This window comes from Arthrobacter sp. MW3 TE3886 (genome assembly GCF_041262145.1).
Lineage (GTDB): Bacteria > Actinomycetota > Actinomycetes > Actinomycetales > Micrococcaceae > Arthrobacter.
This window is the reverse complement of record NZ_JBGCAN010000001.1, coordinates 3,720,326-3,835,668: the sequence shown is the minus strand read 5'-3', so window position 1 is coordinate 3,835,668 and position 115,343 is coordinate 3,720,326. Positions and strand designations below refer to the sequence as shown.

107 protein-coding genes and 1 tRNA gene (2 of these 108 running past the window's edge) are annotated in these 115,343 nt (G+C 67.4%); 69 read left to right on the top strand and 39 right to left on the bottom strand.

Annotation, left to right across the window (positions count from 1 at the left end; genetic code table 11):
* The 14 genes from rpsE to ABH915_RS17320 form a co-directional block, all read left to right on the top strand.
* Positions 1-481, top strand: partial view of a 30S ribosomal protein S5 gene (gene rpsE, locus ABH915_RS17385; RefSeq protein ID WP_173403037.1) — the 3' portion only. Its footprint begins 200 nt before the window's first position; only the last 481 of its 681 coding nucleotides appear in the window; the start codon falls outside the window, past its left edge; its stop codon occupies positions 479-481.
* Between the two features lie 3 nt (positions 482-484).
* Positions 485-691: a 50S ribosomal protein L30 gene (gene rpmD / locus ABH915_RS17380; protein WP_018773676.1), complete on the top strand. Its 207-nt coding sequence runs from the start codon at positions 485-487 to the stop codon at positions 689-691.
* On the top strand, positions 692-1,183 hold the full coding sequence (gene rplO, locus ABH915_RS17375) for a 50S ribosomal protein L15 (RefSeq protein WP_370123655.1): 492 nt from the start codon (positions 692-694) through the stop codon (positions 1,181-1,183).
* A 187-nt stretch (positions 1,184-1,370) separates the two neighbouring features.
* Positions 1,371-2,681: a preprotein translocase subunit SecY gene (secY, locus tag ABH915_RS17370; protein WP_026266474.1), complete on the top strand. Its 1,311-nt coding sequence runs from the start codon at positions 1,371-1,373 to the stop codon at positions 2,679-2,681.
* Positions 2,682-2,686: 5 nt separating this feature from the next.
* Positions 2,687-3,256: an adenylate kinase gene (locus tag ABH915_RS17365; protein ID WP_018773679.1), complete on the top strand. Its 570-nt coding sequence runs from the start codon at positions 2,687-2,689 to the stop codon at positions 3,254-3,256.
* Between the two features lie 229 nt (positions 3,257-3,485).
* Positions 3,486-4,313, top strand: a complete 828-nt coding sequence (map, locus tag ABH915_RS17360; protein WP_370123651.1) for a type I methionyl aminopeptidase — start codon at positions 3,486-3,488, stop codon at positions 4,311-4,313.
* 121 nt (positions 4,314-4,434) lie between these two features.
* Positions 4,435-5,472 (top strand): P1 family peptidase, encoded by a 1,038-nt coding sequence (locus ABH915_RS17355; protein WP_370123648.1) that lies wholly within the window; start codon positions 4,435-4,437, stop codon positions 5,470-5,472.
* A gap of 188 nt (positions 5,473-5,660) precedes the next feature.
* Complete coding sequence (gene infA, locus ABH915_RS17350; protein ID WP_009358723.1) at positions 5,661-5,882, top strand: translation initiation factor IF-1; 222 nt, start codon at positions 5,661-5,663, stop codon at positions 5,880-5,882.
* 69 nt (positions 5,883-5,951) lie between these two features.
* A complete protein-coding gene (gene rpmJ, locus ABH915_RS17345) occupies positions 5,952-6,065 on the top strand; it encodes a 50S ribosomal protein L36 (RefSeq protein WP_009358722.1) in 114 nt (37 codons plus the stop codon).
* Positions 6,066-6,239: 174 nt separating this feature from the next.
* Positions 6,240-6,614 (top strand): 30S ribosomal protein S13, encoded by a 375-nt coding sequence (gene rpsM, locus ABH915_RS17340; protein WP_003803743.1) that lies wholly within the window; start codon positions 6,240-6,242, stop codon positions 6,612-6,614.
* Between the two features lie 51 nt (positions 6,615-6,665).
* On the top strand, positions 6,666-7,067 hold the full coding sequence (gene rpsK, locus ABH915_RS17335; RefSeq protein ID WP_018773682.1) for a 30S ribosomal protein S11: 402 nt from the start codon (positions 6,666-6,668) through the stop codon (positions 7,065-7,067).
* Positions 7,068-7,200: 133 nt separating this feature from the next.
* A complete protein-coding gene (locus ABH915_RS17330; protein WP_018773683.1) occupies positions 7,201-8,211 on the top strand; it encodes a DNA-directed RNA polymerase subunit alpha in 1,011 nt (336 codons plus the stop codon).
* 77 nt (positions 8,212-8,288) lie between these two features.
* A complete protein-coding gene (gene rplQ, locus ABH915_RS17325) occupies positions 8,289-8,876 on the top strand; it encodes a 50S ribosomal protein L17 (protein ID WP_370123637.1) in 588 nt (195 codons plus the stop codon).
* Between the two features lie 31 nt (positions 8,877-8,907).
* Positions 8,908-9,798 (top strand): tRNA pseudouridine(38-40) synthase TruA, encoded by an 891-nt coding sequence (locus tag ABH915_RS17320; RefSeq protein ID WP_370123634.1) that lies wholly within the window; start codon positions 8,908-8,910, stop codon positions 9,796-9,798.
* A gap of 1 nt (position 9,799) precedes the next feature.
* Here ABH915_RS17320 and ABH915_RS17315 read toward each other — a convergent pair whose 3' ends face one another.
* Positions 9,800-11,476 carry a sensor histidine kinase gene (locus tag ABH915_RS17315; protein ID WP_370123631.1) on the bottom strand — a complete coding sequence of 559 codons (1,677 nt, stop codon included), beginning with the start codon at positions 11,474-11,476 and terminating at the stop codon, positions 9,800-9,802.
* Positions 11,477-11,684: 208 nt separating this feature from the next.
* Here ABH915_RS17315 and ABH915_RS17310 point away from each other — a divergent pair, with 208 nt between their 5' ends.
* Positions 11,685-12,452 carry a response regulator transcription factor gene (locus ABH915_RS17310; protein WP_370123629.1) on the top strand — a complete coding sequence of 256 codons (768 nt, stop codon included), beginning with the start codon at positions 11,685-11,687 and terminating at the stop codon, positions 12,450-12,452.
* A 65-nt stretch (positions 12,453-12,517) separates the two neighbouring features.
* On the opposite strand, the gene ABH915_RS17305 is transcribed toward ABH915_RS17310, so the two are convergent.
* The 20 genes from ABH915_RS17305 to ABH915_RS17210 all read right to left on the bottom strand — a co-directional run bounded on the left by ABH915_RS17305 (position 12,518) and on the right by ABH915_RS17210 (position 29,809).
* The gene (locus tag ABH915_RS17305; RefSeq protein ID WP_370123626.1) at positions 12,518-13,042 is read right to left on the bottom strand and encodes an Hpt domain-containing protein; all 525 of its coding nucleotides are present in this window, start codon (positions 13,040-13,042) and stop codon (positions 12,518-12,520) included.
* Between the two features lie 97 nt (positions 13,043-13,139).
* A complete protein-coding gene (locus tag ABH915_RS17300) occupies positions 13,140-14,021 on the bottom strand; it encodes a glycosyltransferase family 87 protein (protein WP_370123623.1) in 882 nt (293 codons plus the stop codon).
* Positions 14,022-14,114: 93 nt separating this feature from the next.
* Entirely contained in the window at positions 14,115-14,999 is an 885-nt protein-coding gene (locus ABH915_RS17295) for a type II secretion system F family protein (protein WP_370123620.1), read from the bottom strand.
* A 7-nt stretch (positions 15,000-15,006) separates the two neighbouring features.
* Positions 15,007-15,942: a type II secretion system F family protein gene (locus ABH915_RS17290; RefSeq protein WP_370123617.1), complete on the bottom strand. Its 936-nt coding sequence runs from the start codon at positions 15,940-15,942 to the stop codon at positions 15,007-15,009.
* 7 nt (positions 15,943-15,949) lie between these two features.
* Entirely contained in the window at positions 15,950-17,458 is a 1,509-nt protein-coding gene (locus ABH915_RS17285) for a CpaF family protein (RefSeq protein WP_370123614.1), read from the bottom strand.
* Positions 17,459-18,649, bottom strand: a complete 1,191-nt coding sequence (locus ABH915_RS17280) for a CpaE family protein (RefSeq protein ID WP_370123611.1) — start codon at positions 18,647-18,649, stop codon at positions 17,459-17,461.
* Positions 18,646-19,413, bottom strand: coding sequence for a Flp pilus assembly protein CpaB (locus ABH915_RS17275; RefSeq protein ID WP_370123608.1), 768 nt, complete (start codon positions 19,411-19,413; stop codon positions 18,646-18,648). The genes ABH915_RS17280 and ABH915_RS17275 overlap by 4 nt, the downstream gene beginning before the upstream one ends.
* Before the next feature lie 45 nt (positions 19,414-19,458).
* Positions 19,459-20,499: a pilus assembly protein TadG-related protein gene (locus ABH915_RS17270; protein ID WP_370123605.1), complete on the bottom strand. Its 1,041-nt coding sequence runs from the start codon at positions 20,497-20,499 to the stop codon at positions 19,459-19,461.
* Entirely contained in the window at positions 20,487-20,861 is a 375-nt protein-coding gene (locus ABH915_RS17265; RefSeq protein ID WP_370123602.1) for a TadE/TadG family type IV pilus assembly protein, read from the bottom strand. The genes ABH915_RS17270 and ABH915_RS17265 overlap by 13 nt, the downstream gene beginning before the upstream one ends.
* A 104-nt stretch (positions 20,862-20,965) precedes the next feature.
* Complete coding sequence (locus tag ABH915_RS17260; protein WP_370123600.1) at positions 20,966-21,205, bottom strand: Flp family type IVb pilin; 240 nt, start codon at positions 21,203-21,205, stop codon at positions 20,966-20,968.
* A gap of 59 nt (positions 21,206-21,264) precedes the next feature.
* The gene (locus ABH915_RS17255; RefSeq protein ID WP_370123597.1) at positions 21,265-21,501 is read right to left on the bottom strand and encodes a Flp family type IVb pilin; all 237 of its coding nucleotides are present in this window, start codon (positions 21,499-21,501) and stop codon (positions 21,265-21,267) included.
* Positions 21,502-21,747: 246 nt separating this feature from the next.
* A complete protein-coding gene (locus tag ABH915_RS17250) occupies positions 21,748-22,629 on the bottom strand; it encodes a type II secretion system F family protein (protein WP_370123594.1) in 882 nt (293 codons plus the stop codon).
* An 18-nt stretch (positions 22,630-22,647) separates the two neighbouring features.
* Positions 22,648-23,598: a type II secretion system F family protein gene (locus tag ABH915_RS17245; protein WP_370123591.1), complete on the bottom strand. Its 951-nt coding sequence runs from the start codon at positions 23,596-23,598 to the stop codon at positions 22,648-22,650.
* Between the two features lie 2 nt (positions 23,599-23,600).
* The gene (locus ABH915_RS17240; protein WP_026266480.1) at positions 23,601-25,070 is read right to left on the bottom strand and encodes a CpaF family protein; all 1,470 of its coding nucleotides are present in this window, start codon (positions 25,068-25,070) and stop codon (positions 23,601-23,603) included.
* The gene (locus tag ABH915_RS17235; RefSeq protein ID WP_370123587.1) at positions 25,067-26,272 is read right to left on the bottom strand and encodes a CpaE family protein; all 1,206 of its coding nucleotides are present in this window, start codon (positions 26,270-26,272) and stop codon (positions 25,067-25,069) included. Before ABH915_RS17235 ends, ABH915_RS17240 begins: the two co-directional genes overlap by 4 nt.
* Complete coding sequence (locus ABH915_RS17230) at positions 26,269-26,982, bottom strand: Flp pilus assembly protein CpaB (protein ID WP_231494283.1); 714 nt, start codon at positions 26,980-26,982, stop codon at positions 26,269-26,271. The genes ABH915_RS17235 and ABH915_RS17230 overlap by 4 nt, the downstream gene beginning before the upstream one ends.
* Before the next feature lie 86 nt (positions 26,983-27,068).
* Positions 27,069-28,088 carry a pilus assembly protein TadG-related protein gene (locus tag ABH915_RS17225; RefSeq protein WP_370123584.1) on the bottom strand — a complete coding sequence of 340 codons (1,020 nt, stop codon included), beginning with the start codon at positions 28,086-28,088 and terminating at the stop codon, positions 27,069-27,071.
* On the bottom strand, positions 28,076-28,477 hold the full coding sequence (locus ABH915_RS17220; RefSeq protein ID WP_370123581.1) for a TadE/TadG family type IV pilus assembly protein: 402 nt from the start codon (positions 28,475-28,477) through the stop codon (positions 28,076-28,078). Before ABH915_RS17220 ends, ABH915_RS17225 begins: the two co-directional genes overlap by 13 nt.
* Before the next feature lie 118 nt (positions 28,478-28,595).
* Entirely contained in the window at positions 28,596-28,802 is a 207-nt protein-coding gene (locus ABH915_RS17215) for a Flp family type IVb pilin (protein WP_043466379.1), read from the bottom strand.
* 269 nt (positions 28,803-29,071) lie between these two features.
* Positions 29,072-29,809 (bottom strand): A24 family peptidase, encoded by a 738-nt coding sequence (locus tag ABH915_RS17210; protein WP_370123578.1) that lies wholly within the window; start codon positions 29,807-29,809, stop codon positions 29,072-29,074.
* A gap of 317 nt (positions 29,810-30,126) precedes the next feature.
* Here ABH915_RS17210 and rplM point away from each other — a divergent pair, with 317 nt between their 5' ends.
* The 3 genes from rplM (at position 30,127) to glmM (ending at position 32,591) form a co-directional block, all read left to right on the top strand.
* Complete coding sequence (gene rplM, locus ABH915_RS17205; protein ID WP_015937805.1) at positions 30,127-30,570, top strand: 50S ribosomal protein L13; 444 nt, start codon at positions 30,127-30,129, stop codon at positions 30,568-30,570.
* 36 nt (positions 30,571-30,606) lie between these two features.
* The gene (gene rpsI, locus ABH915_RS17200; protein ID WP_018773707.1) at positions 30,607-31,116 is read left to right on the top strand and encodes a 30S ribosomal protein S9; all 510 of its coding nucleotides are present in this window, start codon (positions 30,607-30,609) and stop codon (positions 31,114-31,116) included.
* Between the two features lie 113 nt (positions 31,117-31,229).
* Positions 31,230-32,591: a phosphoglucosamine mutase gene (glmM, locus tag ABH915_RS17195; protein ID WP_370123572.1), complete on the top strand. Its 1,362-nt coding sequence runs from the start codon at positions 31,230-31,232 to the stop codon at positions 32,589-32,591.
* Positions 32,592-32,769: 178 nt separating this feature from the next.
* Here glmM and ABH915_RS17190 read toward each other — a convergent pair whose 3' ends face one another.
* A complete protein-coding gene (locus ABH915_RS17190; protein WP_370123569.1) occupies positions 32,770-33,339 on the bottom strand; it encodes a D-alanyl-D-alanine carboxypeptidase family protein in 570 nt (189 codons plus the stop codon).
* On the opposite strand from ABH915_RS17190, the gene ABH915_RS17185 reads away from it, so the two are divergent.
* Positions 33,329-33,724, top strand: a complete 396-nt coding sequence (locus ABH915_RS17185) for a hypothetical protein (protein ID WP_370123566.1) — start codon at positions 33,329-33,331, stop codon at positions 33,722-33,724. The genes ABH915_RS17190 and ABH915_RS17185 overlap by 11 nt on opposite strands.
* 10 nt (positions 33,725-33,734) lie before the next feature.
* Here the strand turns inward: ABH915_RS17185 and coaA are convergent, their stop codons facing one another.
* Positions 33,735-34,700: a type I pantothenate kinase gene (coaA, locus tag ABH915_RS17180; RefSeq protein ID WP_026266484.1), complete on the bottom strand. Its 966-nt coding sequence runs from the start codon at positions 34,698-34,700 to the stop codon at positions 33,735-33,737.
* 145 nt (positions 34,701-34,845) lie between these two features.
* Between coaA and glmS the strand changes: the two genes are divergently transcribed.
* The 8 genes from glmS to ABH915_RS17140 all read left to right on the top strand — a co-directional run bounded on the left by glmS (position 34,846) and on the right by ABH915_RS17140 (position 47,633).
* On the top strand, positions 34,846-36,738 hold the full coding sequence (gene glmS, locus ABH915_RS17175; RefSeq protein ID WP_370123562.1) for a glutamine--fructose-6-phosphate transaminase (isomerizing): 1,893 nt from the start codon (positions 34,846-34,848) through the stop codon (positions 36,736-36,738).
* Positions 36,739-36,742: 4 nt separating this feature from the next.
* Positions 36,743-37,090 carry a holo-ACP synthase gene (locus tag ABH915_RS17170; protein WP_018773713.1) on the top strand — a complete coding sequence of 116 codons (348 nt, stop codon included), beginning with the start codon at positions 36,743-36,745 and terminating at the stop codon, positions 37,088-37,090.
* A gap of 68 nt (positions 37,091-37,158) precedes the next feature.
* Positions 37,159-38,697 carry an NAD(P)H-hydrate epimerase gene (locus tag ABH915_RS17165; protein ID WP_370123558.1) on the top strand — a complete coding sequence of 513 codons (1,539 nt, stop codon included), beginning with the start codon at positions 37,159-37,161 and terminating at the stop codon, positions 38,695-38,697.
* A gap of 91 nt (positions 38,698-38,788) precedes the next feature.
* Entirely contained in the window at positions 38,789-41,140 is a 2,352-nt protein-coding gene (glgX, locus tag ABH915_RS17160) for a glycogen debranching protein GlgX (protein ID WP_370123555.1), read from the top strand.
* The gene (gene treY, locus ABH915_RS17155) at positions 41,137-43,449 is read left to right on the top strand and encodes a malto-oligosyltrehalose synthase (RefSeq protein ID WP_370123552.1); all 2,313 of its coding nucleotides are present in this window, start codon (positions 41,137-41,139) and stop codon (positions 43,447-43,449) included. Before glgX ends, treY begins: the two co-directional genes overlap by 4 nt.
* A gap of 50 nt (positions 43,450-43,499) precedes the next feature.
* Positions 43,500-45,317, top strand: coding sequence for a malto-oligosyltrehalose trehalohydrolase (gene treZ / locus ABH915_RS17150; RefSeq protein ID WP_370123549.1), 1,818 nt, complete (start codon positions 43,500-43,502; stop codon positions 45,315-45,317).
* Between the two features lie 15 nt (positions 45,318-45,332).
* Entirely contained in the window at positions 45,333-46,370 is a 1,038-nt protein-coding gene (gene mgrA / locus ABH915_RS17145) for an L-glyceraldehyde 3-phosphate reductase (protein WP_370123546.1), read from the top strand.
* A 177-nt stretch (positions 46,371-46,547) separates the two neighbouring features.
* Positions 46,548-47,633, top strand: coding sequence for an inositol-3-phosphate synthase (locus ABH915_RS17140; protein ID WP_018773719.1), 1,086 nt, complete (start codon positions 46,548-46,550; stop codon positions 47,631-47,633).
* An 89-nt stretch (positions 47,634-47,722) separates the two neighbouring features.
* Here the strand turns inward: ABH915_RS17140 and ABH915_RS17135 are convergent, their stop codons facing one another.
* Both ABH915_RS17135 and mshA read right to left on the bottom strand, forming a co-directional pair.
* Positions 47,723-49,435: a formate--tetrahydrofolate ligase gene (locus tag ABH915_RS17135; protein ID WP_370123543.1), complete on the bottom strand. Its 1,713-nt coding sequence runs from the start codon at positions 49,433-49,435 to the stop codon at positions 47,723-47,725.
* A gap of 88 nt (positions 49,436-49,523) precedes the next feature.
* Entirely contained in the window at positions 49,524-50,789 is a 1,266-nt protein-coding gene (gene mshA, locus ABH915_RS17130) for a D-inositol-3-phosphate glycosyltransferase (RefSeq protein ID WP_370123540.1), read from the bottom strand.
* 118 nt (positions 50,790-50,907) lie between these two features.
* Here mshA and ABH915_RS17125 point away from each other — a divergent pair, with 118 nt between their 5' ends.
* A complete protein-coding gene (locus tag ABH915_RS17125; RefSeq protein WP_370123537.1) occupies positions 50,908-51,441 on the top strand; it encodes an N-acetyltransferase family protein in 534 nt (177 codons plus the stop codon).
* Between the two features lie 61 nt (positions 51,442-51,502).
* On the opposite strand, the gene ABH915_RS17120 is transcribed toward ABH915_RS17125, so the two are convergent.
* Positions 51,503-52,939, bottom strand: a complete 1,437-nt coding sequence (locus tag ABH915_RS17120; protein ID WP_370123534.1) for a 6-phospho-beta-glucosidase — start codon at positions 52,937-52,939, stop codon at positions 51,503-51,505.
* A 104-nt stretch (positions 52,940-53,043) separates the two neighbouring features.
* Between ABH915_RS17120 and ABH915_RS17115 the strand changes: the two genes are divergently transcribed.
* The 6 genes from ABH915_RS17115 to tsaD all read left to right on the top strand — a co-directional run bounded on the left by ABH915_RS17115 (position 53,044) and on the right by tsaD (position 58,644).
* Complete coding sequence (locus ABH915_RS17115; RefSeq protein WP_370123531.1) at positions 53,044-54,135, top strand: carbohydrate kinase family protein; 1,092 nt, start codon at positions 53,044-53,046, stop codon at positions 54,133-54,135.
* A 313-nt stretch (positions 54,136-54,448) separates the two neighbouring features.
* Positions 54,449-55,669 (top strand): alanine racemase, encoded by a 1,221-nt coding sequence (gene alr / locus ABH915_RS17110; protein WP_370123529.1) that lies wholly within the window; start codon positions 54,449-54,451, stop codon positions 55,667-55,669.
* On the top strand, positions 55,666-56,316 hold the full coding sequence (gene tsaE, locus ABH915_RS17105; protein WP_370123526.1) for a tRNA (adenosine(37)-N6)-threonylcarbamoyltransferase complex ATPase subunit type 1 TsaE: 651 nt from the start codon (positions 55,666-55,668) through the stop codon (positions 56,314-56,316). The genes alr and tsaE overlap by 4 nt, the downstream gene beginning before the upstream one ends.
* Positions 56,316-56,987 (top strand): tRNA (adenosine(37)-N6)-threonylcarbamoyltransferase complex dimerization subunit type 1 TsaB, encoded by a 672-nt coding sequence (gene tsaB, locus ABH915_RS17100; protein WP_370123523.1) that lies wholly within the window; start codon positions 56,316-56,318, stop codon positions 56,985-56,987. Before tsaE ends, tsaB begins: the two co-directional genes overlap by 1 nt.
* Before the next feature lie 47 nt (positions 56,988-57,034).
* Complete coding sequence (gene rimI / locus ABH915_RS17095) at positions 57,035-57,502, top strand: ribosomal protein S18-alanine N-acetyltransferase (RefSeq protein WP_370125034.1); 468 nt, start codon at positions 57,035-57,037, stop codon at positions 57,500-57,502.
* On the top strand, positions 57,499-58,644 hold the full coding sequence (tsaD, locus tag ABH915_RS17090; RefSeq protein WP_370123520.1) for a tRNA (adenosine(37)-N6)-threonylcarbamoyltransferase complex transferase subunit TsaD: 1,146 nt from the start codon (positions 57,499-57,501) through the stop codon (positions 58,642-58,644). The genes rimI and tsaD overlap by 4 nt, the downstream gene beginning before the upstream one ends.
* 70 nt (positions 58,645-58,714) lie before the next feature.
* Here tsaD and ABH915_RS17085 read toward each other — a convergent pair whose 3' ends face one another.
* Positions 58,715-59,866 (bottom strand): glutamate--cysteine ligase, encoded by a 1,152-nt coding sequence (locus ABH915_RS17085; RefSeq protein ID WP_018773731.1) that lies wholly within the window; start codon positions 59,864-59,866, stop codon positions 58,715-58,717.
* Positions 59,867-60,175: 309 nt separating this feature from the next.
* Here ABH915_RS17085 and ABH915_RS17080 point away from each other — a divergent pair, with 309 nt between their 5' ends.
* Complete coding sequence (locus tag ABH915_RS17080; RefSeq protein WP_370123518.1) at positions 60,176-61,009, top strand: shikimate 5-dehydrogenase; 834 nt, start codon at positions 60,176-60,178, stop codon at positions 61,007-61,009.
* 70 nt (positions 61,010-61,079) lie between these two features.
* On the opposite strand, the gene ABH915_RS17075 is transcribed toward ABH915_RS17080, so the two are convergent.
* Positions 61,080-62,303, bottom strand: coding sequence for an SAM-dependent methyltransferase (locus ABH915_RS17075; RefSeq protein ID WP_370123515.1), 1,224 nt, complete (start codon positions 62,301-62,303; stop codon positions 61,080-61,082).
* Between the two features lie 66 nt (positions 62,304-62,369).
* Between ABH915_RS17075 and ABH915_RS17070 the strand changes: the two genes are divergently transcribed.
* The 4 genes from ABH915_RS17070 (at position 62,370) to ABH915_RS17055 (ending at position 68,033) form a co-directional block, all read left to right on the top strand.
* Positions 62,370-62,804 carry a hypothetical protein gene (locus tag ABH915_RS17070; RefSeq protein WP_370123512.1) on the top strand — a complete coding sequence of 145 codons (435 nt, stop codon included), beginning with the start codon at positions 62,370-62,372 and terminating at the stop codon, positions 62,802-62,804.
* Between the two features lie 890 nt (positions 62,805-63,694).
* Entirely contained in the window at positions 63,695-63,991 is a 297-nt protein-coding gene (gene groES, locus ABH915_RS17065; protein ID WP_018773735.1) for a co-chaperone GroES, read from the top strand.
* Positions 63,992-64,072: 81 nt separating this feature from the next.
* Entirely contained in the window at positions 64,073-65,683 is a 1,611-nt protein-coding gene (groL, locus tag ABH915_RS17060; protein WP_079550210.1) for a chaperonin GroEL, read from the top strand.
* A gap of 268 nt (positions 65,684-65,951) precedes the next feature.
* Positions 65,952-68,033 (top strand): acyltransferase family protein, encoded by a 2,082-nt coding sequence (locus tag ABH915_RS17055; protein WP_370123507.1) that lies wholly within the window; start codon positions 65,952-65,954, stop codon positions 68,031-68,033.
* Between the two features lie 54 nt (positions 68,034-68,087).
* Here ABH915_RS17055 and ABH915_RS17050 read toward each other — a convergent pair whose 3' ends face one another.
* Positions 68,088-68,969, bottom strand: coding sequence for a DUF389 domain-containing protein (locus ABH915_RS17050; protein WP_370123504.1), 882 nt, complete (start codon positions 68,967-68,969; stop codon positions 68,088-68,090).
* Between the two features lie 302 nt (positions 68,970-69,271).
* On the opposite strand from ABH915_RS17050, the gene ABH915_RS17045 reads away from it, so the two are divergent.
* The 3 genes from ABH915_RS17045 (at position 69,272) to ABH915_RS17035 (ending at position 75,111) form a co-directional block, all read left to right on the top strand.
* The gene (locus ABH915_RS17045; protein WP_370123501.1) at positions 69,272-71,356 is read left to right on the top strand and encodes an acyltransferase family protein; all 2,085 of its coding nucleotides are present in this window, start codon (positions 69,272-69,274) and stop codon (positions 71,354-71,356) included.
* Between the two features lie 261 nt (positions 71,357-71,617).
* Complete coding sequence (guaB, locus tag ABH915_RS17040; RefSeq protein ID WP_018773740.1) at positions 71,618-73,129, top strand: IMP dehydrogenase; 1,512 nt, start codon at positions 71,618-71,620, stop codon at positions 73,127-73,129.
* Positions 73,130-73,260: 131 nt separating this feature from the next.
* Positions 73,261-75,111, top strand: coding sequence for an ABC transporter ATP-binding protein (locus ABH915_RS17035; RefSeq protein ID WP_370123497.1), 1,851 nt, complete (start codon positions 73,261-73,263; stop codon positions 75,109-75,111).
* Here ABH915_RS17035 and ABH915_RS17030 read toward each other — a convergent pair.
* Positions 75,098-75,718 (bottom strand): hypothetical protein, encoded by a 621-nt coding sequence (locus ABH915_RS17030; RefSeq protein WP_370123494.1) that lies wholly within the window; start codon positions 75,716-75,718, stop codon positions 75,098-75,100. The genes ABH915_RS17035 and ABH915_RS17030 overlap by 14 nt on opposite strands.
* 55 nt (positions 75,719-75,773) lie before the next feature.
* On the opposite strand from ABH915_RS17030, the gene ABH915_RS17025 reads away from it, so the two are divergent.
* The 7 genes from ABH915_RS17025 to ABH915_RS16995 all read left to right on the top strand — a co-directional run bounded on the left by ABH915_RS17025 (position 75,774) and on the right by ABH915_RS16995 (position 87,278).
* Complete coding sequence (locus ABH915_RS17025; protein ID WP_018773743.1) at positions 75,774-76,910, top strand: GuaB3 family IMP dehydrogenase-related protein; 1,137 nt, start codon at positions 75,774-75,776, stop codon at positions 76,908-76,910.
* A 93-nt stretch (positions 76,911-77,003) separates the two neighbouring features.
* A complete protein-coding gene (locus ABH915_RS17020) occupies positions 77,004-78,755 on the top strand; it encodes a glycerol-3-phosphate dehydrogenase/oxidase (RefSeq protein WP_018773744.1) in 1,752 nt (583 codons plus the stop codon).
* Positions 78,756-78,844: 89 nt separating this feature from the next.
* Positions 78,845-79,333: a PTS sugar transporter subunit IIA gene (locus ABH915_RS17015; protein ID WP_018773745.1), complete on the top strand. Its 489-nt coding sequence runs from the start codon at positions 78,845-78,847 to the stop codon at positions 79,331-79,333.
* A 169-nt stretch (positions 79,334-79,502) separates the two neighbouring features.
* Positions 79,503-80,405 (top strand): SURF1 family protein, encoded by a 903-nt coding sequence (locus ABH915_RS17010; RefSeq protein WP_370123489.1) that lies wholly within the window; start codon positions 79,503-79,505, stop codon positions 80,403-80,405.
* A complete protein-coding gene (locus ABH915_RS17005) occupies positions 80,402-80,911 on the top strand; it encodes a DUF3817 domain-containing protein (RefSeq protein ID WP_370123486.1) in 510 nt (169 codons plus the stop codon). The genes ABH915_RS17010 and ABH915_RS17005 overlap by 4 nt, the downstream gene beginning before the upstream one ends.
* Positions 80,912-81,123: 212 nt before the next feature.
* Positions 81,124-82,713, top strand: a complete 1,590-nt coding sequence (guaA, locus tag ABH915_RS17000) for a glutamine-hydrolyzing GMP synthase (RefSeq protein WP_018773748.1) — start codon at positions 81,124-81,126, stop codon at positions 82,711-82,713.
* Between the two features lie 308 nt (positions 82,714-83,021).
* Positions 83,022-87,278, top strand: coding sequence for an AAA family ATPase (locus ABH915_RS16995; RefSeq protein ID WP_370123483.1), 4,257 nt, complete (start codon positions 83,022-83,024; stop codon positions 87,276-87,278).
* Between the two features lie 83 nt (positions 87,279-87,361).
* Here the strand turns inward: ABH915_RS16995 and ABH915_RS16990 are convergent, their stop codons facing one another.
* The 3 genes from ABH915_RS16990 to ABH915_RS16980 all read right to left on the bottom strand — a co-directional run bounded on the left by ABH915_RS16990 (position 87,362) and on the right by ABH915_RS16980 (position 89,468).
* Entirely contained in the window at positions 87,362-88,261 is a 900-nt protein-coding gene (locus ABH915_RS16990; protein WP_370123480.1) for an RcpC/CpaB family pilus assembly protein, read from the bottom strand.
* 153 nt (positions 88,262-88,414) lie between these two features.
* Complete coding sequence (locus ABH915_RS16985; protein ID WP_018773751.1) at positions 88,415-88,666, bottom strand: FmdB family zinc ribbon protein; 252 nt, start codon at positions 88,664-88,666, stop codon at positions 88,415-88,417.
* A 154-nt stretch (positions 88,667-88,820) separates the two neighbouring features.
* Positions 88,821-89,468 (bottom strand): 5-formyltetrahydrofolate cyclo-ligase, encoded by a 648-nt coding sequence (locus ABH915_RS16980; RefSeq protein WP_370123477.1) that lies wholly within the window; start codon positions 89,466-89,468, stop codon positions 88,821-88,823.
* 105 nt (positions 89,469-89,573) lie between these two features.
* Here ABH915_RS16980 and galU point away from each other — a divergent pair, with 105 nt between their 5' ends.
* The 8 genes from galU (at position 89,574) to ABH915_RS16940 (ending at position 98,060) form a co-directional block, all read left to right on the top strand.
* Entirely contained in the window at positions 89,574-90,491 is a 918-nt protein-coding gene (gene galU / locus ABH915_RS16975) for a UTP--glucose-1-phosphate uridylyltransferase GalU (RefSeq protein WP_370123474.1), read from the top strand.
* A gap of 5 nt (positions 90,492-90,496) precedes the next feature.
* The gene (locus ABH915_RS16970; RefSeq protein ID WP_026537630.1) at positions 90,497-91,117 is read left to right on the top strand and encodes a GNAT family N-acetyltransferase; all 621 of its coding nucleotides are present in this window, start codon (positions 90,497-90,499) and stop codon (positions 91,115-91,117) included.
* Between the two features lie 143 nt (positions 91,118-91,260).
* Positions 91,261-92,259, top strand: a complete 999-nt coding sequence (locus ABH915_RS16965) for a hypothetical protein (protein WP_370123471.1) — start codon at positions 91,261-91,263, stop codon at positions 92,257-92,259.
* 123 nt (positions 92,260-92,382) lie between these two features.
* Positions 92,383-92,673, top strand: a complete 291-nt coding sequence (locus ABH915_RS16960) for a hypothetical protein (RefSeq protein WP_370123468.1) — start codon at positions 92,383-92,385, stop codon at positions 92,671-92,673.
* Positions 92,674-92,793: 120 nt separating this feature from the next.
* Positions 92,794-92,866: transfer RNA gene (locus ABH915_RS16955), tRNA-Ala, on the top strand.
* Between the two features lie 255 nt (positions 92,867-93,121).
* The gene (locus ABH915_RS16950; RefSeq protein WP_370123465.1) at positions 93,122-94,957 is read left to right on the top strand and encodes a hypothetical protein; all 1,836 of its coding nucleotides are present in this window, start codon (positions 93,122-93,124) and stop codon (positions 94,955-94,957) included.
* 77 nt (positions 94,958-95,034) lie between these two features.
* Entirely contained in the window at positions 95,035-95,664 is a 630-nt protein-coding gene (locus ABH915_RS16945) for an N-acetyltransferase family protein (RefSeq protein WP_370123462.1), read from the top strand.
* 722 nt (positions 95,665-96,386) lie between these two features.
* Complete coding sequence (locus tag ABH915_RS16940; protein ID WP_370123459.1) at positions 96,387-98,060, top strand: phosphodiester glycosidase family protein; 1,674 nt, start codon at positions 96,387-96,389, stop codon at positions 98,058-98,060.
* A 32-nt stretch (positions 98,061-98,092) separates the two neighbouring features.
* Here ABH915_RS16940 and ABH915_RS16935 read toward each other — a convergent pair whose 3' ends face one another.
* The gene (locus tag ABH915_RS16935) at positions 98,093-98,779 is read right to left on the bottom strand and encodes a glycosyl hydrolase (RefSeq protein ID WP_370123456.1); all 687 of its coding nucleotides are present in this window, start codon (positions 98,777-98,779) and stop codon (positions 98,093-98,095) included.
* Between the two features lie 477 nt (positions 98,780-99,256).
* Between ABH915_RS16935 and ABH915_RS16930 the strand changes: the two genes are divergently transcribed.
* The 5 genes from ABH915_RS16930 (at position 99,257) to ABH915_RS16910 (ending at position 103,171) form a co-directional block, all read left to right on the top strand.
* Positions 99,257-99,625, top strand: coding sequence for a hypothetical protein (locus tag ABH915_RS16930; RefSeq protein WP_370123453.1), 369 nt, complete (start codon positions 99,257-99,259; stop codon positions 99,623-99,625).
* Between the two features lie 25 nt (positions 99,626-99,650).
* Positions 99,651-100,121, top strand: coding sequence for a GatB/YqeY domain-containing protein (locus ABH915_RS16925; protein WP_018773763.1), 471 nt, complete (start codon positions 99,651-99,653; stop codon positions 100,119-100,121).
* Positions 100,118-101,710: an ABC-F family ATP-binding cassette domain-containing protein gene (locus ABH915_RS16920; protein ID WP_370123450.1), complete on the top strand. Its 1,593-nt coding sequence runs from the start codon at positions 100,118-100,120 to the stop codon at positions 101,708-101,710. Before ABH915_RS16925 ends, ABH915_RS16920 begins: the two co-directional genes overlap by 4 nt.
* Positions 101,711-101,878: 168 nt before the next feature.
* Positions 101,879-102,691, top strand: coding sequence for a hypothetical protein (locus ABH915_RS16915; RefSeq protein ID WP_370123447.1), 813 nt, complete (start codon positions 101,879-101,881; stop codon positions 102,689-102,691).
* A gap of 156 nt (positions 102,692-102,847) precedes the next feature.
* Positions 102,848-103,171 (top strand): hypothetical protein, encoded by a 324-nt coding sequence (locus tag ABH915_RS16910; RefSeq protein WP_370123445.1) that lies wholly within the window; start codon positions 102,848-102,850, stop codon positions 103,169-103,171.
* Here ABH915_RS16910 and corA read toward each other — a convergent pair.
* Both corA and ABH915_RS16900 read right to left on the bottom strand, forming a co-directional pair.
* Positions 103,168-104,163 (bottom strand): magnesium/cobalt transporter CorA, encoded by a 996-nt coding sequence (gene corA / locus ABH915_RS16905; RefSeq protein ID WP_018773767.1) that lies wholly within the window; start codon positions 104,161-104,163, stop codon positions 103,168-103,170. The two genes, ABH915_RS16910 and corA, sit on opposite strands and share 4 nt — an antisense overlap.
* Before the next feature lie 7 nt (positions 104,164-104,170).
* Positions 104,171-104,710 (bottom strand): Lrp/AsnC family transcriptional regulator, encoded by a 540-nt coding sequence (locus ABH915_RS16900; RefSeq protein ID WP_018773768.1) that lies wholly within the window; start codon positions 104,708-104,710, stop codon positions 104,171-104,173.
* Between the two features lie 177 nt (positions 104,711-104,887).
* Here ABH915_RS16900 and ABH915_RS16895 point away from each other — a divergent pair, with 177 nt between their 5' ends.
* Entirely contained in the window at positions 104,888-106,126 is a 1,239-nt protein-coding gene (locus ABH915_RS16895; protein WP_370123441.1) for an MFS transporter, read from the top strand.
* A 68-nt stretch (positions 106,127-106,194) separates the two neighbouring features.
* Here the strand turns inward: ABH915_RS16895 and ABH915_RS16890 are convergent, their stop codons facing one another.
* Positions 106,195-106,692, bottom strand: a complete 498-nt coding sequence (locus tag ABH915_RS16890) for an Lrp/AsnC family transcriptional regulator (RefSeq protein ID WP_018773770.1) — start codon at positions 106,690-106,692, stop codon at positions 106,195-106,197.
* Positions 106,693-106,825: 133 nt separating this feature from the next.
* On the opposite strand from ABH915_RS16890, the gene ABH915_RS16885 reads away from it, so the two are divergent.
* Positions 106,826-107,989, top strand: a complete 1,164-nt coding sequence (locus tag ABH915_RS16885) for a PLP-dependent aspartate aminotransferase family protein (RefSeq protein WP_370123437.1) — start codon at positions 106,826-106,828, stop codon at positions 107,987-107,989.
* A gap of 16 nt (positions 107,990-108,005) precedes the next feature.
* Here ABH915_RS16885 and ABH915_RS16880 read toward each other — a convergent pair whose 3' ends face one another.
* Positions 108,006-109,340: an MFS transporter gene (locus tag ABH915_RS16880; protein ID WP_370123434.1), complete on the bottom strand. Its 1,335-nt coding sequence runs from the start codon at positions 109,338-109,340 to the stop codon at positions 108,006-108,008.
* A 92-nt stretch (positions 109,341-109,432) separates the two neighbouring features.
* On the opposite strand from ABH915_RS16880, the gene ABH915_RS16875 reads away from it, so the two are divergent.
* Complete coding sequence (locus ABH915_RS16875) at positions 109,433-110,455, top strand: LysR family transcriptional regulator (protein ID WP_370123432.1); 1,023 nt, start codon at positions 109,433-109,435, stop codon at positions 110,453-110,455.
* A 109-nt stretch (positions 110,456-110,564) separates the two neighbouring features.
* Here ABH915_RS16875 and ABH915_RS16870 read toward each other — a convergent pair whose 3' ends face one another.
* The gene (locus ABH915_RS16870) at positions 110,565-111,629 is read right to left on the bottom strand and encodes a nitronate monooxygenase (protein ID WP_370123429.1); all 1,065 of its coding nucleotides are present in this window, start codon (positions 111,627-111,629) and stop codon (positions 110,565-110,567) included.
* A gap of 51 nt (positions 111,630-111,680) precedes the next feature.
* On the opposite strand from ABH915_RS16870, the gene ABH915_RS16865 reads away from it, so the two are divergent.
* From ABH915_RS16865 to ABH915_RS16850, 4 genes are all read left to right on the top strand, one after another.
* Positions 111,681-112,619 (top strand): N-acetylglucosamine kinase, encoded by a 939-nt coding sequence (locus tag ABH915_RS16865; protein ID WP_370125033.1) that lies wholly within the window; start codon positions 111,681-111,683, stop codon positions 112,617-112,619.
* Positions 112,620-112,653: 34 nt separating this feature from the next.
* Positions 112,654-113,109 carry an NUDIX hydrolase gene (locus ABH915_RS16860; RefSeq protein ID WP_370123427.1) on the top strand — a complete coding sequence of 152 codons (456 nt, stop codon included), beginning with the start codon at positions 112,654-112,656 and terminating at the stop codon, positions 113,107-113,109.
* Between the two features lie 382 nt (positions 113,110-113,491).
* On the top strand, positions 113,492-114,667 hold the full coding sequence (rsgA, locus tag ABH915_RS16855) for a ribosome small subunit-dependent GTPase A (RefSeq protein WP_370123424.1): 1,176 nt from the start codon (positions 113,492-113,494) through the stop codon (positions 114,665-114,667).
* Positions 114,668-114,893: 226 nt separating this feature from the next.
* On the top strand, positions 114,894-115,343 hold the 5' portion of the coding sequence (locus tag ABH915_RS16850; RefSeq protein WP_370123421.1) for an ABC transporter ATP-binding protein. The gene runs 654 nt beyond the window's last position; only the first 450 of its 1,104 coding nucleotides appear in the window; its start codon is at positions 114,894-114,896; its stop codon lies beyond the right edge, outside the window.

Sequence of the window (115,343 nt, the reverse complement as noted above, 5' to 3'; positions counted from 1 at the left end):
TTCCAAGGTCGTCAAGGGTGGTCGTCGCTTCAGCTTCACCGCCCTCGTCGTCGTCGGTGACGGCAACGGCATGGTCGGCGTTGGCTACGGCAAGGCAAAGGAAGTTCCTGCCGCTATCGCGAAGGGCGTTGAAGAGGCCAAGAAGTCCTTCTTCCGCGTTCCCCGCATCGGCAGCACCATCCCGCACCGCGTTCAGGGTGAGGCCGCCGCAGGCGTCGTCATGCTGCGCCCGGCTTCCGCCGGTACCGGTGTTATCGCCGGTGGCCCGGTCCGTGCAGTACTGGAGTGCGTGGGCATCCACGACATCCTCTCCAAGTCGCTCGGTTCTTCCAACGCCATCAACATCGTTCACGCGACCGTTGACGCGCTGAAGCGCCTCGAAGAGCCGGCAGCAGTGGCAGCACGCCGCGGCCTCCCGCTCGACGAGATCGCCCCGCCGGCAATGGTCAAGGCGCTCCTGAACCAGAAGGCAGGTGTCTGAGTCATGGCTAAGAACGTGCTTGTCTCCGACGCAAAGTTGGAGATCACTCAGATCAAGTCCGCCATTGGCGGCAAGCAGAACCAGCGCGACACCCTGCGGTCCCTCGGCCTGAAGCGGATCGGACACACCGTTGTCCGCACCGCCGACGCCGTGACCGTCGGGATGCTCAACACGGTTCCGCACCTGGTAAAGGTAGAGGAGGCGAAGTAAATGGCAGAGAAGAACACCGCCGAAAAGGCACAGGGCGCCGCTGAGAAGCAGAACGCACTGAAGGTTCACCACCTGCGTCCCGCCCCGGGTGCCAAGACCGCCAAGACCCGTGTTGGTCGTGGTGAAGGTTCCAAGGGTAAGACCGCCGGTCGCGGTACCAAGGGTACGAAGGCCCGCTACCAGATCAAGGCTGGCTTTGCCGGCGGCCAGCTGCCGCTGCACATGCGCCTGCCGAAGCTGCGCGGCTTCAAGAACCCGTTCCGGGTTGAGTACCAGGTTGTAAACCTGGACAAGCTCAACGAGCTGTTCCCGGAAGGTGGCGCTGTCACCGTGGAGAACCTGGTCGAAAAGGGTGCCGTTCGCAAGAACCAGCCCGTCAAGGTGCTGGGCACCGGCGACATCACCGTCAAGGTTGACGTCACCGTCCACGCATTCTCGGCCAGCGCTGCTGACAAGATTGCTGCAGCAGGCGGAAGCGCCACCGCCCTCTAACGAGGCGGCGGGGCAATTGCCCGTTGTTGAAACTCCCGGTACCAGGGGCTCACGCCCCCGGTGCCGGGAGTTTTTTTCATTTTCCGGCCCCCGCCGATTGTTCGCCGGGCGCATCCACCCGTTAGACTCGGTTGTTGGGTTTATTTGACCTGTCTCACACGACTTTACTTATTACTCAGGAGGACGCTTGCTTAGCGCATTTGGCCGGGCCTTTCGCACGCCTGATCTGCGACGCAAGTTGTTGTTCACGCTGGGAATCATCACAATCTTCCGCTTGGGTGCCTTCATCCCCTCGCCTGGTGTGAGCTACCAGAATGTCCAGCAATGCTTGCAGAACGGTCAGACCTCGGGCGGGATCTACCAGCTCGTCAACCTGTTCAGCGGCGGTGCATTGCTGCAGGTCTCCATCTTTGCCCTCGGCATCATGCCGTACATCACCGCCAGTATCATCGTCCAGCTGCTCCGGGTGGTCATTCCCCGCTTCCAGCAGCTCTACGAAGAGGGCGCCTCGGGCCAGTCCAAGCTGACCCAGTACACCCGTTACCTCACGATCGCCCTCGGCCTGCTCAATGCCACGACGCTGGTGTCGCTGGCACGGTCCGGCCAGTTGCTGCCAAACTGCCAGCTGCCCATCATCCCGGACAGCTCGATCGTCACCACGGTCCTGATCATCATCACGCTCACGGCCGGCACCGGCCTGATCATGTGGATGGGTGAGCTCGTGACGGAGAAGGGCGTCGGCAACGGCATGTCCCTGCTCATCTTCACGTCCATCGCCGCAGGCTTCCCCGGCTCGCTCGGTGCGATCTGGAAGGCCCAGGGCCCCGGCACGTTCTTCCTGGTCCTGATCATCGGCCTGCTCACCGTGGCCCTCGTGGTCTTCGTGGAGCAGTCCCAGCGCCGGATCCCGGTGCAGTACGCCAAGCGGATGATCGGCCGCCGCACGGTTGGCGGAACCAGCACCTACATCCCCATCAAGGTGAACATGGCCGGCGTCGTGCCCGTCATCTTCGCCTCGTCCATGCTGTACCTGCCGGGGCTGATCTCACAGTTCAACCAGCCCAAGGCCGGCGAGCCGGTGCAGCCCTGGGTTGAGTGGATCAACAACAACCTGACCAAGGGCGACCACCCGATCTATATGGCACTGTATTTCGCCATGATTGTGTTTTTCACCTACTTCTATGTTGCGATTACTTTCAACCCTGAAGAGGTCTCGGACAACATGAAGAAGTACGGCGGCTTCATTCCGGGCATCCGCGCCGGCAAACCGACCGCGGACTATCTTCAGTACGTCCTATCCCGGATCACCCTGCCCGGCGCCTTCTACCTTGGCTTCGTGGCACTGATCCCGCTGGTTGCACTGGTCCTGATCAACGCGAACCAGAACTTCCCGTTCGGCGGCACCTCGATCCTGATCATGGTGGGCGTCGGTCTGGAGACCGTGAAGCAGATTGATGCGCAACTACAGCAACGTCACTACGAAGGGCTTTTGCGATGACGAGAATGTTGATTATCGGACCTCCCGGGTCCGGCAAGGGAACGCAGGCGGAACGCATTTCCGAACGCCTCGGCGTCGTTGCGATCTCCACAGGAGACATCTTCCGCGCCAACGTCAAGGGTGAGACTCCGCTTGGTGTCGAAGCCAAGAAGTACATGGACGCAGGCGACTTCGTCCCGGACAGCGTCACCAACAAGATGGTGCGTGACCGCCTCAGCGAGGACGACGTGGAGGCAGGCTTCCTGCTCGACGGGTACCCGCGCACGACCGCGCAGGTGGACTACCTCGAAGACATCCTCGCCGGCGCCGACCAGAAGCTCGACGTCGTGCTCCAGCTCACCGCTGACGACGAGGAGCTGGTCACCCGCCTCCTGGGCCGTGCCAAGGAAACTGGCCGCAGCGACGACAACGAAGGCGTTATCCGTCACCGGCTGGACCTGTACCACGAGCAGACCGAGCCCGTGGTGGCCAAGTATGCCGAACGCGGCATCCTGACCCAGGTGGACGGCATCGGCGGCATCGACGAAGTCACCGAGCGCGTCATGGAAGCGATCAAGTCCGCCCAGGCCGCCTGATCCACACCCGCTGATCCACGCTTGCAGTGCGACTGACGCACTCCCGAAGGGCGCGTTCCGTACCATCGTGTACGGGACGCGCCCTTCGGCGTGGGCGGCCCCGCGGCGGGCGGTTCCGAACCGTTGAGCCGGTGCGGGAGAATAGAGCTTGAAGACTTGGGTTGATGACCCATGGTGGAGGCCCGGGTTCTAGCGCGCCCGGACCGCGAGAGAAAACACTGAGGTAGCGATGGCATTCGGCCAGGCACGCATTGAATACAAGACCAACGCCCAGATGCGCACGATGCACGAGGCCGGGCTGGTCCTGAGCCGGGCACTGGATGCGGCAGTGGCCGCCGCGGCCCCCGGCGTCACCACGGCCCGGCTGGACGAGGTCTTCGCCGCCGTGCTCCAGGACGCCGGCGCCAAGTCCAACTTCCTCGGCTACCACGGGTTTCCGGCCACGATCTGCACCTCGGTGAACGAAGAGGTGGTGCACGGCATCCCCGGCACCCGGGTGCTCCAGGACGGCGACATCATCTCGATCGACGGCGGCGCGATCGTGGACGGCTGGCACTCCGATTCGGCGCGGACCGTGGTTGTCGGCACCGCCGATCCGGAGGACGTACGCCTCTCCGAGGTCACCGAGGAAGCCATGTGGCGAGGCATCGCAGCCTTGGCCACCGGAAAATTCGTGGGCGATATCGGCAACGCGGTGGACGACTACGTCTCCTCCGTGCCGGGCAAACCGCTGGGCATCCTCGAAGACTATGTGGGCCACGGAATCGGCTCCGAGATGCACATGGCGCCGGACGTGCTGAACTACCGCACCGGCCATCGCGGGCCAAAGATCCGCCCGGGGCTGTGCCTCGCAATCGAGCCCATGCTGGTCCGCGGCAGCATCGACACCGCAATCCTCGACGACGACTGGACCGTTGTCACCACGGACGGCAAGCGCTCCTGCCAGTGGGAGCACTCGGTCGCCGTGCACGAGAAGGGGATCTGGGTCCTCTCGGCACCGGACGGGGGAGCGGCGAAACTGGCGCCGCTCGGCGTCGTGCCCGTCCCGATCCCCTAAGCCCGAAGCACCCAGCGCCTCGCAAGTTTTCTGGCGACGCGCAAATCCCTGGCGACACCCGAATGCCGGTAGCGCCAGGGATTTTGCGCGTCTCAGGACAGCTGGGGCGCACAATGGAGCCATGGGAGCAACGGGAGCCATCACCGACGTCGCCGGGATCCGGGTAGGCCATGTCCACAAGTCCGGCGACGGCTGGCTGAGCGGGGTGACGGTGGTCCTCCCGCCGCCTGGGACGGTGGGCTCGGTCGACGTCCGCGGCGGCGGTCCCGCGACGCACGAGACTGACGCGCTGGATCCCACCACGCTGTCCCAAACCGTGGACGCCGTGGTCCTGACCGGGGGGAGCGCCTTTGGCCTCGCCGCGGCGCACGGCGCCCAGCGCTGGTGCGAGGAGAACGGCCGCGGCTTCCCGGTCCCCGGCGGGCTTGTGCCGATCGTGCCGGCGGCCGCGATCTTCGACCTGGGCCGCGGCGGCGATTTCTCCGCCCGTCCCGGCGAGGCGATGGGCTATGCGGCGACGGCCGCCGCCGCCGGGCAGCCGGAAGGGCACGACGTCGAGCGCGGCAACGTCGGCGCCGGCACAGGAGCAGCAATCGGCCGAGGCACGTACAAAGGGGGAGTGGGCACAGCCTCAATCACTTTAGACAATGGGGTCGTTGTAGCGGCGCTGGCGGTAGTCAACGCGCTGGGACTTCCATTCGGCACATCGAGCCAGTGGACGGAACCCGGCAGCGTGCGTCTAAGCGAGGAACGAGCGAGCACGCCGAGGGTTTCGGCCGCTGACTCGGAAGGTGAGGCGGAACCCGGCGGCACGGATCCGGATGCAAAGCAGCCCCCGCCGCTCAACACCACGCTCGTCGTCGTCGCCACCGACGCCGTCCTGGACAAGGCGGACTGCAAACGGACGGCCTCCGCGGCTCACGCCGGACTGGCCCGGGCTCTGAATCCAAGCCACACCCTCGCCGACGGCGACACCGTGTTCGCCCTGGCGACGGGCGCCGTCGCGCTGGACCGCAGCACCCCGACGGCCCGGCAGATCAGCCTCATTACCCTGCAGAGCGCGGCCGCCGACGTGGTCCGGCTGGCCATCCTCGACGGGATCTCGCAGGCGGAAGCAGTGACGACGGCGGCCGGGACGCTAGGTGCGTACGGACGCTGAGTGCGCTACGATGGGCGGATTTAACTTTGGATTTAACAATCGGGCCGTGATGGCGTAGTGTTGTCTGTTGGTTGTCTGCCCCGTTGTGCCCTTTTGGGGTCGGGTGGCACCAACCAATCAATCAAAAACGTCCGCGGTCATGACCGGTGCAAACCGGGAGGCTGCGGCAACAACAGTTAGCGGAGGGTATGGCCAAGAAGGACGGGGTCATTGAGATCGAGGGCGTTGTGACCGAGGCGCTGCCCAACGCGATGTTTCGCGTTGAGCTCACCAACAAGCACATCGTTCTGGCACACATCTCTGGAAAGATGCGCCAGCACTACATCAGGATCCTCCCCGAGGACCGCGTAGTGGTGGAGCTGAGCCCTTACGACCTGACACGTGGTCGTATCGTCTACCGCTACAAGTAAACACTGGGCGGCCAGGGCGACAGCCGAGGGCCGGTCCAGCTGACCAACTGCAACACGCAAAGGAACGCCATGAAGGTCAAGCCGAGCGTCAAGCAGATCTGCGAAAAGTGCAAAGTGATCCGCCGTAATGGCCGGGTCATGGTGATCTGCGAGAACCCGCGCCACAAGCAGCGCCAGGGCTAATTTCCTTCACGGGAAACCCTGGGTTGCTAACCCACGCAAGTAAATAAAGGCAGCACAAGCTGAACTGGGACGTATTGAGCCCGGACAGCTAACCCCCGGTCGGAGGCTGGGGCCGCACTGTAAGTGCGGGTGTACTGCCTACGACCTCCGGTTTATACAAGGAGTACTGCCAATATGGCTCGTCTCGCTGGCGTAGACATTCCCCGCGAAAAGCGGCTGGAAATTGCGCTTACTTACATCTACGGCGTGGGCAAGACCCGTGCACACGAAACCCTGGCTGCTACCGGCATCAGCGCTGACGTTCGGGTCAAGGACCTGACGGACGCGCAGCTGGTTGAGCTGCGTGACTACATTGAAGGCAACTACAAGGTTGAGGGTGACCTTCGCCGCGAAGTGGCCGCTGATATCCGCCGCAAGGTTGAAATCGGCAGCTACGAAGGCCTGCGTCACCGCAAGGGCCTGCCCGTACGCGGTCAGCGTACGAAGACCAACGCCCGTACCCGCAAGGGTCCGAAGCGTACCGTCGCCGGCAAGAAGAAGGCCCGTTAATCCCTGAGGGATTAACTCGGCTTCCCCCGATAACTTTCTGTAGGAGAAAAAATGCCCCCGAAGACTCGTGGCGCGGTTCGCAAGCCGCGTAAGAAGGACAAGAAGAATATCGCGCTTGGCCAGGCGCACATCAAGAGCACCTTTAACAACACCATCGTGTCCATCACGGACCCGAACGGTGCAGTCATCTCCTGGGCTTCGTCCGGTGAGGTTGGCTTCAAGGGCTCGCGTAAGTCCACCCCGTTCGCTGCCCAGATGGCCGCCGAAGCCGCCGCAAAGCGTGCACAGGAGCACGGCATGCGCAAGGTCGACGTGTTCGTCAAGGGACCGGGTTCCGGACGCGAAACCGCCATCCGCTCGCTGCAGGCCGCTGGCCTCGAGGTTGGCTCCATCCAGGACGTCACCCCCAGCGCCCACAACGGCTGCCGTCCGCCGAAGCGCCGCCGCGTCTAAGGCTTTCCAGCGCCCAGGAGCTTGCCCGGACCCTCACCGGTCCGGGCAGGCCCGGCCGCGTTAAGTCTTCAGACCGATCTTTCCACCACCTGTGTTGCGTCATATAGCGGATGCTCGCCGAAAGGAAACCTAAGTGCTCATTGCACAGCGCCCCACCCTCTCCGAAGAGGTCGTCTCCGAAAACCGCTCACGGTTCATCATCGAACCGCTGGAGCCGGGCTTTGGTTACACCCTCGGAAACTCCCTCCGCCGTACCCTGCTCTCCTCCATCCCCGGTGCCTCTGTAACGAGCATCCGGATCGATGGCGTGCTGCACGAGTTCACCACGGTTCCGGGTGTCAAGGAAGATGTCACCGAGATCATCCTGAACATCAAGAACCTGTCGGTTTCCTCCGAGCACGACGAGCCGGTTGTTGCTTACCTGCGCAAGCAGGGCCCGGGAGTCGTCACCGCCGCGGACATCGCTCCGCCGGCCGGCGTCGAATTCCACAACCCGGATCTGCACATTGCCACGCTGAACTCGAAGGGCAAGTTCGAACTCGAACTGACCATCGAGCGCGGTCGCGGCTACGTTTCGGCAGCTCAGAACAAGTCCGGCGACTCCGAGATCGGCCGCATCCCGGTCGACTCGATCTACTCGCCGGTCCTGAAGGTTACTTTCCGCGTGGAAGCTACCCGTGTTGAGCAGCGCACTGACTTCGACAAGCTCATTGTCGACGTCGAGACCAAGCAGGCAATCGCCCCGCGTGACGCCGTTGCTTCGGCAGGTACCACCCTGGTGGAACTGTTCGGTCTGGCCCGCGAGCTGAACACCGCAGCTGAAGGTATCGAGATCGGTCCGTCGCCGACGGACGCTGCCCTGGCAGCCGACATGGCACTGCCGATCGAGGATCTGGACCTGACGGTCCGTTCCTACAACTGCCTCAAGCGTGAGGGCATCCACACCGTGGGTGAACTCGTTGCCCGCTCCGAGGCTGACCTCATGGACATCCGCAACTTCGGTGCGAAGTCCATCGATGAGGTCAAGGCCAAGCTGGTCGAACTGGGCCTGTCCCTCAAGGACTCCCCTCCCGGTTTCGATCTCGCAGCGCGTGCCGCAGCCATCGAAGAGGACGACGCCGCGTTCAGCGACGACGAGCTCTAACCAACAGATCTTGGCCGGCTGGCTGGACGCACCCTGGCGTGCGCAGCCCAACGGCTTCCATATGAGGAGAAACTATAATGCCTACCCCCGCTAAGGGTCCGCGCCTCGGAGGCGGAGCGGCTCACGAGCGTCTTATGCTCGCGAACCTGTCCGCCGCACTTTTCGAGCACAAGCGGATCACCACCACGGTGACCAAGGCCAAGCGCCTGAAGCCGTACGCCGAGCGCCTGGTGACTTTCGCCAAGCGTGGCGACCTCGCTTCCCGCCGTCGTGTACTCGGCCTGATCAGCAACAAGGGCGTCGTCCACGAGCTGTTCACCGACATTGCACAGGCAGTGGAGAACCGCGATGGCGGCTACACCCGCATCACCAAGATCGGCAACCGCAAGGGCGACAACGCTCCCATGGCTGTCATCGAACTGGTTCTCGAGCCGGTTTCCGCGAAGCAGGCCGTTGTAGCCGAGGCTACCTCCGCTGCCCAGCGGGACGCTGCTAAGAAGGACGCTGACAAGAAGGACGCCGAGAAGGCCGAAGCAGCTCCGGTTACCGAGACCGAAGAGGCTGCTGAGACCGAAGAGGCTCCGGCCGCTGAGACCGAAGCCGCTGCCGAAGAGGCTCCGGCCGCTGAGGAAGCAGCCGCTGAGTCCGAGAAGGACGCGAAGTAATTCGCTAAATCTTTCTTATAGACTTAAGTCTATGAACGAGCTCAAACCCGCTGCCCCCGTCATGGGGGGCGGCGGGTTTTTGCGTATCAGGCTTGATGTGGCGTACGACGGCGGCCCGTTCAGCGGGTGGGCCGTGCAGCCGGGGCTGCGCACCGTCCAGGGCGTACTGGAGGAGGCCCTCGCGCTGCTGATCCGCCGCCCCGTCCGGGTCACGGTCGCGGGCCGCACCGACGCCGGGGTGCACGCCCGCGGCCAGGTGGTCCACCTGGACCTCAGCGAGGCGGAGTGGCTGGGCCTGAACCGGGGCGCCGAGCTGGACCCCGCCGTCGCCCTGTTCCGCCGCATCCGCGGTGCCCTGAGCCGGGGTCTGGGCGACCTCAGCGGGGCCATCGAGGTGCACAGGGTGAGCGTGGCGCCCGAGGGCTTCGATGCCCGGTTCTCCGCCCTCTGGCGCCGCTATTCCTACCGGATCGCGGACGGCCCCGCGCTGTGGGACCCGCTGGGACGCGCCTCGACCCTGTGGCACAAGGTTCCGCTGGACGTCGGGCTGCTCAACGAGGGCGCCGCGCCGCTGCTGGGCCTGCAGGACTTCCGCTCGTACTGCAAGCCCCGCGAGGGTGCCACGACCATCCGTGAGCTGCAGCGCTTCGAATTCGCGCGCGGCACCGACGGGGTCATTGTTGCCACCGTCCAGGCCGACGCGTTCTGCCACAACATGGTCCGCTCCCTGGTGGGCTCGGCGTTGTACGTGGGTGAGGGCGAAGAGGCCCCGGGATGGCTTTACGAGCGGCTCCTCGCCCGGCAGCGCGACGCCCGCTCCGTGCTGGCAGCCCCGCACCCGCTGGTGCTCGAGGAAGTGGCCTACCCGACTGACGGCGGCATGCTGGCCCGCGCCGAACTGACCCGGGCCCTGCGGGCCTAAACTACGCGGGCAGCTCGAGGGTGAAGGTGCTGCCGTGTCCCGGACTGGTGCGGCATGAGATGGAGCCGCCGTGCCCTTCCACGATGGCCTTGGTAATGGACAGCCCCAGGCCGGCGCCCGGAATGGATCCGTCCCGGACGGCCGGGCTGCGGAAGAAACGGGTGAAAACCCGCCCGGCGTCGGCGGCGGTCATGCCCATCCCGGTGTCCGCGACATGCAGGCGGACCAGGCCGTCGCCGGCGCTGGCGGATACCCGCACCGAGCCGCCGTCGGGTGAGTATTTGATCGCGTTGGAAACGAGGTTGTCCAGGGCCTGGCTGATCCGGAGCGGGTCCACGTGTGCCCAGAGCGGTCCCTGGACGTCCATGGCGAGGCAGACACGGGACGCCTGGGCGTGGGCCTGGGCTGAGCCCAGGCTCGCCTCCACGAGCCCGGCCAGGTCGGTCCGGCGGGGATGGAGGTGGACGGCGGCGCTGGCAGACATGAGAAGGTCCGAGACCAGGGCCAGCAGCCGCTCCGCGTTGCGCTGCGCCACTTCGACGCGGCGGACCACCGGGCTGTCCAGGCCCTCGGTGTCGGCGAGCACCAGATCCAGGTTGCCGATGATGGACGTCAGCGGCGTGCGGAATTCGTGGGAGACGGTGGAGACGACCTCGTCCTTCGCGGCCAGGGCGTCCACCAGGCCGGTGACCTCGTTGAAGACCACAACGGCGCCGCGGAAGTCGCCGGCGTCGTCCTTCAGGGGCCGGGCTCCCGTCGAGACCACGCGGCTGGCCGCCGCCTCACCGAAGCAGACAAGGTAGTCGGCAAAGGACTCGCCGGCCAGCGCCCGCCGGATGGGACGGCGCTCCAGCGGCAGCGGGGTGCTCCGGTCCTGCCCGGTCAGCAGGAGCTGGCCCTCTTCCTCCGGCCGTACTTGCCCCGCCGGTTCGGCCGTCAGCCGGGGCGCCGCGGCCGCGGATTCCTCCAGTTCGGCCTGCCACGTGTTCGTCAGCAGCCGGCGGCCGTTGGCGTCCACTGCCACGATCCCGACGTCGACGGTGTCAAGAATGGTGTTCAGGAGCCGTTCGCGCTCCCTGCTGTCCGCGAGCAGGACCTCCAGCTCGGCCTCCTTGGACTTGATCCGCCACTGCTCGTGCCGCAGGCGCGCCCGCGCGAAACGCATGGCCAGGGAGACCGCGAACATCATCAGGGGCACCAGCAAGGCTTCGGCCGTGCGGGCTGCAAGCGGTGCCGACCGGTCCGCCAGGAGCCAAGGCAGGGCGGCCAGCAGGGGCACCGAGAAGCTCAGTGAAAGGCTCGCGGGCGCAGAGAGCCTGGACGCCGAAATCCACACCACGGGCAGGACGGAGAGCACACCGGGATCCGGCAGCCCGGCGGTGGTGCCGTCCCGGAGCAGCCCAATCGCGACCAGGTCCAGGACGGGGATGACGAGCGGCGCCAACGGCCCAAAACGCTGCCAGGGCACCAGCACGCAGGCCGCAAGGAGCGCGGCCTGCAGGCCGAAGGCGTACCGGCACAGGATGCTGTCGGGAAGACCGGGCCAGGCGGCCGGGGCAGCAAGGACGATTCCGACCAGCATCACGGCCAGCGGCAACTGGCACACGAGGACCCGCCCGCGCGGCCCCAAAGCCTTGCCGTATCGATCCACACCGCGGATCAGCCGCTGTCTAAGCAAAGACGCCGTGCCCCCTTCCCGTTGCTCCAGTTTTACACCTTGTGTCACGCAAATTTGACATAAATCGAAGTTTTGCCATTTCTGTTACCGGGCCGCCGCGAATTTGCCCCTTAGGGTGGGTATTCTGACATTGCCGGTGGGGGCCGGCGGGATCATTGCTGCCGCCGCATCCGCGAACGGCAGCGTAGCGTGACACGTGAGGGGGGCCATGACCGACCTGGGAGTCGCCGTCGTAGTAGAAGACGACGAAGATGTTCGGAACCTTGTCGAAGCCGTATTGAGCCAGGCAGGGTTCGAAGTCCATTCGGCGGCCGGCGGGCGTGAAGGGGTCGACGTCGTCAGGGCACGGGAGGCAAGCGTGGTCACCCTGGATGTCGGGCTTCCCGATATTGACGGGTTCGAGGTGCTGCGCCGGATCCGGCAGTTCAGCGACGCGTACGTGGTCATGCTGACGGCGCGGACCGACGAACTGGATACGCTGACGGCGTTTCATACCGGTGCTGATGACTTCCTGGCGAAGCCTTTCCGGCCCCGGGAGTTGCGCGCCCGTGTGGGCGCCATGATGCGCCGGCCCCGGCAGGACCTCCGCGCCGCGGAAATATCCGGGACGGATCCCGCGGCCGCTGCCGCCCCGGCAGCGTCCCAGAGCCCGGTGCTGCACCACAACGGCTTGGACCTGAACCCCGAGACCCGGTCCGTGAGTGTCGACGGCGTGGCGGTCAGCCTGACCCGCAGCGAGTTCGACCTCCTCCAGGCGCTCCTGAAGGGCGCCGGCGCCGTGCGGTCCAAGACTGAGCTGGTGCGCGTGGTCCGGGGCGATTACTACCGGGCGGACGCCTACATCAGCGAATCCGACGAACGCGCCGTCGAGGTGCATATCGGCAACCTCCGGAGGAAACTCGGCGAGGACCCGGTGCAGCCGCGCTGGCTGCAGACCGTCCGCGGCGTGGGCTACCGGCTGTCGCCGGCCCGGTAGCCCACGGAGGGGCGTCCGGTGCCCGGCGCCCGGGCCACCTGTAGGGGGCAGCGGTCCCGCCGGCCCTAGCTGTCCCACAGGACATAGCTGAACTGGAGCTCGTCCACGGTTTCCCCGCCGCGTGCGGCAACGTCGCGCAGGAGCGACAGGGCGCGGCCAATGTCGCCGGCCCTGAGGGCGTTCTCCAGTTCGCCGGCGAGCTGGGCAAGGCGCAGGCCTCCGACCATGGCCGAGGACGTCTTCAGGCTCAGCACAGCGTCCATCGAGCCCGCGAGATCCCCGCGTTCGAGGGCCGAGGCCAGCGTGCGGTAGCGCTGGTCCCACATCCGGGTGTAGTCCCTGGCAAATCCCTTCGCCACGGCCGGATTCTCGAGCTGGGCACCCAGGTCCTGAAGCGCGGCAGGGTCCACGAGCGGGGCCGGCGGCAGGCCGTCGGGGAGGACCTCCTGGAGTGCCTCCGGGAGCACCTCCGGGAGGGTCACAGGCGCACTGGATGCCGTGAGGGCGGGCGCCGGCAGTCCCGGAGAGGTTGTGGGAGCGAGGGCAATGCTCGCTTCTCCGTCGTCGGGGCAAGCGCTTGGAAGGGACATGTGACCACGCTACTTGCTGACGCGGCCGATGCCGTGCAGCCCGGTCTATCCTGCGGAAACCCTGAGGCTTTCCCGAGGGAACCATTCACGTCCGCAGCTATTGCCGCGTCCCGCGGTTACTTCCCTCCATGAGAAGCCGCGGTACGGCAATGAGGATCGTCCACGGAACGACCGAGACGAGGACCGGCGAGGCCAGCACCATCGCCGGAGCGACGAGAAAGGGCCATTGCTTCCGGGCGCCGATGACGACCAGGGCCACAGCGATGAGGCACCGCACGACGAAGCTGACGCGGCTGTCAGGCGTTCCATCCCTGTTCTCGAACAGGAACCGAATCCAGTCGCTCCACGCTGTCGGGTCGACTGCATAGGACACGGCGACGATGAGCACGGTTGCGCCAATTCCTTGAAGCAGCCTCTTCCATTCGCCACGAGTGGCGAACCAGAGGAGGCCGACGCCGGTGGTGACCTTCGTGAGGACGGCGAAAGACCAGGCGGCAGGCCTTCGCATGCCGACCACGGCGGCCGCGGCGAGCAAGATGTAGATATTTCCGACGACGAGTTCGGGGAGGCACAGCAGGGACACCGGAATGGCCCACCGCGCCCGGAGGGGTCTCACGAGCCACGCCACTGCTGCTGCCTCGATCGCAAACCACGCCGCACAGAACAGGGGCCAGGGAAGCAACGCCAGCGGCCAGATCGCCGCTGCAAACGCGGGCGAATACAAATACGCGTCCGGCTGTCCGGGACTTGCGCCATAGGAAAGCCCGCCCTGCGCCGCGAGCCAGTAGGCGTGCGAGTCGTACCCGATTGCGTTGCCGGTGACGACGTGCCGGACCGACACAAACACGGCCACAACGGCCAAAGGCCAAAGCAGGAAGGGCACCGAACGGGCCAGCAGCGGAAACTTCCTTGCGAAGACGCTCCCCTGGCCCATTTCGGAGCGTGAAGGGGGCGTGTCCTCACGTGTGGTGTCGTTCATGGTCCAGATGTTGCCATAGAACCCGGCCAGATCCCGGAACCTGCGCTCCGATCAAACGGCACGTTCCGGTGTGTGTTCTCGCGGTGGCGGCTGTTACTGGCCACTGAACGTGTCAATGGCGTTGATGACGGCCGGACCCAGGATGGCGATGAACAGCACAGGGAAAATGAAGAACAGCAGGGGAAACAAGATGGTGACGGGCAGCTTCATGGCCTTCTCCTCGGCCCGTTGCCGGCGCTTGACCCGCATGACCTTCGCCTGCACCCGCAGCACCCGGCTGATGGCAATGCCGTAGGTGTCGGCCTGGACCACGGCCTGGACGAAGCTGCGCAGCTCGGGCACGTTGGTCCGTTCCGCCAGTGCCACGTAGGACTCGCGCCGGCTGCGTCCTACCTGCATGTCCTGCAGGGTCCGGATCAGTTCCTCCGCCAGCGGGCCCTTGCCGTTCTCGCCGGCCCGGGCCATGGCGCCTTCGAAGCCCAGACCCGCTTCCACGGAGATCAGCATCTGGTCCAGCGTGTTGGCCAGTTCCAGCTGCATGGTCTTCTGCCGCTCCTGCCCCTTGCTGTACAGCAGGAGATCGGGGATGAAGTAGCCCAGCAGGAACACAAAGATTCCCACGAGCTTGAGGATCGGCGTCGGGCTGTTGGCGCTGATCCAGAAGCCCAAGAGGGCTCCCAGCAGCCCCAGGAGCGGCTTGGCCGCGAGCACGCGGCCCAGCGGCAGCGACGCGGGACGCCCGGCGAGGGACAGCAGCCGGTCCAGTTTGCGGACGTACGCTGCGGGAGTCAGCCGGTGGCCGGCCCGTTCCAGCAGGCTGCTGCGCTCCCGCTGGGTGAGTTCGGCAGGATCCGTGCCCAGCGCGAGCATCGCCCGCATGGCGCGCTGTGACCTCCGGTCAACGGAGAGCAGCGACCACGCGAGATAGCCGAGCGGCAACGCCACCAGCAGCGTGGCAACGAGTACAGAAGGTGCCATGGCCGCCTCAGAACTTCAGGTCGATGATTTTGCGCATCCACAGGCCACCAATGGCCATGAGGATGACGGAAGCGGCCATCATGCCCCAGCCCAGCGGGTGCGTGAACATGACGTTCATGTAGCCGGGATTGACCAGCATCAGCATCAGCACGATCCCGATCGGCATGGCCATGAGGATGTAGGCGGAGAACTTTCCCTCGGCGGCGAGGGATTTGATGTGCCCTTTGATCTCGCTGCGCTCGCGGATGGTCTCGTTGACCTGGTCCAGGACTTCGGCCAGGTTCCCGCCCACTTCGCGGTTGATCTGGATGGCCTGGGCGATCCAGACGAAGTCCTCGTTCCGCATCCGGTCCGCGGTGTCGTTCAGGGAGTCCAGGAGGTCCCGGCCCAGGCTGGTCTCCGTGACCACGCGGCGCATCTCTTCCGACGTCGGGCTTTGCGATTCGGACGCGGCGGCGTCAATGGCGCGCATGATGCTGTGCCCGGCCCGGAGGCCGCCGGAGAGCAGCTGCAGGGTGTCGCCGAGCTGCTGGTCGAACTTGGTGCGGCGCTTGCCGGCCAGGATGCCGATCACGACGTGGCCCACGACCGGCGCCAGCAGCACCAGCAGGACCGCCAGCAACGGCCCCGCGACGACGAACCCGGCAAAGCCCCCCGCAACAGCTCCGGCCAGGAGCAGGACATAGAAGTCGGCCTGGCTCAGGCGCAGACCGGCCTGTTCCAGCGACTCGCGGTTGAAGAGCCGGATCTTGCGGCCGGAGAAGAATCCGTCGACCAGGTGGACAGCCGAGCCGGCGAACCGGGTCAGCTGCGAGTCGGCCGGGCCCCTGACGGGCCTGCGCCGGTCCAGGGGGAGACTCGCCCCGCCAGGTGCGAGCAGCACGATCCCGAGGACCAGCACAGCGCTGAAGAGCAGGCCGACGCCGATGGGCAGCAGGGTCATGGACAGATCACGCCCTTCCGGCCGGCGTCAGCGGCGCGGCAAACACGGCGGGGGAGACATAGATGCCCAGGTCCTCGAAACGGTCGATGAAGCGCGGGCGGATGCCGGTGGGGACCGGTTTGCCGAGGAACCGGCCATGGGCGTCGACGCCGGCGGCGTAGTCGAACACGAAGGCGTCCTGGAGCGTGACGATGTCTCCCTCCATGCCCTGGACCTCGGTGACGTGGGTGATCCGCCGGGTGCCGTCCCGCAGCCGGGAGATCTGGATAATCAGGTTGACGGCCGAGGCGATCTGTTCCCGGATGGCCCGCAGCGGCAGGTCCATGCCGGCCATGAGCACGAGGGTCTCCAGCCGGGCCACGGCATCCCGGGGCGAGTTGGAGTGCACGGTCGAGAGCGAACCGTCGTGGCCGGTGTTCATGGCCTGGAGCATGTCCAGTGATTCGCCGCCGCGGACCTCGCCCACCACGATCCGGTCCGGGCGCATGCGCAGGGAGTTCCGCAGCAGTTCGCGGATGGTCACCTCGCCCTTGCCCTCGGTGTTCGACGGCCGGCTTTCCAGACGCACCACGTGTTCCTGCTGGATCTGGAGCTCGACGGCGTCCTCGATCGTCACGATCCGCTCGTCGTGGGGCAGGAACGAGGAAAGGACATTCAGCAGTGTCGTCTTTCCCGTGCCGGTGCCGCCGGAGACGATGATGTTGAGCTTGGCCTTCACGCAGGCGTTCAGCAGTTCCGCCATTTCCGGCGTCAGCGTGCCGAACTCGATGAGATTCCGGACAGTCAGCGGCACCTTGCTGAACTTACGGATGGTCAGCGACGAACCGCCGACGGCGAGCGGCGGAATGACGGCGTTGACGCGGGACCCGTCCTCGAGCCGCGCGTCCACGAGGGGCGAGGACTCGTCAATGCGCCGGCCCACCTTGGACACGATGCGCTCGATCACCTTGCGGAGGTGGTCCTCGGAGCTGAACCGCGATTCCGTCAGGGTCAGTTTGCCGTTGCGTTCCACGTAGATCTGGTCCATCCGGTTGACCATGATTTCCGTGACGGCGGGATCGTCGAGGAGGCGCTGCAACGGACCGTAGCCCAGGACGTCGTCGGCCACGTCGCGGACCAGCCGGGAGCGCTCCTCGGCGGACAGGGGGACCTGCTCGGCGTCGATGATGCGCGTCAGCTCCTCCCGCGCGGAGGTGCGGAGGTCATCTTCCGTAGTTGCCGAATCGTTGAAGCGGGTTCCCATGCGTTCGAACAACGCGGTGGCGGCCCGCTGCTTGAGGGCCGCGAAGGCGTCGACGGGCTGCTGGCCCCGGGCGCGGGAGTCCTGGTGCTCCGGGAAGCCCGGCACTGGTGGGCGGCTGCTTTTCTGGAGCACGACGGCGGCTGGCGGGGCCGCCGTCGTCCCACTTCCTCCGGTGGCGGACAGGGCCACCGGAGCTGCGGCCTGGGGCGAGACGGCCTGCGGGGCAACTGCAGCCGTTCCCTCGGCGGAGCGGAGCCGTTCGGAAAGCTTCATCTAGACCACCACCCGGCGGTGCAGTTTCTTCTGGGCGGTGGCGCGCCAGGCGGGATCGAACCGGTGGACGAGCTGTTTCAGTCCTTTGATGGCCGGATCCTTGCGTCCATCCTGAAGGACGGGGATGCCGCGGTTGGTGGAGAACGCCACTGCCTTGGACCGGGGGATGCTGACGTCCACGGGCGCGCCGATGGTCGCTTCGACGTCCTGGACGCTCAGCCCCGACTTGGAATCCGCCATGTTCAGCACCACGTGGCGCGTCTCGGGAAGCAGGTCCAGGCGCCGGAGGATTTCCAGGCCGGAGCGCAGCCCGCGAATACTCGGCACGTCCATGGCAGTCACCCAGACGGCGTCGGTGCATTGTTCGAGGGCGGCCAACCCGACCTCCGGGAGCCCGGGCGCGGTGTCGACCACGACGTACTGGAACTGTTCGGCCAGTTGTTCGAGCAGGCGCGTGACCTGCTGCGGTGTGATGTCGTCAGCCTCCTCGGGCGTCCGGGGGGCGCAGAGGGCGTAGATGCTCCCGGGGTGGACGGTGAGGAAGGCCTTGAGGACGAGGGAATCCTGGCTGGCCGCGGACGAGACGGCGTCGGTCACCGTGTGTTCCGGGTTCAGGTACAGGCCCGAGGCCACGTCCCCGAACTGCAGGTCCAGGTCTACGATCACCACGCCCATGGGCGCCACTTGGCCGAGTCCGATGGCGATGTTGGTGGCGATCGTGGTTTTGCCGACTCCGCCCTTGGGGGAGAAGACGCCGATCACCAATCCCTTGGGGCTGTCCGGCTGGCTGGCCGCGCTGGTCCGGTTGCGCGTGGCGAACGACTGGCAGGCCCGCTCCAGCAGCACCCGGATCTGGGCCGGGTCCGCCGCCGGGCTGAGGATGTCGCGTATGCCGGCCCGCATGGCCAGCAGGACGAAGTTCGGATCTGGCTCGCCGACCAGGATGACGCTGAGCTCGGGAAGCTGGACGTCGAACACCGTCGCCAGGCGCAGGGCGTCCTCCACCGGCACGTCGGGTCCCAGGATCAGGACCTCGGGCCGTTCCTGGTTGAGGCTGGCGAAGAGCTCCGCCGGGTTCGCCGGATTGACGAACGCGAAGGTCTGCAGGCCGCCCGGGAGGCCGCCGGCCAGTGCCTGCCGCACGCGGGCATCGAAGTCCGTGTTCGGCGAAATCAGGACAAAGCGGCTCATTTGTACACCTCTGGTTTCGTCATGATTCCTGGCCGGCCGCTGTCCGTGGCGTTGAGCGGCTCCTTGCTCAGCCAGATGCTTGCGTATTCCGATGCGTAGACGATTTTCGTGGCATCCACATCGTTCACCGCGACGGTCAGCATCAGCAGGCCGGTGGGGAGCGAGGTATCTTCGGGCGGTGCGGTGGCGCCATCTGCTGAGGGCTGGGCAGGCGGGGTAGCGACGGGGGCGCGTTGCACGGCGGTCACCAGGACCTTGTGGATGGTCAGCTGGGTGGCTTCCTTCTCCGGTTTGGTCTCGATGCCGCCGCTCTTCAGCGATATGAAAATGCCGATGTGGTCACCCGCCACGATCCGGCCACCGACAACGCGCTGCGGTTCCAGTTGGAAAGAGACCTCCTGCAACCCCTTTGGCACGTCAACGGAACCGCTGGTCTTGAGTGCTTCCGGTTCAATCAGCCGCTCGGCCACGAGCTGTTCCCCAGGCAGGAGGTCGACGGCAGTGACTTTGCCTGCAAGGCCATCGAGATTCTTCAGCGCTGTCTTAGAGACAGCCTTGCCGGGAAGCTCCTGCGTGGTGACAAACGCCGACAGCGACGCCACCGGGGTACCGGCGGGGACGGCCTTTTGCACCATCATGACGGAGACCGGCTCCAGTCCCTGCACTGCCCGGGCGTCGGCCCCCTGCGCGTAGCTGACTACCAGGATGGCCCCGACGACGGCCAGCACCAGGGCCGCGATCCCTGCCAATAAGCGTGACTTCAAAAACTGCTCCTGAATTGGTTGGTGGATGGTGAGGCGACAGTGGTGCTATTGCGTGAGTTTGACGATCGTGGCTCCGTTGCCGTCCACGGGCCCAAGGGTGAAGCCGTTCGCCAGCGACACGTACTTGATGAAGCTCCCGATGATGCCACGGCAGTTGCCGTCACATGCCACCGACGAACTGACGTCAGGAGCCTTGTTGTGGAACGAGTCGGGGAGGCTGTTGTTACCGCTGAAACTCCAGCCGGCGACCTTGAAAGCCGCAAATGAGATCAGCCCATATACGGCGCCGGCTCCGGTGCCCGACACCTTGTCAAAGACCGGCAGGAAAACGACCACGTCACGGCCAGCGGTGATATCGGCAGCCCAGGTGGTCAGGGTTGCCTGGCACGAGCCCGGGGCGCTGTTGCCAGGGTCGCTTCCGCCCTCGGCAACGGCTAGATCGATCAGTGCTCCGCAGATCCCCGGATCGTTCGGCAGCCAGCCGAAGCCGCCTTCCACCGCGGCCCCCGCTGGCCCGTATAGACAGTCCGGGTTGGCGTTGCTGCCGTGGTTCTGGAGCAGTTGGAGCGTGCCGTCCACATGGTTCTTGACCTGGCAGATCGAGAAGGTGACGGGGAAGACCGTGGGACCGGCGACCGGGCTGCCCCATTGGACCGTCGAAGCGGCGGTGACTTCCGTGGTGTTGATGCCCAGGGCGCGGGCGAAGAACAGCGAAACCTGGTTGGGCGCCTTGCCGGCCTCCTGCGATCCGGCGGTGACAGTAACGGTGCGGGCCGTCTTGTCGAGGGCCAGGGACGCGACGTTACTCAAACCATCGCCGGCATTGCTGCTGGTCAGGATCCGCGCCAGCGGGGACGCAGCGGAACACTCGACGTCGTTGACGTCCTTGGCGCATTTTTGCGCCACGGCGATGGCGGCGGCGTCGGATCCGTTGCGGAGCTGGGTTCGCTCGGCGTAGAGCATTCCTACGTCGACAGCCAGGGCGGCGAAGCCCAGGAGCGCCACCATGAGGATCGCCACGAGGACACTTATTGCTCCGCGCTCGCCGTCCTGGGCTACTGGTGCCCTCTTGCCTAGCCCCCGCACAGCATGACTCCTTTGCCTTCCATCGGGAAGGGCCCGGCGATTCCCGTCATTGTGGTGAGTGTGTAGGTGATCTTGACGGTCGTCTGGGCCCCTGACGTGCAACTAGTTGGGGTGATGGTGATGTTCCCGTCCGCCAGGGCCGGCTGCAGCCCGGTGGCCGCATTCTTGACTGCGGTCCGGGCGGCTGTGGTGTTGTTGCCGATGGCCATGACCCTGACGCCCTCGCGGGCAGCGCTCGAAAGGGTGACCTGGGCGTTGTAGGCGCGGCCGAACTCCATGATTCCCAGAACCAGCATCACGAGAAGCGGGGCCACGATGGCGAACTCCACGGCGACGGCGCCCCGTTCAGACGCTTTGGACATGGGGACCGCCTTCCTGGATCTCGATGGCCGCTGGCGCCTGATGCGGACAGGGCTGGGAGGGCCGCAGCCTTCCGCAACCCTGTCCGGTTGGTCGTGCTGGCGTGTTACTTCGAGCAGCTGCCGTCCGTGGTCACGCCGCCGGTAGTCGTGGCTGCCGTGTAAGCGCCCCCCTTGACACTGCACTGGACCGAATTGAAGGTCTCTTTCAAAGTGCCGCCGAGGAGCGTAACGGCGACGATGATCACGACTGCGATGAGGGAGACCATGATGCCGTACTCGACGGCGGTGGCGCCGCGTTGGTCGCGGCGAAGGTGAGATGCGAAGGCGGAGAGAAAAGTACGCATGAGTTAACTCCTGGACGGGACGGCTGGACGGTGCCAGCAAGGTGCGATGGTGGAGAAAGCTACTTCGAGCAGCTACCGGCTACGGGAGTGGTGCCTGTCGTGGCCGCCGTGTAGACGCCGCCCTTGACGCTGCACTGTACGGAGTTGAACGTTTCTTTCAACGTGCCGCCGAGAAGGGTGACAGCAACGATGATGACGACGGCGATAAGGGAGACCATGATGCCGTATTCGACGGCGGTAGCGCCGCGCTGATCTCGGCGAAGGCGGGCTGCGAAGCTGGAGAGAATGGAACGCATTGGTGACTCCTGAGCGAGTTGGGCGGCTGGCCCTGCACCAGCACTGAGAGGAACTTAGCAACGGACGACACGCCGACGATTCGCCTTTGACGCATCCTGTGCTAAGGCTTCCCAAACTGCACGTTTCCTGTACATTCCCTGCGCCCATCCTGCGCCGGACACACAGGAGGACCCCCTTGGCTCTGGGTCCAAGGGGGTCCGGTCTGTGGAGCTGCCCGCAGAACGGGCAGCGGCGCGTTCGCCTGCCTAGCGGCCGGTGAAGACGTCCATGATGCTGAGGACGGTGGGTCCGAGCACCACGATAAACAGGGCTGGAAGGATGGAGACGATCAGCGGGAAAAGCATCTTCACGGGCATCTTCATCGCGTGCTCCTCAGCCCGCTGCCGACGCTTGACTCGCATAACGGTCGCCTGGGACTTGAGGACATTTGCGATCGCGATACCGTAGCTGTCCGCCTGGACGACCGCCCGGACGAAGGACCGCAAGTCAGGCACATCCACGCGTTGGGCCATGGCCAGGTAGGCCTCTTTGCGGGAGCGTCCCACTTGCATGTCCTGCAGGGTCCGGACGAGTTCATCGGCCAAAGGTCCCTTCCCGGCCTCGCCGGCGCGGGCCATGGCGGTTTCGAAACCCAGGCCTGCCTGGACGGAAATGAGCATCTGATCCAGGGCGTTTGGCAGTTCCATCTTGATTGCGGTCCGGCGCTTCTCCGCGTAGTTGCGGAGAAGGATGTCGGGGACGAAGTAACAGAGCGCGGTGACTCCCAGGGCGATGCCAAGCTTCATGGGCTTGGGATCAGCGGTGTAGAGCAGGATGCCCAGCACGGCTCCGGCCAAGGCCAGCAGGGGCTTGACCATGACGACACGGGCCAGCGGCCAGGCCTTTGGCCGGCCGGCGCCGGCCAATTGCTTGTCCAGCCATGCTGCGTAACCTTTCGGCATGGCCTTCCTCGCCAGCGACGCAAGCTGCTCGTTGGCACCGGCCGCCGCCGTCCCCGTCTTCGGCCGCTTGCCAAGGTTGGATTGGATGTTTCTGAGTCCGGCACGGTCGCCTGTCAGAACCAGCCACGTCATGACCGACAGCGGGGCGATGATCGCCAGGATGGCGGCATAAGCGATGGTTTGCACTGTTCTCTCCCTGCTTCCCTAGAACTTCGGTTTGATGAGCCGGCTGAGCCAGAAGCTGCCGATCCCGAGGAGGACCACCACGCCGGCGATCATGAGATAGCCGGGCAGCGTACTCGTGAACACCCTGGAGTAGAGGGGGTTGAACAGGGTCAGGCCAATGAACATCACGATCGGGAGGGCTATGAGGACCAAAGCAGAGATTCGGCCTTCAGCGCTAAGCGCCCTGACTTGACCTCGGATCTGGTTCCGGTCGCGGATAGTTTCGCCAACATGGTCCAGGACCTCGGCCAGGTCTCCGCCAACTTCCCGGTGGATCTCGACTGCCCGGGCGATCCAGCCGAAGTCCTCGTTGTCTGTCCGGCGCGCCACTTCGTCGAGGGACTCGCCGAGATCCCGGCCGATCCTGGTCTCATTGACCACCCTGTTCAGTTCCTCGGCCATGGGCGCTTCATTTTCCTGTGCGGCGGCGTCAATGGCGCGGAGCAAGCTGTGTCCGGCCCTGAGACCGCCGGAAAACATTTGCAGGGTGTCCGGCACCTGGTCGTCGAATTTCTTTCTCCGCCGGGAAACCATGATGTTCAGGAATGTCACGAGGGCTACAGGGGTGAGCACCAGCAGCAGAACCGCGAAGAACGCCCCGCCCGTCAGGAACCCGATCACGACTGCGACGAAGGTCAAAGCGCCGCCCATCAGCAGGTAATCGCCGGGGCCCTTCTTGAGACCGGCGGCGTCGAGCTTGTCCCTGTTGAGTATGCCGGTGCGGCCGCGGCGCACGCCCTTATTGAGGGCGTCGACCGCCTGGTTGGTCAGTCTGCTGAACGAGGACGTCTGCGGCCCCATTTCCGGCCTGCGCCGGGATAGCGGTACCGCCGACCGGGACTTGAAGACGAACGTGAAGACGATCGCCAGCGCTGCATAGACCAGCAGCAGGCCGCCCACGAAGGCGAGGGGGGAAAGCTCCGGGAGCATGGTTACCGCCCCCTTGTCGGCTGCACGCCGAAGACCGCCGGGGAGATGGTAATCCCGAGATCGGCAAAGCGGTCAGTGAACCGTGGCCGGACGCCGGTGGGCACCGGTTTGCCCAGGAACCGGCCGCTGCTGTCCACACCGGCCGAGTAGTCGAAGACGAACGCGTCCTGGAGCGTGACGATGTCGCCTTCCATGCCCTGGACCTCGGTGATATGCGTGACGCGGCGCGAGCCGTCACGGAGCCGGGAGATGTGCACGATCAGGTTGACGGCCGAGGCCACCTGCTCGCGGACGGCCCGCAAGGGCAGGTCCATGCCGGCCATGAGGACCAGGGTTTCGAGCCTGGCGATGGCGTCCCGGGGGGAGTTGGCGTGGACTGTGGAGATGGAGCCGTCGTGGCCGGTGTTCATGGCCTGGAGCATGTCCAGGCATTCCCCGCCGCGGACTTCGCCGACGACGATCCGGTCCGGCCGCATGCGCAGGGAGTTACGAACGAGGTCTCGAATGGAGATCTCGCCCTTGCCCTCGATGTTCTGCGGCCGGCTTTCCAGCCGGACCACGTGGTCCTGCTGCAACTGCAGTTCCACCGCGTCCTCGATCGTGACGATTCGGTCCGACGCCGGAATGAACGAAGACAGCACATTCAGCAGCGTCGTCTTGCCCGTGCCGGTGCCGCCGGACACGATGATGTTCATGCGTGCCAGAACACAGGCCTGGAGCAGTTCGGCCATCTCGGGGGACAGGCTGCCCATCGAGATCAGGTTGTTGACGGTCAGCGGGTCGCGCCCGAATTTCCGGATTGTGAGAGCCGGTCCATTGACCGCCAACGGCGGAATAATGGCGTTGACTCGTGATCCGTCGGCGAGGCGGGCGTCCACCAAGGGTGACGACTCGTCGATCCGCCGGCCCACGTTTGACACGATCCGCTCGATAACTCGCCGAAGCGCTTCATCTGAGGTGAATTTCGTTTCCGTCAGGTGCAGCTGCCCGCCGCGCTCCACGTAGATCTGGTCAAAGCGGTTGACCATGACTTCGGTGACGGCGGGGTCGTCCAGGAATCTCTGGATGGGACCGTGCCCCAACACATCATCGATAATCTCGCGGATCAGCCGCTGGCGTTCCTGGCCGGAGAGCGGAATCTGTTCCTCGTCGACGACGGCCTTGAGTTCGTCTTTGACCGATTGGTGGAGCTCAGCCTCGCCGATTGAGGAATCGGTAATCCTGGACCCGAGCCGTTCAAACAGGGCCTGGCTGGCCCGCTCCTTGAGCGTGTTGAGCGCCTCGCTGGCGATGGAAGCGGTCTGCTGGACTTCAACGACGTCGCTGCGCGATTCCGCAGCGGTCTTGGCCTCATGTATGCGGCCAAGCGTCGATGGGGCCTGGAAGACGTCCACCGGGGCAGGTTGCGCTTCAGGCGACTTCCTGGCGGGGGCATCCCCGCGCAGTTGTGCGAATCGGTCGGTGAGGCTCACTGGAATACCGCCCTTCTGTGCAGCTGTTTGTGAGGTCTTGCTTCCCACCCGGGTTTGAAGCGATCCACGAGCTGTCGCAGTCCCTTGGACGCGGGATCCCTGCTGCCGTCCTGGAGGACGGGGACTCCCTTGTTGGTGGAGTAGGGAAGGTTCTTGGAACGCGGCAGCACCACATCCACGGGGACACCGACAGTAGCTTCGACGTCCTTCAAGGTCAGGCCCGCCCGCCGGTCCGCCATGTTCAGGACGATGTGACGGCGTTCGGGTGTCAGGTTGAGTTCATCCAGAATCTGGAAGCCGGTGCGCATGCCGCGGATGCTGGGAACGTCCATTCCGCAGATCCAGACGGCATCCGTGGCCTGTTCGAGCGTCGCCAGGACGTGCTCTCCCAGCCCTGGGGCCGTATCCACCACAATGTATTGGAATTCCTGCCTCAGCTGTTCGAGCAGGTGGGAGACATGGGCAGCCGTGATCTTGTCCATGTCGATCGGACTGAGCGGGGCGCACAGGGCGTAGATACCGGCCGGGTGAACGGTCAGGTATGTCTTGAGGACCATCGAATCCTGGCTTGCGGCACCCATCACGGCATCTGTGATGGTGAACTCCGGCTCCAGCAGCAGGCCGCTGGCCACATCGCCGAACTGTAGGTCGAGATCGACGATCACCACGCTCATCGGGGAGGTCTTGCCAAGTCCGACGGCGAGGTTGGTTGCCACCGTCGTCTTGCCGACGCCGCCCTTGGGCGACATCACCGCGATGACTCGGCCGGTGCCGCCGTGGTCTGCGTGCTCCGACGCCTGCGGGGCGAGCCCGCGCCGCCGGCCCGCAGCTGCAAGACTGGCCCGCTCCAGCATGACGCGAATGGTGTCCGCGTCGGCCGCCGGGTCGAGAAAGTCCCGGACGCCGGCCCGCATAGCCTGCAGCACGCTCTCCGGAGTCGCCGTGGCGGCGAGCACTACGCTGATTTCCGGGTACTGAAGGTCCATCACGGACGCGAGCTTGAGGGAACCCTCCACTGGCAGACCGGGTCCGAGGATCAGGACCTCCGGAGGTTCTCCCTGCATCTGGCGCAGAATATCTGCGGGGCCTTCCGGCAGGTAGTCTGCCTGGAAGACATGCAGTGCACCGTGCATTCCGGTCACGGCAAGCCGGACCAGGCGCTCGAAGTCACTGTTCGGGGTGATGAGAATGTAGCGGCTCATCGGAACAGTCCCGCCGTGTCAACGACGCCGTTGCTCTTCTCGAGCGCGTCGCCAGGTTCCTTGGACAGGTAGATTTTGCCGAACTCCGCGGCAAACACGATGCGTTCGGCGTCGGCGGAGTTCCGGGCGAGCGTCACGAGATACGTGTCGTCCGTCTGCTCGTTGCTGCTGGACGTCGACGACGCCTGGGCCGTTCCTGCTGTGGCGTCCGAGCCCCCCGTCTGGGTGGCCGTGCCGTTGCTGAATTGCGCCGCCGTCACGAGGACCTTGTGGAAGGTCAGCTGGGTCCTGGCTTTGCTACCGGCCTGGGTGGCACCCGCGTCTTCCAGCGAGAGGAAGACACCCACGGTGTCCCCGGCCTTGAGGACGCCACCCGCGACACGTTCGATAGGAAGCTTGAGCGTGAGTTCCTGGAGTCCGGTGGGGATCTGAACCCGGGCCGGGCCAAGAAATGCGTTTTGTTCCACCATCCGCGAGGACAACAGCTGCTCGCCCGGCATGAGGGCTACGGCCGAGACCTTGGCGCCGAGGGACCCGAGGTCCGTCACGCTGTTTTGGGCGATGGCGAGCTTAGGCACTGACTTCCTGGCCACAGAATCGGCGATCGTCTCGGCGGAGGCGCCGGCAGGAATGGTTTTCTGGACGATGTAGATGTTTTCAGTTTCGGTACTGGCCAGTGCGCGTTTATCAGCATTTTGAACGTACGTCACCAGCAATACAGTTCCTATAATTGCCACAAGTAATGCGGCGATGCCCCCCAGCAGGCGTGTTTTCATGATATCCCCTTAGAAATTGTCTATTTGATTAGCTTGATATCAGCCGTTCCAAGATTTGCTCCTGTGCCACCACCTGCCCCCGTCCAGGAGTCGATGGATTCAAACTTGATGAATTGGCCGATAAGGCAGCGGTCGTTGCCATTCGCGCAGGCGAGGTCGGCCGTCATTCCGGGATCGTTCTTTGTGTTGCGAAATTCGTACTCGTGGTTGTTGCCGAACTTCCAGCCCCAGATCTTGAAGGTGGCGTAGCCGATGATGTGGAAGAAGCCGTTCTGGCCCTTGTTGGTGGCGTCGTCGAAGACAGGGAACGCGACATGGACTTCGCCGCCGCCGGTGATTGTGTCGGCCCAGCCCTTGAGAATTTCGGAGCACCCAGAGGGCGGGTTGTTGCCCGGATCGGATCCGACTTGATTGCTGCCAAGTTCCGTGATCGCCACGCAGGGGGAGTCCTGGTCCAGCCAGCCCCAGCCGCCCGGGATCTCCGTTCCGGAAGGTCCCGTGCACGTTCCGCCAGGCTTGTAGGAGATCTTCTGCACCTGGCCGGTGGTGTCTGCGGTCGAGAGGTTGTAGCAGTTGTTCGAAATTGCCAACGGGAAACTGGAGCCACCTGTGGGTGGTGCCATGGAGGCTGTCGCATGCGCCCCTACGGTGACAGGCGGCGCATTGAGCGCGCTGGCAAACATTTTGGTGAGAAAGGCGTTAGAGCCGCTGCGGGTGGAGGTGACCACAGTGACCTGGCTGTTCGCCAGATCCACCTTCACAGACTCGATATCGGTGGCACCATCGTTGGAATTGCCGCCTGTGAGCTCCTTCGCCCAGACGAGTGCATTTGCAGAGCATGCGGCAGGAGTGCGATGACACTGCTGGGCGACGGCGAGTGCCCCCGCGTCCGCGGCGTTCTGCAGTTGTGCCCGTTCGGCGTAGATCTGGCCCACGTCCACGGCCATCGCGCCGGCACCGAGAAGGACCACCATCATGACGGCAACGAAGACGGCGGTGGCGCCGCGCTCCTGGTCGTCTCGCGCGCTTAGCCTCCGCATCGCATTGCTCCTACGCCGGTGAGGGTGTAGAGATCACCGAACATGCCGGTCATGCCGCCGGCCTTGTAAGTGACAGTCACGGTTGCGTTCAAATCTTTCGCGCAGGCGCCGGAGAAGGCGAACCCGAAGCTTCCTGCCGTCAGTCCAGGAGCGCCGGCAATTGCGGCGGCTTTTGCAAGACCCACGTCGTTCTTGATCGCCATGGTCCGTGCCGCCTCGCGGGCGGCCTGCGTGACGGAAATCTGAAGGTTGTAGATGTACGAAAATTCGATGATCCCGCCGACCAGGGCGAGCAGGATGGGTAGAACGAGGGCGAACTCGACGGCTGCCGCGCCGCGCTGCCGGCCCTGCGCCCGAGACCGGGGCGACGGTGGACTGCTGCGCTTCATGGGATCCCCCCAGGGATAGATGCAGCTGGATGATTAAGAAAAATGTGCCGCGTCCGCGAGACACGGACGCGGCACATTGGGTGTTGCTGAGACCTGTTGTTGTGCTTTGACGCCGTGTCTAGTTCTTCCAGCCCTTCACGGTGGTGCCGAGGTCGTTGAACCAGGTGTTCAGTTCGTTTCCGAAGGCTGTGACACCCAGAATGATGCCGAAGGCGATAAAGGCCACGAGCAGCGAGTATTCCGTCGCGGTCGCACCCTTTTCGGAAGTGAGCTTTTCCTTGACGCCGGCAACAAAAGCGAGCATTGAGACCATGAGACCAGTCATTTTAGTTTTTCCTTTTCCAGAGATTGAGTAGTGAACGAATCTCCAGCAAATCCCCGATTGCCTATTTGCTGGAGCTTCGTTGGGACAACATTTGCACGGGCGCAATCGGCGCGGCAATGATGTTCGATACTCGACTTTTTAGAAGGAAAATATGGGTACCACTCGCCCGCAAAGGGGGTGTACTCAGTTTTCAAGTAGGGCTGGGGCCCGATTACTTGGTTTGATAAGCCGGCTTACTTAAAGCCCGCACGTGGAGGGCCTGCTGCTACTTAGGGAAGCAGCACAATGATTGCCAGGCCGGCGGCCAGCATCGAAGGCCCGTAGGGCACTTCCTTCGGCTTGTTTCCGCGGTTTTTGAGGACCAGAAGCGCGGAGGCGACGCCGCCGGCGACGAATCCCAGGGCCCCGCCATAGAACAAGTGGGACCAGCCTAGGTAGCCCAAGTACAGGCCAAGTGGTGCCGCGAGCTTCACATCGCCCATCCCGAGGCCGTTTCGGCTGGTCAGGGCAAGAAAAAGGTACAAAACGAACAAAATTAAGGCCCCGGCCGCCCCTCGCAGGAGGTTTCCGGCCTCGCTGGAAACCAAGGAGGCGGCCCCGAGTAGCACAATTCCGGCCCCCAATAGCGGCAGGACCATCCGGTTGGGCAAAAGGTGGTGCTGCAAGTCGATCCGGGCCAGCTGGACGCCGGCAACTGCCAGCAGGACGTATGCGGGGAGCTCCGGGGAGGCGCCGAAGCGCCAGGCCAGCAGGGCGGACAGTGTAAAGGTGGCTGCCGCCGTCGTAAGTCTCATGCGTACCGTCATGGGTCCGCGCAGGTGGGGGAGCGTGCGCCGGATGAGGAACTCGGCCAACAGGGACAAGCATGCGGCGGTGAGGGCGACGCCGGCTATGAACAGGACCGCGGTGAGTGCTCCGGTCGGCTGGGCAAATGGCTGTGCAAATGGCTGTGCCAACGGCCGGGCAAGCAGCATTGAGACGGAGCCGGCGGCGGCGGGATCGGACACGGTTCCTCCAGGGATGCGACGGGCCGGCACGGGGCAGTCTGCGAAAAAGAGCAGACGGGATGCATTCGGACACCCTATTTTGACCCAAGAGGCCGCCGTCGGCTATTCTTGGTAGTCGTTGTGCGTGTCCTATCTCGATGGTGCGTGCCCGCTTGAGAATCCGGTTGCAGGATAGCTACTCAACGTGCACATTCGAGACCTCAGGATGACTGGTTACATGGAGCCCTCACCTCTGTTCCGGTAGCGCATAGATAGTAGGTGCACCGTAAGAGTGACGCCTAAAACAAGAACGCCAGAACAAGAACGAGGCAAACACCGTGCGTACGTACACCCCGAAGCCCGGCGATATCAACCGCCAGTGGCACGTCATTGACGCCACCGACGTTGTCCTTGGTCGTCTCGCGAGCCAGACCGCAATCCTGCTGCGCGGCAAGCACAAGGCCACCTTTGCGTCCCACATGGACATGGGCGACTTCGTCATCATCATCAACGCTGAAAAGGTTGCCCTCACCGGCGCCAAGCTGGAGCAGAAGCGCGCATACCGCCACTCCGGCTACCCGGGCGGCCTGACCTCCGTCAACTACGCGGAGCTGCTTGAGTCCAACCCGGTTCGCGCCGTGGAAAAGGCCATCAAGGGCATGCTCCCGAAGAACTCCCTCGCTGCGCAGCAGCTGGGCAAGCTGAAGGTGTACCGCGGTGCAGAGCACCCCCACGCCGCCCAGCAGCCCAAGACTTTCGAAATCACCCAGGTCGCCCAGTAGTCCTGGCCACCAACCAACTTTTTATCAAGGAGAATCGTGGCTCAGAACGAAGAACTGACCACCGAAGCCGTCGAGGCTGAGGAAAACCTGACCAGCTACACCTCGGAGAGCGGTGCTGCGGAAGCAGCTGCGCCGAAGAAGGAACGCCCGGCGCTGACCGTTGCCGGCGCTGCAGTTGGCCGTCGTAAGGAAGCCGTTGCACGCGTTCGCGTTGTGCCGGGCTCCGGCAAGTGGACCATTAACGGCCGCGAGCTGGCGAACTACTTCCCGAACAAGCTGCACCAGCAGGACGTCAACGAGCCCTTCAAGATCCTCGATCTTGACGGCGCCTACGACGTCATCGCCCGCATCCACGGTGGCGGCATCTCCGGCCAGGCCGGTGCCCTGCGCCTCGGCATCGCCCGTTCGCTGAACGAGATCGACACCGAGAACAACCGCGCCACCCTGAAGAAGGCCGGTTACCTGCGCCGCGACGCTCGCGTCATCGAGCGTAAGAAGGCCGGTCTCAAGAAGGCCCGCAAGGCTCAGCAGTACTCGAAGCGTTAATTTAGCTTCCGGGCGCCCAAAGCGCCTCTTCAAAGGCCCGTCCCGCCACTTGGCGGGACGGGCCTTCGCTGTTTAAGCCGGACTTGCCCCGGCCATCGACTAAACTTGGTCCGATGTCTAGATTATTTGGAACCGATGGAGTCCGGGGCCTGGCGAACGGGTTGCTGACCGCCGAGCTCGCGTTGCAGCTGGCCCAGGCCGCCGCCGTCGTACTTGGCCATGACCGCAACACGACAGGGAAGCGGCCGCGCGCCGTGGTGGCGCGGGACCCGCGGGCCAGCGGCGAGTTCCTCGCGGCCGCCGTGGAGGCGGGGCTCTCCAGCTCGGGAATCGACGTCTACGACGCCGGCGTGCTGCCCACCCCGGCCGCCGCCTACCTCGTGGCGGACCTCAACGCCGACTTCGGCGTCATGATCTCCGCGTCCCACAACCCCGCGCCGGACAACGGCATCAAATTCTTCGCCCGCGGCGGCCAGAAGCTGCCCGACGACGTCGAGGATGCCATCGAAGTGCAGCTCGCCAAGGAGCCTGTCCGGCCCGTCGGCGGTGAGGTGGGACGCATCCAGCGCTTCTCCGACGCCGAGGACCGCTACATCGTGCACCTGCTCGGCACGCTTCCGCACCGCCTGGACGGCCTGAAGGTCGTACTCGACTGCGCCCACGGCGCGGCCAGCGGCTGTTCCCCGCAGGTGTTCAAGGACGCCGGCGCCAACGTGATCGTCATTGGCGCCGAACCGGACGGGCTCAACATCAACGAAGGGGTCGGCTCCACGCACCTCGGCCCGCTCAAGCGCGCCGTCCTGGACCACGCGGCGGACCTCGGCATCGCGCACGACGGCGACGCCGACCGCTGCCTCGCCGTGGACCACGAAGGCAACGAGGTGGACGGCGACCAGATCATGGCCATCCTGGCCGTGGCCCTCAAGGACGCCGGGAAGCTCAAGGACGATGTCCTCGTGGCCACCGTCATGAGCAACCTCGGCCTGAAGCTCGCCCTGCGGGACGCCGGGATCAGCCTGCGCGAAACCGGCGTGGGGGACCGCTACGTCCTCGAGGAAATGCGCAACGGCAGCTACAGCCTGGGCGGCGAGCAGTCCGGGCACGTAATCTTTGCCGACTACGCCACCACCGGCGACGGCGTCCTGACCGGCCTGCAGATTGCAGCCCAGGTGGCCCTCACCGGGCGCCCGCTCAAGGAGCTGTCCACGGTGATGACCAAGCTGCCCCAGGTCCTCATCAACGTCAAGGGCGTGGACCGTTCCCGGGTCAAGGGCGACGCGGTGGTGGCGCAGGCGGTGTCCGTTGCCGAAGCCGAACTCGGCGACACCGGACGCGTCCTGCTGCGTCCCTCCGGCACCGAGCCGGTGGTGCGCGTGATGGTGGAGGCCGCAGACCACGAGACCGCCCAGGGCGTCGCGGAGCGCCTGGCGCAGGTGGTCCGGACCGAGCTGGCCCTGGAGCTAGTCCCCGAGTAGCCGGCCGGCAGCGGTTCCGTCAGCGGTTCGCTGTGCCCGGCGCCGCAGGGTTTACCCACCTATGCCCGCGTCCGACGGCGTGTCCGCCGATTGCGTCGGCGTGTCCCGGCGTCGTGGTGGCAAAGATGGGGAAATTCCGCCCGGACCGGCGCCGCCCTACAGGTTGGCGGGCGCCGCGCTACAAGTACGCCGGGGCGGCTTCCAGGCCGAAGTACTGCTCGAGCGTGCCGATGCCGCGGGCACGCATGTCCGCGGCCGCCTCTTTCCCGACGAAGCGCAGATGCCACGGCTCGTAGAAATAGCCGGTGATTTCGTGCAGCATCCACGGGTAGCGGACCACGAAGCCGAAGCGGTGGGCGTTCGCCTTGGCCCAGATCGCCGCCGGACGGTCCTTGAACTGGGGCGTGAACGCGTCCGCCCCGCTGCCGTCGCCGATGTCGAACGCCCACCCCGTCTGGTGCTCTGAGTAGCCGGGCCGGGCCGAGGCGGTGTCGGCCTCCGCCTGGCCGCGGGAATTCACGTAGCTGCCGTAGGTGGCCCTCTGCGTCGTGAACGAACGGTATCCGCTGGCCAGGGTGATGATGACGCCGTCGGCGGCCGCGGCCGCGAACATCTTTTCGGCCGCGGCCGCCGTCGTGCTGTTCAGCAGCGCCGCCTCGCCAGAGGTGGCTAACCGGACGGCTGGCCGGGCCAGGTCCGGCGGCACGAAGGTGGCGGGGGAGAGCGGGCGGTGCTTGTTGACGATCACCCATGGGCTGGTGGGGTCCGAGAGGGAATGCTGCGGCCCCGGCGCCGCGGCCGAAGGAGGGTGTGCCGCGGCCGATGGAGGGTGTGCCGTGGCCGACGGCGGGATGGCCGACGCCGTCGCGGGTGCCCCTGGTGTCGACGGTGTGGAAGACTCCGGGGCCGGGCTTGTCGGAGGCGAGGTTGCCGCGGCGGCGGCGGTCGGCGTCGAACTGCCCGTGCCCGGGGTCGGCCCCGGCGTGCCGGACGGTGTGAAGGACTGGGCCGGGGTGCAGGCGGACAGCGCCGCGAGGCCGGTGCCCGCCAGCAGGAGGCGGCTGAAGGCCCGCCGGCTCGGCGAATCCCGGCCGGCCTCCTGCCGTCCCGCCGTCCCGTCAGCGTCGTTGTAGCACATCCGTGCTAGACCTTCCTCAGCAGCATCCGGCGGATGGAGTGGTCGGCGTCCTTGGTCAGGACCAGTTGCGCGCGGCCCCGGGTCGGGAGGACGTTTTCCTCGAGGTTGGGCTCGTTGATGCGCTTCCAGATCTCGCGGGCTGTCTCTTCGGCCTCGGCATCGGAGAGTGTTGCGTAGCGGTGGAAGTACGATTCCGGCTGGGCGAAGGCCGTGCTCCGCAGTTTGCGGAACCGGTCCACGTACCACTCCTCGATATACGAGGTCTTCGCGTCGACGTAGATGGAGAAGTCGAAGAAGTCGCTCAGGGCCAGGCCCTGCCTGCCGTCCTGCCGCGGCCGGGCCGGAGCCAGGACGTTCAGTCCCTCGACAATCAGCACGTCCGGGCGGCGCACCACCACTTCCTTGCCGGGGACGATGTCATAGGTGACGTGGGAGTACCAAGGGGCACGGACCTCCTCGGCCCCGCCCTTGATCTCGCTCACGAAGCGCAGCAGGGCGCGGCGGTCGTAGGACTCCGGAAAACCCTTGCGCTCGAGCAGTTGCCGGCGCTTGAGCTCGGCGAGCGGGTAGAGGAATCCATCCGTGGTGATGAGCTCCACGTTGGGGGTGCCGGGCCAGCGCCGGAGCATTTCGCGCAGGACGCGGGCGATGGTGGACTTGCCCACCGCCACCGAACCGGCCACGCCGATCACGAACGGCGTGCGCTGGGTGCTTTCGCCGAGGAATGTGGTGGTGGCCGCGTGAAGCTGGCCCGCGGCTTCCACATATAGGTGCAGGAGCCGGGACAGCGGCAGGTAGACCTCGCGCACTTCCTTGATATCGAGGGGGTCCCCGAGGCCGCGAAGGCGGAACACATCCTCTTCATTAAGGGGCTGCTCCATCTGGGCAGCGAGCCGGGACCAGGTCTGCCGGTCCAGCTCCACGAACGGGGAGACACCTTCCCCGTTCGCTTCATTGCGTTGCAAAGTCACCCTAGAGATTCTGCCCTTCACAACGCCGAGAGCGAAATGGACTGGCCGGTGGGAGCCGGGGCCGGTCCTCCGCAGCCCGGCGCAGGGCCCTTCACACCCCGCCGTCCCACGTCCTCCCTCCCGGAAACCCGCTAGGCTTATGACCATGTGTGGAATCGTTGGATATGTGGGCCACTCAGATGGCCGGGTAAATACTGGACACAATGCCTTGGACGTTGTCCTTGAAGGATTGCGGCGCCTGGAGTACCGCGGCTACGACTCCGCGGGTATTGCAGTAGTGGCCGACGGCACCATTTCTTCCCGGAAGAAGTCGGGCAAACTGAGCAACCTCATTGCGGAGCTGGACACCCGCCCGCTGCCGGAATCCCTCACGGGAATCGGCCACACGCGCTGGGCGACGCACGGCGGCCCGACGGACCAGAACGCGCACCCGCACCTGTCCGACGGCGGCAAGCTGGCCCTGATCCACAACGGCATCATCGAGAACTTCGCCGAGCTCAAGCTCGAACTCCAGCGCAAGGGCGTCACCTTCGAGTCCGAGACCGACACGGAAGTGGCGGCTGCCCTGCTCGGGGATATCTACCGTAACCAGCTCGGCGGTGACGCAAGCAACGGCGGCCTCACCCGGGCCATGCAGCTTGCCTGCCAGCGGCTCGAGGGCGCGTTCACGCTCCTCGCCGTCCACGCAGACCAGCCCGACGTGGTGGTCGCTGCCCGCCGGAACTCCCCGCTCGTCGTCGGCCTCGGCGAAGGCGAGAACTTCCTCGGCTCCGACGTCTCCGGCTTCATCGACTACACCCGGCGCGCCGTGGAACTCGGCCAGGACCAGATCGTGACGATCACCGCCGACTCCGTGGAAATCACGGACTTCTACGGCGCCCCCGCCGAGGGCAAGGAATACCACGTCAACTGGGACCCCGCCTCAGCCGAAAAGGGCGGCTTCCCGTCCTTCATGGAAAAGGAAATCCACGACCAGCCGGATGCCGTGCTCCAGACCCTGCTGGGCCGCTCCGACATCCACGGCAAGCTGACGCTCGATGAGCTCCGTGTTGATCCGCAGCTGCTCAAGAACGTCAACAAGATCATCGTCCTTGCGTGCGGCACCTCCGCCTACGCCGGCCAGGTGGCGAAATACGCCATTGAGCACTGGTGCCGGATTCCCACCGAGGTCGAACTCTCGCACGAATTCCGCTACCGGGATCCGATCGTGGACGAGAACACGCTGATTGTCTCCATCTCCCAGTCCGGCGAGACCATGGATACCCTCATGGCGGTCCGTTACGCCAAGGAACAGGGCGCCAAGACGGTCTCCATCTGCAACACCAACGGGTCCACCATCCCCCGCGAATCGGACGCTGTGCTCTACACGCACGCCGGACCCGAGATCGCCGTGGCCTCGACCAAGGCGTTCCTGGCGCAGATCACGGCCGCCTACCTGCTGGGCCTTTATTTGGCACAGCTGCGCGGCAACAAGTTCCAGGGCGAGATCAAGGACATCCTGGCCGACCTGGGCAAGATCCCGGCCAAGATCCAGCGCATCCTCGACAACGAGGCCCAGATCAAGGAACTCGGCCAGTCCATGGCGGACGCCAAGTCCGTGCTGTTCCTGGGCCGCCATGTCGGTTTCCCCGTTGCGATGGAGGGCGCGCTGAAGCTCAAGGAGCTCGCGTACATCCACGCCGAGGGCTTCGCTGCCGGAGAGCTCAAGCACGGCCCGATCGCGCTGATCGAGGAAGGCCAGCCCGTCTTCGTGGTGGTCCCGTCCCCGCGCGGCCGCGACTCGCTGCACTCCAAGGTGGTCTCCAACATCCAGGAAGTACGTGCCCGCGGCGCCAAGACGATCGTGATCGCCGAAGAAGGCGACGAGGCCGTCAAGGCGTACGCCGAGCACGTCTTCTACATTCCGGAGACCCCCACGCTCCTGGCACCGCTGCTCGCAACGGTTCCGCTGCAGATCTTCGCCCTCGCACTCGCCTCGGCCAAGGGTTACGACGTGGACCAGCCACGCAACCTGGCCAAGAGCGTGACCGTAGAATAACGCCATGATTGTTGGCATAGGCGTAGACGTCGTAGACATTGAGCGGTTCGGGCGCCAGCTCGAGCGCACCCCCGGGCTGCGCGACAGGCTGTTCGTCCCCGCCGAGCGGGAACTGAACACGCGGTCCCTCGCCGCGCGGTTTGCCGCGAAGGAGGCCGTGGCTAAGGTGCTGGGGGCGCCGGCCGGGATGAACTGGCAGGACTGCTGGATCGGGCTGGACCAGAACGGCCCCACCGTGCAGGTCAAAGGCACCGTGCTGGCCGTGGCGGAGTCCAAGGGCGTCAAGCGCTGGCACTTGTCCATGAGCCACGACGGCGGGATCGCCACCGCGACGGTTGTCGCCGAAGGCTGAGCCGGCCGTCCAGGCAGGACCGGCCCCAGCGCCAGGCATTCCCCAGCGACCGCGAATGGACTGAAACCATGATCAGCGCCTACACCGGAACCCAAGTGCGAGAGGCCGAAAAGCCATTTCTCGACGACACCCTGGGCTCCGGTGCGGGCGCTGTTCTCATGCAGCGGGCCGCGTACGGCCTCGCCAACGCCGTGATCCGCGAACTGCGGAGCCGCGGGCAACGGCTGTACGGCTCCAGCGTGGCCGTGCTGGCGGGCAAGGGCAACAACGGCGGAGACGGGCTCTTCGCCGCCGCGCTGCTGGCCCGCCGCGGCATGCGCACGACGGCGGTGCTCACTGCCGGCGCCGCCCACGACGCCGGGCTGGCGGCGTTCCGGAAGGCCGGCGGTCATGCCGCGGCCCTCACCGGGGACAACGTGGCCGGACTCACCGCGCTGGCCGGCGGCGCCGACGTCGTGATCGACGCAGTCCTCGGGACCGGGGCCCAGGGCGGGCTGCGGGGACCGGCCGCCGAGCTGGTCGCGGCCCTGGGGCGTTCCCGGCCGGGCTCCCGTTCCCCCTTGGTGGTGGCCTGCGACATCCCCAGCGGCGTCGACGCGGACACGGGGGAGTCTCACGCGCCGGTGCTGGCGGCCGACATGACGGTGACCTTCGGAGCCGCCAAGGCCGGCCTGCTGGCGGACCCGGGCGCGGACTTCGCGGGCACAATCCGGGTAGTCCCGATCGGAATCGAGCAGGCGCTGCCATGGCCGTCCCTGCGACGGCTGGAGGCCCGAGACCTGTCCGCCCTCCTGCCACGCCCGCAGCGCCGGGCGCACAAGTACTCCCGGGGTGTGCTGGGGGTGGTCGCAGGCTCCGGCGCCTATCCCGGCGCCGCGGTGCTGGCCTGCCAAGGCGCCCTGGCAGCCGGCGCCGGAATGGTGCGTTACCTGGGGCCGCCGGACGTCGCCGACCTGGTCCGCCGGTCCTGTCCCGAGGTGGTGTGCAGCGCCGGGGCCGTGGCCGACACGCACGTTCAGGCGTGGCTCGTTGGCTCCGGACTCGACGACTCGGATGAGGAGCAATTGCAGCGCGCCCGTGACGCCGCGGATTCGGGCCTGCCGACGGTCGCCGACGCCGGCGCGTTGCCGGCCCTGCCGGACGTTCTGGCCCCGCAAGTAATCCTGACACCCCACGCCGGCGAACTGTCGGCATTGCTTCAGCGCCTCGGGGCTGGGCTGGACCGTACCGCGGTCGAGGCCTCCACGCTCAGCGCAGTGCGGCGGGCTGCGGGCCTGACCGAAGCCACCGTTCTGCTCAAGGGCGCCACGACCCTTGTGGCCTCGCCCTTCCAGGACTTCTACAGCCAGGCCGAGGGCACGCCCTGGCTCGCCACGGCAGGCAGCGGTGACGTCCTGGCCGGAGTTATCGGGGCGCTGGCGGCCCAGTTGGGCGCCGACGTCGGGCGCTTCGGCGAACATGACATCGACCCCGACGCCAGATGGGCGGCGATCGCGGCGATGGCAGCCAGTATCCATGGTCTCGCCGGGGTCCGGGCATCCCGCGGGGGCCCGGTGACCGCAACGGCCATTGCCCGTGCCGTTCCGGAGGTGATGCGGGAGCTGTAACAAACAGGGGCGCTCCGAGCGCCCGAACAATTACTAACCCTACTTACAAGTAGTCTGTCTAGAGAATATTCGTTCCGCACGAGGAGTACACATGGAAGTCTGGCCCGGATCGGCTTACCCGCTGGGAGCCACCTTTGACGGCACTGGCACCAACTTTGCCCTGTTCAGCGAGCGCGCCGAGCGGGTGGAGCTGTGCCTCCTCGCTGACGATCTGACCGAGACCCGGATCGAACTGACCGAGGTGGATGGCTACGTGTGGCACTGTTACCTGCCGCAGGTCCAGCCCGGACAGAAGTACGGTTACCGGGTCCACGGCCCGTACGAACCGGAGAACGGCAACCGCTTCAACCCCAACAAGCTGCTGATGGACCCCTACGCCAAGGCCGTCCAGGGCCAAATCGACTGGGACCCGGCGCTCTTCACCTACGAATTCGGCGACCCCGACTCGCGCAATGACAGCGACTCGGCGCCGCACACCATGCACGGCGTGGTCATCAACCCGTTCTTCGAGTGGGACGGCGACCGCCAGCTGCGGATCCCCTACCACCAGTCGGTCATCTACGAGGCACACGTCAAGGGCCTGACCGAGCTCCACCCGGAAATTCCCGAAGAGCAGCGCGGCACCTATGCCGGCGTGTCGCACCCGGCCGTGATTGAGCACCTGAAGAAGCTCGGCGTCACCGCGATCGAGCTCATGCCCGTCCACCAGTTCGTCAACGACGGCACGCTCGAGGAGAAGGGCCTCAACAACTACTGGGGCTACAACACGATCGGCTTCTTCGCGCCGCAAAACACCTACAGCTCCTCCGGCGACGTCGGGCACCAGGTGCAGGAATTCAAGGCCATGGTCCGCGAGCTGCACAAGGCCGGCATCGAAGTGATCCTGGACGTGGTGTACAACCACACCGCTGAAGGCAACCACCTCGGCCCCACGCTGTCCTTCAAGGGCATCGACAACCAGGCCTACTACCGTCTGGTGGACGATGACCTGAAGCACTACATGGACTACACCGGCACCGGCAACTCCCTCAATGTCCGGCACCCGCACTCCCTCCAGCTGCTGATGGACTCCCTGCGCTACTGGGTGACCGAAATGCACGTCGACGGCTTCCGTTTCGACCTCGCCTCCACCCTGGCCCGCGAGTTCTACGACGTGGACAAGCTGTCCACCTTCTTCGAACTCATCCAGCAGGACCCGATCGTCTCCCAGGTCAAGCTGATCGCCGAGCCGTGGGACATCGGCCCGGGCGGCTACCAGGTGGGCAACTTCCCGCCCCAGTGGACCGAGTGGAACGGCAAATACCGCGACACGGTCCGCGACTTCTGGCGCGGCGAGCCCTCGACCCTCGGCGAATTCGCCTCCCGCCTGACCGGCTCCGCGGACCTCTACGAAAGCTCCGCCCGGCGCCCGGTGGCCTCGATCAACTTCGTCACAGCGCACGACGGCTTCACCATGCGCGACCTCGTGTCCTATAACGAGAAGCACAACGACGCCAACGGCGAGGGCAACAACGACGGCGAATCCCACAACCGCTCCTGGAACTGCGGCGAGGAAGGGGACACGGACAACGACCACGTCCTGACCCTCCGCGCCCGCCAGCAGCGCAACTTCATCGCCACCCTGCTGCTCTCACAGGGCGTCCCAATGCTCCTGCACGGCGACGAGCTCGGCCGCACCCAGCAGGGCAACAACAACACCTACTGCCAGGACTCCGAGCTGAGCTGGATCCACTGGGACGCGATGGACCAGCCGCTGGTGGAGTTCACCGCCGTCGTCAACAAGATCCGGCACGACCACCCGACCTTCCGGCGCAGCCGCTTCTTCGACGGCCGCCCGGTGCGCCGCGGCGAGGGCGAGAAGCTGCCGGACATCGTCTGGCTGAAAACGGACGGCACCGAAATGCTCCCGGAGGACTGGGGCAGCGGCTTCGGCCGGACCATCGGTGTGTTCTACAACGGCCACGGCATCCAGGAACAGGACTCCCGCGGACGCCGGATCACCGACGACAGTTTCCTGCTCGGCTTCAACGCCCACGACGACGACGTGGACTTCGCCCTGCCGGCCGAGGAATACTCACGGTTCTGGGACGTACTGGTGGACACCGCGGACCAGGCGGACACTGAGGCGCCGCTGAAAGCCGGGTCCGTGCTGAAGCTGGCGGCAAAGTCGATGGTGGTACTCCGGGCCCACTCCGGCCCCGAGGTGGAAGTGGACTACTCCGCGGCCGCCTCCCTCGCCGCGATGGCCGAGCACGAGGATTCGGCGGCTGCCGATTCTACGGCCCCGGCACCGGAAGCTCCGGCGGTCCCCGCTCCGGAGGCCCCGGCCGAGTCGGCTCCGGAGGCCCCGGCAACCGGCGCCTCCAAGGGCTCCGCGAAGGCCTCCGGTTCGAAGAAGACGGGGGCCGACAAGCCGAAGACGCCGAAGGGCCGAGCTAAATGAGAACCCCCGTCTCGACGTACCGGCTGCAGATCCGGCCCGGGTTTACGCTGCAGGACGCCGCGCAGACCGTGCCGTACCTGAAGTCCCTGGGCGTGGATTGGATCTACCTCTCGCCGATCCTCACGGCGGAGCGTGGCTCGGACCACGGCTACGACGTCACCGATCCCTCCGCCATTGATCCAGACCGGGGCGGCGCGGACGGCCTGCTGGCGGCATCGGCGGCCGCGCGGGAGGCCGGCATGGGCGTGCTGGTCGACATCGTGCCCAACCACGTCGGCGTCGCCACCCCGGCCCAGAACCCCTGGTGGTGGTCCCTCCTGAAGGAGGGGCAGCAGTCCCGCTACGCGCAGGCGTTCGACGTCGACTGGGACTTCGGCGGCGGCCGGGTGCGGATCCCCGTATTGGGGGACGACTCCGACGTCGACGCGCTGGAAATCAAGGACGGGGAACTGCGCTACTACGATCACCGCTTCCCGCTCGCCGAGGGCACGTACACCGAAGGTGACGATCCCCGCGAGGTCCACGACCGGCAGCACTACGAACTGATCGGCTGGCGCCGGGCCGACACGGATCTGAACTACCGCCGGTTCTTTGCCGTCAACAGCCTGGCCGGGATCCGGGTGGAGATCCCCGAGGTCTTCGATGAGGCCCACGCGGAGGTTGTGCGCTGGTTCCGGGAAGGGCTCGTCGACGGGCTGCGGATCGACCACCCGGACGGCCTCGCCGATCCGGAGGGATACCTGGCCCGGCTGCGGGAGGCCACGGGCGGCAGCTACCTGCTGATCGAGAAGATCCTGGAACCGGGCGAGGCCCTGCCGGCCGGCTTCGAGTGCGAGGGCACCACCGGCTACGACGCCCTCGCGGATGTGGACCGGGTGTTCGTCGACGCCGCCGGCCAGGGCCCGCTTGACGCGCTCGACGCCGAACTGCGCGGCGGCGCTGCCGACTACGAGGACATGATCCGCGGCACCAAACGCCGGATCACGGACGGAATCCTGCACTCGGAAATGCTCCGGCTGGCGCGGCTGGTCCCTGCCGGGGCAGGACTGGGCCAGGAAGCCGCGGCGGACGCACTGTCCGAGATCATCGCCGCGTTCCCGGTCTACCGCAGCTATCTTCCGGAGGGTGCGGACGTCCTGAAAGAGGCATGCGAACTCGCGGTCCGCCGCCGCCCCGAACTCGAAGGCGCCGTCGGCGTGCTGCTGCCGCTGCTGCTCGACGCGGAGGCCGAACTGGGCATGCGCTTCCAGCAGACCTCCGGGATGGTCATGGCCAAGGGCGTGGAAGACACCGCGTTCTTCCGCTACACCCGGCTGGGCACCCTGACCGAAGTCGGCGCCGACCCCACCGAGTTCGCCGTGACGCCGGAGGAATTCCACACCCGGATGACCCGGCGCCAGGCCGAATTGCCGTTGTCCATGACCACGCTCAGCACCCACGACACGAAGCGCAGCGAGGACACCCGCGCCCGGATCTCCGTCCTTGCCGAGCTCGCACCGGAATGGCAGGCATCCCTGCAGCGGCTGCAGAAGCTGGCGCCGCTGCCGGACGGGCCGCTGGCCAACCTGCTGTGGCAGGCCATCGCGGGCGTCTGGCCCGCAGACCGCGACCGGCTGCAGTCCTACGCGCAAAAAGCCGCCCGGGAGGCCGGGAACTCGACCAACTGGATCGATCCGGACGAGGCCTTCGAGGCGGAACTTTCAGCCGCCGTGGACGCCGCCTTCGACACCCCGGAGGTGACCGCCGAGCTGGAGTCCCTCGTGGCCCTGCTGGAGCCGTACGGGGCCGCCAACTCCCTCGGCGCCAAGCTCGTGCAGCTCACCATGCCCGGGGTGCCGGACGTCTACCAGGGCACCGAGTTCTGGGACCGTTCGCTGACCGATCCGGACAACCGGCGGCCGTTCGACTTCGGCGCCCGCCGGCGCGCCCTCGCCGCGCTCGACGCCGGTGAGCGTCCGGCGTCGTTCCTGGACGAGGCGGCCAAACTCCTCGTCACCTCGCGGGCCCTGCGGCTGCGGCGGGACCGGCCGGAGCTGTTCTCCGGGTACACCCCGGTCACAGCCACGGGCGCCGCTGCTGCGAACCTGCTCGCCTTTGACCGCGGGACTCCCGCAGCCCCGGGCGCGCTGACGCTCGCCACCCGGCTGCCCCGCGGCCTGGAGCAACGCGGCGGATGGCAGGACACGACCATCGAGCTCGCCGCGGCCATGGCCGATGAACTGACCGGGTCCACGCACGGTCCGGGCACCGTGGCCGTGGGGGAGATCCTGCGGGACTACCCCGTGGCCCTCCTGGTGCCCACCGCCTAAGCAGATCCTGTAGCACGAAGGAGTACCGACATGGGGAACGGAAGAATGCCATGACCTTGCCTGCACACGGAAGCGACCGCTTCGATCTCTGGGCACCGGAAGCGCAGGCGGTCACGCTCCTCGCTGACGGCCGGAAGTACGACATGACCCGCCGCGGCGCGGAGGCGCCCGGCTGGTGGACCGCCGCCGGGGCGCCCGCCGCCGGGGACGTGGACTACGGCTACCTGGTGGATGGGGATCCCACCCCGCTGCCGGACCCGCGCTCCCGCCGCCAGCCCGCGGGCGTGCACGCGCTCTCCCGCACGTTCGACGCCGGACGCCACCAGTGGGCCGACGGCCAGTGGGCGGGCCGGGAGCTCAAGGGCGCTGTCATTTACGAACTCCATGTTGGCACCTTCACGCCGGAGGGAACACTGGACGCCGCGGCAGGGAAGCTGGCGTATCTGGCGGAGCTGGGCATCGACTTCGTGGAGCTGCTGCCGGTCAACGGGTTCAACGGCACCCACAACTGGGGCTACGACGGTGTCCTCTGGTACGCCGTGCACGAAGGCTACGGCGGACCCGCCGCGTACCAGCGCTTCGTGGACGCCGCCCACGCCGCCGGCCTTGGCGTCATCCAGGACGTGGTCTACAACCACCTCGGCCCCAGCGGGAACTATCTTTCCCGGTTCGGGCCCTACCTGAAATCGGGGGAGGGCAACACCTGGGGCGACTCGGTCAACCTGGACGGCCCGGAGTCGGACGAGGTGCGCCGCTATATCCTGGACAACGCCGCGATGTGGCTGCGGGATTACCACGTGGACGGCCTGCGGCTGGACGCCGTGCACGCCTTTAAGGATGAGCGCGCCGTGCACCTGCTGGAGGACTTCGGCGCCCTCGCCGACGAAATAGCCGCCGAGACCGGACGCCCGGCCACGATGATCGCGGAATCGGACCTGAACAACCCGCGCCTGCTCTACCCGCGGGACACCAACGGGTACGGGCTGGCCGGGCAGTGGAGCGATGACTTCCACCACGCCGTCCACGTCAACGTCAGCGGCGAAACCACCGGCTACTACGCCGACTTCGACTCGCTCGGTGCGCTGGCCAAGGTCCTGGAGCGCGGCTTCTTCCACGACGGCAGCTACTCCAGCTTCCGCGCCCGCCACCACGGCCGGCCCATCGACCCGGCCCAGGTCCACCCGGCCGCGCTGGTGGTGTGCAGCCAGAACCACGACCAGATCGGCAACCGCGCCACCGGGGACAGGCTGTCCCAGACCCTGGGCTACGGGCCGCTCGCGCTCGCCGCCGTCGCCACCCTGACCTCGCCGTTCACGCCCATGCTGTTCATGGGCGAGGAATACGGGGCCACCACCCCGTGGCAGTTCTTCACCTCCCACCCGGAACCGGAGCTGGGCAAGGCGACGGCCGAGGGCCGGATCAGGGAGTTCGAGCGCATGGGCTGGGACCCCGCCGTCGTCCCCGACCCGCAGGATCCGGAGACTTTCACCCGGTCCAAGCTGGACTGGGCCGAGGCTTCCGGAGGCGACCATGCCCGCCTCCTGGAGCTGTACCGGGCACTCATCGCGCTCCGCCGCACCACGCCGGACCTGACTGAACCAGGCTTCGAGGACACCGCCGTCGACGTCAGCGAGGACGAGGGCTGGCTGCTGCTGCGCCGCGGCAGCACTGAAGTGGCGATGAACTTTTCCGCCGAGGCGCGGCGGGTCCCGGTCCGCGGCGCGGCCCTGGCCCTGGCAACCGACGACGGCGTCCGGCTGGACCCTGCTTCCGGCGCGCCTGGCGGCGCGGAGCCCGCTGCCGGCGGCGCGCCGTCGGCCACTCCGCTGCATCTACCCGGCCACAGCGCCGCGATACTCACCCACTAAGGCAGGATCTGACGTATGACATATTTGGCAGCTGACACCCGCTACGACTCCATGCCCTACCGCCGCGTGGGGCGCAGCGGCCTGAAACTCCCGGCCATCTCCCTGGGCCTGTGGCACAACTTCGGCGACGACAAGCCGTTCGAAGTCCAGCGCGCCATCCTGCGCCGCGCCTTCGACCTCGGCGTCACCCACTTCGACCTCGCCAACAACTACGGCCCGCCCTATGGCAGCGCCGAGACCAACTTTGGCCGCCACTTCCAGGACGACTTCAAGCCGTACCGCGACGAACTGATCATCTCCAGCAAGGCCGGCTACGACATGTGGCCGGGCCCGTACGGCAACTTTGGCTCCCGCAAGTACCTGCTGGCCAGCCTGGACCAGTCGCTGGGCCGGATGGGCCTGGACTACGTGGACATCTTCTACAGCCACCGCCCGGACCCCGAAACGCCGATGGAAGAGACCATGGGCGCCCTGGACCAGGCCGTCCGCTCCGGCAAGGCGCTCTACGCCGGCATCTCCTCCTACACCCCGGAACAGACTCTCGAAGCGGCCCGGATCCTGAAGGAACTCGGCACGCCGCTGCTGATCCACCAGCCCAGCTACTCCATGCTCAACCGCTGGACCGAGAACGGCAGCCCCAACCTCTTCGAGGCGCTCGAACAGGTTGGCGCCGGATCGATCGCCTTCTCGCCGCTGGCGCAGGGCATGCTCACCGACCGCTACCTGGCGGGCATTCCGGCCGACTCCCGCGCCGCCCAGGACAAGTCCCTGGACCAAGGCATGATCACCGAGGACAAACTGGACCGGATACGCGGGCTCAACCGGATCGCCGAAAGCCGCGGGCAGTCCCTCGCGCAGATGGCCATCGCCTGGATCCTGCGCGAGCAGGGCAAGGGCACCTCGGTCACGTCGGCGCTGGTCGGCGCGTCCAGCGTCCGGCAGCTCGAGGACACCCTGTCTGCGATCAACAACCTGGGTTTCACCGCCGATGAGGTCGACGCGATCGATGAATTCGCCGTCGAATCCGACATCAACCTGTGGGCGCAGAAGTAGAAGGCACCCGCAGTTACACAAGCGCCGGGGCCGCCGGGGAACAACCGCGGCCCCGGTGGCGTTGACTAGACTACTAAGGGCGCCTTACGGCGCCGTGTCCGCCTGCCGCCCGCACAACTGGTGCAGTACACCAGAGTGCGGCCGCGCCGGTCACCCTTGTTTCTCAAAAGGAGTTCCGTGTCTTCACATCCGATTCGTGTTGCAATCGTCGGCGTAGGTAACTGCGCCGCTTCGCTGGTCCAGGGCGTCCAGTACTACAAAGACGCCGACCCCAAGGCCACGATCCCGGGCCTGATGCACGTGGAGTTCGGCCAGTACCACGTCGGCGACGTCCAGTTCGTTGCCGCCTTCGACGTCGACGGCAAGAAGGTGGGGCAGGACCTGTCCGACGCCATCCTGGCCAGCGAAAACAACACCATCAAGATCGCCGACGTCCCGCCGACCGGTGTCACCGTCCAGCGCGGCCACACCCTGGACGGCCTGGGCAAGTACTACCTCGAGACCATCGAGCAGTCCCCGGAGGAGCCGGTCGATGTCGTCCAGGCCCTCAAGGACGCCCAGGTTGACGTCATGGTCTGCTACCTGCCGGTCGGTTCCCAGCAGGCCGCCGAGTTCTACGCCCAGTGCGCGATCGATGCCGGCGTGGCGTTCGTCAACGCCCTGCCGGTGTTCCTGGCCGGCACCAAGGAGTGGGCGGACAAGTTCACCGCCGCGGGCGTGCCGATCGTGGGCGATGACATCAAGAGCCAGATCGGTGCCACCATCACGCACCGCGTCATGGCTAAGCTGTTCGAGGACCGCGGCGTCACCCTGGACCGCACGTACCAGCTGAACGTCGGCGGCAACATGGACTTCAAGAACATGCTTGAGCGCGACCGCCTGGAGTCCAAGAAGATCTCCAAGACCCAGGCCGTCACCTCCAACGTCGAGGCCGAGCTCGCCGCCAAGGACGTCCACATCGGCCCGTCCGACTACGTCCAGTGGCTCGATGACCGCAAGTGGGCCTTCGTCCGCCTCGAGGGCCGCAACTTCGGCGACGCCCCGGTGTCCCTGGAATACAAGCTCGAAGTCTGGGACTCGCCCAACTCCGCCGGCGTGATCATCGACGCCATCCGTGCCGCCAAGATCGGCCTGGACCGCGGCATCGGCGGCCCGCTGGTCTCGGCGTCGAGCTACTTCATGAAGTCCCCGCCGGAGCAGTTCAACGACGACCTCGCCCGTGAAAAGGTCGAGGCCTTCATCCGCGGCGACCTGGAGCGCTAACCGCCTTCCTCACCGCATACTCCAACGCGGGGTCACTTACGGCCGATAATCCCCCTCGGGATGGGCCGTAAGTGACCCCGGGTTGCTGTTTAGAAGAGGCCTACGGGGTTGCCGGCGTCGTCGACGTCCATCCGCATCGCTGCGGGCACCTTGGGCAGGCCCGGCATGGTCATCACGGCGCCGGTGAGGGCCACGATGAAGCCAGCGCCGGTCTTGGGGATGAGGTCCCGGACGTGGATGGTGAAGCCCTTGGGCGCGCCGAGCCGGGTGGCGTCGTCGGTGAAGGAGTACTGGGTCTTCGCCATGCACACCGGCATCCCGGACCAGCCGTTCTTCTCGATTTCGGCCAGCCGTTTGAGCGCCGGCACGGAGAAGTCCACGCCGTCGGCGCCGTAGACCTCCTGCACGATGGTCCGGATCTTGTCCTCCACGGACATCTCCAGTGGGTACAGGTGCCGGAAGCCGTGCGGCGCATCGATCGCGGCGGCCACCTTCGCCGCGAGCTCGTCCCCGCCGTCGCCGCCACCGCCGCGGCCCCAGATATCCGCCACCGCGGCCTGGACCCCCTCCGCGGCGCACCACTGAAGCAGCCAGTCCAGCTCCTCGGCGGTGTCCGTGGCGAATTTGTTGACCGCCACGACCGGGATGATGCCGAACTTCTCGACGTTGCGGATGTGGCGGCGCAGATTGGCGACGCCGGCGGCCAGCGCCTCCACGTTGGGCTCCTTGAGCATGTCTTTCGGCACGCCGCCGTGCATCTTCAGCGCCCGGACGGTGGCCACGAGGACGACGGCGGACGGGGCGACGTCGGCCATGCGCGCCTTGATGTCCATGTACTTTTCCGCCCCGAGGTCCGCGCCGAACCCTGCCTCGGTGACGACGATGTCCGCCAGGTTGCGGGCCGTCTGCGTGGCGATGAGGGAGTTGCAGCCGTGGGCGATGTTGGCGAAGGGTCCGCCGTGCACGAGCGCCGGGGTGCCGGCGATGGTCTGCACCAAGTTGGGCTTGATCGCGTCCTTGAGCAGCATGGTCAGGGCGCCCTGGACGCCGAGCTCGGCCACGGTGACGGGCCGGCGGTCGTAGGTGTAGCCGAACGTGATCCGACCCAGCCGGTCGCGCAAATCGTTCAGGTCCGTGGCGAGGCAGAACACGGCCATGATCTCCGAGGCCACGGTGATGTCGAAGCCGTCCTGGCGCGGCGTGCCCTGGGCCGGCCCGCCGAGGCCGATCACGACCTCCCGGAGGGACCGGTCGTTCATGTCCAGGACGCGCTTGAACGTCATCCGGCGCGGATCGATGTTCAGCTCGTTGCCCTGGAAGATGTGGTTGTCCACGAGGGCCATGAGGGCATTGTTCGCCGAGGTGATGGCGTGGAAATCGCCGGTGAAGTGCAGGTTGATCTGGTCCATCGGCAGCACCTGGGAGTAGCCGCCGCCGGTCGCGCCGCCCTTCATGCCCAGGATGGGGCCGAGTGAGGGTTCGCGCAGCGCGATCATCACGCTGTGACCGGCCCGGGCCAGGGAATCCGCGAGCCCCACCGTCGTGGTGGACTTGCCTTCGCCGGCGGGGGTGGGCGACATCGCGGAGACCAGCACCACTTTGCCGGGCGCGCGCACGGGGGCGCCCGCCGGAACGGCCAGCTTCGCCGGATCGATTTTGGCCTTGTAGGGTCCGTAGAGTTCCAGCGCGTCCGGGTTGATGCCGGCGGCCGCCGCAATCTCCCCGATCGGCTTCATGACTGCCCGCTGGGCAATTTCCAGGTCGCTGGGGACGGTGTTCCCGGCAGTGGTGGTCTCAGACATCGTTGTCCTTCGGCTCGTGGCGTTGGCGGGTTGGTCCCGGTCCGGTGTTGCCGGGCGGGGTTGGAGCGGGGGAGGGGGCGGACCCGGTTCAGGGTGTGTGGCCCACCGGGATGGTCAGGCTTCCAAAATACTGGCTCACGGCGGTGTGGTAGCTCTCCAGCGTAATCGCGGCGGTGCGCTGCCAGCCGAAATCCTGGGCATGGATCGCGGCGGCGCGCCCCATGTCGGTGCGCGTTTGGGCATCGTCGAAGAGCGACTCGAGGGCGTCCGCCCAGTCGCTGGCCTTGTGGCCCTCGATCAGCATCCCGGTCCGCCCGTCCTGGACGGCGCGGGAGAGGCCGCCGACTTTCGTGGCGAGGACCGGCGTCCCGCAGGCCTGCGCCTCCAGCGCCACCAGGCCAAAGGACTCGCTGTAGGAGGGCATCACCACGACGTCGGCGGACCGGTACCAGCCGGCCAGTTCCGGGGCGTTCACCGGCGGGTGGTGGGTGGCGACGTCGTCCATTCCGGCGGCGCTGATCAGCGTCTTGAGGTTGAAGTCCTTGGCGCCGCTGACGGCCCCCAGAATGGTCAGCTGCAGGTCGATGTCCGGGCGCCGGGAGCGCAGGAGCGCGGCCGCCTTGATCAGGATCTGCGGGCCCTTGAGCCGCTGGATCCGGCCCGCGAACAGCAGATGGAACTTGCCCGGGGCGACGCCGTGCTGGGCCCTGGCCCGGTTCCGGAAGGCCGGGGTGAAGACGGCCAGGTCCACGCCGGGCGGCGCGACGTCGATGCGGTCGATGTCGGCGTTGTAGTGCGAGACCAGCTCGGCCGCTTCGGTGCCGGTGTTGGCGATCAGCCGGGTGGCGCCGTCGACAATCCGGTGCTCGCCGTCCTCGCGACGCCGCGGCTCGGGCTGTTCGCCGGACTCGAGCAGCTGGTTCTTGACCTTCGCCATCGTGTGCATGGTGTGGACGAGGGGCAGCCCCCACAGCTCCGCGAGCTCCAGCCCGGCCACCCCGGAAACCCAGTAGTGGGAATGGACGACGTCATAGCGGCCGTGCGGCTGGAGCTGGCGGATCCGGTTGATCTCGGCGACCATGCTGTGCAGCAGCCCCGGGAGCTCCTCCTTGGGCAGCTTCCGCGGCGGCCCGGCGAGGACGTTGTGCACGCACACGCCAGGGGACGGATGTTCGACGGCGGGCTGAGTGGCCGAGGTGGACCGGGTGAAGATCTCCACTTCCACCCCGGTCTCGGCGAGGGCAGCGGCCAGTGCCCGGACGTAAACGTTCATGCCGCCGGCGTCACCGGAGCCGGGCTGTTCCATGGGCGAGGTGTGCAGGGAAAGGAAGGCGACGCGGCGGATCAGCGACACGGTTCCCCTTTCCTCTGCCCATTTTTCTTTGCCAAATGCATGTCGATAAAACATTACTCCTGAAGTGCCGGCCGGTTCACGGGTCCGTTCGGTTCGCAGACCGGGGCGTGCTGCTAACGTGGCCGCTGTGAACACAACGACAGGACCAGAGCCAGCCGGCTGGAGCATCCGCGAGGCCCGCCCGGAGGACTGGCCGGGCATCTGGACGATCCTGGAACCTGTCATCCGTTCGGGGGAGACCTTCACTTGGGACCGGGACACGGGAGAGGCCGAGGCCCGCGGACGCTGGTTCAAGCAGGCGCCGGGCCAGACGTTCGTCGCGGTTGCCTCCGACACGGGTGCGGTTCTTGGCACCGGCGAACTGCACCCCAACCAAGGCGGCGGCGGCAGCCACGTCGCCAACGCGGGCTACATGGTTCACCCGGCGCAGGCCGGCCGCGGACTGGCCCGGGCCCTGTGCGCCTATTCGCTCGACGCCGCCCGCGACGCCGGCTTCCGGGCCATGCAGTTCAACGCCGTCGTGGAAAGTAACGTCCGGGCCGTGGCCGCGTGGAAATCCATGGGCTTTGAGGTGCTCGCGACCATTCCCGAGGCGTTCAACCACCCTGAACTGGGCTACGTGGGCCTGCATGTGATGTACCGAAAGCTGTAGGGCTGCCGGCCCCGGTGCCGCGGGACGCTAGTGTCGGCAGGCCGCTGCTGCCGGCGGGCCGTTAGGGCCCGCCGTGCCAGAGACGGCCCAGCTCCGGGAACGCCGCTTCATAGCCGGCCAGCAGTTTGCCGGCGAGGACATCCGAATCCACGAGCGGATGCCTGGCGAACGCGGCGAGGGCCGCCTCCCGCCGGCCGGTCGTCGCCGCCTCCACCACGAGCCGTTCGACGTCCTTGACGCGCCGCAGCAGCTCCAGTTGCGCCGGTCCCGGACGGTCCTGCGGGACCGGCTCGGCGCCGTCGGGCGTCACCCGGCACGGGACTTCGACGACGGCGTCGGCCGGCAGCCCCGGGACAGCCGGCACCGCCTGCGCTCCGGACCCGGCGGTGGACCCGGCGCCGACCGCTTCCGGGCCCGCCGACCCGGCGGTGGTGACGGTGTTCCGCGTATTCAGGATCAGGTCCGCCGCGCCGCCGCCGGAGAGGGCGCGCATGGCCGCCAGCGCCACCCGCTCGTAGCCGCCGCCGGCGAGGTCGGTCTCGTCGCGGCGTTCGCCCGAGGCGCGGGCCTCCGCGAGGTAGCCCTCCTCGCGGGACCGGCGGGCGGCCTCCCACAGCGCATAGGCCTCCGGCCCGGCGGCAGCCAGCCGGGGATACAGTTCGGCCTGCTGCCGGGCGATGGATTCCCCCCGGGTCTGCCCTGCGGCGCGCATGCCGGCCACCGCCCGAACGGTGTCGTAGTAGTAGAACAGATATTCATTCGGCAGGCAGCCAAGGCCGGCCAGCAAGCCGGGCGGGAAGAGCCGGCCTTCCTCGAATTCCGACAGCGCCGCAGGGTTCGCGAGCAGTGCCGGGAGGGCGTCCCGGCCCCCGGCCCCCAGCCGGTACAGCCAGCCGAGGTGGTTCAGGCCGTAGTAGCCCACGCCGTCGAGCGTGCCCTCCGGCAACGCGACGCCGGCGGCCCGCGCCGCGCGGTGCACCAGGCCGCTGGCGGAGTCGCAAATCCCGATCACCCTGGGACCGAGCACCGGGAGCAGGGCCTCCGTGACCATGCCGGCGGGGTTGGTGAAGTTCAGCAGCCACGCCCCGGGGCAGCGGCTCCGCATTTGCTCCGCGAGCCGCAGCATCGGCGGAATGGACCGCAGCGCATAGGAGATCCCGCCGGCGCCGGTGGTTTCCTGGCCCAGGAGTCCGAGGTCCAGGGCGATCCGTTCGTCGGCGGTCCGCCCGGCGGTGCCGCCGGGCCGGATGGCGGCGAAGACCATGTCGGCGCCGTCGAGGGCCTCGGGGAGCGAGGACACGGCACGGATCTGCGGGCCGGAACCCGGCAGGCCCTGCCGGGGGAGGGAGGCCAGGACCGCCTCGATGGCCGCCAGCCTGGCGGGGTCGACGTCGTAGAGCACCAGCTCCCGCACCAGCCCCGCGAAAGGCCCGGCAGAGAGCGCCCGGTAGACCAGGGGGACGCGGAAGCCGCCCCCGCCGGCGATCGTGAGCCGCATGCGGACAGTCTATTCCCCGCCGCATTTTCCGCCGGCCGGGGCGCCGGCCGTGGCGCCGCTTCCCCTGGTTTCCCTCGACGGCGGTACAGCGTAGTGTGCCGTATATGGACGCGACCCCGGCGCGGCGATTTGATCCGCTCTCTGCCGTCCGCAGCCCGGCCGCGGACGGGTTCGACCTGCTCCTGACCGGGACGGTGTTCCAGGACATCATCTTCACCGGGCTGCCCCACGCGCCGCAGCCCGGGACGGAAATCTGGAGCGACGGGATGGGCAGCTGCCCCGGGGGCGTCGCCAACCAGGCCATCGCCGCCTCCCGGCTGGGACTGCGGACCGGGCTTGCCGCCGTGTTCGGCGACGACGGCTACGGTGACTACAACTGGAAAATCCTCGCCGCCCAGGAACACGTGGACCTGTCCCTGTCCCGGCGTGTTCCGGGCTGGCATTCTCCGGTCACGGTGTCCTTGAGCGTGGAAAAGGACCGTTCCATGGTGACGCACGGGCACCCGGCGCCGATGACCTCCACCGAGCTGGTCGGATGCCCGCCGCCGGCGCTCGCAGCCGTTGCGGAGCTGGGGGAGGAACTCGAACCGTGGGCTGTCGACGCGCATAAGAACGGCGTCCAGCTGTTCGGCGACGTCGGCTGGGACCCCACGGGCGCGTGGTCTTCGACCCGGCTGGACAACCTGAAGTATTTCCACGCCTTTATGCCGAACCAGCACGAGGCCATGAACTTCACGGGCCGCGACGACCCTTGGTCCGCCCTGTACTCGCTCGCGGACCGGGTTCCGGTGGCGGTGGTCACACTCGGCGCCCAGGGATCCATGGCCGTGGATTCGGAAACGGGGGAGGAGGAGTGGGTCCCGTCCCTGCCGGTCCGGGCCTTCGACCCCACCGGCGCCGGTGACTGCTTCGGTGCGGCCTTCATTGTCGGCTCCCTGGCCGGCTGGCCGCTGGGAGACCGGCTCCGCTTCGCCAATCTGTGCGCCGCCCTGGCCGTCCAGGAGGTGGGCGGCTCGCTGGCCGCGCCCGGCTGGGGCGACATTGCCGACTGGTGGCAGCGGGCCAACGCCAGGAAGGAACGGCAAAGCAGCCAATGGCTTCGCCGCTACCGCTTCTTGGAGGAGATCGTGCGCGATGTCCCGCCCGAGGCCCAGCGGCGCGCGACGGCGACAATCGCCCACTTGTCCGACGCGTAGCCGGCCGGGGCGGCCGGGGCGTTCGTGGCTGGCACTAGTGGACATGTCCTCCGCTGGGGCCAGGGTTTGGGCATGGACCCGTTCTGCGGGGCCTTGGGTGTGAAGATTGGGCATGTCCCGTGGTGGGTGCCGGCCGGGTTCGTGGCACCAGTGGACATGTCCTCCGCTGGGGCCAGGGTTTGGGCATGGACCCGTTCTGCGGGGCCTTGGGTGTGAAGATTGGGCATGTCCAGCGGGGAAGAATGGGCATGTCCCGCGGTAGGCGGCCCCGGCCGATTATTCGGCCCGCAGCGCCCGCGCCTAGAATCGTTAGGTGACTTACCAAGCAGCAACAGGCGATCTCCTGCCCGGTTCGGCGGCAGTGCCGGCCCATGCTGAGGAGCGCTCAGCCGTAATCGACCTCGACGCCATCCGGCACAACGTCCGCCGCATCGCAGCCGTGGCCTCACCCGCGCAGGTCATGGCCGTGGTCAAGGCCGACGCCTACGGGCACGGCGCCGTCCAGGTGGCCCGGGCCGCCCTCGGCGCGGGGGCCGGCTGGCTGGGCGTCGCCCACATCTCCGAGGCCCTCACCCTGCGCGCCGCCGGGATCGAGGCGCCGCTGCTGGCCTGGCTGCACACCCCGGACAGCAACTTCGCCGCCGCGGTGGCCGCCGGAATCGACATCGGCTGCTCGGGCTGGGAACTGGACCGGATCGTGGCCGCGGCCCGCGAGCAGGAACGGCCCGCCCGCGTGCACCTGAAGGTCGACACCGGGCTCGGCCGCAACGGCGCCACCCTCGACGCCTGGGACAGCCTGGTCGGCGAGGCCATGGAACACCAGGACCAGGGCCTGCTCCGGGTCGTGGGGATCTTCTCCCACCTGGCCGTTGCCGACGAACCCGAACGGCCCGAAACCGACGAGCAGCTCGCCGCGTTCCGCCAGGTCCTCGCCGTCGCCCAGGACGCCGGCGTGGACCCCGAGGTCCGCCACCTCGCCAACACCCCGGCCACCCTCTCCCGGCCGGACACCCACTTCGACCTGGTCCGTGTGGGGCTGGGCCTGTATGGGCTGTCCCCCTTTGAAGGGCAGAGCCCGGCCGAGCTCGGGCTGCGCCCGGCCATGACGGTCCGCACGGTGGTCTCACACTGCAAGGACGTGCCCGCCGGGCAGGGCGTTTCCTACGGGCTGAACTACCGCACGGACGGTGTCAGCACCCTCGGGCTCATCCCGCTGGGCTACGCCGACGGCGTGCCGCGCATCGCCACCGGTGGCCCCGTCCGGGTCGAGGGCACGAACTATCCGGTGGTGGGGCGCATCGCGATGGACCAGATGGTGATCGACCTCGGACCCCGCCACGTGGCGGCCGGAGGCCCGAGCATCCTCGGCGCCGAGGCAGTGCTGTTCGGCGACGGCGCCGACGGCGGACCCACGGCAGATGACTGGGCCAGGGCCGCCGGTACCAATAACTACGAGATCGTCACCAGGATCAGCCCGCGCGTGCCGCGCCGCTACCTGAACGAAGAGCCCTCCACCGGCGAAGAGCGGCCGTGAGCGGGCCCGCGTGGGAACGGAGCCTTGAGGTCCACACGGCGGCGCAGACGCATGCGCTCGCCGCGGCCCTCGGCGCCGTGTTGGAAACCGGAGATCTGCTGGTCCTGACCGGCGAACTGGGTGCCGGCAAGACCACGTTCACGCAGGGGCTGGGGGAGGGGCTGGGGGTGCGGGCCGGCATCATTTCGCCGACCTTTGTCCTGGTGCGCATCCATCCCAACCTGCCCGAAGGACCCCGGCCGGGCGGACCGGACCTGGTGCATGTGGACGCCTACCGGCTGGAGTCGGCCGCTGAAATCGACGACATCGATCTGGAAAACACCATGGACAGCGCCGTCACGGTGGTCGAGTGGGGCCGCGGCCGGGTTGAGCACCTCAGCGACAGCCGGCTCGAGGTGGAACTCCACCGCACCCGCGGAGGTGCCGCCGCGGCCGCCGAACCGCCCGCCGCCCCCGTTCTGGACTTCGACACGGACGACGACGACGAGCTGCGGACCGTCGTGATCCGCGGCTTCGGCCCGCGCTGGGCCGAAGCGCCGGCACTGCCCGGCACCGCGCCGCTGCCCGAGACCACGCCCGGCGCCGAGCTGCCGGAGACCACGCCCGGCGCCGAGCCCCTGCCCCAGACCCCGGAACGGAATCCCTGATGCTGATCCTCGCCATCGACACCTCAGCTGTCGCCAGCGCCGCCCTGGTCTCCGATGACGCACCGGAATCCGTGCTGGCCAGCTTCGCCACCGAGGACACGCGCACCCATGCGGAGGTCCTGGCCCCGGGAATCGACGGGCTCCTGGCCGAGGCCGGCGTCAGCGGGCGCGACGTCGACGCTATTGTCACCGGCGTCGGCCCCGGCCCGTTCACGGGACTGCGCTCCGGGATCGTCACGGCCCGCACCCTCGCCTTTGTCTGGGGCAAGCCGCTGTACGGCGTCATGAGCCTGGACGCGATCGCCCTGGAAGTAGCCGAATCCACCGACTCGGCCGCGGAGTTCATTGTCGCCACCGATGCGCGCCGCAAGGAAGTGTACTGGGCCCGGTACACCTTCTCCGATGCCCAGCTGCCGCACCTGGAGGACGGCCCGCACGTGGGATTCGCCGCGGATCTGCCGGATCTGCCCGTCTACGGTGCCGGGGCAGGAATCTACTCCGACGTCGTCAAGGCGGTCGCCGAATTCAGCACCCGCCAGCCGGAGGCCCTCTCGCTCGGCCAGTTCGCACTTGCCCGGCTCTCCGCGGGGGAACAGCTCCTGGACTCCACCCCCCTGTACCTGCGCGAATCCGACGCCCAGGTGCCCGGACCCCGGAAGCGTGCCCTGTGAGCGCGGGGCGAGCCGTCCGGCTGCCCGGCGGGGTCACCCTGCGGGACATGGACGCCGCGGACATCCCCGCCGTCCACGCCCTGGAACGCCGGCTCTTTCCCGTGGATGCGTGGCCGCTGCAGATGTTCCACGACGAGCTGGCGCAGGCGGATACCCGGCGCTACCTTGTGGCGGAGATCCACGGCGGGATTGTGGGCTATGCCGGGCTCATGTGCATCGAGCCCATCTCGGACGTCCAGACCATCGCCGTGGTGCCCGAGCAGGAAGGCAAGGGCATCGGCTCGGCCCTGCTCACCGAGCTGATCACGGAAAGCCGGCGCCGCCACGCCCAGGACGTGCTGCTCGAGGTCAGGGCGGACAACCCCCGGGCCCAGCAGCTCTACCAGCGCTTCGGCTTCGAACAGATCCACGTCCGGCCCCGCTACTACCGCGACGGCGTCGACGCCCTGATCATGCGGCTCCAGCTGCCCCGCGAACCGCTCAGCCCCCAGCCAACGGAAGCAGGCCGACCATGAACCGCACCCAGCCGCTCGTGCTCGGCATCGAGTCCTCCTGCGACGAAACCGGCGTCGGCATCGTCCGGGGGACCACCCTGCTGACGAACACCGTCTCGTCCTCCATGGACGAACACGTCCGCTTCGGCGGCGTGATCCCCGAGATCGCCTCCCGCGCCCACCTCGACGCATTCGTCCCCACCCTCGAGGAGGCCCTCGCGGAGGCGGACGTGACGCTCGCGGACATCGACGCGATCGCCGTCACCTCCGGGCCGGGCCTGGCGGGGGCCCTCATGGTGGGGGTCTGCGCGGCCAAGGCGCTCGCCGTCGCCACCGGCAAACCGCTCTACGCCATCAACCACCTGGTGGCGCATGTCGGCGTCGGGCTCCTGCAGCAGGGCGGCGGCGCAGAGAATCCGTTGGGCAACGCGACGCCGGTCGGCGCGCTGCAGCAAACCACTCAGCAGACCGCGCAGCCAACCCTGCCCGAGAACATGGGCGCGCTCCTGGTCTCCGGCGGCCACACCGAGATCCTGCGGATCCGGAGCATCACGGACGACGTCGAACTGCTGGGCTCCACGATCGACGACGCCGCCGGCGAAGCCTATGACAAGGTGGCGCGGCTCCTGGGCCTGGGCTACCCGGGCGGTCCGGCCATCGACAAACTGGCGCGCACCGGCAACGCCAAGGCCATCCGGTTCCCGCGCGGGCTCACCCAGCCCAAGTACATGGGGACCGCCGAGGAACCCGGACCGCACCGCTACGACTGGTCCTTCAGCGGACTCAAGACCGCCGTCGCCCGCTGCGTGGAGCAGTTCGAGGCCCGCGGCGAGGAGGTCCCCGTCGCCGACATCGCCGCGGCCTTCCAGGAAGCGGTGGTGGATGTGATTACCGCCAAGGCGGTGCTCGCCTGCCGCGAAAAAGGCATCACGGAGGTCCTCCTGGGTGGGGGCGTTGCCGCAAACTCGCGGCTGCGCCAGCTCACCGAACAACGTTGCAGCGCGGCCGGGATCCGGCTGACAGTGCCGCCGCTGCCGCTGTGCACGGACAACGGCGCAATGGTGGCCGCGCTCGGGGCGCAACTGGTGATGGCCGGCGTGAAACCGAGCGGGATCGGCTTTGCGCCGGATTCCTCGATGCCGGTCACGACAGTCTCCGCCTGAGGCTGCGTCCGCCTGAAGCTAGCACGGCCTTCGGCTTCGTCCGCCTCCGTGCTGGCTCTTGGCGCCGGAGCTAGGCGTCCGGGCCCTGGCGCATCTGCTTGACCAGGTCCAGGACGACGGCGCGCAGGTCCCCGCCGTGCTCGGCGGCGACGCGGCGCTGCCGCTGGTAGCCGGCGCCGCGCTCGATGATCTTCTCGACGTCGGCCAGTTCGGCGCTGCAGCCCAGCTTCGCCGCCACCGGCTCAAGCCGCTTGAGCGTCTCGCGCAGGTGCTCCGTCACGAGCTGCTCGTTGCCCGCGGCGTCGAGGATGATGATTGCGTCCAAGCCATAACGGGCCGCCCGCCATTTGTTCTCCTGGACATGCCAGGGCGGCATGGTGGGTATGGTGCCGCCGTTGTCCAGCGTCGTGGAAAACTCGTCGACGAGGCACTGCGTCAGGGCGGCGATGGCGCCGACTTCCTCGAGCGTGGCCAGGCCGTCGCAGATGCGCATCTCGATGGTGCCGAAGTGCGGGACGGGCCGGATGTCCCAGCGGATCTCCGAGAGCGAATCGATCACGCCGGTGGTGAACATGTCCTGGGCGTACGCCTCGAAGTCCTCCCAGCTGGAGAACTGGAAGGGCAGCCCGGCGGTCGGCAGCTGCTGGAACATCAGCGCCCGCTGGGAGGCGTATCCGGTGTCCTCGCCGCCCCAGAAAGGGCTGGACGCGGAGAGCGCCTGGAAGTGCGGGAAGTAATTGACCAGGCCGTCCAGCACCGGAAGGACCTTGTCCCGGCTGTCGAGTCCGACGTGCACGTGGACGCCGTAAATGACCATCTGCCGGCCCCACCACTGGGTCCGGTCAATGAGCTTGGCGTAGCGTTCCTTGTCCGTGACGGGCTGCAGCTGGGGCGGGCTGAAGGGGTGGCTCCCGGCGCAAAAGATCTCCACACCCATCGGATCGGTCACATCCCGGACCGCCGCGAGCGAGCTGCTCAGGTCCGCCTTGGCCTCCGCAACAGTGGTGCAGATGCCGGTGACGAGCTCCACGGTGTTCAGCAGCAGCTCCTGCTTGATGTGCGGGTGCTCGTCGTCCTCATTGAGTTCGGGATGCCGGGCAGCGACGCCGCGCAGCACCTGGTTCGCCACGGAGGCCAGCTCGCCGGTCTCGGCGTCGACGAGCGCCAGCTCCCATTCCACGCCTAGGGTCGACTGCCTGGATGAAGCGAACTCGATCTTCATGTGGTCCCTTCACTGTTTTGCTGTCCCTGGCCGTGGTCCTGGTGTGGAGATGCGCTGGCAAACACCCTCGGACATGCCCCTGGACGCGGCACCGGCGGTGTCACGTGCAATTTCCCACATACCAGGGCGCCGGCCGGGCGGCTGGCGGGGCTACGGGTGGTCCAAGTCTAGTGCAGGGCCGGCCCCGGGACGGTGTCAAAGTTGCCGCTGGTGCGTGAGTGTATTCACAACGTGGCTGGTCAGCGACGGCGCGGGCAGTCGCGCGGTGAGCCGCGGGTGGCCGGACCCATCCTGGCGTTTAATGGAGCTGTGCCCATACTGAACAAAGACATGACCCTGTGTATCTCGCTCTCGGCCCGGCCCAGCAACAACGGGACGCGCTTCCACAACCACCTGTACGAACAGCTGGGCCTGAACTGGATCTACAAGGCCTTTGCCCCCACCGACCTCGCCCAGGCGATCGCCGGGGTGCGCGGCCTCGGCATCCGCGGCTGCGCGGTGTCCATGCCTTACAAGGAGGACGTGATCGCCCTCGTTGACGTCATGGACCCGTCGGCGAAGGCCATCGACTCGGTCAACACCATCGTCAACGACGGCGGCCGGCTCACGGCCTACAACACCGACTACACCGCAATCGAGCAGCTCCTGCAGAGCAACGCGGTCCCCACGGACTACTCGGTGCTGGTCCTGGGCTCCGGCGGCATGGCCAAGGCCACCGTGGCCGCGCTGCGCGATGCCGGGTTCAAGGACGTGACCGTCGTGGCCCGCAACGAAGAATCCGGCCGCGCCCTGGCCGAACAGTACGGCTTCGCCTGGAGCGCCGAACTGGGCGCTGCCGCGTCCGGTACCGGCATGGCCGACATGCTGGTCAACGTCACCCCTATCGGTATGGCAGGCGGCCCGGACGCCGCCGCGCTGCCCTTCCCGCAGGAGGCCATCGACGCCGCCAAAGTGGTGTTCGACGTCGTCGCGCTCCCGGCCGAGACGCCCCTCATCAAGGCCGGCCGCGCGGCCGGCAAGACCGTGATCACCGGAGCCGAGGTGGCCACGATCCAGGCGCTCGAGCAGTTCGTGCTGTACACCGGCGTCCGGCCGACCGACGAGCAAATCCGGGCCGCCGAGGAGTTCACGCGGGCCCAGTAACCCGGCCGCCCGGCCCCTTCCGTGGGATCCTGCCACGGGGCCCCGCGCCCGTGGGATCCCGCTGGCGGGGCTAGACGGGCTCCACCGAGATGGCCACCCGGTCTTCGCCGATCCTGGTGAGGACCAGGGTGGCCGATTTCTTGTGCTTGTGCTTGGCGCTGCCGCCGGGCAGGAGTTGCTTGCGCAGCTCCTCCGGCGTGACAGCCGTGCCGCGCTTCTTGATGTCCAGGACCCCGATGCCTTGATCCTTGACCCAGGACTTGAGTGCCTTGACGTTGAACGGCATCACCTCCAGGACCCTGTACGCCCTGGCGAACGGGGTGTCATGCAGCTCCGGGGCGCAGATGTAGGCGATGTGCTCGTCCACGAGGTGCCCGCCCAGCTGGAGCGCGACGTCGGCCACCAGGCCGGCGCGGATCACCGCGCCGTCGGGCTCATACAGGTACCCCTCCACGGGTCCCACGGGCGCCACCGGGCCGGCGCCGAAGTCCTCGCCGCTGGTGAGCTCAGCAGAGCCGAGGGGTCCGAGCACGAGGGCCGCGCGCCGCACCCCGGGACGCCGCACCGCGTTGAACCACAGGGCCACCTCGGTCACGTCCCCGCCCACGGAGACCCACTGCGCCTCGCATCCGGACGGCACGGAATCGTGCGGCATGCCCGGGCCCATCTTCACGCCGACGGCGCGGCCGGAACCGGCGAGTGACTCCACGAAGGACATCGGCGGGGAGAAATCCTCCGGATCCCAGATCCGCTTGGTTCCCGAAGTGGACGTCGTGCGCCGGGCGGGGTCGAGCCAGACGCCGTCGACCCCTTCGAGCGATACCGACGTGGCATCGGAATGCACCACGGTGGCATTGCGGAACGGGATCAGGTTCATCGTGGCGCAGGCGGCCGTGGCCTCGTCCATTTCCACGGAGGTGACCACCAGGTCCAGGGACGCAAGGGCCATCGAATCCGCCCCGAGCCCGCAGCCGAGATCCGCGACGTGGCCGATCCCGGCCTCCGCGAACCGCTGCGCGTGCCGTGCCGCCACCGTGAGCCGGGTGGCCTGCTCCAGGCCGGCCTTGGTGAAAATCATCTGCCGGGCGAACTCGCCGAACTTCGCCTCGGCCTTGGTCCGCAGCCGGGACTGGGTGAGCACGGCCGAGACCATTTCGGGGGAGTGGCCGGCCTTGCGCAGCGCCGCCGTGAGGCGGAAGGCCTCGTCCTCGCGGTACGGCCCCAACGACGCCAGCAGCTCCCAGCCCTCGGGGGTGAGGATCGGGGCAATATGTTCCTGCGGTGCGTCAGTCATGCCATCCAGCGTAGTTGAGGTCCGCGGGCGCGCTGTGACCGGACGGCGGGGGCTAGGCTTGACGGCATGGAAGACAGCGGCACAGGCGACAGCATCTCAGCGGACACGGCCGGACAGGACACGGTCGGGAACGACGAGGCCGGGCAGGAGCGCCGGCGCCCGCAGGGGCTGGCCCGCTACGCAAAACCGGCGCTGATCGCCGGCGCGGTGATCGCCGTCGTGTCTGTCGCACTCTTGGTGATCATCTTCTTCCTCGACTCCTTTAACGCCACCGTGTATTCCGTCGGCGGCAAGAACGTCCAGGACGCCACGGACGAGGCCCGGGCCATCCGCGACACCTATACCGCGGCCCGGCTCGGCGGCATCGTCTTTCTCATCGCAGGGATCCTGCTGGCCTCCGCCGGTGCCGTGCTGATGTACCGGCACCGGAACGACGATGGCCAGGACACGGACGAAGACGACGGCGAGGACGTGGACTTCGACGATCTCGCGGGCCAGTAGCCACCGAGTAGGCGCACGCGGGGGCGCAGCGCGTGGGCCGAGCGCCCGCAACGCCAAACGGTGCCACAGGCCACAGAGCCAATCGGTTCCACAGGACACAGGACATGCCCAGCATCCTTCGCCACGCTTGGGCATGTCCTCCCGGGAAGCCCACGCCCGTTGCGCATGTCCATCGCTCAGCGCGGGTAGCGAACATGATGCCCAAGTGTCCTCCGGCAGCCACCAAGATTGGGCATGTCCTCCGGGTGGCCCGCGCCTGCTGGGCACGTCCATCGCTCAGCGCGGGCAGCGAGCATGATGCCCAAGTGTCCTCCGGCAGCCACCAAGATTGGGCATGTCCTCACGGGCAGCCCGCAATCGTTGGGCATGTCCGCCGGCGTGGCCCACACCCGTTGGGCATGTCCTCCGGCGTGGCCCGCGCATGCTGGGCATGTCCGTCGCTCAGCGCGGGCAGAGGACATGATGCCCAAGTGTCCACCGGCCGCAGCGAAAAATGGGCATGTCCCCTCGGGGTAGCCCGCACCCGCAGGGCAAGTCCATCGCTCAGCTTCAGGAGTGGGCATGTCCTCCCGGGCCGCCCGCGCATGCTGGGCATGTCCATCGCTCAGCGCGGGCAGAGGACATGATGCCCAAGTGTCCACCGGCCGCAGCGAAAAATGGGCATGTCCCACGGGGGGGGGGGCATGTTCACCCGGAACGAATTTCTGGCACTCGCCTTGACCGAGTGCTAACCATTTACATAGAGTCGTCATTAGCACTCTCCCTAGGAGGGTGCTAACACATGAAGCGCGCTCCGCCAGGCACGCTGCCGGCACCGCGACGACGGTCTGTGCGCCTTGGCATCACCGCTTCATAGTCCACAAATTTGCTGACGAAAAGGAGAGGTCCGAGTGTCGGTCTCTATTAAGCCTCTTGAGGATCGTATTGTTGTCCGCCCGCTCGAAGCCGAGCAGACCACGGCTTCCGGCCTGGTTATCCCGGACTCCGCGCAGGAGAAGCCGCAGGAAGGCGAAGTTGTTGCAGTAGGCCCCGGCCGCTTCGATGACAACGGCAACCGCGTTCCCATCGACGTTGCCGTCGGCGACGTCGTCATCTACTCCAAGTACGGTGGAACCGAAGTCAAGACCGGCGGCACCGAGTACCTCGTGCTCTCCGCCCGCGACGTTCTGGCGATCGTCGTAAAGTAACTCTCTTGGACCCCCGCGCAGCCGATCCTTACGCATTGTCTGGATCAGTTGCGCGGGGTTCTGTCTTGAAAGGACAAAACCATGGCAAAGCAGCTTGCGTTTAACGACGCTGCCCGCCGGTCGCTTGAAGCCGGCATCGATAAGCTCGCCAACACCGTCAAGGTCACGCTGGGCCCGCGCGGCCGCAACGTCGTACTGGACAAGAAGTGGGGCGCCCCCACGATCACCAACGATGGCGTGACCATCGCCCGTGAAGTCGAGCTGGACGACCCCTACGAAAACCTTGGCGCGCAGCTTGCCAAGGAGGTCGCCACCAAGACCAACGATGTTGCGGGCGACGGCACCACCACCGCCACCGTCCTGGCCCAGGCCCTGGTCAAGGAAGGCCTCCGCAACGTAGCGGCAGGCGCCGCTCCGGGCGAAATCAAGCGTGGCATCGAGGTCTCGGTCGAGGCCGTCGCTGCCCGCCTGCTGGAGAACGCGCGCCCGGTTGAAGGCACGCAGGTCGCCAACGTGGCCGCGATCTCCGCGCAGAGCGACGAGGTTGGCGAGCTCCTGGCCGAGGCGTTCGGCAAGGTCGGCAAGGATGGTGTGATCACCATCGAGGAATCCTCCACCACGCAGACCGAGCTGGTCCTCACCGAGGGCATGCAGTTCGACAAGGGCTACCTGTCCCCGTACTTCGTCACTGACGCGGAACGCCAGGAGGCCGTCCTCGAGGACGCACTGATCCTGATCAACCAGGGCAAGATCTCCTCGGTGCAGGACTTCCTGCCGCTGCTGGAAAAGGCGCTGCAGAGCTCCAAGCCGCTGTTCATCATCGCCGAAGACGTCGAGGGCGAGGCCCTGTCCACGCTGATCGTGAACCGCATCCGCGGCACGCTGAACGTCGTTGCCGTCAAGGCACCGGGCTTCGGCGACCGCCGCAAGGCCATGCTGCAGGACATCGCGACCCTCACCGGTGCGCAGGTTGTCTCCGCGGAACTGGGCCTGAGCCTGGACACGGTTGGCCTTGAGGTGCTCGGCACCGCACGCCGCATCACGGTCACCAAGGACAACACCACGATCGTCGACGGCGCCGGTTCGGCCGAGGACGTCGCCGCCCGTGTTGCCCAGCTGCGCGCCGAGCTGACCCGGACCGATTCGGACTGGGACAAGGAAAAGCTGCAGGAACGCCTGGCCAAGCTGGCCGGCGGCATCGGCGTGATCAAGGTCGGCGCTGCCACCGAGGTTGAGCTGAAGGAAAAGAAGCACCGCATCGAGGACGCCGTGTCCTCCACCCGCGCTGCCCTCGAAGAAGGCATCGTGGCCGGCGGCGGCTCCGCCCTCATCCACGCCCTGAAGGCGCTCGACGAGGACGCTGCCGTCCAGGCCCTCGAAGGTGACGCGGCTGCCGCCGTCGGCATCGTTCGCCGCGCCCTGACCCAGCCGCTGCGCTGGATCGCCCAGAACGCCGGCTTCGACGGCTATGTCGTCGTTGCCAAGGTCGCCGAGTCCGCCGTAAACCAGGGCTTCAACGCCAAGTCCGGCGAATACGAAGACCTGATCGCCGCCGGCGTGATCGACCCCGTCAAGGTGACGCGTGCGGCTCTGCGCAACGCGGCCTCCATCGCGGCACTGGTCCTCACCACGGAAACCCTCGTGGTGGAGAAGCCGGCTGACGAAGACGAGCACGCAGGGCACAAGCACTAGGCTCTGCCCGCAGGGGGACGGTCCGGCAACTTGCCGGGCCGTCCCTTTTCTGTCGAGTCTCTGCTGCCGTTCTGCCGTGTTCTTGGCCGGAAGTTGCCGTGATTCTGGCAGAGTTAACCCGTCAGGCGCCGCTCCAGCGTCCCAGGTTCACTGGAAACTCCCACGTTGGCATGCCTCAATGGGGATCGGTGGCCGCCGCGGCGATTGGCCATCAAAATTACGTTTTGGTAACATGGAGGCTTTGGTTATCTGGTTGAGGGATAGTTCTATGACACAGCAAGGAACCTTGCCCCGGCCTGCCCGGCACAATGCCGCGGCGGGGCACGATCCCGCACCCAAGGCTGGCCGAAAATCCACCTTCAGGCCCGAAATCCAGGGACTCCGGTCCCTCGCCGTGCTGATGGTCATGAGTTATCACATCTGGCTGGGCCGGGTCTCCGGTGGCGTGGACGTTTTCCTGCTGATCTCGGCCTTCCTCATGACGCTGCAGTTCGTGGGCCGCTACGAGCAGGGCCGGTCCATGGCCCTCATCAAACACTGGCTGCACCTTTTCCGGCGCCTCGTCCCGGCCGCCGTCACCGTCCTGGTGGCCATCCTCGCTGCAACTGTCCTGTTCCTGCCCCGGACCCGGTGGATGGAAATCATCAACCAGGGCTGGGCCTCCCTGGTCTATGCTGAGAACTGGCTCCTGCAGACCCAGGCGACGAACTACTACGCCGCGGACCACAGCCAGGCCAGCCCCTTCCAGCATTTCTGGTCCCTTTCGATCCAGGGCCAGGTCTTTATCCTGTGGCCGCTTATTTTTGTGGGGGCCGCGGTCGTCGCCAAGCGCTTCAAGCTCCGCTACCGCGTGCTGCTGTGCTACGTCTTCGCCGTGATCTTCGTTGGTTCGCTGCTCTACTCCATCGTCTTCACCCAGGCGAGCCAAACTGAGGCGTACTTCGACACCTGGGCCCGGCTGTGGGAGTTTGCCCTGGGCACCCTGGTGGCTTTGGCCCTTCCTGCCCTGCGGCTTCCGCGCGGCTGGCGGATCGGGCTTGGCTGGCTTGGCATTGTGGCCATGCTCAGTTGCGGCCTCCTGCTCAATGTCCAGGCTTCCTTCCCCGGGTTTGTCGCACTCTGGCCCACCCTGGCGGCAGCCTGCGTCATCGCCGCCGGACAGTCGGGCAGCAAGCTCGGCGTCGACCGGATCCTGAGTTCGAAGCCTTTGGTCCGGCTGGGTGACATTTCGTACGCCCTGTACCTGTGGCACTGGCCGGTCCTGGTCATCTCGCTTGCCGTGTTGCACAGGGACAAAGCGGGTCCGATCACGGGCGCCGTCATCGTCGCCGTTTCACTGGTGCTCGCTTACCTCACCACCCGCTTTATTGAGAAGCCCTGGCGTGAGTGGCAGTGGCCGGAGGTGCGGCGGCGCCGCGCCCTTGTTGCCATCGCCGCGGTCGTGGCCACCGCCGCCGTGCCGCTGGCCGGGATTCAGATCCAGCAGCGCCTCGAAAGCGAGGCAGTACTGGCCCAGGCCCCGAAGAACAACCCGGGCGCCTTGGCGCTGATGCCCGGCTTCGTGGACCAGGCGGACGCCAACGCCGTCCTGCTCCCCACCCCGCAGACGCTGCCGCAGGACTGGGCCAGCCTGCCGAACTCGTGCTCCGGTGACCTGCAACCGAAGGACAAGACGCTTCAGAAGGACTGTTTCCAGAACAATCAGTCCGACACCGGAGCGAAAAAGGTCCTGGTGATCGGTGACTCCCACGCCCAGCAATGGCTGGGCTCGATCGGTCCCCTCAGCGATGAGAAGGGCTGGCGGCTCTACGCCATGCTCAAGGGCGCCTGCAAGCCCAACATTGCGCCGCAGCACGTCTCCGCGGATTGCGACAATTTCAATGCGGCGGTCGCATCGGAAGTGAAGAACAACCCGCCGGACGCGATTATCATCGTGGGCACCGAAGCGGCGCCGTCGTCGCCACAGGAGACTGTGATCCCGGGCTTCGAAGCCACCGCGAAGTCTTGGGCGGACGAGGGCATCAAGGTCGTGGCGCTCCGGGACAATCCGCGCTTTTCCTTCAACATGGCAGAGTGCGTGGCGACCAAGGGTGCCGACGCGCCGGACTGCAGGCCGCGCGAGCAGGGCCTCCTGGCGGCGACGAATCCCCTGGCCGCGCTAGATGGCAAGCTGCCTGGCGTTGCGTTCGTTGACATGACTGACCTGATCTGCAACGGCACGGAATGCCCGGGCGCGGTCGGCAATACCTACGTCTACCTCGACAACAACCACCTCAGCCGGAGCTATGCGGCCAGCATGGCCCCCATGTTCAGCGAGAGGCTCCTCGCCGCGACCGGATGGGGCCCATAGGCCCGACGGTCCCCGGGCCGGCGGGCCACGTCGGGCACCAGCTGCCCATATGGGTCAACGCTGGGAGCGGTCCGCCCTGCGCCGCAGCTGCCGGGCGGCGTCCGGCGCCAGCCGCTTGGTCACCAGGCGGTAGAACAGCAGGACGGCGACGGCGGCCACCACGATTCCCAGCAGGTTCAGGAACAGCTGCAGGGCGGAGCCGGCCGCCTTCTGGTACTCGCCCAGGACCAGTGCCACGGCGACAAACCCGGCTGCCGGCACCGTGGTGACGGAGATGAACACCCCGATCAGCGCCGCAGAGCGCCGGCTGATGACCGACAGCATCCCGGCTGTTCCGGCGAGGACGGCGACGATCAGGGAATAGGGGCCGGGGTGGTAGATGAATTCAACTGCCGAACCGTGATCCAGCGCGTCTGTAGGGAACAGTCCGAGGGGTATGGAGAGCCACGCGGTCAGCGCGGCGGCCAGCATCGCGACGGGAAAGCCGACGCCGAGGGCCAGCGCCGCGTCACGTCCGAGCCGCCGCTGGCGCCGGACCAGGGCCACGGCCAGGGCAGCCAGCGGACCGAACTCCGGGCCAACGGCCATGGCGCCGACGATCGCAATGGTGGAGTCCGTCACGATGCCGATGGCCGCGAGCTGCGTCGCCAGGACCAGGAACGCCAGGAAACTCCACGTCAGGCGCGAATCCTCGCCGGTCTGCCGCGACACCTCGTCCCAGATCACGGCGTCCGCGCCCTCACCTGGAGCCTCCGCCTCCGCCCGGTCGGCGCGGTCCGAGAGCACAAGGTCCGGTGCGATGACCGTAATCGATCCCCGCTGCTGGACATCGAGGGCGTGCAGCTTCTCCACGAGCCCCTCCACGGATTCCCGGGCCAGCAGAACCTCGATCACGTCCCCGGGCGGCGTGACGGACGAAGCCTTCGCCAGCGCCACTTCCGAGACGCCGACGTGATTTGTACAACTTTCGAGAACAACTCCGGACAATTCGCCCGGAACACAAATGCGCAGCTGCACGATCACTTGGCGGCCTCCTCAGACTCCTACCAGCCTAGCTTCCGCCGCGCGGCTGACGACGCGGCCGACTACGCCGGCGGCCCCCCGAGAGCGCCGCCAGCCGGGCGCACGGAGGCCGCCGCCCCGGCCTCGCGGAGGCCTGCGCGGGACCCGCGCGATTGGCAAAGAAAATTACGTTTCGGTAACATTGATGTTTTGGAAACCGGCCGGAAGGGTTATTTGTGTCGAGCGAGCGAACCATCGTCACCCCGCCAAGGGCGGATGCAGGTTCTCCGGCGACCCGAAAAACTAGCTACCGCCCTGAAGTCCAGGGCCTTCGCGCCCTCGCGGTCCTCATGGTGGTCACGTACCACGTGTGGCTGGGCCGGGTCTCCGGCGGCGTGGACATCTTCCTGCTCATTTCAGCCTTCCTGATGACGCTCAGCTTCACGCGGAAGGTCGAAAGCGGCGCGCCGCTCCGGCTGCTCAGCCACTGGCTGCATCTGCTCAAGCGCCTGCTGCCCGCCGTCGTCGTGGTCATTCTCGGCGTCCTCGCCGGCACCTGGGCCATTCTGCCGCAAAGCCGCTGGCCCGACGTCCTTGAACAGGCCTGGGCGTCCCTGCTCTATCGGCAGAACTGGCTCCTGGCGGACAGCGCGGTGGACTACTACGCCCAGGACCATTCGGGCGCGAGCCCGCTCCAGCACTTCTGGTCACTCTCGATCCAGGGCCAGGTGTTCGTGCTCTGGCCGCTCGTCTTCGCCGGCACGGCGCTGCTTTCCCGGCTGCTCCGCCGCTGGACCGGCCAGGCCCACGTCCTGCTGCGTTACCGGTCGCTGCTGGTTGCGGCCTTCGGCGCCATCTTCGCCGTGTCCCTGGCCTACTCGATCCAGCAGACCGCCACGAACCAGGCCCACGCCTACTTCGATACCGGCGCGCGACTCTGGGAGTTCGCGCTCGGCTCGCTCCTGGCCCTTGCCCTGCCGTATCTGAAGCCGGGCAGGATCCTGCGCGTCGTGCTCGGCTGGGCCGGCCTCGCCGCCATGCTTTCCTGCGGGCTGCTGCTGACCGTGGACCGTTCCTTCCCCGGCTTCATCGCGCTGTGGCCCACGCTGGCCGCCGCCGCGATCATCACCGCCGGTCAAAGCGGCAGCCGATTCGGCGTCGACCGCTTCCTGACCTGGAAACCCCTGGTGGCGCTGGGGGATAACTCTTATGCGCTCTATCTCTGGCACTGGCCGCTGCTGGTCCTGGCCCTCGCCGGGGCGGGCATCACGGCGCCCAACCTGTTCCAGGGTCTGTGCATCGTTGCCGCGTCCGTCGTCCTGGCCGTGCTCACCACCCGTTTCGTCGAGAAGCCGCTGCGCGAATGGCACTGGCCCAAGCGCCGCGCCTGGCGTACCGCCGTAGTGATTGCCGCCTGTGGTGCCTTGCTGGCGGGTCCCGTCGCCGTGTGGCAGAGCCAGCTCCTGGCCGACGAAGCCGAGGCTGCGTCCCAGCCCAAGGAACTGACCCCCGGCGCGGCCGCCCTGGCACCGGAAAACGCCGGCAAGCCCACGCCGGAAGCCAAGATCATCCCCGCGCCGGCGGCGATGAAGAACGAGTGGGCGGACATCGACGGGCTGTGCACGGACGGAAACGTCCCCAGCGACCCCCTGCTGCAGGGCTGCCTGCAGAACAACAAGCCGGACAAGGTCACCAAGCGGATCGTCGTGCTCGGTGACTCGCACGCCCAGCAGTACATGGCGGCGCTGGGCCCCATCGCGAAAAGCCACGGCTGGGAAGTTGTCACGCTCCTGAAGGGCAACTGCCGCTTCGGCGGGGAGTCCCCGGAGCGGGACGCGGACTGCAACGCCTTCAACCGGGCCAGCGCGCAGTACGTCCTGGACCACCGCCCCGACGCCGTTTTCACGGTTGCGTCCCTGACCCACAAGGAAGCGCCGTTCGAGACCGAAGTGCCGGAGTACCTGGCGGGCATCAAGCCCTTCACCGACGCCGGCATGGACGTGGTGGGCATCCGCGACAACCCCCGCTTCAACATCAATATGCCCGAGTGCGTCCAGAAGAACGGCGAGGATGCCTCGGAGTGCAACGTGCCGGAGCAGGAATCGCTCGCGGGGTCCTCGCCGCTGGACGCCTACCGCGGTCAGGTGCCCAGGCTGCACCTCATGGACATGAGCGATTTCATCTGCGCCAACGGAACGTGCCCCGCGGTGGTCGGCAACGTGTACGTCTACAAGGATGACAACCATCTGACCAAGACGTACGTCCAGTCCATGATCCCCATGTTCGAACGGCGGCTGCTCGCCGCCACCGGCTGGAAGTAAGCCGGCGGCCGCCGGCTGGACGCGGACCCGGGCGGCCGGGGAGCCCTCCGGGCATGGGGCGGCTCACATTGAAGCCGGACATTACCGCCCGGAATATGGCTATCGCCGCCAAGGTTCTACTATTTATTGAGGACTTCTGCACGAATCAACTGCATGAACCTTCTGCATGACCTTCTGCACAGGCCAGACCCGTAATGACGGGCTGGTCATCTGTTGCAACCCCTACCCGTGACCCCGTAACCCAAGGTAAGAGGCGCACTCATGACCCAGCCCGAACACGATCCCTTCGGCTTCATCGGCCTGACGTACGACGACGTCCTGCTCCTGCCCGGCCACACGGACGTGATCCCCTCGGAAGCGGACACGTCTTCCAGGATCTCCAAGCGCATCACGGTCCAGACCCCGCTGCTCTCCGCCGCGATGGACACCGTCACGGAGTCCCGGATGGCCATCGCCATGGCCCGCCAGGGCGGCCTCGGCGTCGTGCACCGCAACCTCTCCATCGCCGACCAGGCCGACCAGGTGGACCGGGTCAAGCGCAGCGAATCCGGCATGATCACCAACCCCCTGACCATCGGCCCCGAGGCCACGCTGGCCGAACTGGACGAAATCTGCGCCCGCTACCGCGTCTCCGGCCTGCCGGTAGTGGACGAGGGCAACAGGCTGCTGGGCATCGTCACCAACCGCGACACCCGCTTCGTGCCCGAATCTGACTTCCCGCTGCGGCTGGTCAGCGACGTCATGACCAAGATGCCGCTCGTGACCGGACACGTCGGCATCAGCCGCGAGGAAGCCTCGCACAAGCTGGCCACAAACAAGATCGAGAAGCTCCCGCTCGTTGACGAGCAGGGCCGGCTCAAGGGCCTGATCACCACGAAGGACTTCACCAAGGCCGAGCAGTACCCGCTCGCCACCAAAGACGACGAGGGCCGCCTGCGCGTCGGCGCGGCGATCGGATTCTTCGGCGACGGCTGGGAACGTGCCATGGCGCTCATCGATGCCGGTGTGGATGCCCTCTTCGTGGACACCGCGAACGGCCACTCCCAGGGTGTGCTGGAAATGATCCGCCGGCTCAAGTCCGATCCCGTTGCCGCGCACGTGGACATCATCGGCGGCCAGGCCGCGACCCGCGAAGGTGCGCAGGCACTGATCGACGCCGGTGCCGACGGCATCAAGGTCGGCGTCGGCCCCGGGTCCATCTGCACCACCCGCGTGGTGGCCGGCGTCGGCGTTCCGCAGATCACCGCCATCTACGAGTCGGCGAAGGCTGCCATCCCGGCCGGCGTCCCGCTGATCGCCGACGGCGGCCTGCAGTACTCCGGTGACATCGGCAAGGCGCTCGTCGCCGGCGCCGACACCGTGATGCTCGGCTCCCTCCTGGCCGGTTGCGACGAGTCCCCGGGCGACCTGATTTTCGTCAACGGCAAGCAGTTCAAGAGCTACCGCGGCATGGGCTCCCTCGGCGCCATGCAGACCCGCGGCAAGAACACCTCCTACTCCAAGGACCGCTACTTCCAGGCCGACGTCTCCGGCGATGACAAGCTCATTCCGGAAGGCATCGAGGGCCGGGTCGCGTACCGCGGTCCGCTGTCGTCGGTGGCGTACCAGCTGGTCGGCGGGCTCCGCCAGACCATGTTCTACACCGGCGCCCCGACCGTGGCCGAACTGAAGGCGCGCGGCAAGTTCGTCCGCATCACCGCCGCCGGGCTCAAGGAGTCGCACCCGCACGACATCCAGATGACGGTCGAAGCCCCGAACTACGGGTCGCGCTAAACCCTCCGCTAAAACCCGGGTGAGCCCGCCGAAACCACAGTTTCGGCGGGCTCACCCGGTTCCCCGGCGACCCGATTCCCAGCAGCGGTGCCGCTCACGTTGGCTCCGGGTCCCGGAACTAGGCTGGAGGCATGTCCGAACTCCTGCCGGCCCGCGCGCCCAAACGCAAGCTCGCGCTCAAGCCCTACGCCCGCGCCGTGGCGCAGGTGCTGCGGGTGAGCTTCCGGGCCTCGCCCGCCGCCGTCGTCATGAAGGTCCTGGGTTCCCTGATCTCGGCGCTGCTGCCGCTGGTCACAACGTACTTTGCCGCCCTGACCACTACGTCGCTGGCCGCCGCCTACGCGGGCGACGCCGACGCCGGCCGGCAGGCCGTCGTGTACGTCATCATCACCGCGGCACTAGGGCTCTTCTGGGGATCGTTCAGCAGCGTGGACCGCTACATCCAGCAGCTCATGAGCTTCCGGGTGGGCGCGATCGTCGGGGACCTGATGTACGAGCGCTTCCTGTCCCTGGACTTCTGGCGCTACGACGACAAAGAGACCGTGGACCTGTACGACCGGGCGAAGCGTTTCTCCGACTCCTACGCCCGCGTCCTGGACCGGATCGCCGCCATCTTCACCCAGTTCATCTCCGTGCTGCTCGCGATCGGCGCGCTGCTGCTGGTCAGCTGGTGGATCGCCGTGATCGTCCTGGTTGCGATCGTCCCCAGCGTGTACCTGCAGTTCAAGCTCTCCCGCGAACAGATCGCGCACTGGAACACCCAGGTCGATTCGCGCAGGCAGCGCAGGATGATCGAAACCAACCTCCTGCGCCCGCAGCACATCGCCGAGATGCGGCTCTACGGGATCGTCGGCTACCTGATGGGCCTGCGCTCCCGGCTGCGGGACGCCGATGAAAAGCGCCGGCTGGACTTCCAGAAGCGCTATATCCCCAAACAGCTCGCGGCCGATGCCCTGCAGTACGGCGCGGAGGTGGTCTCGCTGATCTGGGTGGTGGGCCAGATCATCGCCCGGGCCCAGCCGGTGGGGCAGTTCCTCTATGTCCAGCAGATTGTCAGCCGCGCCCTCTCGACCGCCAACAGCCTCGTCTCCTCACTGAGCTCGATCGACGAGGACCTGGCGAACCTCACGGACTACGAGCTCTTCATGGCCCTGCCCGTGCCGTCCGGCCACGCCCCGCCGTTGCTGCAGGCGCCGAAGACGGTGGAACTGCGGGACATCCGATTCACCTACACCGGCAGCGACCTGGAGGTGATCCGCGGCATTTCGCTGACCATCCGGCAAGGCCAGCACATCGCGATCGTGGGGGAGAACGGCGCCGGCAAGTCCACCCTGATCCGTATCCTGGCCGGGCTGTACCGTCCCGATTCCGGGCAGGTGCTGCTCGACGGCGTGGACCTCGCCGCAGTCGACGTCACCTCCTGGCACCGGCACCTGGCGGTGCTCAGCCAGGAGTTCCTCAAATACGAATTCGCCACCGCGGCGGAAAACATCTTCTTCGGCGATGTCGATTCGCCCCGCGACGACGGACGGGTCCGCCGCTCCGCCGCGGATGCCGAGGCCCTCGAATTCATCAACAAACTGCCCAACGGCCTGGACAACCACGTCAGCAACTGGATGGAGGACCCGCGCGGGCGGAAGGGCTCCGGCCTTTCCGGCGGGCAGTGGCAGCGGCTGGCGATGGCCCGAAACTTCTACCGCGGCGCATCATTCATGGTGATGGACGAGCCGACGTCGGCCATCGACGCGCTGGCGGAGCACCGGATCTTCACGCGGCTCTTCGCTGACCGCAGCAGCACCATCATCGCCATCAGCCACCGCCTGGCCACGATCGAGAAGGCCGATGTGGTCTACATGCTCGAGGACGGCCGCATCGTGGAACAAGGCACCCACAAGGAACTGGTGGCACGCCGCGGCCGGTACTTCCGGATGTTCGAGTCCCAGCTCACCGTCCCGGACACCGAGAACGTCAGCGGCGAGTAAGCGGAGCACCCTCGATGGTCGTCCGCACCCGGGCCAGGCTCGGTTCCGGCGGGACACTGCTGAAACCGAAGCCGACGGCGGGGCGGACGGCGGCCAGCGGGCCGGCGTCGGCGCCGTCCCAGCTGACGGTCGCGGAGTCGATGCGATGCAGATCGGTGACCCCGTAGTATTCGCGCCGGCCGCCCTTGGCCGTGCCCGCAGTGCGTACGCCGGGGAGGACCCTGGCCGCAACGGGGCTGACCGCACGCAGCCAGCGCGGATGCACCGCCAGAGCCCGGGGGACCAGCCGCGCCACGGCGCCCAGCCGGGTGCGGGACCCGAGCCGGGCGCGGATCCGCAGCGGGCCGGCGTCGACCGCGAACTGCCCGGCCCGATGCTCTGATGCCAGGGGCACGATGCAGGTCTCGTCGAAGTTGTAGACCGCGCTGATGAAATCGGCGGCTTCCACGCTCGGCGCGAGCAGGATTCGGTGGCCGGAGGGCAGCTGGACCATCGCGTCGGTGAGGGGCCCGAAGGGGGACTGCGTCCATAGGCCCACCACCGCGCGCAGGCCCGATCCCGTGCCGATCCCGGCAATGTGTCCGTCGAATATCCAGCGCTGGTCCATGACGTTCACAGTACGTCGAAGCGGAGCCGCGCGTCCGCTGGGATAACCTAGAGCAGTGACTTACGAGATTGAGATTGGCCGAGGCAAGCGTGGGCGTCGTGCCTACTCCCTGGATGACATTGCGATCGTCCCCAACCGGCGCACCCGTGACCCCAAGGACGTCTCCGTCTCCTGGCAGATCGATGCCTACAAGTTCGACATGCCGGTCATCGCGGCGCCGATGGATTCGGCCATGTCGCCGGAGACGGTCATCGCCCTGGGCCGCCTCGGCGGACTCGGTGTGCTCGACCTCGAAGGCCTGTGGACCCGGTACGAGGACCCGCAGTCCGTACTGGACGAAATCGCGGGCCTGGCCGACGAGACCAACAGCCCGGCCGTCACCCGGCGCATGCAGGAGCTCTACCAGGCGCCGATCCAGCCCGAGCTGGTCACCTCCCGCCTCGCCGAGATCCGCGCCGCCGGAGTCACGGTGGCCGGCTCCCTGACCCCGCAGCGCACGCAGGAACACTACAAGACCGTGGTGGCCGCCGGCGTCGACATCTTCGTCATCCGCGGCACCACTGTCTCGGCTGAGCATGTCTCCAAGGACCACGAGCCGCTTAACCTCAAGCAGTTCATCTACGAACTCGACGTCCCCGTGATCGTCGGCGGGGCAGCCGGCTACACCCCGGCCCTGCACCTGATGCGCACCGGCGCCGCCGGAGTGTTGGTCGGCTTCGGCGGCGGAGCCACCACCACCACCCGCCGCGCCCTGGGCATCCACTCGCCGATGGCCTCCGCGATCTCCGACGTCGCGGCGGCCCGCCGGGACTACATGGACGAGTCCGGGGGACGCTACGTCCATGTGATCGCCGACGGCGGCATGGGATCCTCCGGTGACATCGTCAAGGCCATCGCCATGGGCGCCGACGCCGTGATGCTGGGCAGTGCCCTGGCCCGCGCCGACGAAGCCCCCGGCAAGGGCTGGCACTGGGGCCAGGAAGCCCACCACCTCGAACTGCCCCGCGGCGACAGGGTCAACGTGGGAACGGTCGGGCCGCTCGAAGAGGTCCTGTTCGGGCCCGGCCACCACACCAACGGCACGTCCAACCTCGTCGGCGCGCTGCGCCGCTCAATGGCGACCACCGGCTACTCGGACCTGAAGGAATTCCAGCGCGTCGACGTCGTCGTCTCGCCGTACGCCGGCAACTGAAACCGCACGCCGGGCGTTGATTGGCCCTGCCCATCCGGGAAACTTGGACGTAGTCTGGTGCCCTACGAGGTTCGATCCGGATGGAGGCGTGACATGAACAGTTTTCCCGGCGGTTCTGCCGAGGCCGGAGGTGCCCTCGGGCCAGCGGCACGCGAGGCTTCACTCACTGTGCTCAGGGGCAGCACCGCCCCCGGCAAAGAACTTGACATCCTGATCGTGGGCGGAGGCATCGTGGGTGCCGGCGCCGCACTCGACGCCGTCACCCGCGGGCTCAGCGTCGGCATCGTCGAGGCGAATGACTGGGCAGCCGGGACGTCATCGCGGTCCTCGAAGCTCATCCACGGTGGCCTCCGGTACCTCGAAATGCTTGACTTCGGCCTGGTCAAAGAGGCACTGCATGAGCGCGGCCTCATTCTCTCCGTGCTGGCACCGCACCTGGCCCGGCCGGTCCCGTTCCTGTACCCGCTCCACAAGCCGTTCCTGGAGCGGCCCTATGTCGGCGCCGGAATCGCCCTGTACGACGCGATGTCCATCACCGGCGGGCACAGCCGCGGCGTCCCCTTCCACAAGCACCTGAGCCGGCGCGGAACCCTGCGCGCCGCCCCCAGCCTCAAGGACGACGCCTTCGTCGGATCCATCCGCTACTACGACGGGCAAGTCGACGACGCCAAGTACGTCGCCAACCTCGTGCGGACCGCGGCGCACTATGGCGCCCACGCGGTCAACCAGATGTCGGTTGTGGACTTCGTGCGCGAAGGCGAGCGCGTGGTCGGCGCCAAGGTGGTCAACCACGAGGACGGCTCCAGCTTCAAAATCCGGGCCAAGCAGGTCATCAATGCCACCGGTGTCTGGACCGACGAAACCCAGGCCATGGTGACAGACCGCGGGCAGCTCAAGGTACGGGCCTCCAAGGGCATCCACCTCGTGGTGCCCCGCGACCGGATCCAGTCCACGGTGGGGCTGATCCTGCGGACCGAGAAATCCGTGCTGTTCGTGATCCCCTGGGGCAGGCACTGGATCATCGGGACCACTGACACCGACTGGCACCTCGACAAGGCCCACCCCGCGGCCTCCAGCAAGGACATTGACTACCTCCTCGAACACGTCAACAAGGTCCTCAAGCGCCCGCTGACCCGCGAGGACGTCGAAGGCGTCTACGCGGGGCTGCGGCCGCTGCTGGCCGGAGAAAGCGATTCCACCGCCAAGCTCTCCCGCGAACACGTGGTGGCCCACCCCGTGCCGGGTCTGGTGGTGGTGGCAGGCGGTAAATGGACCACCTACCGGGTCATGGCCAAAGACGCGGTCGACGAGGCAACGCGCAGCATGGACGAGCGCGTCCCGGCCAGCTGCACGGAGTCCGTCCCCCTGCTGGGGGCGAGCGGTTTCAAGGCCGCATGGAACCAACGGAACCGGATGGCGGAGGAGACCGGCGTCCACGTTGCCCGGATCGAACACCTCCTCAACCGCTACGGTGCCATGACCCCGGAGGTGCTGGCGCTCATCGCCGACAGCCCGGAACTGGCCGAGCCGTTGCCGGGCGCTGACGACTACCTGGCCGCCGAAGCCGTCTACGCGGCCACGCACGAGGGCGCCCGGCATGTCCAGGACGTCCTGACCCGCCGCACCCGGATTTCGATCGAAGCGTGGGACCGCGGTGTGTCCGCCGCTCCGGTAGTCGCTAAACTAATGGGAGACGTTCTCGGCTGGAGTGATGCGCAGCGCGAGGGCGAAATCAAGCACTATCTGGCCCGGGTTGATGCCGAGCGCCTGAGCCAACAGCAGCCGGACGACGAATCCGCCGATGCCGCACGGCTGGGCGTGGAAGACATTGTGCCCCTGCGCTGAGACTCAGCGCCGGCCGGCAGTGCAGGATTACAACGCTAGTCATTGGACTGCCGGCCGGCGTCACTGACGCCACTTCGAAGGGACATCTCTTGGCGGAACCACTGGACCGGTACGACGCCGAGCTCACCACACCCGAGATGGTGATCCTCGAAATGGATGCCACGGACAAGCTCGACGCCACTTCCCAGCTCGCGGAACGCATGCATGCTGCCGGACGAATTTCCGATCTCGAGGGCTTCCTCAAGCAGGTCAATGCCCGGGAGCACCAGCTCGCCACCGGCCTGCCCGGCGGTGTGGGCCTGCCGCACGCCCGCAGCGAGCTCGTGTCACAGACATCCATCGCGGTCGGCATCACGAAGTACGGCAGGGCGCTGGACTTCGGCGCGGCGGACGGCCCGGCCACGGTGATCCTGCTCATCGCCACACCGGCGAGCTCCTTTTCCGATCACCTCGAAGTGCTCGCGACCTTGGCACGCTCACTGTCGAAAGAGTCCTTCCGTGAGTCGCTCCGCCGCGCCTACGACGCCGAAGTGATCGCCGAGCTGATCAATTCCAGCCTGGTGTTCTTCGACCACTAAAGATTGGGGCAGGCCCTTTCGCGTCGACTTCGTCGCCACGCAGGGACCCGGCTGCCCCACTCTAGGCAGGCCCTTTCGTGTCGACTCCGTCGCCACTCAGGGACCCGGCTGCCCCACTCTAGGCAGGCCCGTTTCGCTGTTCTACACAGGGACGAAGTACCTTTAAGGGGTGCTGAAAACTGCCCTCAAACCCCGCTGGATCGCAGGACTCGTGTTCGCGATCGCCATTTCCGGGGTCTTTGTGCTGCTCAGCCAGTGGCAGTTCGGCCGTTCAACGCAGGCCGAAGCCCCGGTCTCCACCACAACGGAGGAAACGCGGCAGCTCACCTCGGTCCTGCAGCCGGGCGGCTTCTTCCCCGGATCCGTGGCCGACCAGATGGTCACCGCCACGGGAAGCTACGACCCCCAGAAGCAGGTCCTCATCGCCGGCCGCCTCAATGACGGCGCGCAGGGCTACTGGATCGTTTCGGCCTTCGCGGTGAAGGATGCCCCGGTCCTCAAGGGCGGAGGAGCCACACCGCAGACCTGGATTCCGGTCGCACGCGGCTGGGTGGCGGATCCCGCGGACGCCGTGGCGCCGCCGTCGGGCACCATCGAACTGACCGGGCGGCTGTTGCCGTCCGAGTCCCCGCTGCCGCAGACCGATCCCGGACCCGGCCGCGCGAGCGCCGTCTCGGTCGCCGAACTCATCAACGACTGGAACGTCAGCAGCTACCCGGGCTTTGTCGCAGCAACCACCGAACTGGCCGGCGGTACCGACGTCGGGGCCGCGGCCACCGGCGGCGACGTTAAGCCCCTCCGGATCGGTCCGCAGCCGCCCGCGCAGCAGGTCAACTGGCTGAACCTCTTCTACTCCGTGGAATGGGTGGTCTTTGCCGGCTTCGCGCTGTTCATCTGGTGGCGGCTCGTGAAGGACGACTACCGCCGCGACCTCGAAGACGCGCTCGACGAGGAACCGGCCGGTGAGGAACCCCCCAACGACCGCCACGCGGCCCACCACGAGGCGGCCGAAGAGCCCACCGACTCCCACCCCACAGCCCCCCACCCCACAGACCCGAGAGTGCAATCATGATCGAGCCCCAGCCCGCCATCCAGCCGCAGACCACCAACGGCACGGGGAAAGCCGGGAAGAAGCGCCGCTTCGGCGGCACCGAGGCCCAAATCCGGTCCGCCCTGAAGTTCTACAAGGTGCTCGCCTACATGACGGGCACGATGCTGCTGCTGCTCTGCGCCGAACTGGTCGCCCGGTACAGCTTCGGGCAGTACCTCTTCGCTGGCGGCACCAACGCAGTCACCGGCCAGCCGTTCGGCCTCGGATTCGCCGACGCCGAGCCTCCCGGGGTGATCGGGGGCGTCAACCTCTCCGTCACGGTCCTGATCGTGCACGGCTGGATGTACGTCGTGTACCTGATTTCCAACTTCCGGCTCTGGTCGCTCATGCGCTGGCCGTTCACCAAGCTGGTGGTTATGGCCCTGGGCGGCGTCGTGCCGTTCCTGTCCTTCTTCGTCGAGAAGAAGTTCCACGCAGAGGTCGAGGCCGAACTCGCAGCAAACCCGCAGGCGCCGCAGCGGTACTGAACCCGCGGCCCTGCTGACCCGCAGGCGCCCCAGCGGTACTGAACCCGCGGCCCTGCTGACCCGCAGCGTTCCTGAGCCGCGCCATCCTGAACAGGGACCCGACGCCGGCAGCCGCCGTCGGGCATGTGAGTTCGCTTACCTCGGCCCGCGATTCGGGCCCGCACCGGCTTCTCAATGTGCGGGCGGGCAGCGGCGCAAAGTAGGCTAGTGGGGTGACTACTCCCACTGCATCCCAGACGTCCCACAGGCCGGTTCTGGTTGTTGACTACGGTGCCCAGTACGCGCAGCTGATTGCCCGCCGCGTCCGGGAAGCGAATGTGTATTCGGAAGTGGTTCCGCATACGTACAGCACCGAGCAGCTGCTGGCCAAGAACCCCGCCGCGATCATCCTCTCGGGCGGCCCCTCGAGCGTCTACGCCGACGGCGCCCCCAGCGTCGGTGCCGACCTCTTCGAGGCCGGCGTCCCGGTCTTCGGCATCTGCTACGGATTCCAGGCCATGGCCAACGCCCTCGGCGGCAAGGTGGCCCAGACGGGCCTGCGCGAATACGGCGCCACCGAGACCACCACCCTCGGCGAGGGCCGCTCCATCCTGGCCGGCATGCCCCAGCACCAGAGCACCTGGATGAGCCACGGCGACTCCGTCCACGAAGCCCCCGAGGGCTTTGAGGTCCTGGCGACGACGGCGGGCGCCGACGTCGCGGCGTTCGCCAATGAGGACAAGCGCCTCTACGGCGTCCAGTGGCACCCCGAGGTCAAGCACTCGGCCTACGGCCAGCAGGTCCTGGAGAACTTCCTCTTCAAGGGCGCCGGGCTGGAACCGAACTGGACCACCGGCAACATCCTCGAAGAACAGGTCCAGCGGATCCGTGACCAGATCGGCGACGCCCGGGTCATCTGCGGGCTCTCCGGCGGTGTCGACTCGGCAGTGGCCGCTGCCCTGGTCCAGCGCGCCGTCGGCGACCAGCTGACCTGCGTCTTCGTGGACCACGGGCTGTTGCGCGAGGGCGAAGCCGAACAGGTCGAACGTGACTTCGTGGCCGCCACCGGCGTCAAGCTCTACGTCGCCAACGAGCAGGAGCGCTTCCTGAGCGCCCTTGCCGGCGTCAGCGATCCCGAGACCAAACGCAAGATCATCGGCCGCGAATTCATCCGCGCCTTCGAGGAAGCCGAGCTGGCGATCATCGCCGAGGCAGCAGCTCACGGCGAGAAGATCAAGTTCCTCGTCCAGGGCACCCTGTATCCCGACGTCGTCGAATCCGGCGGCGGCGAAGGTGCGGCCAACATCAAGAGCCACCACAATGTGGGCGGGCTTCCCGAGGACCTGCAGTTTGAACTGGTTGAACCGCTGCGTGCCCTGTTCAAGGACGAGGTCCGTGCGGTCGGTGCCCAGCTCGGCCTGCCGCAGGAAATCGTCGGTCGCCAGCCCTTCCCCGGCCCGGGCCTCGGCATCCGGATCGTCGGCGATGTCACCAAGGAACGCCTGGACCTGCTGCGCAAGGCCGACGCGATCGCCCGCGCCGAGCTGACCGCGGCCGGACTGGATGACGAAGTGTGGCAGATGCCCGTGGTGCTGCTGGCGGACGTCCGCAGCGTGGGCGTCCAGGGCGACGGCCGCACTTACGGACACCCGATTGTCCTGCGCCCCGTGTCCTCCGAGGACGCCATGACCGCCGACTGGTCGCGGCTGCCCTACGAGCTCCTGGCCCGGATTTCCAACCGGATCACCAACGAAGTGGACGGCGTCAACCGCGTTGTGCTGGATGTGACCAGCAAGCCGCCGGGAACCATCGAGTGGGAATAGCAATCTGAATGGCCGGCCTTTCGAGGCCGGCCATTTCATTTTGTTCCTGACAATGTTTCTGACAATTCAGCCTGAATTTCGCACCGCCCAGTGTTGCGGCCCCGCACCTGCGGGGGATTCGGGCTACCCTCGAAAGCATGCCGGTATGGTCCAAGGCGTCCCGCGCGAGCCCGGCAACCGCGAGCACACAAGATGCGGCCAGGGAAAGCGCGGACGCAACACAGACGAGCGTTGATACGACGAACGCGCCAGAGTCGAGCCCGCCGCGGTCCGGCACAGAGAAGTCGAGCACAGAAAAGAAGGCAGCAGTGTCAGTTGGTCAAGGCCACCCCGAGGGCTCCGAGGAGTTCAGGAAATGGCTGTCGGGGCTCAAGCCCGTCACCGGTGCAGATACCATGCTGCGCTTCACGAAGACGCCCGAAGGCTCAATTGACCTCACTCATGCCCATCCCTCGGGGCTTGCGCAGCTGATGGCAGGGCGGCGCACCCGGCTCTCGACCCTGATCCGCGACCGCCAGCAGTACGTTGTTGCCGCCAGGGCATCGCGCAACCTGCGCTCCAAGATCTTCGAACTCGCCAACGACCGCGGCATCGACGCGGGGTATTTCTCCGCCGGCACGGTCGTCTGGACGTCCGCCGTCGGCGGTAAACCGCAACGGATCTCGGCCCCGGTCATGCTCACCGCCATCTCCCTGACGGTGCGCCCCGGCGAGGACGATTACGAACTGCAGCTCACCGAACAGGCGCAGATCAACCCGGCGCTGGTCCGGCACCTCAAGACCGTCCACGGGATCGTTTTCGACGTCAACGCGGTGACACGGATGGCGTACAGCACGGCACGGTACGACCCGCAGCCCGTCCTGGACCGCCTGGGCACCCTGGTCCAGCCGATTCACGGAGCGGAGGTCGAACACAACCTGCTCGTCTCCACCTTCGCCGACCTCTCCGGCAACCTCGATGATCCGTGGATCAACCAGAACAACCCCCTTGTCACCGCGCTGGCACGGTCCGGTTCCGGCGAACTGGTCGACGTGCCTGCGCTGGAACGCGGCCGCTTCCCCAGCACGGACGACCGGGACCCCGCCGAGGAGCTTCTGCTGCTCGACGCCGACACGGACCAGCAGTATGTGATCGACGCCGTCCGGGCGGGCGACTCCCTGGTGGTCAGCAGCCCGCCGGGCACCGGCCAGACCCAGACCGTCATCAACACCATCGGCGCTCTCGTGGACGAGGGCAAGTCCGTCCTGGTGGTTGGCGACCGGCGGGCCAGCCTCGCCGAGATCTCCGGGCAGCTGGACGGCCTCGGCCTGGACTCGGTCCTCTTGCAGCTCACCGGCAACGCCAGCCCGCTGCAGCTCAAGGGCCAGCTGGTCCGGGCGATCGTCCGCAACGAGAAGTCGCTGCAGCCGCAACTGACCAACCTGCACGCCACACTCACCGGGCACCGCCACGCCCTGATGGACCACGTGGCCTCCCTGCACAACGTCCGGGCGCGCTGGGGTTGCTCGCCGTATGAGGCCATGCAGTCGCTGGCAGAGCTGACCTCCATCCAGCCGGCACCGGCGACGACCGTCCGGCTCAAGCGCAGCGTCCTGGACAACATCCGGGACCGCGAGGAGCTCGCGGGCCGGCTCCGCCGCGCCGCCGAGCTCGGCAGCTTCAGCCGCGCGTCGACCACCAGCCCCTGGCACGGCGCGCGCCTGCTGACCCGCAAGGAGACGCAGGAAGCGCAGGGCGTTGCCCAGTCCGTGGCGGAAAAACTGCCGTTGCTGCGCGGGCGCATGGATGCCGTGGCGGAACACGCAGAGATCCGGCTCGGCCGGACCTTCGCCGAATGGGGCGAGCAGATTGAACTTCTCGTGGCCGTCCGCGAAAGCCTGGACAAGTTCACTCCCGACATCTTTGACCGGCCCGTGCACGACCTGATCTCGGCCACGGCGTCTTCCGCCTGGCGCAGGGAACGCGGGATCGAAATGCCGTCCATGCAGCGCTCACGGCTGCGCAGGGTGGCCAAGGAATATGTCCGGCCCGGCGTGCACATCGCGGACCTGCACAGCTCCCTGGTCCTCGTCCAGGAACAGCGCGCCGCCTGGTCCGGCTACGCGACCACGCAGCGGCACCCGGCCGTGCCGTCCGGGCTGGGCGAAATCACCGGCCTGTACCGGGAACTCGCAGCGGAACTGGCTGAACTCGGCCTGGCGGTCAAGCACACCGCCGCCGGCGGCGAGCTGGACCGCGCACCCTACGACGAACTCCTGCCCCGGGTGCGGCGGCTCGTCGCCGACACCGCGACCCTTGAAACCCTCCCGGAGCGCACGCTGCTCGTCGAAAGCATGCGTGAGCACGGCCTGGGCGAGCTCCTCGCCGACCTTGCCGAGCGCGAGGTCCCGGAAGGTTCGGTGACCGCCGAACTCGAGCTGGCCTGGTGGCAGTCGGCCCTGGAAGCCATGATCAGCGGCGATGACTACCTCGCCATGTCCGACGGCGACGCCCTGCGCCAGCTTGAGGCGGAGTACCGTCTCGCGGACAACGCCCATATCGCCAGCGGCGCTGCCCGGCTGCGGTGGAACCTGTCCGAGCGCTGGCGCACGGCCATCGCAGCCTACCCCCGCCAGGCCGAGCTGTTGCGCAGCCTGCTGAAGGACGGCCGGGTGACCCTGGCAGCCCTAAGCGGCCAGGCGCAGGAGCTGCTGCCCACACTGGTACCCGTGTGGTCCGTCAGCCCCTACCTCATGACCGGCCTCCTGCCGATCGAGCAGACCTTCGACGCCGTCGTGATCCTCGACGCCGAGACGACCTCGTTGCAGGCCGTCCTCCCGGCGATCGCCCGGTCCCGGCAGGTCATCGCGTTCGGCGACGAACAGATCGCCAGCCCGCGGACCTTTACCGTGGGCGTCGAACGGCTCGCCGCGGGGGAGAGCTCCTACCAAAGCGTTGAGAGCTCGTACCGGGCACTCGCTGCCGTGCTTCCGGTCTGGAACCTGAGGACCGTGTACCGTGCGGTCGATGAAGACCTGGTGCGCCAGCTCAGCAAGGGTTTTTACGGCGGGGAACTCACCCGCCTCCCGGAGGGGCAATCCGCCACGGGCCTTGACCGTACCCTCAGCGTGGAGTACCTCCCCGACGGCACGGGGCTGCCCAGCGCTGACCACGACGGCGTCGAATCGGTTGTTGCCGAGGTCAACCGTGCCGTGGAACTGGTCTTCGAGCACGCCCGGCTCCGCCCCCGCACGTCGCTGGCCGTGGTGACCGGCAGCCTCCGCCATGCCGCCCGGATCGGCGAGGCCATCAGGGCCCAACTGCCCAACTACCCCATGCTCGGCAGCTTTTTCACGGCGGGGGATGAGTCCTTCCGCGTGGTGGATCTGGAACGGGCCCAGGGCCTGGTCCGCGACCACGTCATTTTTTCCCCGGGCTACGGCCGCACCCCGCACGGGCGCACCCTCCACAGCCTCGGGCCGCTTTCCGCCGAGGGGGGCCGCGCAAAATTCGCCCTGGCGATGACGCGTGCGCGCCGGTCCCTGCACGTGCTCAGTTGCTTCCGCCCCGAAGACCTCGATGTCAGCCGCCTCAGCCACGGCGCCGTGGACTTCTACGAACTCCTGGACCGTGAGATCGCGGGCAACACGGACCTTGGCAGCCCCGCCTCCCGGGCCGCGGCCAGCGAGCAGGCGCTCGGCGCCGATCCGCTGGTGGCCGACCTGGGCGACCGGCTCCGGGCACGCGGGGCACGCGTGTGGCACCAGTACGACGGTGTCCTAAACATGGTGGCGGCCGCCGATCCGATGACCACCATCGGCCAGGACGACGCGGAGATTCCCCGTCCGGTGGCGATCGAGTCCGATGGCACCGGCCACTACCGGCGGATGAGCGTCCGGGAACGGAGCAGGCTCCGGCCGCAGCTTTTGGAGCGGCTTGGCTGGCGGTACATGCCACTATGGACCATAGAGGTCTTCACCGACCCCTCGGCCTGCGCCGACCGGATTGGCGGCTACCTCGGGCTGGAGAAGCCCGCCGCGTCCAGCCGGCTGCGGACATCGCACGGGTTCTTCGACGACGGCATCGAGCACCTGGCGATCGACGAGGCCCGGGCCGCCGAGTACCACGTGGCGGCCGAACCCGCGGGACAGGTATTCCGCGGCCACGAAACTGCCGGCCAGGAACTCCGCCGGCAGGCACCCGCATCAGCAATGACAAGCAACACAGGCAGTAAGGAGGCCGGCGGCATGAGTGCGGACGGCATCACCGGCAACACCTCGAAAACCGGCGACAATGGCGACACCGGCGCCCACGAAGCCGCCGCAACCAACGCCGCGGCGGGGGCCGCGGCCGACACCGCTGGGCCGACGACCGCTGGGCCAAAGCCCGGCGAATCGACCGGCGACGGGCCGGACCTGGACGCCGCGAAGGAGACGACCCGCCGTTCGGAGGCACAGGCCACCGTGGCCGAGGGTGTGCTGCCGAACAAGGCGGCGGAAGACGACCCCCGGCGCTGGGGTGACCAGCCTGATAATTACGACCACGACGCCTGGCTCCAGGAACAGAAGCCACCGCACTGGGGCTGACGCTACCGTCCGCAGCAGAGCCTGCGGGCGCAGCCGGCGTCGGCCCGAGCCAACTGCCCGGGCACCCTGGCACTGCGGGAACGCTAGCCCGGCGGTGACGCCACGAGCACGAAAAACAGCTTGCCCTGGGTAGACGCGCCCGCCAGCCTGCGTGCCTGGTCGGCAGGTGCTGCCACCACCACCAGCCCGTCAGTCTCCGCAGCGGCGGGCCAGGGGCCGGCCTTGCCGCCCTGCGCCGACGTCCAGAGCACCGGCACGGCTTCGGCCAGGACTTGGCTCTCGCCGGGTTGTTCCGTGCCGTTGCCGCCGGTGAGCACCACGTTGACGAGCTGCCCGGGGGAGACGAGCTGGATGGAGGCCGGATCCGCCATCCTCAGCGGCACGGCCGCAGAGCCGGGCGGGCTTCCGGCGAGCAAACCCGGCCCAAGGATCTGGGCGTCGGTGAGGAGCTGGCCCTGGCGCAGCGGTGCGGCCAGCTGTTTGCCCTCGAACGCGGTCTCGCTGCCCGGGTTGCCGGCAGGAACGAGGCCGGGCGGCACGCTGATCCTGCTGACATCGCCGGGTTCCAGGGTCCTTCCGGCCGGCAGATCGGCCGCTGCGGCGAAGGCTGCGACCGTGTCAGCGGGCGGGGGAGCCAGCTGCTGAACCGTCAGACCGGCGGGGATGCAGAAGAGGAGGGCCGCGATAAGGCGCCGGTTCCGGTTCAGCCAGCCGCGCAGGCGGCGTCGCGACGGGTGGCCACGGGGCGGATGCCTGCGGGGTTGTGTGGGACGGATTCGGCTCCGGAACGGACGGCCGGCGGCGGAAGACGTGGCTGGGGGAGGGCTGACGGGTCGGATCCCGGTGCGGGACCAGCGGCCGGAGGCCACTTCGGGCATTGCGATGCGGAACGGCCTGAACGAAGGCGTGGAAGAGGGCCCGGATGCCGCCGGGGCAGCCGTCCGGAACGAGGGCGGGGAAACCGCGCTGGGGAAAAGTGCCATGCCGCCACGCTACGGATCCGCCCAGGGCGGCGGGAGATGGGGAGCGTGCTATGTGGATAACGGCCATAGCGGACAGGGGCCAGCGGTTCAGGCGGTGCCCAGGCTCAGCCAGCCGTGGCCCAGCCGGCAGCCGGCGCCAACCAGGCAGATGCCTTAGCTGGCAGCGGCGGCGGGTGCGGGGGTGGCCGCGGGGGCAGCAGGAGCCGGAGAAACCGTGCTGCCCTTGGCGTCGCGCGAATCGGTCCGGTAGAAGCCGGAGCCCTTGAACACTACGCCGACGCTGTTGAACTTCTTGCGCAGCGTGCCCTGGCACTCGGGGCAGGACGTCAAGGAGTTGTCGCTGAACGACTGCACGATCTCGAAGGCGTGGCTGCAGTCCTTGCAGGCGTATGCATACGTGGGCACTGGAAATCCTCCTCAGGGGCAAACGAGCAGGTCCCGTGCTGTCGAGTCCGGATCACCGCCGATATGTCTATCGACCGGTTCCGTCCTTAGCAGTCGCAGGGCCTGAGTGCCAATTCTATCACCTTGGCACGAGCCCGGATCAGTCGGGCCGGGATCAGCCGAGCCGGATGATCCCGCCCGGGGTCAGCGCCGTGTCGACTTTCCGGTCGAACGACTCCGCCGGAATGCTGCCCGCGGGCAGCACCTCCGTGTCATACACGACGGCGGCAGTCGGCAACGCGACACCGTCGGACGCCACGCCGGGCGCACCGCCGGGCACCCCGCCGGACGTGGAGGTCATGGCGGCCAGGGCGGCAAGAAACTTGTCGTAGTAGCCGCCGCCTTGTCCGATTCGGTTGCCCGAGAAATCCACCGCCGTGGCCGGGAGGAAGATGGCGGTGGCGTCCCGCATGACGTCGGTGCCGTGGCGTTCACCGACTGGCTCCTGGATGGGCGCGTAACGGCTGCGGACAAACCCGGACAAGGGAGTCCAGTACACCCAGCTGAGCTTGATATCGGGTTCGCAAACCGGCAGCAGCACCCGGTGCCCGGCATCGACCAGGGCCGTCAGCAGCGGCAATGTGGGCGGCTCGGCGCCCACCCCGAGGTACGCCGCGAAGGTGCCCTGGCGGCCGCTGGCCAGCCCGGAGGCCCACTGGAGCCCATGGCTGGCGATGCCCGCCGCAGCGGCATCCTGCGCGGCCGGCGGGAGCGCGGAACGCGCCGCCCTGTGGCCGGAGCGTATTTCCTCTTTTGACGCCATCTTGGCCCTTCCTCTGCCTCTTGCAGCCGCGCTGCAAGAGGCAGGCCCGGCGGGCGGTTCGCACAATGATTACGCAATGATTCGTCCCTCCGTTAGATTAGTCGTGTGAATACACCCAACGCTTCCGTCCGCAAGGCCGTAATCCCCGCCGCGGGCCTTGGTACCAGGTTTCTCCCCGCCACGAAGGCCATGCCCAAGGAAATGCTGCCTGTCGTTGACAAACCGGCCATCCAGTACGTCGTCGAGGAGGCCGTGAACGTCGGCCTGAACGACATCCTGATGATCACCGGCCGCAACAAGAGGGCGTTGGAGGACCACTTCGACCGCGTCCCCGCGCTGGAGTCCACACTGAAGGCTAAGGGCGACACGGCGAAGCTCGAGTCCATCCAGGCCGCCAGCAACCTCGGTGACATCCACTACGTCCGCCAGGGCGATCCCATGGGCCTTGGCCACGCCGTCCTCCGGGCCAAGCAGCACGTCGGGCAGGAGCCGTTCGCCGTCCTACTGGGCGATGACCTCATTGACGCCCGCGATGAGCTCCTCAGCACCATGATCGAAGTCCAGGCCAAGACCGGCGGGTCGGTGGTCGCTCTGATCGAGGTGGACCCGTCCCAGATCAGTGCCTACGGCTGCGCCGACGTCGAGGCAATCGGCGGTGAGGACTTCGTCCGCATCAACCAGCTCGTGGAGAAGCCCGACGCCGCTGACGCCCCGTCCAACCTGGCCGTTATTGGCCGCTATGTGCTGCACCCGGCCGTCTTTGAAGTGCTGGAGCGCACTGCGCCCGGCCGCGGCGGGGAAATCCAGCTCACGGACGCCCTGCAGGAACTCTCGGCCGGCACCGGCGAGGGCTACGGCGTGTATGGCGTCATCTTCCGCGGCCGCCGCTACGACACTGGCGACAAGCTCAGCTACCTCAAGGCCTGCGTCCAGCTCGCCTGCGACAGTGAGGACCTCGGCCCGGGCCTGCGCGAATGGCTGCCCGGCTTCGCGTCCAGCCTGGCCCCCAGCCTCGCCAAATAACTCCCGTGGGGGGCAGCTTCACCTGGCCGGTGACCCTGGAGAGCGGCGACATCGTGTTGCGCCCGATCCGGTACCGGGACCGCAAGGAGTGGACAGCACTCAGGTCCCGCAACTGCGAGTGGCTGGCCCCCTGGGAGGCATCGAACCCGGTCCCCGGCGGCGGTCTGCCGGACTACCGGCAGATGGTGCGTTCGCTCAAGGCCCAAGCCGCGCAGGCGACGGCCCTGCCCTTCGTGATCGCGGAATGGACACCCGGCCATCAGGCACCGGTGATCGTGGGGCAGCTGACGGTGTCCTCGATCGTATGGGGATCGGCCATGATGGCGACGCTTGGCTATTGGGTTGACAAGGAACGGGCCGGCCGGGGGATCGCCCCCACCGCGGTGGCCATGGCGACGGACTATTGCTTCGGCACCCTTGGCCTGCACCGCATGGAGATCAACATCAGGCCGGAGAACGCGCCGAGCCTGCGCGTGGTGGAGAAACTCGGGTTTCGCGACGAGGGATTCCGGCCCAGGTTCCTGCACATCAACGGTGAATGGGCGGACCACCGGACCTTTGCGCTTACGGCGGAAGAAGTACCGGAAGGCCTCCTCGCGCGGTGGCTGAGAACCCGCCAGTCCTGAAGCCCGCGACAGCCGCCTGACCAGCCACAACGCTCCGACGCCGGTCAGCTGCCGCCGCGCGCGCGACACACCCCTGACAATGCGGGGCAGCACCCCATATACCTCATACGGTTTTGAGTGTGGACTTCCCTCTTAGCAGCTCTGTGATCCTTGTCATTGCTGTTGCGCTCTGGATCGTGTGGGTGGCGCCTTACGTTCTCCGGAACGGACGCCACCAGCTGCAGCCTGCAGGCGAATTCCTGGCGGACGTCATTGACATGGAACCAGCAGATCCACAGGCGGGGAAGGTTATGAAAATGGCGTCGCAGCAGGAGAAACCCATGATCAGCACTCAGCGCGCAGAACCGGCCGGCGGCACACGTGGGCCTGGGGCGGGCAAAGCGGCGACCCCTCAGCTGAGCCCGATTGCTGCGGCGGGCTCCCCGGTGTTCCGGATTCGTTGGGGGCGCCTGGTGCTGGCGGTAGCCGGGCTCCTGGCTCTCCTCACGGCAGTGGTGTCCGGAGCCCTTCGACTTTTCGGCATCGGTTCAGGCTGGCTGCCGGTGACCGCCCTCCTGGGCGCCGTCGCCTCAGTGGCGCTGCTTCGCCGCCTTGCCGTCCGCGATCGCCGGCGGAAGATGAACGCTGCGTTCCGTGCAGCCATGGCCAGCCCGGAACGCGCTCCTGCGCGGCCGTCCGTGCCGGAACAGAACCCCGCCATTCCCGCCGGCCGCCCCGGCGCCCGGCCGGAAAGCCCGCTCTTCGACGCCGAAGCTGGCCGCAACACGCCCGAGCCCGCGCCGAAGCCGCTGACCGCACTGGAACTCCGCCAGGCCGCCCTCGCCGAAGCCGTCGCCTCGGGTGATGCTTCGGCGGCTGTGGCCGCCGGCACGGGTGCAGTAGCGGAGGGCACGAGCTGGGAGCCCGTCGAGGTTCCCAAGCCCACCTACGTCGAAGCCCCGAAGGCCGAACGTGCAGCCCCGATGCCACTCGACCTTCCCGAGGCGCCGAAGGCCGTAGGAAAGCCGTCCCTCAAGCAGGCCGCAGCGCGGCCGGCAGCGTCCGATCCGCAGACCGCCGAGGATTCCGAGACCAAGCAGCTCAGCAAGGCCCAGAGCGCCTTGAGCAACCTGGATGATGTCCTCCAGCGGCGCCGCGCCTGATCCGGCCCGTCCTTCCCGAGATTACCCCGGGCAACCAGCAATGGTTGCCCGGGGTTTTCATGTCCCCGCAGCGGCGACGGCGGGCTTCGCAGCGCCGGGCCGTCGACGCCGGGCACTGTGGGCGTGCTCAGCAGTAACCCGCCAGCGGCCGGCGCCGCCGGCAACATCCGGGGCGCGGAATACTTCCGCGCGGATTTCACGACGGGCGAGGGGATCGCGGCCGCCCTGGCAGGCGCCGACGTCGTAATTGACTGCTTCGTGGGACGCGCCGGGAAGGCACGCAAGAACTTCGCCGACAGCGGCGCGCGGCTTCTGGCCGCCGCCCAGGACGCTGGAATGGCCAGGGCGCAAAGGGTCAACTTGTACACCTGCCGCTGCCCGGCGCGATGGGCCGCTACCTGCGCGAGGGGTTAGATCTGGTGCCGGCCGCGCGACACGGCACCGATACTTTCCGGGGCTGGCTGGAAAACAGCGCAGATAGTTTGTAGCCTAGGGACACCGGCAACGCCGTTCCGTCAGGACCGGCGTTGCTTCGGGGCTATAGCTCAGTTGGTAGAGCGCTTCGTTCGCATCGAAGAGGTCAGGAGTTCGAATCTCCTTAGCTCCACAGATTTCAAGGGTTTTTGAACCTTTGAGTGCGTGGCCCGAGTGTGTGGCCCGACTGTAGGGCCGGATCATTCAGGATCCGCGGCCGTCAGCCCGACTGAGTACGGTGGGCCGCGTTGCCCGCGGACCCGTGACCGGTGCAGAGCAATACCATCATTCCGGGCCCCTGACCTGCGCAATCATTGTCGAAATGGTGTCTGCGCATTATGCTCGGCGACGGGGGAGCCGGGAGCCGGCTCAAAGACTTGGGGGAAAATTGAACAAGAAGACCATCCGCTTAGGCATCGCCGGGGCACTCACTGCGCTTTCGCTCACCGCGCTCTCGCTTGCGGGCCTCGCCGTTCCGGCGCAGGCCGATCCGGATCAGTGGGCCATTCCACCGAACATCGATTCCTGCGGCCCGGTGGTCGACTCAGTCAGGTTCTGCACGGCGCCGGACGGGCATCCGTACCCGATGCTGGTCAACGGCGGCGCCGTCGCCGGCCCGCGGCCCGGCATCGGCGGGCCCCTCCAGGTCGGCAGCACCCTGACCGTTGTTGACGGCGCCTGGGATCCCGCGGACGCCAAGCTCACGCACCAGTGGCTGCGCAACGACGTGCCTATCCCGGGCGCCACCGGCCCCACCTACCTGCTCACCACGGCGGACCTCGGCAAGGGCCTCCGGGTCAAGACCACGGCGGCAGCGCCGAGCTATGCAAAGACGACCCTGCAGTCCGCCAAAACCGCCCCCGTCACGAGCGCCGGCGGCGCTGTCCCGTCCGTCGTTGCGGGGGACGTTGGCATCGCTCAATTGGACACCCACCCGGATAGGCCCAGCCGCCTCGTGTTCGCTGGGGGGACTTTTACGGGCGCTCCGGTCATTCACCGCCAGTACCAGTGGCTTCGCGACGGCAAGCCCATCCTGGGTGCCACCGCGGAAATGTTCGACCCGAAGGGCTGGGGATCAACGGGCCTGCTGAGCGTCAGGATCACCGGCCACGCGCCCGGGTTCAAGCCGGCCGCCGCGACCTCTAAACAGCGAAAGGTTTCTGACTTCGACCCCCAGCCCGGCGCCGTAGTCACCGGCAGCACGGGCCTCGGGGAGGTCCTCACGGCGGCTGATGACGTTCCCTGGGCCGGTTCTACCCCGCACACCTACCAGTGGCTTCGGGACGGCGGCACGATTCCCGGGGCTACCGCGCTGACCTACAAGATCACGGCCGCGGACCAGGGCCGCACCCTGGTGCTCATGACCAATCCTTCCTGGTACGACACCAAAATCTACTCCAACGCGGTCGCCGTGCGGGCGGCTGCGGGGCTGAAGCAGCTGACCAACGTCACCAAACCGGTGGTGACCGGAGACGCCGTGACCGGCTCTCCGATGAAGGTGTCGACCGGAAGCTGGTCCCTACCCTCCGACAAGCTGAAGTTCACCTACAGCTGGTTCGCTCCGGACGGGACGGTAGCTGCCACCGGCTCGACCTATACTCCGAATGAGTCCCAGGTTGGCAAGACCCCGAGCGTCCTGGTGACCGCCTCTGCCCCCGGCTACACCACCGCCCGGGTGAAAGTCACTGCGCCCAAGCCCGTGACCGCGCGAGTGTCGACGCGGGCCATTACCGGGACCCTGGGCGTCGGGTCGAAGCTGACCCTGACTCGCGATCCCTGGTACGACCGGGTCGAATCGGACGTAATTTGGCGGCGTGACGGCGTCCCGATCGACGGGGCCTACGCCTGGAGTTACGTCCTGACGAGGGATGATGCCGGCAAGAAGATCTCGGTCAGTGTGTCCCCGATCGCGACGGGCGGCCTGTACCAGACGATCAGCGCGTCGGGGAGGGTGGCGGGTCTGCCCCTGATTTCGACCACTCCGACGATTGCGGGCACCGTCAAGGTTGGAAACGTCGTGACCGTGCAGCGGGGCACCTGGTCCTGGGGCACTGCCTTCACGTACCGCTGGCTGCGCAACGGCGTCCCGATCTCTGACGCCTATGCATCCACCTACAAGGTCCGGACCGCCGACAAGGGCACCAAGCTCAGCGTCCGCGTCACCGGCTCACGGTTCGGCTACACCACCGTGTCGCGGACCAGCGGAGCGTACCTCGTCGGCTGACCAACGGCTTTCCCGGGCCCGCCGCATGCCGGCGTGGTCCGGGAGGCCAGACTAGCCCGTCCGGGAAGAGGAGCAACATGGCAGCCACAGCGATCGGGACCCGGCCGGCGTCGAACGTAACCCTGCACGTCGGGGCACCAGGATCCGCCGTGGCCAGCGAAACAGCCGCCCTCCTCAACGAGTCCCTCGGCTCCGGCTTTATCCAGCCATCAGCTCTGGCGGAACTGACAGCCGAGGGCGGGGGAGTCCTCATCCGCGCCCGCGGCAGGGGCGGTGAGCTCCTCGGCGCGGGGACCGCCCGCGTCCTGGACCAGGCGTCCCACGCCGTACTGCAGGACCGCCTGCGCCTTCCTGGGGTCGACGCCGGCCTGGTCGGCCGCCGGGTCGGGGAGCTGAAGTCCATTGTCGTCGCGCCCGTAGCCAGGGGGATGGGCGTCGGCTCGACCGTGCTCGCGGCCTGCCTGGACTTTCTGACGGCCCGCGGCTGCCACGACGTCGTGTCGGCGTCCTGGGTCTCGGCCGATCCACAGCATTCTTCCCTGGGGATGCTGGAACGGGCCGGCCTTGCGCAGGTGGCCACGATCCCCGCCTTCTGGGCGGACGACCAGAGGGCGGTCGGCTACCTCTGCCCCCTGTGCGGCGCCAGGTGCGTCTGCGCGGCCGTCATCATGGTGCTCCCACTCATGGACAGGGCCAACCGCGGCTAGGCGCGCTTCCTTGGCCAGGGCCGCGGTGCCGGGAGGCGTTGTGCGGCCGAGCCGCTCGTCGAGTCTGACGCGCAGTCTGGCGGCGGTGACCTGAACCCGGTGCTGCGAGACGGCCGCAGAGCCGGAAGGCTTCGCAGAGACGTGCTGCCCGCTGCCGGTACTCTCCTCGGCCCCGTTCACGGACTCCCACGCGATGTCCAGGAGCTCGAGCTCCTCGTTGCGGGCCAACTCGCTGCGGGCGAGCACGTCCAGCGCTGCCAGCCCCAGGGCCTTGCTGTCCCGGTCCTCATCCAGGGCACGGTCCAGCGCCCACTGGGTCCGTTTCCACCACTCCGCCCGGTCGTCGGCGACGGCCTTCTGGCGCAGCGTCCGCCAGGCCATGAACGCTCCCACGGCTGCAGCAACGAGTACCGCAACCGGGGCAAGTGCGGCAACGATCTGCCACCACTCGGCCGGACCTGGCGGGAGGAGGACTTCAACCGGGACCGGAGACGGGGCAGGCGTTGGTGGCATGCGACCAGCCTAAGCCGCGGGCCGGACAGTGGCAGGCGGCAAGGCGGCAAGGCGGCAAGGCGGTCGCGGTGTGGCGGGCGCGGGGTGGTTCGGTGCTCCCGGCGGGCCACGGCGGCATCGGTAAACGTACTGCAAAGGTTCGGCCAACAGGTGCCCAACGCCGCGTGAAACAGGCGGAATCGGCCTGGCGGCTTGTCTACGGTGGACGGATGAAAGCCTCCCTGCAGCACCGCGGCGCCCTGACCGGCGGCCTTGTTCTCGCCGTCTGTTCAGCGCTCCTCAGCCCCGTCGGTCCGACTCATGCGGACGGCAGCCAGAAAGGTGACACCGGAGCGGCCCAGGGCGCCCACCTCGACCTTGGCCCCGCCGACCTGCCCGAAAACCGGACGGTGACCGCCCTCGCCCCGGGCGTTACCCGGACAAAGATCAGCCGTGGCGGAGCAGACCCGTCATTGTTCTGGACAGCCGAAGTGGCCATACCCTCGGATTCACCGGATCCTGACGCACCAGCCTCGGCGCTCTCCAGCCAGGCCACCGCGCAGCACATCGCCGACAAACTCAATGCGGCAGGGGTCGATGCCCGCGTCGAACATGTCCAGTCCCCGCAGCTGGCCGACGCCGGCGGGGATCTGGGGTATCGGGTCCGTGCCGGTCACCTCGCCGCCAAGGCCGATGGCAACCCGGTTCTCGCGCAGATCAAGGCGGCCGGGTTTGCCTCCTCCATGATCTATACGGGTTGGGACGGCGACGCCGGCGCCAGCACAAAAACTCGCGGGCCCTGGAACCTGGAGGTCATCACCATCGATCCCAAGACCTTCACGGGCCGGCTCGCCGGCTCCTTCGGCCCGGACCTGGAAAAACCGGAGACCACCAGCCAGCTCGCTGCTGACGCCAGCGCCATCGCCGCCGTCAACGCGGGCTACTTCGTCTTCGACCCGGCAGCCGGCGCCGAAGGTGACCCCGCCGGGGTCGGCGTCTACGGCGGTAAGACCCTCAGCGAACCAGTCGCGGACCGCCCGGCCCTGGTCATCGACGGCAAGAAGAACAGCACCAGCATTCAGCGGCTGACCTGGGCCGGTTCCGTCTCCTCCGCTTCCGGCTCGGCGGCTCTGGACGGCATTGACCGGGTGCCGGGCCTGATCCGCAACTGCGGCGGAGCCAACGGCCTGCCCACCCCGCTCGCACTCCACGATGTCACCTGCACGAACGCCAGCGAACTCGTGGCCTTCACGCCTGAATTCGGGCCGTCCACTCCGGCCGGTCCGGGCCTTGAGGTGGCGGTGGACAGCCACGACACCGTCACCGCAATTGCCGGGACACGCGGCACGGCCGTTCCTGCCGGCGGACGCACCGTCCAGGCAACCGGGACCAACGTCGCACGGCTGCGGACAATCGCCACGGTGGGCGCCAAGCTGAAAATCAACACCGGTCTGCTCGACCAGGACGAAAGGTCCTTCTCCACGGACAGGGACACCACCGTCGTCAACGGCGGCCCGCTGCTGGTCAAGAACGGTAAGGCAGAGGTCACCGCCAAGCGTGACGGCATGGTCCACCCCAATGACGGGAACAGCTTCTACTACGGCTGGGTCCACAAGCGAAACCCGCGGACTTTCGCCGGCACCGATGCCCAAGGGAGAACCATGCTGGTGACGGCCGATGGACGCTCGACGGCCTCACTGGGCCTAAGCCTGAAGGAAGAGGCCGACGTCGCCACGTCCTTTGGCATGATCCAGGCGATTAACCTGGACGGTGGCGGTTCCACAACAGCAGTTGCCGGAGGAGCTGTTCTGAATATCCCCTCGGGCGGCGCGGAACGTCCCGTCGGTGACGCACTCCTCGTGCTTCCCACCCGAAAGGATGGGCCGAACAGCACGGACAAGTAGCGGCGGATCTCCCTCCGACTCTTGACGGGAAGTCACAGTGAGGCGTACAGCCGGCCGAGTGCGGTCAGCCGGCCGTTCGTTTGATAGAGGGCTGACGGGCCCATGGCGGGGTCACTGGGTTCCCTGGCTTTCCACGCAAACCGCTCGACGAAGGGCATCACTCGCATGCCGGCGACCGCAACCTGCATGAAGTAGGCGGTCTCGCGGGTGGTGTACCGGGAGGGGCGTGACGGGGTTGCCTGCCAGTCCGCAACCCCAAATTCGGTAACCCAGACCGGTCTTCCATACCGGTGATGCAGGTACCAGACTCCTGCGAGAAAACTCTCTGGGTTCGGCGAGCCGTAGTGATGCATCGTCATGAAGTCGATGCGGAGGTTCGCCTGCCGCGCCCTGGCCATGAAGTGGTCCAGCCACGGGCTCCTGACACCGACCGTGGCCGGAGATCCCAGACGCAGGCCGGTGGACTGAAGGTGGGGCCACAACCGGATGGCCTCATCGACGGACATGCTGGCCTGGCCTGGGTGGTCCGGCTCGTTGAAAGCGAGGAGGTGTTTGGTCCTCGTCTGGGGAAGTTGCCTGGCCACGTCGCCAAGGGCGTCCTTTCTGAGCAAAGCATTCGCGCTCCACACCATCGGGACAAACGCCGGGTTGGTCGTGACGGTATACGCGGATCCCCAGGAGTAGTACCAGTTGGCGTTCAGACTCCGGATTTGCCTCAATGCCAGCGCATCATCTCCGCCGTGGGCTGCGCCTTTGAGAGCCCGGGAGGCAGAGGTGGCCGTACGGGCAAGGGATGGTGTGGAGGGGGCCGGAACCGGCCCAGGGGGTGTGGCCGCGGAACTGGCCCCGGCCGCGGCCAGGGCAGCCGCCATTGCAGTGAGAAAAGTCCGGCGATCCATGGATTCCTTCTTCCGAAGCGAAACGTGCCGATACCAATCCTCAACCGGATGTGACGAAGGTCACGCTACGCCAGTCTCTCGCCATTTGGAACAGCCGCAACGTGTCGCATTACCGGCGACCCCGGGTGCGGGGCAAAAAGAGTTTTCATGAGATGGTGTGAACCTGCGTGATCGGCGCCGTGGCCGCGCCGGCGCAGCAATCCGCGCGGCAAAACCCAACCCACTAACAGCGGCATGGCAGCCGAATCCAGCGCAGGCATCCCAGATAGACATCCAGTGCAGACAAGGCCACCACCGATGAAGAACACCACCGCGATCGCCCTGACCCTGCTCTCTGTTCTGCTGACCGCGGCCTGCTCCGCCTCCCCGAGTCCCGAGCCGTCCGCCGGGACCCCTACGGCGGGCCTGCCGGCGTCGCTGCCCAAGCCTGACCAGGCCCAGCGGGAAGCGCTCCTGGCCTCGCTCGCCAAGATCAACCCCCGCCTGCCAGACGACCAGGCGGTCGACAAGGCCCGCCGCCTGTGCGGCCGCCTGGTGGGGCAATCGACGGCGGACCAGCTCATCGCCGCCGCAAAGGCGGAGTTCAGCGGGGACGTCCCCGCCCTCTCGGACGATGACGCTCAGCGGATCATCTCGGCGATCGGGGCCAACGGGTTCTGCCGCTAGCCTTGTTAACAACACGAGGAGAACTATGACCACCCTAAAAGAACGCCTGCACGCCGACGTCGTGAGCCACATGAAGGACCGCAACAAGGTTGCCCTGACCACCGTGCGCAACGTCCTGGGCGAGATCGAAACCCGGGAGAAGTCGGGCAAGACGCCGATCGTGCTGGACGACGCACAGGTGACCGCACTCCTGCAAAAGGAAGCCGCCAAGCGCCGCGACACGGCCCGCATCTACACCGAGGCCGGCGAAGCCGAGCGTGCCGCCGCCGAGATCGCCGAGGCCGAGGTGATCGAGGCCTACCTGCCCAAGCCCCTGACCGCGGCGGAAGTCGAGACGATCGTGGACGAGGCCATCGCGGCGCTCAAGGCCGACGGCGTCGAGCTGTCCATGCGTCAGCTGGGGGCAGTGATGAAGCCCGTCACCGCCACGGTGGCCGGACGTTTTGACGGCAAGGCCGTCAGCGAAATCGTCCGCAACCGTCTCGCGCAGCAGTGAGCCTGATCCGGCTGCACGACGTCAGCGTCCGCTTCGACAACACACAGATCCTCCGCGAGGCGTTCTTCCGTCTGGAGCCCGGGGACCGGGTGGGCCTGATCGGCAAAAACGGCTCCGGCAAGACGTCCATCCTCAAGCTCATCCTGGACCAGGTCTCCCCGGCCGCGGGAACGGTCACTGTGGAGCAGGGAATCGGGGTGGGTTACTTCTCCCAGTTTTCCGAGCTCGACGGCGAGGCAACCATCCTTGAGGTCCTTGACGGACTGTTCGTCGAGATCAAAGCTGCCGAGGCAGAGCTGGCGGCCATCGACACCGCTATTGCCGCGGACCCCGCCGGCGCCGAGCTGGACCGGCTGATCCGGCGCCAGGCCGAGCTCTTCGAGGACATGGACCGCCTCGACGGGTGGGATTACAAGCGGCGCATCGACACAGTCCTGACCACGCTGGGGTTCAGCGACGCCCACCGTACGTGCGCGATTGACGAACTCTCCGGCGGGTGGCGCAACCGCGCCGCCCTGGCCAAGATCCTGCTGGAGGGTCCAGACGTCCTGCTGCTCGATGAACCCACCAACTACCTCGACGTGGCCGGCGTCGAATGGCTCGAAAACTGGTTCCGCGACTACCGCGGCGCCGCGATCATCGTCTCGCACGACAGGAAGTTCCTCGATGCGGTGGTCACCCGGACCATCGAAGTGGAAAACTTCCACCTGCACGAATACCCGGGAAACTTCGCCGAGTACGTGGTCCAGAAGCAATTCCGGCTAAAAACGCTCGAGGCGCAGTTCGTCCATGAGTCCGAGCTCCTGGCCTTTGAGGCGGAGGGCATCGCCGACCGCCGCGAGGCCGCCAAAGCCGCCAGCCGCGGGTTGGGGAACCAGCTGGCCAAGATCAAGAAAGCGCGGACACCCCGTCCGGTGGACCAGATCGTCACCGAGATCTACGGCGGGCTGCACGTGAAGGATGTCCTCTGCCGGGTCGAAGGGCTGGGCAAGTCCTACGGCGACAAGGTCTTGTTCGAGGACCTGAGCTTCGAGATCCGCCGCGGCAACAGGATTGTGGTCCTGGGCTCCAACGGCAGCGGCAAGTCCACGCTCCTGAAAGTGCTGACCGGGGAGGAACCGACGGATTCCGGTGAAGTGGTCTGGGCGAAGGGGCCGGGTTTTGTTTCCTACAACAAAATGCTGGAAGAGCTCGACGACGCCGACACCGTCTCGCACGCGGTCAACGCGCTGCCGGACAGCCTGGCCTTCAGCGCCACGAAGAAGTCCGTCAACAGGTTTCTCGCCATGTTCCAGTTCTCCGAGGCCGACCTCAAACAGAAGATCGGGAACCTTTCCGGCGGACAGAAAGCCCGCGTCGCCATGGCCCAGTGTCTGCTGTCCGGGGCCTCGGTGCTGCTGCTTGATGAGCCCACCAACCACCTGGACATGTCCAGCACCCAGGTCATGGAGCGGGCACTGCTCCACTTCCCCGGGGCCGTCGTCGTGGTCAGCCACGACCGCTTCTTCAGCGAGAAAGTCGCCAACCGGCACCTGGTCTTCGGCAGCGACGGAGCGGAACCCGGCGAGGTGGACGTGCGCGCCGCCTAGAGCCGCGTGACGATCGCCCCGAGGCTCAGGGTTTGATCAGCATTGGCTCAGGATGTGGCCTAAACGGCTGAAGGGCCAACCATTGTTCGGGTGCGGGCGGTAATGTGGCGCTGGCTGCCGACCGGGGGGACGGCAGCGGTCTCCTAACCGCTTTGAAAGGAATCTCCCGTGGCAGGAATCATCGGCTGGCTCAGTGCGCTGGGCACTACCGGCAAGGCAGTAGTAGTCGCCTCCGTCGTCATCACTGGCGGCGCCGGCGCGGCGGCCGCCACCGCGACCGCCAATCTCCCGGCTGACCCGACGTCGACCACGACGGCGACGGACACAGCAACCTCTGAACCGGCCGACTCGGCCGATCCGGCTGACTCGGCCGATCCGGCTGACTCGGCCGATCCGGCCGAGTCGGAGACGCCGGGAGTGGACGACCAGGAAGTCGCTGATCACGAATCGTCCGAACCCGGCGAATCGTCCGAACCCGGCGAACCGTCCGAACCCGGCGAACCGGTTGAGTCGGATGACCAGGAGTCGGACGATCAGGGTGCCGATGATCAAGGTGCCGATGATCAAGGTGCGGATGATCAGGGCACAGCCGCGGGCACCGATGATCAGGGCGCGGAAGACCAGGACGCGGACGATCAGGGCGCCGAAGAGGGCACGGACGCGCAGGAGCCTGCTGCCCCCGCTCCGGCCCCGGAAGCCCCCGCAGCACCGGCACCCGTTGTTCCGGAGTCCCCGGCACCTGCAGAAGATGATTCGCAGGACTCCGCCGACGCGCCGGAAGCCGACGGGTCCCACGTATCGAACGGCAATAGCGTTTGGGCACACCAGAACGCCGCTGAACACCGCGCCGCCGGCCAGGCCAATGCCGCTGAACACCGTGCCGCGCCGGCCGGGCGCGGAAGCGAACACACCGGGGAGTCCGACGGTCACGGCAAGTCCAACGAGCACGGCGACTCTCGCGGGCATGGCCACGACAAGTAGCCAGCAGGTCTGCAATGACGGGGCCCGGACCACTGGTCCGGGCCCCGTCGTCGTGACAGCACGAAATGTGACGGCACAAAAAATCTTCCACCGCGAAAGACTCACATCGGATCGGTCTCAGCGGCGCGATGATCCGGTCAGCGGGATAATAAGAACATGACCAGTCAGCAGCAGGACCGCGACCCCTGGGAGGAGTTCGATAAACTCCAGCCCGCCGGTCCGGACCGGGTTGCCGGGTACCCCGGTGGGGAACCGCAGGGCTTCGGCTTCCGCACGGGCGTCCGCAGTGCCCGGGTAGCCCTCGGATTTGCCGTCTACTCCCTGGCGCTGGGGAGCATTCTGGTCCTTACGGGGGCCATCGTTTTCATCAGCAGCGGGAAGTGGCTGCTGCTCGGGCTGATGGTGCTGATCGAGGTCGTCTTCGTCCTGGCGTTCCGACGGCTCATGGTCCAGGTCCGGAACCGCCGCGCCGCTGGCTAGAGCCAGCCCTTCTTCTTGAAGATGGCGTACATCAGCGCCGCTGTGCCGGCCATGAGCGCGATTGCCATCGGGTAGCCAAGGGTCCAGTGCAGCTCCGGCATATGGTCGAAGTTCATGCCATACAGTCCGGCCACAAATGTCGGCGCGAAGAAGATCGCGGCCCACGACGAGATCTTCTTGACCTGCTCGTTTTGTTCCGCGCTGGCCTCGTTCTGGCGGTTGGCGGTCAGGGTTCCGTCCAGGGTGAGCGCATTCTGCAACAGGTCACGGAACGAATCGGCGCGGGAAATCAGCCGCTCCACGTGGTCCTCGACGTCGCGCAGGCTGTGCTGCAGTTCCGTGTCCACCCGGTACTTCTCGAAGCCCCGCCGGAGCTGTTGCATCATGGCCGGGAGCGGGTGGATGGCGCGCTGGAAATGGATGACTTCCCGGGCGAGTTCGTAGATCCGCCGGGACACCAGGGGGTCGCCGCTGAAGAGCTGGTCCTCGATCTCGTCGATGTCGTTTTCCAGCCCGGCCACCACGGGACCGTAGTCATCCACCACCTGGTCCATGAGTGCGTACAGGACGGCCTCGGGCCCATGGCGCAGCAGATCGGGCCGGCCCTCCATCCGGCGCCGGACCTTGCCCACGACTTTCGTCTCGGCGTGCCTGACGGTGACCACGAAGTTGCGCCCCGTGAAGACGTGGAGTTCGCCGAATTCCACGGTCTCGGTCTCGTCCAGGTACCGGGCGGGCCGGAGCACAGTGAACAGGTTGTCGTCGTAGCGTTCGAGTTTGGGGCGCTGATGGGCAGAGATCGCGTCCTCCACCGCCAGCCCGTGCAGGTTGAATTCGGCCGCCACGGCCGCCATTTCCTCAGAAGTCGGCCGGTACAGGCCGATCCAGGCCATACCCCCGTGCTCGGTCAGGGTCTCGAAAGTCTGCTCGAGGTTCCGCGGCTCGGCGCTGCGGATGCCGTCAACGTAGACGGCGTTGTCGATGATAGTCACCGGGACATTATCCTTTGTTCACCTGGAATTCGGCGGAGCCGGGCCGACGCGACGCGGACCGGCCGGGCGTCAGCGCACTGCCTTGCGCGAGCCGGCTGATCAGCGGCTCCGTTCGGTAGGGGATATGGGTGTGCAGCGCCAGGACGGTCTCGGTGCGGATGACTCCCTTGACCCGAAGGATCGACCGGAGGGCCGCCTGGAGATTGTGCGTATCCGTCGCCACCACCCGGCACCAGACGTCGCCGCGCCCCGAGATCTCGTGGACTTCCAGGACCTGGGCGATCAGCCGCAGGGCCCCTACGACGCCGTCGAGCTCCCGGTGGTTGACCTCGATCGTCACGAACGCGACGACGTCGTACCCTACCGCCTCCAGATCGATTTCACGGCCGCCGTCGTGCAGGACGCCCGAGCGCAGCATGCGCCGCACGCGCGACTGGGCGGTGTTCCGGGCGATGCCCAAGGCGTCACTGAGCTCGCCGATCTGGATCCGCGGATCCCGGATCAGCTCCAGCAGGATCTTCAGGTCGGTGGGGTCCAGACTGTTCAAATCATCACTCCGGTTCACTTCAACAGCCCGAGAATGACTGTTTTGCTCAATTTTGACACAGATTTTGGCCATGCAGATCACTGGTATTGCATTCTGTACATACCAATCTTTCAACCGGGCCGGGCGGTTCCCCCACAACAGGGAAAGCCCGGCCCTGCACTTTGCAAGGGCACGGCCATGACTGTTTTCAGCGAACTCCGCATGCGCCCGGCCACAGCTGACCGCTGGGGCTGGGACGCCTCCACGACCGCACGACTCGTGATGGCCGGGGTCGTGATCTTCACGCTGCTCGTCGGCGCCAATCTAGCGACGCCGCTGTACCCGCTGCTGCAGGCAAAACTCGGAATTACGGCGCTCGATGTCACGGTGGCGTTCTCGGCCTACGTCCTGGCGCTGGTGGCCACCCTCGTCCTGGCCGGCCACTGGTCCGACCACATCGGCCGCCGTGCCGCCCTCGTGCTGGCAGTCCTGGTGGGCCTGGCCGGCGGCTTTGTCTTCGCCACCGCGGGCAGCCTCGTGGCGCTCTCCGCCGGGCGCGCCTTGCAGGGCGTCGCCGTGGCGCTCGCCACCGGGGCCAGCTCGGCTGCCCTGCGCGAGCTGCTGCCGAGCCGGCCGGAGTGGGCCTCGCGGTTCACGCTCCTGGCCTCGGCCGGCGGCGTGGCGGCCGGCCCCGCAATCGGCGGAATGCTGTCCCTCCTGCCGGGCCCGACGTCGACGCCGTACTACCTGCACTCCATCGTCCTCGCCGCCGTGCTGGTGCCCCTCTACCTGCTCAAGGCGCGGCCCGCCATCAGTCTGAACGCCGGTCCCCAGACCCTGCGGGTCCTGGCCCCGCGGCGGCCCTCGGTCTCCAGCGACGCGCGCGGCGCCTTCTGGCTGGCCTCCTCCGTGGGCTTCCTGAGCTTCACCGTCTTTGGCTTCTGCCTCTCGCTCGCCCCCGGCTATTTCGCCCAGATTGTCCACGCCGATTCGCGGCCGCTGATCGGCCTGCTGGCGGGCCTGACGCTGGGGTCCTCAGCCCTGAGCCAGCTGCTGGCCATCCGGGGACGGTTTGCCGTGTCCGCCGGACTGGCCGTCCTGGGCGTCTCCGTCCTGCTGATCGCCGCGGCCGCCGCCTGGAGCAGCCCGTGGCTGCTGATTCTGGCCAGCATCACAGCCGGCGTGGGGCAGGGCGTGGCCTTCCGGACCGTGTTCAATGACGTTGCCGGCAGGGTGGAAGCCGCCCGGCACGCCCAGATCATCAGCACCGTCTATGTCATCACGTACCTTGGCAGCGCCTTCCCGGTGATCGGGTTGGGGCTCGCGGCGGGGATCGTCGGGCTGCAGAGCGCCGTCGCCGGCTTCGTCACGGTGTGCGCCGCCGCCGCGCTGACGCTGGCGACCGTTACGCTGCGGAGCGCCCTGCGCCGGGTCTAAGGGCGCCGGCGGGTCTGGTGCGGCGCCGGGTCGAACTGCACCGGGTCTAACTGCACCGGCCGGGCCCGCTAGGGCAGCGGGCCGTGGTTGCCCTGGATGTGGTCGAAGACCAGCGTGGTTTCGGTGTGGCCCACCACGGGGTCGGTGGCCAGGTTGTCCAGAACCCAGTCCCGAAGGTCCTCAGTCGTGGCGACGGCGATGTGCAGCAGATAGTCCACTGACCCGGATGTGTGGAAGGTCGAGAGCACTGCCGGCAGTTTGGGCACCCGGGCAGTGAAGCGGTCGATCTGCTCGCGGTCATGGGCGCGGAGCCGGACCGCAATGAGGGCCTGGACCGAACGCCCGATCGCGGACAGGCTCAGGTTGGCCTCGAAGCCTTCGATGATGCCGCGCTCGGACAGGGCGCGGGTGCGCATCAGCGCGGTCGACGGCGCGATCCCCACGAGCTCTGCCAGCTGTTTGTTCGAGATGCGGGCGTCCGCGACGAGGGCAGCGAGCAGGCGCTCGTCGATCGCGTCCAGCGGCTCGCTGGCTCCCGGCCGAACATTCTTCGCAGTGCTGCTCACGGATCCTCCTAGTAGTGTTCTCCGTTCATCATAAACGGCGTTATCCGACAGTTCCATTCAGAACCCCTACAAAAGCGCGAATTATTGCCAGATACTTGCGGAATTCAATGGTGAATATTCGTAAGGAGCTAGGGTGCTTTCTCAAGATTCATTGGCGGTCCACGCAGGCCGGAGCGGGCTAACGGAACTGGGCGTCCACGCGGTGCCTATCGATCTGTCCACGACGGCGCCCCTGCCGTCCGTGCACGACGGAGGCCTTGCCTACGAGCACATGGCCACCGGAGGCTCACATGTGGAGGGGCAAAGCACGGTTTATCAGCGGCTGTGGAACCCCACGGTGGCACGCTTCGAAGAGGGCGTCGCCGTCCTGGAAGGCACGCCCGAGTCTGTCGCCTTTGCCACCGGCATGGCGGCGCTGAGCGCCGTGCTCCTGGCGGTTGTGGCCGCGGGCAAGAAGCACGTCGTCGCCGTCCGGCCGCTCTACGGAGGCAGCGATTACCTTTTGGCCTCCGGCGTCCTGGGCAACGAGGTCACCTTCACGACGCCGGAGGGCGTCGGCGCCGCCCTGCGCCCGGACACCGGCCTGGTGATCCTGGAGACGCCGGCCAACCCGACCCTCGAGCTCGTGGACATCACCCGCGTGGCGGCCGCCGCCGACGGCGTGCCGCTCCTGGTGGACAACACCTTCGCCAGCCCGGTACTGCAGCAACCCTTCACGCACGGCGCGGCCATGGTGCTGCACAGTGCCACGAAGTTCCTCGGCGGCCACGGGGACGCCATGGGCGGCGTGGTGGCCGCCGGCCCTGAATGGGCGGTGCGGCTGCGCCAGATCCGGGCCGTGACCGGCGGCATCCTGACCCCGTGGCCGGCCTACCTGCTGCACCGCGGCCTGGCAACGCTCCCGGTCCGGGTCCGCGCCCAGCAGGCCAGCGCCGAAAAAGTCGCGGTGGCCCTGGCAGGGCACGGGCTCGTGAGGCGGGTCTACTATCCGGGACTGGCCGAATGCGACCCGCAGGGCCTCGTGGGCACGCAGATGTCCGGGCCGGGATCGCTCATGGCCTTCGAGCTCGCCAGCGCCGAGCACGCCGAGCGGATCCCAGCCGCCGTCGGCATGATCACCCACGCCGTCTCCCTCGGCGGCATCGACACCCTCATCCAGCACCCGGCCGGCCTGACCCACCGGCCGGTCGAAGCCACGGCCAAGCCGCACGCAAACCTGCTGCGGATCTCGGTGGGGCTGGAGGAACCGGCCGATATCGTCGCCGACCTCGTTCAGGCGATCGAGGCAACGCGGTAGCCCGCGGGCCCGATGCCTAGCCCGCTGCCGTGACCCGGCCGCCGGCGGCTGTTGTTGCCGGCGCGGGCGCGGGCGCTGGGCCGGGATGCGCGACGGCGGTGATTGCCGCCGTCGCGCCGGCCAGTCCGATGACCGTCAGGGCAAGGGCCGTCCAGCCGAGCCGCTGGAAGACCAGGCCGCCGGCCCAGCCAAGCACGCTGGAGCCGAGGTAGTAGGCAAGGTTGTACAGCGAGGCGGCCTGAGCCCGGCCCGTCGTGGCGATCAGCCCGGTCCAGCCGGAGCCGATGCTGTGTGCCGCGAAGAATCCGCCGGTGAACAGCAGCAATCCCACCAGGATCGCGGCCAGCTGTTCCGTGAGCGTCAGGGCCAGGCCGCCTGCCATCAGTGCGGTGCCGGCGATCAGTACGGTGCGCCGGCCGAACCGCGACGTCAGCCCCGCTGCCCAGCGCGCCGAGACGGTTCCGGAGAGGTAGGCCAGGAAGATCAGGCTGATCGCGGTGGCGGGCAGGCTGAACGGTGCCCCCGAGAGCCGGAATCCGAGGTAGTTGTAGACGGCCACGAAACCGCCCATGAGCAGGAACGCCTGCACGTACAGGGCCAGCAGCCGGGGATTGCGGCCATGGCCGGCCAGCGTGCGCAGGGCCCCGCGGAAGCCGCCCGCGGCCGCGGCGCTGAAGCCCTGGGCCCGCGGCACGAGAACGAGGAACAGGACTGCCGCTCCGGTGGCCAGAACGGAGACGGCCAGGGCCGCGGCCCGCCAGCCCCACAGTTCGCCCGCAGGCCCGGCCACCAGCCGGCCGGCCAGGCCGCCCAGGGTGGTCCCGGCGACATAACTCCCGGCGGCAAGGGCGGCATGGGCCTTGTTGACCTCCTCGTTGAGGTACGCGATCGCGATCGCCGGGATGCCGCCGAGGGCCATCCCCTCCAGCATCCGCAGGCACAGCAGCACGGGGAAGCTGGGGGCCAGAGGGACCAGCAGGCCCAGGACGGTGGCCGCGGAGATGCCCCACATCATCGCCCGAACCCGGCCGATCCGGTCGGCCAGGAAGGACCACGGGAGCACCGTCAAGGCCAGCCCCACCGTCGCCAGGGAAATCGTCAGCGCGGCCTCGGCGGCCGAGACGCGAAGATCCGCCGCCAGGAGCGGGAGCACCGCCTGGGTGGAGTAGAGCTGGGCGAAGGTTGCGACGCCGGCAAAGGCAAGCCCGGCGAGGATCCGGCGGTAGGCCGTGGAGCCCTTCGGATGGCCCGCCCACACGGCAGCGTCAGCTGCAGGATCAGCTGCGGGCCGGGCTGCGGGCCGGGTTGTGGGGCGTGGGCCAGTGCCGGAGGGTGCGGAAAAGCGTGGCATGCTTTCAGGCTAAAGCCTGTACGAGGGATGCTTCCAATGCATGATTTTCATAGGATAGATAGCAAGTATGGATCAGTGCAGGGGAGTGGAACATGGACGTCGAACACAGGCAGCTCGTCCAGCTGCTGCCCCTGCTGCCGCTGCTGGCGGAACTGGGGCGGACGGAGCACATTACCGAGACGGCCGAGCTCCTGGGCCTGCCGCAGTCCACCGTGAGCCGTGCCATTGCCCGTGCCAGCGCCATTGTGGGAACCGAGCTGCTGATCCGGGACGGCCGGGGTGTGCGGTTGACGCCCGCGGCGAGGGCGCTCATGCCCCACATCGAGGCCGCCCTGGCCGAATTCCAGACGGGGCTGGACAGTGTCAGGCACGAATCGGAAGTGGTCCGCGGCCGGATCGCCGTGTCGTTCCAGCACACCTTCGGCGAGGCAATGCTGCCGCTGCTCATCAGTGCGTTCCGGAGCCGGCACCCGCAGACTGCCTTTGACCTCAGCCAGGGCGCACGGGACGGCTGCCTCGCGGAACTGGCCGCGGGCTCCGCCGACGTGGCGCTCACGGCACCCGTTGCCGCACCCAGCAAGAGGATCGGTTCGGCCGCGCTGTACCGGGAACCGTTGCGCCTGGTGGTCCACCACCGGCATGCCCTGGCCGGCCGCCGTCGTGCCCGGGTTGCCGAGATCCGGCAGGAACCGTTCGTGGCGATGGGGCCCGGCTACGGCATGCGCTCGCTGACCGACGCGTTGTTCCGGGAGGCGGGGTTCCGCCCGCGCATCGCCTTCGAGAGCCAGGACTCGCACACGGTCCGCGGACTCGTCTCGGCCGGCCTCGGGGTCAGCATCCTGCCGCCCGGCGGCTCCGCACCCGGCAGGGCCGCACAGGACAGCCACCACCCGTCGCTCGGCATGGAAGCCAACGACGGCGGTCCCGGCTGGGTGGAGATTCCCCTGGATTCCGACCTGGCGTTCCGCGAGATCGGCCTCGCGTGGCGGGAGCCGGTTTCGCGGAATGCCAAGGCCGATGCCGAGCCCGATCCCGTGCGGTTGTTCCGCGAACTCGTGCTCCGCGACGGTCCGGCGCTCCTGGCAGGCTTCGTGCGCGAACGCTCGGCAGGCTGAGCCGGGCCGGCGGGTGCACCGGTGCGCTGAGGTCGCCGGTTGGCCCCGAGGTCGCCGTAAGGTGACGGCGGTTTGGCACGTTTCCGGCGACTTCGGGGTACGGGCGGGGTCAGCGGCCGGCGAGCAGCCCGTGCACGACGCCGGCCACGGGTCCGGCCTGTGCCTTCTGCCAGCCCGTGCCCGCCCACAGGTTCAGGCGTTCCGCGTCGCCGGCAGCGGCGGCCGCGGCCCGGAGGGGTGCCGTGAGGTGGTGGACGGCAGGGTAGGCCTCCGGCGCCCCGGGGTGGTCGCGGACGAATTCGTTCTCCAGGGCCCGCGCCTGCCGGCCGGTGAAGGCGCGTGTCAGCCGGGTCCGGGTGAAATGCGGATCCGCCAGGGCATCCTTGTGTAGCTGCTTCGCGCCGCTTTGGTCCGTGCGGAGGAACGCGGTGCCGAGCTGGGCGGCAACGGCCCCGGCGCGCAGCACGGCATCCAGCCCGGCCGCATCCATGATGCCGCCCGCAGCCACCAGCGGGAGGCCGACGGCGGACCGCACCTCGGCGAGCAGCTCCGCCGTCGTGCCGCCCGGCAGTGCCAGCTGTGACCCGCCCGGCGGCGCCACTTGCGCCTCCGGGGCCGGAAGGAACGCCGCGCTGTGTCCGCCAGCGCTCGTGTGCTGCACCACCAGGGCGTCCACGCCCTGCCCGGCTGCCTGCACGGCCTCGGCCGCGGTAGTGACAGTGGCAAGCACCGCCGACCCCGCCCGCTGCAGGGCCCGGACGACATCGGGGCCGGGCAGGCCAAAGGCGAAACTGACCAGCTCCACGGGATCCGACAGCAGGGCATCAATCTTTCCCTGCCATTCGTCGTCGTCATCGAGCCGCAACTGCGGGAGCTCCGCGCCGTAACGCCGGGCGTCGGTGCGCAGCTGCAGCCGGTAGTCCTCGAGCTCCGCCAGCACCGCCGCGGACGGCGGCAGCTGGGCCGGATCCGGGACGAACACATTCATGCCGAACCGGACGCCGGACTCCCGGGCGGTGCGGATTTCCGCCTGCATGGCCGCCACGCTCTTGTAGCCGGCCGCCAGGAAGCCCAGACCGCCGGCGCGGTGCACGGCCTCGACAAATGCCGGTGTGGACGTGCCTCCGGCCATGGGCGCCGCGATGACGGGTGTGCCGAAAAAATCGTGGGGCATTGCGGGCTCCTTGCAGCGATTCAGTAACCTGTTCCAGTGACTAACACTGACATGCCGCCGGCGGCCGGCTCCGTTCCATCTTCCACCACGCCATCTGCCACGGCGGGGGCGGGTGCCGTGATCGGCCTGGACATTGGCGGCACCAAAACCCGGGGCGTCCGGTTCGAAGACGGCGCGCCCGTGGCCGATGAATCGGTGGGCAGCTCCAATGTCCAGAACGTCAGCCCCGAGGAAGCCGCGGTCAACCTGGCGGAACTCTTCGCCAGGATCGGCGGGGGAGACGTCGCCCAGGTCTACGCAGGAGCCGGCGGCATCGACACCGACGACGACGCCGCGGCGCTCGCGGCACTGATTGCCCCGCACGTGCCCGGCGCCCGGATCACGGTGGTCCACGACTCCCGTCTGCTGCTCGCCGCCGGAGGTGCCAGCACCGGCGTCGCCGTCATCGCCGGCACCGGCTCGGCCGCGTGGGGCAAGAACGGCCGCGGCGAGGAAGCCCGGGCCGGGGGTTGGGGCTACCTGCTCGGCGACGAGGGCAGCGGCTACTGGCTGGGCAGGGAAGCCGTCCGCCACAGCCTGCGCCGGATGAACCAGGGGCTGGAACCGGACGAGCTCTCCACGGCCCTGCTGGCATCCTGCGGGGTGGATGACCCGAACAAGCTGATCGCCATGTTCCACTCGCCCGAGACCGGGCGCCGGTTCTGGGCCCAGCAGGCCCGGCTCGTGGTGGAGGCCGCAGATGCCGGCCATGCGCCGAGCCTCGCCCTCATGGACCAGGCCGGGCGCGACCTCGCCGACCTCGCCGCGCAAACCGTCCGGCAGCTCGGCATCGAGGGCCCCGTCATCCTGGGCGGCGGACTCGGCATGAACGTGCCGCGGCTGCAGGACTCGTTCCGCGGGGCCCTGGCCGCCGCGGGGATCACCGATGTCCGGGTCCTGGCGCAGGAGCCGGTCTTCGGCGTGCTGCAGCTGGTGGCGGAACAGGACTAGCCGGCGGCAATCCGCCGGCCACTACGCTGGAGGGATGAGCATGCAATTCGATACCCGGCCCGCCGCCTACGCCGTCATCATCCGCGACGCCGGGATCCTCCTGGCGTACTGGAAGCAGGACGGGCGCGAGGGCTGGACGCTGCCCGGCGGCGGCCTGGACCTGGCCGAACACCCGGTGGACGGGTGCCGCCGCGAGATCCACGAGGAAACCGGCTACGACGCCGAGGTCGGCGCCATGCTGGAGATCGACGTCGGGCACTGGCCGTCCGAAGTCCGGCTCGACGGCGGCGAGCGGGACTTCCAGTCGCTCCGGCTCGTCTACGAGGCGACGATCACGGGCGGGGAACTGCGCCACGAGGTGAACGGCAGCACCACCCACGCGGCCTGGATTCCGCTGGATGAGGTGGCGGAGCTGAACCGGGTCTCGCTCGTGGATGCCGGGTTGCGCCTGTACCGCGAGAGGCCGCTGAACGGAAAACTTTCCGGCTGAATCGCTAGCCAGGCACGGGCACCATGGCTATTCTGTAGAAACCGCCGGCCGGAGCAGGCCGGCAATCGACGGGGAGGTGGAAGCAATGAATGCGATATTTCTGAGCGCGCAGCGCACCGATACAAGCCATGTCATTACTCCTGCCCCGTCCCACGCCGCAGCCTAGCCATCAAACGCTGGTCGCTGCGCGGCATCCAAGCCGCCGCAGCGCGCACGCGCCGCACCACGGGGCCCCACTAAAGGGTTTTCGTTGACCATTCATCCTGCATCCCCGGGCGCCGGCAGCGCCACTTTCATCAATACATCCGTACCTCCTTCATCCGCAATTAATTCATCCGTATTCAATTCACCGGTAGTCACTTCACCGGTATTCAATTCATCGGTGCCCTCCGATGAGGCGTTCCCGGAGGGTCCTGTCGACTACGGCTACACAGCCGGCGTCGCCAAGCGGTTCGCGGCCCAGCCGGTACCGGGAGGCGACCGCCCGGGCCGCGTCATCCGGGTGGACCGCAACCTCGTCCTGGTGGCCGCCGGCGGCGGAACCGCCCACCTGCCCTACCCGCGCGGCGGGGAGCTTCCCGCCACCGGGGACTGGGTCTGGCTGGGTCCGAACGCGGCGGGGGAGCCCGCGATCGTGGGCATTCTGCCCCGCCACTCGGAGCTGAGCCGCAAGCGTGCCTTCGAGGCCTCGTCCGAGGCACAGGTCCTTGGCGCCAACATGGACGTCGTCGGGATCGTCGTTCCGGTGGATCGTCCGCTCACGCACAACCGGCTCGAACGGACCCTGGTCGCGGCGTGGGACTCCGGTGCCACACCGCTCGTGATCATCACGAAGGCGGACATCGCGGACCTCGCTGACGACGTCGTGGGGACGGTCGTGCGCCAGGCAGCCGGTGTGGACGTCGTCACCACCTCTGCCGAGAACGGCGATGGCCTCGACGAAGTGCTGGGCCATCTGCCGCCCGGCGGCACGCTGGTGCTGCTGGGGCCCTCGGGCGCCGGAAAATCCACGCTCATCAATGCCCTCGCCGGCGTCCCGGCCCAGGAGACGGGGGCAGTGCGCGCGGGCGACGGCAAAGGCAGGCACACCACCACGTCCCGCGCGCTCGTTCCCCTGCCCGGCGGCGCTGTCCTGATGGACACGCCGGGGGTGCGCGGCTTCGGGGTGTTCGACGCCGAGGGAGGAATGGAGGAGATGTTCGGCGACCTCGAAGAGCTCTTCGAGCACTGCCGCTTCTCGGACTGCGCGCACGGCCGGGAGCCCGGCTGTGCCGTGCAGGCCGCGCTCGCCGACGGCACCCTGGAGGACCGCCGGTGGGCCAGCTACCTGAAGCTGCAGCGCGAACTCGCCGCCCTGGCCCGCCGCCACGACGCGGCCGCACGGCGCGCCTACCAGCGCGAATGGCACCAGAAGATCGCCGTGGCGGGCAAGAGCCAGCGGTCGGCCGAACGGGACAACCACGAGAACGCGCAGGGCCACGGCAGTGGCAAGAACAACGGGAAGCGCGGCCACGGAGGAAATAGCGGTGGCGCGAAGGGTGGGCGGCGGCCCCGCTGAAGCACACCGCCCGGTGACACATTGGCCCCGGTGGCGCGCCGGAAGGAATTCCGGCGCGCAACCCATCCAAAATCGTTGTGCTTCCGAAGCCTTACGGGAGCCCCGTGCCGCTGACATAGTCTGGGGTGCTGGTTAGTCTATGAGCTAACTGCTTTATGGGCAGCACGCTGACTAACAGTGCGCTGCCCCGACCAATGTTGCCGCCAACAGTTAGGTAAGCCCGGAAATGGCCGAAGCCATGATCGAGTTCCAGAACGTCACTAAGCAGTACCAAGGCGGTCAGGCCGCCGTTGACGGGCTGACCATGTCCATCGATAAGGGCGCCATCACTGTCTTCGTCGGACCCTCCGGCTGCGGTAAGACCACGTCCCTGCGGATGATCAACCGCATGGTGGAGCCCACGTCCGGTGTCATCACCGTCGACGGCGCCGATGTCACTTCAATCCCTGCCGCGCAGCTGCGGCGGTCCATGGGCTACGTCATGCAGTCCTCGGGGTTGATGCCGCACCGCTCCGTGCTGGACAACATTGCCACCGTTCCCCGGCTTAACGGGGTGTCCAAAGCCGAGGCCCGCAAGCGCGCCCAGGAACTGCTCGACGTCGTCGGGCTGGCCTCCTCCCTCGGGAAGCGGTATCCGTCCCAGCTCTCGGGCGGACAGCAGCAGCGCGTGGGCGTG

Excerpts from the sequence above, each read along its gene's own strand:
- rpmD (WP_018773676.1), top strand. The coding sequence starts at position 485 with ATGGCTAAGAACGTGCTTGTCTCCGACGCAAAGTTGGAGATCACTCAG.
- rplO (WP_370123655.1), top strand. The coding sequence starts at position 692 with ATGGCAGAGAAGAACACCGCCGAAAAGGCACAGGGCGCCGCTGAGAAG.
- ABH915_RS17365 (WP_018773679.1), top strand. The coding sequence starts at position 2,687 with ATGTTGATTATCGGACCTCCCGGGTCCGGCAAGGGAACGCAGGCGGAA.
- map (WP_370123651.1), top strand. The coding sequence starts at position 3,486 with ATGGCATTCGGCCAGGCACGCATTGAATACAAGACCAACGCCCAGATG.
- ABH915_RS17355 (WP_370123648.1), top strand. The coding sequence starts at position 4,435 with ATGGGAGCAACGGGAGCCATCACCGACGTCGCCGGGATCCGGGTAGGC.
- infA (WP_009358723.1), top strand. The coding sequence starts at position 5,661 with ATGGCCAAGAAGGACGGGGTCATTGAGATCGAGGGCGTTGTGACCGAG.
- rpmJ (WP_009358722.1), top strand. The coding sequence starts at position 5,952 with ATGAAGGTCAAGCCGAGCGTCAAGCAGATCTGCGAAAAGTGCAAAGTG.
- rpsM (WP_003803743.1), top strand. The coding sequence starts at position 6,240 with ATGGCTCGTCTCGCTGGCGTAGACATTCCCCGCGAAAAGCGGCTGGAA.
- rpsK (WP_018773682.1), top strand. The coding sequence starts at position 6,666 with ATGCCCCCGAAGACTCGTGGCGCGGTTCGCAAGCCGCGTAAGAAGGAC.
- rplQ (WP_370123637.1), top strand. The coding sequence starts at position 8,289 with ATGCCTACCCCCGCTAAGGGTCCGCGCCTCGGAGGCGGAGCGGCTCAC.
- ABH915_RS17320 (WP_370123634.1), top strand. The coding sequence starts at position 8,908 with ATGAACGAGCTCAAACCCGCTGCCCCCGTCATGGGGGGCGGCGGGTTT.
- ABH915_RS17310 (WP_370123629.1), top strand. The coding sequence starts at position 11,685 with ATGACCGACCTGGGAGTCGCCGTCGTAGTAGAAGACGACGAAGATGTT.
- ABH915_RS17305 (WP_370123626.1), bottom strand. The coding sequence starts at position 13,042 with ATGTCCCTTCCAAGCGCTTGCCCCGACGACGGAGAAGCGAGCATTGCC.
- ABH915_RS17300 (WP_370123623.1), bottom strand. The coding sequence starts at position 14,021 with ATGAACGACACCACACGTGAGGACACGCCCCCTTCACGCTCCGAAATG.
- ABH915_RS17295 (WP_370123620.1), bottom strand. The coding sequence starts at position 14,999 with ATGGCACCTTCTGTACTCGTTGCCACGCTGCTGGTGGCGTTGCCGCTC.
- ABH915_RS17290 (WP_370123617.1), bottom strand. The coding sequence starts at position 15,942 with ATGACCCTGCTGCCCATCGGCGTCGGCCTGCTCTTCAGCGCTGTGCTG.
- ABH915_RS17285 (WP_370123614.1), bottom strand. The coding sequence starts at position 17,458 with ATGAAGCTTTCCGAACGGCTCCGCTCCGCCGAGGGAACGGCTGCAGTT.
- ABH915_RS17280 (WP_370123611.1), bottom strand. The coding sequence starts at position 18,649 with ATGAGCCGCTTTGTCCTGATTTCGCCGAACACGGACTTCGATGCCCGC.
- ABH915_RS17265 (WP_370123602.1), bottom strand. The coding sequence starts at position 20,861 with ATGTCCAAAGCGTCTGAACGGGGCGCCGTCGCCGTGGAGTTCGCCATC.
- ABH915_RS17260 (WP_370123600.1), bottom strand. The coding sequence starts at position 21,205 with ATGCGTACTTTTCTCTCCGCCTTCGCATCTCACCTTCGCCGCGACCAA.
- ABH915_RS17255 (WP_370123597.1), bottom strand. The coding sequence starts at position 21,501 with ATGCGTTCCATTCTCTCCAGCTTCGCAGCCCGCCTTCGCCGAGATCAG.
- ABH915_RS17245 (WP_370123591.1), bottom strand. The coding sequence starts at position 23,598 with ATGCTCCCGGAGCTTTCCCCCCTCGCCTTCGTGGGCGGCCTGCTGCTG.
- ABH915_RS17235 (WP_370123587.1), bottom strand. The coding sequence starts at position 26,272 with ATGAGCCGCTACATTCTCATCACCCCGAACAGTGACTTCGAGCGCCTG.
- ABH915_RS17225 (WP_370123584.1), bottom strand. The coding sequence starts at position 28,088 with ATGCGGAGGCTAAGCGCGCGAGACGACCAGGAGCGCGGCGCCACCGCC.
- ABH915_RS17220 (WP_370123581.1), bottom strand. The coding sequence starts at position 28,477 with ATGAAGCGCAGCAGTCCACCGTCGCCCCGGTCTCGGGCGCAGGGCCGG.
- ABH915_RS17215 (WP_043466379.1), bottom strand. The coding sequence starts at position 28,802 with ATGACTGGTCTCATGGTCTCAATGCTCGCTTTTGTTGCCGGCGTCAAG.
- glmM (WP_370123572.1), top strand. The coding sequence starts at position 31,230 with ATGTCTAGATTATTTGGAACCGATGGAGTCCGGGGCCTGGCGAACGGG.
- glmS (WP_370123562.1), top strand. The coding sequence starts at position 34,846 with ATGTGTGGAATCGTTGGATATGTGGGCCACTCAGATGGCCGGGTAAAT.
- ABH915_RS17170 (WP_018773713.1), top strand. The coding sequence starts at position 36,743 with ATGATTGTTGGCATAGGCGTAGACGTCGTAGACATTGAGCGGTTCGGG.
- ABH915_RS17165 (WP_370123558.1), top strand. The coding sequence starts at position 37,159 with ATGATCAGCGCCTACACCGGAACCCAAGTGCGAGAGGCCGAAAAGCCA.
- glgX (WP_370123555.1), top strand. The coding sequence starts at position 38,789 with ATGGAAGTCTGGCCCGGATCGGCTTACCCGCTGGGAGCCACCTTTGAC.
- treY (WP_370123552.1), top strand. The coding sequence starts at position 41,137 with ATGAGAACCCCCGTCTCGACGTACCGGCTGCAGATCCGGCCCGGGTTT.
- treZ (WP_370123549.1), top strand. The coding sequence starts at position 43,500 with ATGACCTTGCCTGCACACGGAAGCGACCGCTTCGATCTCTGGGCACCG.
- mgrA (WP_370123546.1), top strand. The coding sequence starts at position 45,333 with ATGACATATTTGGCAGCTGACACCCGCTACGACTCCATGCCCTACCGC.
- ABH915_RS17135 (WP_370123543.1), bottom strand. The coding sequence starts at position 49,435 with ATGTCTGAGACCACCACTGCCGGGAACACCGTCCCCAGCGACCTGGAA.
- ABH915_RS17120 (WP_370123534.1), bottom strand. The coding sequence starts at position 52,939 with ATGCGGCTCACGATCGCCGGCGGGGGCGGCTTCCGCGTCCCCCTGGTC.
- ABH915_RS17115 (WP_370123531.1), top strand. The coding sequence starts at position 53,044 with ATGGACGCGACCCCGGCGCGGCGATTTGATCCGCTCTCTGCCGTCCGC.
- tsaB (WP_370123523.1), top strand. The coding sequence starts at position 56,316 with ATGCTGATCCTCGCCATCGACACCTCAGCTGTCGCCAGCGCCGCCCTG.
- rimI (WP_370125034.1), top strand. The coding sequence starts at position 57,035 with ATGGACGCCGCGGACATCCCCGCCGTCCACGCCCTGGAACGCCGGCTC.
- tsaD (WP_370123520.1), top strand. The coding sequence starts at position 57,499 with ATGAACCGCACCCAGCCGCTCGTGCTCGGCATCGAGTCCTCCTGCGAC.
- ABH915_RS17085 (WP_018773731.1), bottom strand. The coding sequence starts at position 59,866 with ATGAAGATCGAGTTCGCTTCATCCAGGCAGTCGACCCTAGGCGTGGAA.
- ABH915_RS17075 (WP_370123515.1), bottom strand. The coding sequence starts at position 62,303 with ATGACTGACGCACCGCAGGAACATATTGCCCCGATCCTCACCCCCGAG.
- ABH915_RS17070 (WP_370123512.1), top strand. The coding sequence starts at position 62,370 with ATGGAAGACAGCGGCACAGGCGACAGCATCTCAGCGGACACGGCCGGA.
- groL (WP_079550210.1), top strand. The coding sequence starts at position 64,073 with ATGGCAAAGCAGCTTGCGTTTAACGACGCTGCCCGCCGGTCGCTTGAA.
- ABH915_RS17055 (WP_370123507.1), top strand. The coding sequence starts at position 65,952 with ATGACACAGCAAGGAACCTTGCCCCGGCCTGCCCGGCACAATGCCGCG.
- guaB (WP_018773740.1), top strand. The coding sequence starts at position 71,618 with ATGACCCAGCCCGAACACGATCCCTTCGGCTTCATCGGCCTGACGTAC.
- ABH915_RS17035 (WP_370123497.1), top strand. The coding sequence starts at position 73,261 with ATGTCCGAACTCCTGCCGGCCCGCGCGCCCAAACGCAAGCTCGCGCTC.
- ABH915_RS17030 (WP_370123494.1), bottom strand. The coding sequence starts at position 75,718 with ATGGACCAGCGCTGGATATTCGACGGACACATTGCCGGGATCGGCACG.
- ABH915_RS17020 (WP_018773744.1), top strand. The coding sequence starts at position 77,004 with ATGAACAGTTTTCCCGGCGGTTCTGCCGAGGCCGGAGGTGCCCTCGGG.
- ABH915_RS17005 (WP_370123486.1), top strand. The coding sequence starts at position 80,402 with ATGATCGAGCCCCAGCCCGCCATCCAGCCGCAGACCACCAACGGCACG.
- ABH915_RS16990 (WP_370123480.1), bottom strand. The coding sequence starts at position 88,261 with ATGGCACTTTTCCCCAGCGCGGTTTCCCCGCCCTCGTTCCGGACGGCT.
- ABH915_RS16980 (WP_370123477.1), bottom strand. The coding sequence starts at position 89,468 with ATGGCGTCAAAAGAGGAAATACGCTCCGGCCACAGGGCGGCGCGTTCC.
- ABH915_RS16945 (WP_370123462.1), top strand. The coding sequence starts at position 95,035 with ATGGCAGCCACAGCGATCGGGACCCGGCCGGCGTCGAACGTAACCCTG.
- ABH915_RS16940 (WP_370123459.1), top strand. The coding sequence starts at position 96,387 with ATGAAAGCCTCCCTGCAGCACCGCGGCGCCCTGACCGGCGGCCTTGTT.
- ABH915_RS16930 (WP_370123453.1), top strand. The coding sequence starts at position 99,257 with ATGAAGAACACCACCGCGATCGCCCTGACCCTGCTCTCTGTTCTGCTG.
- ABH915_RS16925 (WP_018773763.1), top strand. The coding sequence starts at position 99,651 with ATGACCACCCTAAAAGAACGCCTGCACGCCGACGTCGTGAGCCACATG.
- ABH915_RS16910 (WP_370123445.1), top strand. The coding sequence starts at position 102,848 with ATGACCAGTCAGCAGCAGGACCGCGACCCCTGGGAGGAGTTCGATAAA.
- ABH915_RS16895 (WP_370123441.1), top strand. The coding sequence starts at position 104,888 with ATGACTGTTTTCAGCGAACTCCGCATGCGCCCGGCCACAGCTGACCGC.
- ABH915_RS16880 (WP_370123434.1), bottom strand. The coding sequence starts at position 109,340 with ATGCCACGCTTTTCCGCACCCTCCGGCACTGGCCCACGCCCCACAACC.
- ABH915_RS16875 (WP_370123432.1), top strand. The coding sequence starts at position 109,433 with ATGGACGTCGAACACAGGCAGCTCGTCCAGCTGCTGCCCCTGCTGCCG.
- ABH915_RS16870 (WP_370123429.1), bottom strand. The coding sequence starts at position 111,629 with ATGCCCCACGATTTTTTCGGCACACCCGTCATCGCGGCGCCCATGGCC.
- ABH915_RS16865 (WP_370125033.1), top strand. The coding sequence starts at position 111,681 with ATGCCGCCGGCGGCCGGCTCCGTTCCATCTTCCACCACGCCATCTGCC.
- ABH915_RS16860 (WP_370123427.1), top strand. The coding sequence starts at position 112,654 with ATGAGCATGCAATTCGATACCCGGCCCGCCGCCTACGCCGTCATCATC.